Origin of the sequence: Paenibacillus sp. FSL R5-0749 (assembly GCF_038595085.1) — a bacterium.
GTDB lineage: Bacteria > Bacillota > Bacilli > Paenibacillales > Paenibacillaceae > Paenibacillus.
On record NZ_CP152005.1, the window covers coordinates 4,495,086 to 4,610,428 of the forward strand.

Annotated in this window: 107 protein-coding genes and 1 tRNA gene (2 of these 108 cut by a window edge); 22 read left to right on the plus strand and 86 right to left on the minus strand. The window is 46.7% G+C overall.

The window, feature by feature from the left end:
- A protein-coding gene (locus tag MKY85_RS20030) for an LLM class flavin-dependent oxidoreductase (RefSeq protein WP_342573432.1) crosses the window boundary here: on the minus strand, positions 1 to 518 show its 5' end (the start). Its footprint begins 667 nt before the window's first position; only the first 518 of its 1,185 coding nucleotides appear in the window; the start codon lies at positions 516 to 518; the stop codon falls past the left edge of the window.
- Between the two features lie 464 nt (positions 519 to 982).
- Between MKY85_RS20030 and MKY85_RS20035 the strand changes: the two genes are divergently transcribed.
- On the plus strand, positions 983 to 1,861 hold the full coding sequence (locus MKY85_RS20035) for an AraC family transcriptional regulator (protein WP_342570613.1): 879 nt from the start codon (positions 983 to 985) through the stop codon (positions 1,859 to 1,861).
- 320 nt (positions 1,862 to 2,181) lie between these two features.
- On the opposite strand, the gene MKY85_RS20040 is transcribed toward MKY85_RS20035, so the two are convergent.
- From MKY85_RS20040 to MKY85_RS20065, 6 genes are all read right to left on the minus strand, one after another.
- Complete coding sequence (locus MKY85_RS20040; protein ID WP_342570614.1) at positions 2,182 to 3,105, minus strand: hypothetical protein; 924 nt, start codon at positions 3,103 to 3,105, stop codon at positions 2,182 to 2,184.
- Between the two features lie 8 nt (positions 3,106 to 3,113).
- Positions 3,114 to 4,481, minus strand: coding sequence for a nucleotide sugar dehydrogenase (locus MKY85_RS20045; protein WP_342570615.1), 1,368 nt, complete (start codon positions 4,479 to 4,481; stop codon positions 3,114 to 3,116).
- A gap of 80 nt (positions 4,482 to 4,561) precedes the next feature.
- Positions 4,562 to 5,365: a response regulator gene (locus MKY85_RS20050; RefSeq protein WP_342570616.1), complete on the minus strand. Its 804-nt coding sequence runs from the start codon at positions 5,363 to 5,365 to the stop codon at positions 4,562 to 4,564.
- Positions 5,366 to 5,651: 286 nt separating this feature from the next.
- The gene (locus MKY85_RS20055; protein WP_339235640.1) at positions 5,652 to 7,052 is read right to left on the minus strand and encodes a glycosyltransferase; all 1,401 of its coding nucleotides are present in this window, start codon (positions 7,050 to 7,052) and stop codon (positions 5,652 to 5,654) included.
- A 22-nt stretch (positions 7,053 to 7,074) separates the two neighbouring features.
- Entirely contained in the window at positions 7,075 to 8,283 is a 1,209-nt protein-coding gene (locus tag MKY85_RS20060; RefSeq protein ID WP_342570617.1) for a HEAT repeat domain-containing protein, read from the minus strand.
- A 26-nt stretch (positions 8,284 to 8,309) separates the two neighbouring features.
- Entirely contained in the window at positions 8,310 to 10,535 is a 2,226-nt protein-coding gene (locus tag MKY85_RS20065; RefSeq protein ID WP_342570618.1) for a hypothetical protein, read from the minus strand.
- Between the two features lie 853 nt (positions 10,536 to 11,388).
- Here MKY85_RS20065 and MKY85_RS20070 point away from each other — a divergent pair.
- Together MKY85_RS20070 and MKY85_RS20075 are read left to right on the plus strand one after the other, a co-directional pair.
- Positions 11,389 to 12,633 (plus strand): DNA polymerase IV, encoded by a 1,245-nt coding sequence (locus MKY85_RS20070; RefSeq protein WP_339235648.1) that lies wholly within the window; start codon positions 11,389 to 11,391, stop codon positions 12,631 to 12,633.
- Complete coding sequence (locus tag MKY85_RS20075; RefSeq protein ID WP_339235650.1) at positions 12,630 to 12,971, plus strand: YolD-like family protein; 342 nt, start codon at positions 12,630 to 12,632, stop codon at positions 12,969 to 12,971. Before MKY85_RS20070 ends, MKY85_RS20075 begins: the two co-directional genes overlap by 4 nt.
- 210 nt (positions 12,972 to 13,181) lie before the next feature.
- Here MKY85_RS20075 and glsA read toward each other — a convergent pair whose 3' ends face one another.
- The 9 genes from glsA to MKY85_RS20120 all read right to left on the minus strand — a co-directional run bounded on the left by glsA (position 13,182) and on the right by MKY85_RS20120 (position 25,034).
- On the minus strand, positions 13,182 to 14,123 hold the full coding sequence (gene glsA / locus MKY85_RS20080; RefSeq protein WP_342570619.1) for a glutaminase A: 942 nt from the start codon (positions 14,121 to 14,123) through the stop codon (positions 13,182 to 13,184).
- Positions 14,124 to 14,262: 139 nt separating this feature from the next.
- Positions 14,263 to 14,745, minus strand: coding sequence for a GNAT family N-acetyltransferase (locus MKY85_RS20085; protein WP_342570620.1), 483 nt, complete (start codon positions 14,743 to 14,745; stop codon positions 14,263 to 14,265).
- A 264-nt stretch (positions 14,746 to 15,009) separates the two neighbouring features.
- Positions 15,010 to 16,245, minus strand: coding sequence for an OFA family MFS transporter (locus tag MKY85_RS20090; RefSeq protein ID WP_342573435.1), 1,236 nt, complete (start codon positions 16,243 to 16,245; stop codon positions 15,010 to 15,012).
- A gap of 180 nt (positions 16,246 to 16,425) precedes the next feature.
- Entirely contained in the window at positions 16,426 to 17,220 is a 795-nt protein-coding gene (locus MKY85_RS20095; RefSeq protein ID WP_339235658.1) for a LytTR family DNA-binding domain-containing protein, read from the minus strand.
- A gap of 10 nt (positions 17,221 to 17,230) precedes the next feature.
- Positions 17,231 to 18,883: a sensor histidine kinase gene (locus MKY85_RS20100; RefSeq protein WP_339243138.1), complete on the minus strand. Its 1,653-nt coding sequence runs from the start codon at positions 18,881 to 18,883 to the stop codon at positions 17,231 to 17,233.
- Positions 18,884 to 19,824: 941 nt separating this feature from the next.
- Positions 19,825 to 20,112: a stage VI sporulation protein F gene (locus tag MKY85_RS20105; protein ID WP_278299015.1), complete on the minus strand. Its 288-nt coding sequence runs from the start codon at positions 20,110 to 20,112 to the stop codon at positions 19,825 to 19,827.
- Between the two features lie 114 nt (positions 20,113 to 20,226).
- Entirely contained in the window at positions 20,227 to 22,272 is a 2,046-nt protein-coding gene (gene recG / locus MKY85_RS20110) for an ATP-dependent DNA helicase RecG (RefSeq protein ID WP_339235664.1), read from the minus strand.
- Between the two features lie 10 nt (positions 22,273 to 22,282).
- Entirely contained in the window at positions 22,283 to 23,146 is an 864-nt protein-coding gene (locus MKY85_RS20115; protein ID WP_339235667.1) for a DegV family protein, read from the minus strand.
- 76 nt (positions 23,147 to 23,222) lie between these two features.
- A complete protein-coding gene (locus MKY85_RS20120) occupies positions 23,223 to 25,034 on the minus strand; it encodes a DAK2 domain-containing protein (protein ID WP_342570621.1) in 1,812 nt (603 codons plus the stop codon).
- Between the two features lie 636 nt (positions 25,035 to 25,670).
- Here MKY85_RS20120 and rpmB point away from each other — a divergent pair.
- Positions 25,671 to 25,859: a 50S ribosomal protein L28 gene (gene rpmB / locus MKY85_RS20125; RefSeq protein ID WP_017687459.1), complete on the plus strand. Its 189-nt coding sequence runs from the start codon at positions 25,671 to 25,673 to the stop codon at positions 25,857 to 25,859.
- A gap of 194 nt (positions 25,860 to 26,053) precedes the next feature.
- Here rpmB and spoVM read toward each other — a convergent pair whose 3' ends face one another.
- The 19 genes from spoVM to MKY85_RS20220 all read right to left on the minus strand — a co-directional run bounded on the left by spoVM (position 26,054) and on the right by MKY85_RS20220 (position 47,566).
- Positions 26,054 to 26,134, minus strand: coding sequence for a stage V sporulation protein SpoVM (gene spoVM / locus MKY85_RS20130; protein ID WP_019424875.1), 81 nt, complete (start codon positions 26,132 to 26,134; stop codon positions 26,054 to 26,056).
- A 167-nt stretch (positions 26,135 to 26,301) separates the two neighbouring features.
- Positions 26,302 to 26,553, minus strand: a complete 252-nt coding sequence (locus tag MKY85_RS20135; RefSeq protein WP_105410212.1) for a hypothetical protein — start codon at positions 26,551 to 26,553, stop codon at positions 26,302 to 26,304.
- Positions 26,554 to 26,556: 3 nt separating this feature from the next.
- On the minus strand, positions 26,557 to 27,216 hold the full coding sequence (gene rpe, locus MKY85_RS20140; RefSeq protein ID WP_017687456.1) for a ribulose-phosphate 3-epimerase: 660 nt from the start codon (positions 27,214 to 27,216) through the stop codon (positions 26,557 to 26,559).
- 1 nt (position 27,217) lies between these two features.
- On the minus strand, positions 27,218 to 28,126 hold the full coding sequence (gene rsgA / locus MKY85_RS20145) for a ribosome small subunit-dependent GTPase A (RefSeq protein WP_339235672.1): 909 nt from the start codon (positions 28,124 to 28,126) through the stop codon (positions 27,218 to 27,220).
- A gap of 61 nt (positions 28,127 to 28,187) precedes the next feature.
- Positions 28,188 to 30,401, minus strand: coding sequence for a Stk1 family PASTA domain-containing Ser/Thr kinase (gene pknB, locus MKY85_RS20150; protein WP_339235674.1), 2,214 nt, complete (start codon positions 30,399 to 30,401; stop codon positions 28,188 to 28,190).
- Positions 30,398 to 31,174 (minus strand): Stp1/IreP family PP2C-type Ser/Thr phosphatase, encoded by a 777-nt coding sequence (locus MKY85_RS20155; RefSeq protein ID WP_339235676.1) that lies wholly within the window; start codon positions 31,172 to 31,174, stop codon positions 30,398 to 30,400. The genes pknB and MKY85_RS20155 overlap by 4 nt, the downstream gene beginning before the upstream one ends.
- 7 nt (positions 31,175 to 31,181) lie before the next feature.
- Positions 31,182 to 32,222 carry a 23S rRNA (adenine(2503)-C(2))-methyltransferase RlmN gene (gene rlmN, locus MKY85_RS20160; RefSeq protein WP_036614609.1) on the minus strand — a complete coding sequence of 347 codons (1,041 nt, stop codon included), beginning with the start codon at positions 32,220 to 32,222 and terminating at the stop codon, positions 31,182 to 31,184.
- 254 nt (positions 32,223 to 32,476) lie between these two features.
- Entirely contained in the window at positions 32,477 to 33,904 is a 1,428-nt protein-coding gene (rsmB, locus tag MKY85_RS20165) for a 16S rRNA (cytosine(967)-C(5))-methyltransferase RsmB (RefSeq protein ID WP_339235678.1), read from the minus strand.
- Positions 33,901 to 34,854 carry a methionyl-tRNA formyltransferase gene (gene fmt / locus MKY85_RS20170; RefSeq protein ID WP_339256314.1) on the minus strand — a complete coding sequence of 318 codons (954 nt, stop codon included), beginning with the start codon at positions 34,852 to 34,854 and terminating at the stop codon, positions 33,901 to 33,903. Before fmt ends, rsmB begins: the two co-directional genes overlap by 4 nt.
- A 12-nt stretch (positions 34,855 to 34,866) precedes the next feature.
- The gene (gene def, locus MKY85_RS20175; RefSeq protein WP_017687449.1) at positions 34,867 to 35,355 is read right to left on the minus strand and encodes a peptide deformylase; all 489 of its coding nucleotides are present in this window, start codon (positions 35,353 to 35,355) and stop codon (positions 34,867 to 34,869) included.
- 117 nt (positions 35,356 to 35,472) lie between these two features.
- Positions 35,473 to 38,022 (minus strand): primosomal protein N', encoded by a 2,550-nt coding sequence (gene priA, locus MKY85_RS20180; protein ID WP_339235682.1) that lies wholly within the window; start codon positions 38,020 to 38,022, stop codon positions 35,473 to 35,475.
- A 3-nt stretch (positions 38,023 to 38,025) separates the two neighbouring features.
- Positions 38,026 to 39,261 carry a bifunctional phosphopantothenoylcysteine decarboxylase/phosphopantothenate--cysteine ligase CoaBC gene (coaBC, locus tag MKY85_RS20185; RefSeq protein WP_339256316.1) on the minus strand — a complete coding sequence of 412 codons (1,236 nt, stop codon included), beginning with the start codon at positions 39,259 to 39,261 and terminating at the stop codon, positions 38,026 to 38,028.
- Between the two features lie 139 nt (positions 39,262 to 39,400).
- Positions 39,401 to 39,613, minus strand: a complete 213-nt coding sequence (gene rpoZ, locus MKY85_RS20190; protein WP_036614619.1) for a DNA-directed RNA polymerase subunit omega — start codon at positions 39,611 to 39,613, stop codon at positions 39,401 to 39,403.
- A 158-nt stretch (positions 39,614 to 39,771) separates the two neighbouring features.
- Positions 39,772 to 40,344, minus strand: coding sequence for a guanylate kinase (gene gmk, locus MKY85_RS20195; protein WP_017687445.1), 573 nt, complete (start codon positions 40,342 to 40,344; stop codon positions 39,772 to 39,774).
- A 13-nt stretch (positions 40,345 to 40,357) separates the two neighbouring features.
- Positions 40,358 to 40,618, minus strand: a complete 261-nt coding sequence (locus MKY85_RS20200; RefSeq protein WP_006209218.1) for a DUF370 domain-containing protein — start codon at positions 40,616 to 40,618, stop codon at positions 40,358 to 40,360.
- 51 nt (positions 40,619 to 40,669) lie between these two features.
- Positions 40,670 to 41,569 (minus strand): YicC/YloC family endoribonuclease, encoded by a 900-nt coding sequence (locus MKY85_RS20205; RefSeq protein WP_076211386.1) that lies wholly within the window; start codon positions 41,567 to 41,569, stop codon positions 40,670 to 40,672.
- 19 nt (positions 41,570 to 41,588) lie between these two features.
- The gene (locus MKY85_RS20210; protein ID WP_339235687.1) at positions 41,589 to 43,478 is read right to left on the minus strand and encodes a bifunctional homocysteine S-methyltransferase/methylenetetrahydrofolate reductase; all 1,890 of its coding nucleotides are present in this window, start codon (positions 43,476 to 43,478) and stop codon (positions 41,589 to 41,591) included.
- Positions 43,479 to 43,691: 213 nt separating this feature from the next.
- A complete protein-coding gene (gene dapF / locus MKY85_RS20215; protein ID WP_342573437.1) occupies positions 43,692 to 44,525 on the minus strand; it encodes a diaminopimelate epimerase in 834 nt (277 codons plus the stop codon).
- A 182-nt stretch (positions 44,526 to 44,707) separates the two neighbouring features.
- On the minus strand, positions 44,708 to 47,566 hold the full coding sequence (locus MKY85_RS20220) for a cation-translocating P-type ATPase (RefSeq protein ID WP_342570622.1): 2,859 nt from the start codon (positions 47,564 to 47,566) through the stop codon (positions 44,708 to 44,710).
- A 355-nt stretch (positions 47,567 to 47,921) separates the two neighbouring features.
- Here MKY85_RS20220 and MKY85_RS20225 point away from each other — a divergent pair, with 355 nt between their 5' ends.
- Both MKY85_RS20225 and MKY85_RS20230 read left to right on the plus strand, forming a co-directional pair.
- Positions 47,922 to 49,694: an NFACT RNA binding domain-containing protein gene (locus MKY85_RS20225; protein WP_342570623.1), complete on the plus strand. Its 1,773-nt coding sequence runs from the start codon at positions 47,922 to 47,924 to the stop codon at positions 49,692 to 49,694.
- Between the two features lie 384 nt (positions 49,695 to 50,078).
- Entirely contained in the window at positions 50,079 to 50,525 is a 447-nt protein-coding gene (locus MKY85_RS20230) for a GNAT family N-acetyltransferase (RefSeq protein WP_342570624.1), read from the plus strand.
- Between the two features lie 140 nt (positions 50,526 to 50,665).
- Here MKY85_RS20230 and MKY85_RS20235 read toward each other — a convergent pair whose 3' ends face one another.
- The 8 genes from MKY85_RS20235 to MKY85_RS20270 all read right to left on the minus strand — a co-directional run bounded on the left by MKY85_RS20235 (position 50,666) and on the right by MKY85_RS20270 (position 58,973).
- Positions 50,666 to 51,535: a PHP domain-containing protein gene (locus MKY85_RS20235; protein ID WP_342570625.1), complete on the minus strand. Its 870-nt coding sequence runs from the start codon at positions 51,533 to 51,535 to the stop codon at positions 50,666 to 50,668.
- A 70-nt stretch (positions 51,536 to 51,605) separates the two neighbouring features.
- Positions 51,606 to 52,529 (minus strand): selenium metabolism-associated LysR family transcriptional regulator, encoded by a 924-nt coding sequence (locus tag MKY85_RS20240; protein ID WP_339256325.1) that lies wholly within the window; start codon positions 52,527 to 52,529, stop codon positions 51,606 to 51,608.
- A 143-nt stretch (positions 52,530 to 52,672) separates the two neighbouring features.
- Entirely contained in the window at positions 52,673 to 53,110 is a 438-nt protein-coding gene (locus tag MKY85_RS20245; RefSeq protein WP_017687436.1) for a hypothetical protein, read from the minus strand.
- Between the two features lie 165 nt (positions 53,111 to 53,275).
- Entirely contained in the window at positions 53,276 to 53,539 is a 264-nt protein-coding gene (locus tag MKY85_RS20250) for a YlbG family protein (RefSeq protein WP_095290540.1), read from the minus strand.
- A gap of 30 nt (positions 53,540 to 53,569) precedes the next feature.
- A complete protein-coding gene (locus MKY85_RS20255) occupies positions 53,570 to 54,007 on the minus strand; it encodes a YlbF family regulator (RefSeq protein ID WP_339235702.1) in 438 nt (145 codons plus the stop codon).
- Positions 54,008 to 54,159: 152 nt separating this feature from the next.
- Positions 54,160 to 55,881: a helicase-associated domain-containing protein gene (locus MKY85_RS20260; RefSeq protein WP_342570626.1), complete on the minus strand. Its 1,722-nt coding sequence runs from the start codon at positions 55,879 to 55,881 to the stop codon at positions 54,160 to 54,162.
- 36 nt (positions 55,882 to 55,917) lie between these two features.
- On the minus strand, positions 55,918 to 57,612 hold the full coding sequence (locus tag MKY85_RS20265; protein WP_342570627.1) for a DNA repair helicase XPB: 1,695 nt from the start codon (positions 57,610 to 57,612) through the stop codon (positions 55,918 to 55,920).
- A 191-nt stretch (positions 57,613 to 57,803) separates the two neighbouring features.
- Positions 57,804 to 58,973, minus strand: a complete 1,170-nt coding sequence (locus tag MKY85_RS20270) for a M20 family metallopeptidase (RefSeq protein ID WP_339256331.1) — start codon at positions 58,971 to 58,973, stop codon at positions 57,804 to 57,806.
- 210 nt (positions 58,974 to 59,183) lie between these two features.
- Here MKY85_RS20270 and MKY85_RS20275 point away from each other — a divergent pair, with 210 nt between their 5' ends.
- A complete protein-coding gene (locus MKY85_RS20275) occupies positions 59,184 to 59,531 on the plus strand; it encodes a YugN family protein (RefSeq protein ID WP_017687430.1) in 348 nt (115 codons plus the stop codon).
- A gap of 13 nt (positions 59,532 to 59,544) precedes the next feature.
- On the plus strand, positions 59,545 to 60,834 hold the full coding sequence (gene ftsW, locus MKY85_RS20280) for a putative lipid II flippase FtsW (RefSeq protein ID WP_342570628.1): 1,290 nt from the start codon (positions 59,545 to 59,547) through the stop codon (positions 60,832 to 60,834).
- A gap of 130 nt (positions 60,835 to 60,964) precedes the next feature.
- On the opposite strand, the gene MKY85_RS20285 is transcribed toward ftsW, so the two are convergent.
- Positions 60,965 to 61,327: an Asp23/Gls24 family envelope stress response protein gene (locus tag MKY85_RS20285; RefSeq protein WP_017687428.1), complete on the minus strand. Its 363-nt coding sequence runs from the start codon at positions 61,325 to 61,327 to the stop codon at positions 60,965 to 60,967.
- Positions 61,328 to 61,510: 183 nt separating this feature from the next.
- On the opposite strand from MKY85_RS20285, the gene cax reads away from it, so the two are divergent.
- Entirely contained in the window at positions 61,511 to 62,581 is a 1,071-nt protein-coding gene (gene cax / locus MKY85_RS20290) for a calcium/proton exchanger (RefSeq protein WP_339235714.1), read from the plus strand.
- 184 nt (positions 62,582 to 62,765) lie between these two features.
- Here the strand turns inward: cax and MKY85_RS20295 are convergent, their stop codons facing one another.
- The 5 genes from MKY85_RS20295 to MKY85_RS20315 all read right to left on the minus strand — a co-directional run bounded on the left by MKY85_RS20295 (position 62,766) and on the right by MKY85_RS20315 (position 67,837).
- Complete coding sequence (locus MKY85_RS20295; RefSeq protein WP_017687426.1) at positions 62,766 to 63,059, minus strand: YlaN family protein; 294 nt, start codon at positions 63,057 to 63,059, stop codon at positions 62,766 to 62,768.
- Positions 63,060 to 63,284: 225 nt separating this feature from the next.
- Positions 63,285 to 63,530, minus strand: coding sequence for an HPr family phosphocarrier protein (locus tag MKY85_RS20300; protein WP_036614658.1), 246 nt, complete (start codon positions 63,528 to 63,530; stop codon positions 63,285 to 63,287).
- Positions 63,531 to 63,626: 96 nt separating this feature from the next.
- Positions 63,627 to 64,742 (minus strand): aminopeptidase, encoded by a 1,116-nt coding sequence (locus tag MKY85_RS20305; protein WP_253439101.1) that lies wholly within the window; start codon positions 64,740 to 64,742, stop codon positions 63,627 to 63,629.
- A gap of 111 nt (positions 64,743 to 64,853) precedes the next feature.
- Positions 64,854 to 65,744: a hypothetical protein gene (locus MKY85_RS20310; RefSeq protein WP_339235716.1), complete on the minus strand. Its 891-nt coding sequence runs from the start codon at positions 65,742 to 65,744 to the stop codon at positions 64,854 to 64,856.
- Between the two features lie 101 nt (positions 65,745 to 65,845).
- Complete coding sequence (locus tag MKY85_RS20315) at positions 65,846 to 67,837, minus strand: sensor domain-containing diguanylate cyclase (RefSeq protein WP_342570629.1); 1,992 nt, start codon at positions 67,835 to 67,837, stop codon at positions 65,846 to 65,848.
- Between the two features lie 465 nt (positions 67,838 to 68,302).
- On the opposite strand from MKY85_RS20315, the gene rpsD reads away from it, so the two are divergent.
- The 3 genes from rpsD (at position 68,303) to MKY85_RS20330 (ending at position 74,522) form a co-directional block, all read left to right on the plus strand.
- Complete coding sequence (gene rpsD, locus MKY85_RS20320; RefSeq protein WP_062835377.1) at positions 68,303 to 68,902, plus strand: 30S ribosomal protein S4; 600 nt, start codon at positions 68,303 to 68,305, stop codon at positions 68,900 to 68,902.
- 187 nt (positions 68,903 to 69,089) lie between these two features.
- Positions 69,090 to 71,195 carry a methyl-accepting chemotaxis protein gene (locus tag MKY85_RS20325; RefSeq protein WP_342570630.1) on the plus strand — a complete coding sequence of 702 codons (2,106 nt, stop codon included), beginning with the start codon at positions 69,090 to 69,092 and terminating at the stop codon, positions 71,193 to 71,195.
- 231 nt (positions 71,196 to 71,426) lie between these two features.
- Complete coding sequence (locus MKY85_RS20330; RefSeq protein WP_339235724.1) at positions 71,427 to 74,522, plus strand: transglycosylase domain-containing protein; 3,096 nt, start codon at positions 71,427 to 71,429, stop codon at positions 74,520 to 74,522.
- 185 nt (positions 74,523 to 74,707) lie between these two features.
- Here the strand turns inward: MKY85_RS20330 and acsA are convergent, their stop codons facing one another.
- Entirely contained in the window at positions 74,708 to 76,432 is a 1,725-nt protein-coding gene (acsA, locus tag MKY85_RS20335) for an acetate--CoA ligase (protein ID WP_339235726.1), read from the minus strand.
- A gap of 296 nt (positions 76,433 to 76,728) precedes the next feature.
- Here acsA and MKY85_RS20340 point away from each other — a divergent pair, with 296 nt between their 5' ends.
- Positions 76,729 to 77,361 (plus strand): GNAT family N-acetyltransferase, encoded by a 633-nt coding sequence (locus tag MKY85_RS20340; RefSeq protein WP_339256341.1) that lies wholly within the window; start codon positions 76,729 to 76,731, stop codon positions 77,359 to 77,361.
- Between the two features lie 108 nt (positions 77,362 to 77,469).
- Here the strand turns inward: MKY85_RS20340 and MKY85_RS20345 are convergent, their stop codons facing one another.
- From MKY85_RS20345 to MKY85_RS20360, 4 genes are all read right to left on the minus strand, one after another.
- Entirely contained in the window at positions 77,470 to 78,165 is a 696-nt protein-coding gene (locus MKY85_RS20345; protein WP_339235730.1) for a 5'-methylthioadenosine/adenosylhomocysteine nucleosidase, read from the minus strand.
- A gap of 120 nt (positions 78,166 to 78,285) precedes the next feature.
- Positions 78,286 to 79,299: a catabolite control protein A gene (ccpA, locus tag MKY85_RS20350; protein WP_036614690.1), complete on the minus strand. Its 1,014-nt coding sequence runs from the start codon at positions 79,297 to 79,299 to the stop codon at positions 78,286 to 78,288.
- Positions 79,300 to 79,391: 92 nt separating this feature from the next.
- Positions 79,392 to 79,739, minus strand: a complete 348-nt coding sequence (gene ytxJ, locus MKY85_RS20355) for a bacillithiol system redox-active protein YtxJ (protein ID WP_339235732.1) — start codon at positions 79,737 to 79,739, stop codon at positions 79,392 to 79,394.
- A 122-nt stretch (positions 79,740 to 79,861) separates the two neighbouring features.
- Entirely contained in the window at positions 79,862 to 80,275 is a 414-nt protein-coding gene (locus MKY85_RS20360) for a hypothetical protein (protein ID WP_339235734.1), read from the minus strand.
- 274 nt (positions 80,276 to 80,549) lie between these two features.
- Here MKY85_RS20360 and MKY85_RS20365 point away from each other — a divergent pair, with 274 nt between their 5' ends.
- Entirely contained in the window at positions 80,550 to 81,074 is a 525-nt protein-coding gene (locus MKY85_RS20365; RefSeq protein WP_339235737.1) for a type 1 glutamine amidotransferase domain-containing protein, read from the plus strand.
- A gap of 120 nt (positions 81,075 to 81,194) precedes the next feature.
- On the opposite strand, the gene ptsP is transcribed toward MKY85_RS20365, so the two are convergent.
- From ptsP to aroA, 4 genes are all read right to left on the minus strand, one after another.
- A complete protein-coding gene (gene ptsP / locus MKY85_RS20370; protein WP_339235739.1) occupies positions 81,195 to 82,955 on the minus strand; it encodes a phosphoenolpyruvate--protein phosphotransferase in 1,761 nt (586 codons plus the stop codon).
- Positions 82,952 to 84,832: a glucose PTS transporter subunit IIA gene (locus MKY85_RS20375; RefSeq protein WP_342570631.1), complete on the minus strand. Its 1,881-nt coding sequence runs from the start codon at positions 84,830 to 84,832 to the stop codon at positions 82,952 to 82,954. Before MKY85_RS20375 ends, ptsP begins: the two co-directional genes overlap by 4 nt.
- Positions 84,833 to 85,030: 198 nt before the next feature.
- Positions 85,031 to 85,465 carry a CoA-binding protein gene (locus MKY85_RS20380; RefSeq protein ID WP_091014241.1) on the minus strand — a complete coding sequence of 145 codons (435 nt, stop codon included), beginning with the start codon at positions 85,463 to 85,465 and terminating at the stop codon, positions 85,031 to 85,033.
- A gap of 59 nt (positions 85,466 to 85,524) precedes the next feature.
- Positions 85,525 to 86,820, minus strand: coding sequence for a 3-phosphoshikimate 1-carboxyvinyltransferase (aroA, locus tag MKY85_RS20385; RefSeq protein ID WP_342570632.1), 1,296 nt, complete (start codon positions 86,818 to 86,820; stop codon positions 85,525 to 85,527).
- Positions 86,821 to 86,926: 106 nt separating this feature from the next.
- Here aroA and MKY85_RS20390 point away from each other — a divergent pair, with 106 nt between their 5' ends.
- Complete coding sequence (locus tag MKY85_RS20390) at positions 86,927 to 87,232, plus strand: rhodanese-like domain-containing protein (RefSeq protein ID WP_017687407.1); 306 nt, start codon at positions 86,927 to 86,929, stop codon at positions 87,230 to 87,232.
- Between the two features lie 138 nt (positions 87,233 to 87,370).
- Here the strand turns inward: MKY85_RS20390 and MKY85_RS20395 are convergent, their stop codons facing one another.
- Positions 87,371 to 87,880 (minus strand): shikimate kinase, encoded by a 510-nt coding sequence (locus MKY85_RS20395; protein WP_342570633.1) that lies wholly within the window; start codon positions 87,878 to 87,880, stop codon positions 87,371 to 87,373.
- A 201-nt stretch (positions 87,881 to 88,081) separates the two neighbouring features.
- On the minus strand, positions 88,082 to 89,491 hold the full coding sequence (gndA, locus tag MKY85_RS20400; RefSeq protein ID WP_342570634.1) for an NADP-dependent phosphogluconate dehydrogenase: 1,410 nt from the start codon (positions 89,489 to 89,491) through the stop codon (positions 88,082 to 88,084).
- A gap of 262 nt (positions 89,492 to 89,753) precedes the next feature.
- Between gndA and MKY85_RS20405 the strand changes: the two genes are divergently transcribed.
- On the plus strand, positions 89,754 to 90,359 hold the full coding sequence (locus MKY85_RS20405) for a suppressor of fused domain protein (protein WP_342570635.1): 606 nt from the start codon (positions 89,754 to 89,756) through the stop codon (positions 90,357 to 90,359).
- Positions 90,360 to 90,464: 105 nt separating this feature from the next.
- On the opposite strand, the gene MKY85_RS20410 is transcribed toward MKY85_RS20405, so the two are convergent.
- Together MKY85_RS20410 and MKY85_RS20415 are read right to left on the minus strand one after the other, a co-directional pair.
- The gene (locus MKY85_RS20410) at positions 90,465 to 91,064 is read right to left on the minus strand and encodes a hypothetical protein (RefSeq protein ID WP_339235755.1); all 600 of its coding nucleotides are present in this window, start codon (positions 91,062 to 91,064) and stop codon (positions 90,465 to 90,467) included.
- 253 nt (positions 91,065 to 91,317) lie between these two features.
- Positions 91,318 to 92,613, minus strand: coding sequence for an MFS transporter (locus MKY85_RS20415; protein WP_342570636.1), 1,296 nt, complete (start codon positions 92,611 to 92,613; stop codon positions 91,318 to 91,320).
- Between the two features lie 177 nt (positions 92,614 to 92,790).
- On the opposite strand from MKY85_RS20415, the gene MKY85_RS20420 reads away from it, so the two are divergent.
- Positions 92,791 to 94,266, plus strand: coding sequence for an aminotransferase class I/II-fold pyridoxal phosphate-dependent enzyme (locus tag MKY85_RS20420; protein ID WP_278299186.1), 1,476 nt, complete (start codon positions 92,791 to 92,793; stop codon positions 94,264 to 94,266).
- A 223-nt stretch (positions 94,267 to 94,489) separates the two neighbouring features.
- Here MKY85_RS20420 and MKY85_RS20425 read toward each other — a convergent pair whose 3' ends face one another.
- From MKY85_RS20425 to MKY85_RS20450, 6 genes are all read right to left on the minus strand, one after another.
- On the minus strand, positions 94,490 to 94,807 hold the full coding sequence (locus MKY85_RS20425) for a DUF1292 domain-containing protein (RefSeq protein WP_036614722.1): 318 nt from the start codon (positions 94,805 to 94,807) through the stop codon (positions 94,490 to 94,492).
- Between the two features lie 97 nt (positions 94,808 to 94,904).
- Entirely contained in the window at positions 94,905 to 95,459 is a 555-nt protein-coding gene (locus tag MKY85_RS20430) for a copper amine oxidase N-terminal domain-containing protein (RefSeq protein WP_253439155.1), read from the minus strand.
- 199 nt (positions 95,460 to 95,658) lie between these two features.
- Positions 95,659 to 95,859 (minus strand): hypothetical protein, encoded by a 201-nt coding sequence (locus MKY85_RS20435; protein WP_133385501.1) that lies wholly within the window; start codon positions 95,857 to 95,859, stop codon positions 95,659 to 95,661.
- Between the two features lie 74 nt (positions 95,860 to 95,933).
- A complete protein-coding gene (locus MKY85_RS20440) occupies positions 95,934 to 96,113 on the minus strand; it encodes a hypothetical protein (RefSeq protein WP_017687398.1) in 180 nt (59 codons plus the stop codon).
- A 109-nt stretch (positions 96,114 to 96,222) separates the two neighbouring features.
- On the minus strand, positions 96,223 to 96,789 hold the full coding sequence (locus tag MKY85_RS20445) for a YdhK family protein (RefSeq protein ID WP_339235762.1): 567 nt from the start codon (positions 96,787 to 96,789) through the stop codon (positions 96,223 to 96,225).
- 180 nt (positions 96,790 to 96,969) lie between these two features.
- Positions 96,970 to 97,389, minus strand: coding sequence for an organic hydroperoxide resistance protein (locus MKY85_RS20450; protein ID WP_017687397.1), 420 nt, complete (start codon positions 97,387 to 97,389; stop codon positions 96,970 to 96,972).
- A gap of 217 nt (positions 97,390 to 97,606) precedes the next feature.
- Here MKY85_RS20450 and MKY85_RS20455 point away from each other — a divergent pair, with 217 nt between their 5' ends.
- On the plus strand, positions 97,607 to 98,818 hold the full coding sequence (locus MKY85_RS20455; RefSeq protein WP_342570637.1) for a chromate transporter: 1,212 nt from the start codon (positions 97,607 to 97,609) through the stop codon (positions 98,816 to 98,818).
- Positions 98,819 to 99,035: 217 nt separating this feature from the next.
- Here the strand turns inward: MKY85_RS20455 and MKY85_RS20460 are convergent, their stop codons facing one another.
- From MKY85_RS20460 to MKY85_RS20485, 6 genes are all read right to left on the minus strand, one after another.
- Positions 99,036 to 99,722 carry a hypothetical protein gene (locus MKY85_RS20460; RefSeq protein WP_342570638.1) on the minus strand — a complete coding sequence of 229 codons (687 nt, stop codon included), beginning with the start codon at positions 99,720 to 99,722 and terminating at the stop codon, positions 99,036 to 99,038.
- Between the two features lie 2 nt (positions 99,723 to 99,724).
- A complete protein-coding gene (locus MKY85_RS20465; protein WP_342570639.1) occupies positions 99,725 to 100,723 on the minus strand; it encodes a hypothetical protein in 999 nt (332 codons plus the stop codon).
- On the minus strand, positions 100,710 to 100,982 hold the full coding sequence (locus MKY85_RS20470) for a hypothetical protein (protein ID WP_339235771.1): 273 nt from the start codon (positions 100,980 to 100,982) through the stop codon (positions 100,710 to 100,712). Before MKY85_RS20470 ends, MKY85_RS20465 begins: the two co-directional genes overlap by 14 nt.
- Positions 100,983 to 101,184: 202 nt before the next feature.
- The gene (locus tag MKY85_RS20475) at positions 101,185 to 103,395 is read right to left on the minus strand and encodes a M1 family metallopeptidase (RefSeq protein WP_342570640.1); all 2,211 of its coding nucleotides are present in this window, start codon (positions 103,393 to 103,395) and stop codon (positions 101,185 to 101,187) included.
- Positions 103,396 to 103,621: 226 nt separating this feature from the next.
- Positions 103,622 to 105,256: a recombinase family protein gene (locus MKY85_RS20480; protein WP_342570641.1), complete on the minus strand. Its 1,635-nt coding sequence runs from the start codon at positions 105,254 to 105,256 to the stop codon at positions 103,622 to 103,624.
- 210 nt (positions 105,257 to 105,466) lie between these two features.
- Positions 105,467 to 105,538, minus strand: a tRNA-Val gene (locus MKY85_RS20485).
- A 203-nt stretch (positions 105,539 to 105,741) separates the two neighbouring features.
- On the opposite strand from MKY85_RS20485, the gene MKY85_RS20490 reads away from it, so the two are divergent.
- The 3 genes from MKY85_RS20490 to MKY85_RS20500 all read left to right on the plus strand — a co-directional run bounded on the left by MKY85_RS20490 (position 105,742) and on the right by MKY85_RS20500 (position 107,028).
- Complete coding sequence (locus MKY85_RS20490; protein ID WP_339235781.1) at positions 105,742 to 105,999, plus strand: hypothetical protein; 258 nt, start codon at positions 105,742 to 105,744, stop codon at positions 105,997 to 105,999.
- A 237-nt stretch (positions 106,000 to 106,236) separates the two neighbouring features.
- Positions 106,237 to 106,680, plus strand: a complete 444-nt coding sequence (locus MKY85_RS20495; protein ID WP_339261478.1) for a GNAT family N-acetyltransferase — start codon at positions 106,237 to 106,239, stop codon at positions 106,678 to 106,680.
- A gap of 111 nt (positions 106,681 to 106,791) precedes the next feature.
- A complete protein-coding gene (locus MKY85_RS20500) occupies positions 106,792 to 107,028 on the plus strand; it encodes a DUF3892 domain-containing protein (protein ID WP_339235783.1) in 237 nt (78 codons plus the stop codon).
- Positions 107,029 to 107,103: 75 nt separating this feature from the next.
- On the opposite strand, the gene MKY85_RS20505 is transcribed toward MKY85_RS20500, so the two are convergent.
- The 4 genes from MKY85_RS20505 to MKY85_RS20520 form a co-directional block, all read right to left on the minus strand.
- The gene (locus MKY85_RS20505; protein ID WP_339235785.1) at positions 107,104 to 107,385 is read right to left on the minus strand and encodes a hypothetical protein; all 282 of its coding nucleotides are present in this window, start codon (positions 107,383 to 107,385) and stop codon (positions 107,104 to 107,106) included.
- On the minus strand, positions 107,369 to 107,590 hold the full coding sequence (locus MKY85_RS20510) for a hypothetical protein (RefSeq protein ID WP_145322936.1): 222 nt from the start codon (positions 107,588 to 107,590) through the stop codon (positions 107,369 to 107,371). Before MKY85_RS20510 ends, MKY85_RS20505 begins: the two co-directional genes overlap by 17 nt.
- Positions 107,591 to 107,784: 194 nt before the next feature.
- A complete protein-coding gene (locus tag MKY85_RS20515) occupies positions 107,785 to 108,111 on the minus strand; it encodes a DUF3889 domain-containing protein (protein ID WP_339256360.1) in 327 nt (108 codons plus the stop codon).
- Positions 108,112 to 108,167: 56 nt separating this feature from the next.
- On the minus strand, positions 108,168 to 108,476 hold the full coding sequence (locus MKY85_RS20520; protein ID WP_339235790.1) for a hypothetical protein: 309 nt from the start codon (positions 108,474 to 108,476) through the stop codon (positions 108,168 to 108,170).
- Between the two features lie 257 nt (positions 108,477 to 108,733).
- Between MKY85_RS20520 and MKY85_RS20525 the strand changes: the two genes are divergently transcribed.
- Positions 108,734 to 109,636 (plus strand): manganese catalase family protein, encoded by a 903-nt coding sequence (locus MKY85_RS20525; protein ID WP_091014199.1) that lies wholly within the window; start codon positions 108,734 to 108,736, stop codon positions 109,634 to 109,636.
- A gap of 223 nt (positions 109,637 to 109,859) precedes the next feature.
- On the opposite strand, the gene MKY85_RS20530 is transcribed toward MKY85_RS20525, so the two are convergent.
- The 8 genes from MKY85_RS20530 to MKY85_RS20565 form a co-directional block, all read right to left on the minus strand.
- Positions 109,860 to 110,153 carry a DUF6809 family protein gene (locus MKY85_RS20530; RefSeq protein WP_342570642.1) on the minus strand — a complete coding sequence of 98 codons (294 nt, stop codon included), beginning with the start codon at positions 110,151 to 110,153 and terminating at the stop codon, positions 109,860 to 109,862.
- Positions 110,154 to 110,293: 140 nt separating this feature from the next.
- Positions 110,294 to 110,473: a ribbon-helix-helix protein, CopG family gene (locus MKY85_RS20535; RefSeq protein WP_307534400.1), complete on the minus strand. Its 180-nt coding sequence runs from the start codon at positions 110,471 to 110,473 to the stop codon at positions 110,294 to 110,296.
- A gap of 302 nt (positions 110,474 to 110,775) precedes the next feature.
- Complete coding sequence (locus MKY85_RS20540) at positions 110,776 to 111,861, minus strand: DUF3626 domain-containing protein (RefSeq protein WP_342570643.1); 1,086 nt, start codon at positions 111,859 to 111,861, stop codon at positions 110,776 to 110,778.
- A gap of 61 nt (positions 111,862 to 111,922) precedes the next feature.
- The gene (locus tag MKY85_RS20545) at positions 111,923 to 112,192 is read right to left on the minus strand and encodes a hypothetical protein (protein ID WP_342570644.1); all 270 of its coding nucleotides are present in this window, start codon (positions 112,190 to 112,192) and stop codon (positions 111,923 to 111,925) included.
- A 56-nt stretch (positions 112,193 to 112,248) separates the two neighbouring features.
- A complete protein-coding gene (locus MKY85_RS20550) occupies positions 112,249 to 112,677 on the minus strand; it encodes a DUF5071 domain-containing protein (RefSeq protein ID WP_339235796.1) in 429 nt (142 codons plus the stop codon).
- 48 nt (positions 112,678 to 112,725) lie between these two features.
- Positions 112,726 to 113,295 (minus strand): DUF3221 domain-containing protein, encoded by a 570-nt coding sequence (locus MKY85_RS20555; protein ID WP_342570645.1) that lies wholly within the window; start codon positions 113,293 to 113,295, stop codon positions 112,726 to 112,728.
- Positions 113,296 to 113,420: 125 nt separating this feature from the next.
- Positions 113,421 to 113,750 carry a hypothetical protein gene (locus MKY85_RS20560; protein WP_339256370.1) on the minus strand — a complete coding sequence of 110 codons (330 nt, stop codon included), beginning with the start codon at positions 113,748 to 113,750 and terminating at the stop codon, positions 113,421 to 113,423.
- Between the two features lie 244 nt (positions 113,751 to 113,994).
- Positions 113,995 to 115,343, minus strand: the 3' portion of a protein-coding gene (locus MKY85_RS20565; protein WP_342570646.1) for an ABC transporter ATP-binding protein. It continues 367 nt past the right edge of the window; only the last 1,349 of its 1,716 coding nucleotides appear in the window; its start codon lies beyond the right edge, outside the window; the stop codon is at positions 113,995 to 113,997.

Genomic DNA, 115,343 nt, shown 5'->3' on the forward strand with positions numbered 1-115,343 from the left:
TTGAATTCAGGATTGGGATCACTGGGTGCATCTGCACCAGATTTTGAACCACTTCCGGCAAACTCCGTCAGATTCAGTCCCGTCGATTGCGTCCATGAACGCTTCATCACTTCCATATACTCGCTCGCGCGAACATAACGTTCATCATGCGCATGTGCGAGTGGATCGCCGAGTTCCTCCAGATCCCGGACGGAACTGCCTGTCACTACATTGATCATGGCGCGACCACCAGATAGCTGATCCAATGCCGCTCCCATGCGTGCAGCGAGTACGGGTGTAACCAATCCCGGGCGAATGGCAACAAGGGGACGCAATGTCTTCGTGTGACTCATTACTGCCGATCCAACCACCCATGCGTCCAGACAGGCTCCCCCTGTCGGAATCAGTACAAATTCGAATCCTGCCTTCTCCGCCGTCTGTGCTACATCGATCAGATAATCCAAACTCGGCTCCCGCTCCGGGGCAACCCCCACATACTTCCCATCTCCTGCTGTAGGCAAAAACCATCCAAACTTCATTTCTTCCTGTTCGCTCACAAAAGTCAATCCCTTCTATGATAAATTGCTCTAAAAATGTTTCACTCAAGCACTTCGGGTACAGAAAACCTTTCGAGCACTCTTGTCCCCAGATTTCTTCTTATTCCCCTTTCATGGGGAAATCCGGTGACAAAGGCGCCCGCTTCGCTTCTTCAGGTCCTTTCTGTCCCCTCCGTTGTCGTGTCATTCTTTAAATTGATTTATTAGGCATATTCAAAATCAAATGCCGATTAATTAACTTGGTTTAATAGGTATGGACATCATATCAATTGATTTGTCTGTGAGCAATGTCATTTCGCGGCAATTTTATTTTGTCATTTTGTGGTCTTTTCTCTGATTTAGGTCTTGCTGATCTTGAATATGCATAAAACCCACCTGTATAATAGGTTATAAGCGAAACTTTTAGAAAGCACAAACGATACTTATATACTAAAGAGGTGTTCCTGATGACCGAGATTGAACGCATGAAGGAGGACCACCACGAATTTTTGGATATTATATTCTTCACTCCCTCTGAATTTGAGAAAGCCGGGGGCGCCTGGCCGATTCGCATCGGACGAAATATTGCCAAGACCAACTATCATATTGGCCCTCGCACCACACCTTATCATTATTTGTTATTTGTGCTGGAGGGAGAAGGTACATTTATACAGAACGGACAGCGTCATGCCCTTCGAGCCAGGGATGCGTTCTGCCTGTATCCACATGTAACACATGAATACTGGACAGATCCGGAGGACACGTTGCAAAAAATATTTATCGCCTTCGATGGTGCATATGCAGCCGAACTGTTGTCTCGAATCGGACTCACACCCGACTCACCGTATCGTTCAGGTGTACTGACGCCGGAGACTGCAAGCGCCATGCGCTCGTTCATGGAGGATGTTCGTAAACCACAGGATGGAGCGAGCGATCTGGGGCGACTCACCCGGTTTCTAAGCCTCTTTGACCGGATAGCCCGTTCACCGGCCACCAAAGGGTTGCAACCGGATTCAGCCACACCTTGGCTCCAGAAAGGCAAGGAATACATGGATATTCATTTTGCAGGTGGCATCTCCGTGGAAGGTGTGTCCGCTCATGCGGGTGTGGATCGAACCCATTTTGCCAAACAGTTCCGCAAAGCCTATGGTCTGTCTCCCGTACAATACATCCAGCAATTAAAAATGAATCAAGCCAAACGTCTACTCGTGCAGACGCCGCTAAGTTTAACTGAAGTGGCTCATTCCGTGGGTTATCCCGACTTGTTCTCCTTCTCCAAAGCGTTCAAAAAGCAGGTTGGACTGCCACCCAATCGCTATCGGACCGCAGAAAACACGAAACAGTAAGGGAGCAACCTTCCGCTCCCCAACCTATAAATTAAGCCACGTGTACCACGCCTTGTTTGCGGTTGTGTACAATGTCCCCTTCAGCGAACAACGTGCACAAGAGGACTTCGAAGAAGCTTCCCATAAAATCGAAACAGCCTTGTTAGATGAGAATTACAGTGGATTTTTCAGCACTCTTGTACATCATAGTGCTGCAAAACCCATTGCTTAATCCATCACCAAAAAAGGCAAGCCCCATCTACCTGGGACTTGCCTTCTTTCTATACTATAGCTTGATTCACGTATCATGCAGGAATCAGGAACTTTTCACTGACGTAACGCTATTCCTTTTTCTCATCCTTACGTGCAAGCGGAATACCGTTCTCCTTCGCATACCATGCTTCATAATGATGCACAGCCACACCTGCAAAAGAGGAATGGGAAGAACCGAGATCGAACACCTTGGCCATTTCTTCATTCATGTTGCTAACGGGTTTACGGAAAAAGGTCAGGTGATCCCCTTCGTGTGTATCCGCGAGTTCTGCGCCAATCCAGACTTTCTTGCCCAGATCATCCGCTTCCTCCAATTCTTCCTTGGACAGATCATACATCTGCTGCCCGCTATCCCGATAAGCCATAATCGCCACTGCATCGAAGTGAGAGATGACCCATCGGCTGAATGTACCCTCACCTTCCGCCGACTGACGAGCATCAAGCCAGAACGGAATGGCAGCGCTCATGTACAATCCGGCGGCCTCTCCCGCTTTCGTCCAAGCCTTCATGTTGTCGCTCCACTCCGCAATGACACTGCTTTCTTCATCCTCCCAGCGTTTCAGCTGATACGGCTCCACATCCAGTTGAATACCTTGGAAACGTTCATTTTTGGCAGAAGCTGCATTGTAGGCTCTCACTCGCTCGATAAAAGCAAGTCCTTCATCCCGCTTCTGCTCATAGGCCCAGTCTGCATGGCCGTTAAGTCCATGCACTTCAATCTCAGCCTGCCGGGCAGCCGCAATGAATTTGCGGTATGTTGCATCAGGCACCTCATCCTGGATTTGCAGGAAGATGGTATCCACGCCCTGTTCTTTCGAGAAAGCAATAATCTCAGGTGTCTGTTCTGCAATAATGGACGCGTCCCACAGCCAGGTCGCTTTGTGTTGCTCGGTGGAGAACCATTTAAACATCCAAGACAGAAGCAGCAGGCACAACACCACAGCCAAAATGGCCCATTTCGCCATCCCCACCAGCTTGCCCCGTTGCCTCATATATTCCCTCAGACGAGCAACGCTTCACTTGGTTCAAACACAGGATGCTGAACCGAGTGACCAATTTTGTAGATGTGCGGATGTGTGTACGAACGGAATGCATTACGTGTATCCAGAATCGGCACACCCATCTCGGCAATATCGAAGTAAGGCAAATCGCTGTGGTTGGTGATCAACACGATGCAATCGTATTTCTTGAACTGTTCCAGATTGAACGCTTCGCTGTGTACCGTCTCCCCATGCTTGTCCTTAAAGGAATCCGCGTGTGGATCATAGTAGCTTACGTTGGCTCCACTTTCCTTGAACAGTTCATATACTTCCAGTCCTGGTGATTCACGCAGGTCGGCAATATTCGGTTTGTATGACATACCGAGCAGCAAGATATTGGATTTACGTACAGATTTCGCGTATTCGTTCAGAATCGTTGACGTTTTGTTCAACACATAATATGGCATGTTGTCATTGGTCGATTGCGCCAGTTCTATGAATTTGCTATAGAAACGGAAACCTTTGGCTTTCCACGACAGGTACATCGGGTCAAGCGGGATGCAGTGTCCACCGATCCCTGGGCCTGGATAAAATGGCATGAAACCAAATGGTTTCGTTGCTGCCGCATCAATTACTTCCCAGATATCGATGCCCATGCGGTCGCACATCATCGCCATTTCATTCACAAAGGCAATGTTTACACTGCGGAATGTGTTCTCCAGCAGTTTGGACATTTCAGCCACTTTTGGCGAAGATACCGGTACTACGGTCTCTACATACTTGCCATACAGTGCCGTTCCAAGTTTCAGGCAAGCTTCGGTTGTGCCCCCGATCACTTTCGGTGTATTGAATGTTGTAAAACGTCCGTTGGACGGGTCTACACGCTCAGGCGAGAAGCACAGGAAGTAGTCTTTGCCTGCTTCATGTCCAATTTTATCCAACTCATCCTGGATCAGTTCCTCGGTGGTACCTGGATACGTGGTGCTCTCCAACGTAATCAGCATGCCTTGTTTCATATGCAGTTTGATCTGATCTACAACCGTCTCGATGTAAGATGTATCCGGGTCCTGATTCTCACTGAGCGGTGTCGGTACACAGATGCTGAGTGCGTCAATGACGCGCAGCATGCTGTAATCTGTCGTTGGCTGGAAGCGACCGCTTTGCATGACTTTTTTCAACTCATCGGACGAAATATCGTGAATATAGGAATCCCCTTGATAGATACTCTCTACTTTGGACGCATCCAGATCAATTCCGATTACCGTGAAACCTTGATTGACCATTTCCACGGCAAGTGGAAGTCCTACGTAACCGAGCCCGACAACGCCGAGTACAGCTTCTTTATTTTCAATCGCATTCAGTAATGTGTGGAATTGTTGATTCTCCATGATATTCCCTCCGGGTAGTGTATTTGATGGTGCTTCAAATCCATGTAAATAGATGGTTGTCTGTTGCTCTTTTTTATCTTCTAATGCAGGCAGCGTCTGATTCGGGCATCCAGCTCTACGGGCGAGAACGGTTTGGTCATGTAATCATCGACCCCGCTGCGGAAGCATTGACTGATCGTTTGCTCAACACGTTGCTCGGTCAACACGACAATTTTGGGCGGTTGCTCCATCTCCAGATTCTGAATATGATGAATGAACGGCAGACCGTCGATGCCATACAGATTCAGTTCGGTGAGTACCAAGTCCGGTGTCACTTTCTCGATCAAGTCCAGTGCAGCCAGTCCATCTACAGCCTCATAGGTTTCGTATCCCTGCATTTTCAAACGCAACTGCAGGAATTCCCGTACCGTAGGATCGTTGTCCACAATCAAAATGCGTTCCGGCTCGTCCGCTGTATTGTCTAGCGTGTAGATATGAATCTCCGACGAATCTACGAGCTTCGAGGATTCAGCCATATGCTGAATGGTTGCTTTCGAAGGACGCTCACCCTCTGCAAAACTGGCCAGTGTGATCTGTGGATCGGCACCAGGTACGGTCTCTTGAAGCTCATGCTTGATCCGAAGTCCTTTATAGTGAACCTCATCCAGTGACAACCCCGGCAGCAGGACGGCAATCGCCTGTGTCGCCCCATCCTTCCACACCTGGAAGGCAGACTCGCTCGTCTGTTCCAGATGTGTCCTGACCTGCTGCTCAGGTTGAGCGTGTCCTGCACAATGGATGAACATTAAGCCGCATGTTTCGGCACCCGTTTCCTTTAATCCCTGTTCTACACTTCGGTACACATTAACGGCAGCCTCACGCTGCAATGTCGCCGTATTTGGCATGTTCTTTTCCACCCTTCTCCTCGATTATCTATACATGTTCAAAATGTTATTTACACTGACACTCCAATGACAGAACAACCTTTTGATCGCTGTTATCCCCAGATTTTTTGATTCCTTTTAACAAGGGGAAATCCGGGGATAGCGTATGCTTTCGATGCAGCTTTCTTTCAGAAAGCTTTTAGGCGCACGCTTCGCTTCATCAGGTTATTTCTGTCCTCTCTGTTATCGTGTAAATATATAGTTGAACATCTATATTGCTGTTACTGTATTACCATGATCTCTGTAATTAAGCGGCTTCGCTTGTTTTCTTCTCATCCTCGGACCAGCTTTGACGTGTCATGGTCCCCCATGAGTTGTTGTTTTGCAGGAACTGCACATGTCCCTGCAATCTCCACAGTACGCCCAGCTGATGGTAACCCACGAATTTCAGCGCGGAGTAGACCAGCATTTTGACCAGATCGGAGAGTTTGTTGTATCGCTTGAAAGCAATCTCCTCCAGGACAAGTGCGCCTACACTCAGCAGATAACCACTCACGAAGTTCAACAGTCCGAACAAGAGCAGGATCGGCCACTGCGTCATATCCAGAAGCACATATCCGGCGAGAGCCAGCAGTCCGGTAATCCGGAAATACGGGTTTAACGCTTCAAAAATAACGTTATACGGCATGGTCACCATACCCATAACCTTATATTTCGGATTGAACAACATACCGCGATTCTCGAGCATGTTCTTCAGGTTCCCACGGCCCCAGCGCTTGCGCTGACTGGACAAGATCCGGTAGGAATCGGGGGCTTGTGTCCAGCAAACAGCCTCAGGACAGAAGGCAACCCGGTACTTCAATTTATTTTCCAGCATATAACGGTGCAGCTTGATAATGATGTTCATGTCTTCCCCGGGATAACCATCCCGATACCCACCTACGGCAATTACAGCATCCTTACGGAACATGCCGAAAGCACCGGAGACAATGATCAGACCGTTCATATGACTCCAGCCAATCCGTCCGCCCAGGAAGGCTTTGAGATATTCAATCGACTGGAACATGGGCCAGATTTTGCGCGGCAGTGATACATCTTGCACTGCCCCGTTTTCGATTTTGCAGCCATTGGCGATCCGTACATCTCCCCCGATGGCTACTGTCTCTTCCGGATTCTCCATATACATGCGTGCCATACGGATCAGAGCATCCTTCTCCAGCAATGAATCGGCGTCAATGGAAGAGATCAGCGGATAATGAGATAAGTTGATTCCTGCATTGAGGGAATCCGCCTTTCCGCCATTTTCCTTGTCAATGACATACAGATCAGGAAACTCCGGATTATGGTAAATCCCGCGAATTTTCTGACAGGCGATCTTGCCCCGAATCTTCGTATTGGGTACCGGCTTCAGGCGGTATTCATCCAGCAAAATCTTCAGTGTGGCATCACTGGAACCGTCATTAACGACGATTACTTCATACGTTGGATAATTCAGCGTCATCAGACAGTTCACATTTTCAATAATCGTCAGTTCCTCGTTGTATGCCGGTACCAGCAGAGAAACCGAAGGCACCAGTTCCGATCCTGACAACGTATTATATTTGGAATAATGCGACCGGCGGAAGATCGTCCAGATGTTACGGAACGATAAGGCCAGGATGGAAAAATAGAGCGTATTGACGAAAACAACATAGTAGATTGCGACCATGCCGTAGATTAATAATAGATCCCTAAGCAGTGTAATCCCCTCCTACCGTAGCGACACCTGTGCGTTTCTTGCTGGTTCTGTTCTCCCGTACAGGCCCAAAATAACGATCGTACAGCAGTCTTTTTTTGTTATGAGCAATCATCTGCTCTACAGCTCTGTCATCGGTTCTCGTATGCTGCATGGTACTCTCGATCTGCTGCATCGCAATCTCGCGTTCAGCACCTGTTCCTTGTACCGCAGCCTGACACAGCGCTTCAAATCCCGGTTCGCCAAGCTTACTTAGACTCTCCGCACTGTTATAACGAACTCTCCAGTCTTCATCCCGCAGCGCTTTGCGCAGCAGTGGAATGCTACCCGATGCATGCTTCGAACCGAGCGCTTGCACCACTTCGGCACGAACTTCCGGGTCAGTGTCCTGAATCAGCTTCAGAATCGTCTCATCCCGCAGGGCCGGACTTGCGCTAAGATACAGCTTCACCGCCTCGGCACGTACATCCTGATGTTCGGCTCCTACAAGTCTGTCCAGTGCAGGCATTACTTCAGGCACAGCCTGTCCCCACATCGCAACGAGTCCGACTTTGACAAAATCCGGATTCCGATCTTCCAGCAATTCAATTAGAATTCTGCTGGTATCCAGACTGGTTTCAAGCAGAATATCTGCTGCAAGATGGTGAATGGATTTGCCTTTGTTCAACAGCAACGCCAGCATGTCTTTTAGTTCCCCTTGCCGGGTTGTACATCTTGCGATGGAGCGACCAATCATAATGGCCATCGGCCCCGGCTTCTCATCCTTCAGCAATTCCATCAAGCCGGGAACAGCTTCTGGACAACGCATGCCACCCAAGCGATAAGCCGCATCAATCTGGCGACCGTAACGCAGACGGCCTAATTCCTTCAGATCATGCTCTACAAATCCTGCTTCACGGCATAGTGCAATTAATTTGTCCCGATATTCACCCTTGAACTGGTCGATCCATTCAATCAGCCTATCCTGAATAACTCTGCGCTCCAGCGGGGCCAGCTTGCCTGGTGGCAATCTCAGCGGGCTATTCTCGGTTAAAGCCGTTTGCAGATAAGTGAAGTAGTCGCGCTGTTTTAATTCATAGAACGCCGTCTTGCGTCGTTTGCCGTTGTGGGACATTTTCATGGCAAACAATACGATGACGCCTACAACAACAAGTGCGATACAGATGTACAAAAACAGATAGGCCAAAGCCAAACTTGGAAACATGTGAAAAGGTCCTCCTTTATACTCATTTATTCGATCTGAAAACTAGGAATTTTATCGTAGCTCTTCTTCATTTTTTCGTAGCTAAGCTTCAGCCGTTCACTATACTGCACCTGCTCCCAAGGCTGCCAGCTATATACCGGCAAAGTCTTCAGATCCAGGGTTGTCTGTTCACCCCCAGGCCAAGATACTTTCTTCGTGGCGCGGTCCGTTAACCATGGAATGAGAGTGACACCTTCCACAGCAACTGTGGAGAACTCACGTCCATTCTTGAGCGGTCCATAGTCGATCGCTTGCAGCGAACTCGGATCACCGAACCCAAGTAACATCCAGGGAATTCGCATCTCCACCTGATTGCCGTTATACTGCCATGCCGTTAATGAATCCGTGTCGGACTGACCGGGAGCTGTCGTTCCCCGTTTCAAAGTTCCGACCTTTTCATTCATGAATGGATGAGCAGATCGGGTATCCGGCGGTGTCATCCTGAGGCTGACTGCCAGATTCCATGGGTGGAACGGATCTGATGAGTCTGCCTGCTGATCTGGCAGCATGTCGTATCCTTCCTTGCCGTACAGACGCTGATTGAAGTCATAATCCTTGGCAATCTCCACCTGAGATTCTTCATCCTGCCCCAGTGTAATCACCGTCTCAAGACCATCACTGAGCGTTCGGCCCGGGAGTAACTTGTCAGGCTGACTGCCTCCAGCAAGTGTATCAGTCCCGATTCGCAGCACCGTCTGATCCGGGTCAAAAGGTTGATCCAAGGTCAGCCCAATATACAGATAAGCTTCATCATGGGTCATCTTCATTTCTTGGATGCCGTCCACTTGGCCCTGCCAGGTCGTAACTTCTTCATCCTTCAGATCATCCCAGTCATCCAGTGATCCGTCGATGGTCAACTGTTCCTGTTTACCCGGGTCCATGGCAAGCAGACCAAACATCTTCTCGTTTGTCAGCACGTTCAACCAATATGCACGTCGATCAGCAGGAATTTCCAGTGGCATCGTGTTCCATGTTTTTTTGAACCATTCATCCTGCCACATGAACACAATGGCTCCCGAATATCCCTCATCATAGATATCCTGCGTCAGTGACGCGTCAATATCTCCCTGCTCTACTTCGTTATGTCCACCCTGATTCCGGCCTCCCATACCCAGATGGGAAATACCAAGAGAAGAAGGTACGCCATACTCTGTAACCATTACAGGCATATCGGAAAACTCGGCTTTGAGTTTGCGCAGATAACTTTTGTACGTGTTGTACTCGCCATTCTCATCCTTGATGGTTTGGAGCGTTTTATCAATATGGAACAGATCCGGGTAATACGGGTACACATGGTAGGCTGCAAAATAACCTCCCTGCCACCCCTCAGGCTGAATATGCCGGGCATCCACACTGACGAGATCCTCTTCATACAGCGGCTCGCCGGGATGATCCAGCACATCGGTCGTTACCCAGTTGGTGAAGGTCATCGGATGCTCCCATCCATACTGCTTCTCCAGTACCGCCGTATGATCCAGCAGCTCTGCGAGCCAGTTCTCAAACGGTGATGCTTCTGGCGTAGCCGAGAAATGAACTCCCTTGTACTGCGGCACGTCCGCATGTTTCTCGTTTGTATTGTCTACCATCGCCGGGTCCCATTCCGTACCCACATGCCAGGCCATCAGATATTTCCCTGCATTTGTCTTGTATTTGCCGCTGGACTCTCCCTGCTTGGCCGGAATGTCCGCATCGCCATAGACAGCAGATACGGCTTTTTCAATCTCCTGCTTGAACGTCTGCTCAATATGGGCGGCGTAGGCATCCTGTTTCTCAATCAACTCTTCCTCAGGTGACCATATGCCCTGTATAAAATATAACGGTTGCTCCCGTCCACGGTTATATTCGACCAATGCGGTGTAGAAAATCGGTTCGTGAACCGTGTATACCCGAATAACATTGGCTCCCAGATCCTCGATCTGTTGGAACCACCGCAAATAATCCTCTTTGGTCAGCGGAAATTCTCCCGGGTAATGCCCCGGTGATGTTGCGCCCAGATTGACACCTTTGACGAACATCTCCCTCCACGTTCCATCCGGCCCGTATTCCATGAACCGGTCTCCATCGGTCTTGAATTTCATTTCCGTGCCGTTCTCCGCTGTGTACGTAACAAGCTTGGGTTGCATATAGTGCCATCCGGCAAATATCCCGCCGGTCACCACCACTGCGCCTGTCAACACCGTTAATAACCAGCGTCTTCGTCTTTGTCTGCTCATGTCGTTAGATTGCTCACCTCTCTAATATCATCCTGCTTCAACATCGAATGGTCCAACATGAAGTTTACGAATCATTCCGCTTCGGATGTCCGCTTGGTAGAGATGTCAGCGGTGTAGTTCTCACTATAGCGCTAAGACTCTGCATTTGTAACTAGGCTGATGGAAGCAAACATGAAATGGAACATTCTGCCCATGATTCGTAAAAAGCGCCATCAACGGGTACCCGAAAGCCTTCAGGGTACATCTGATTCCCGAACACTAATACCTGCTTGAATCGCATGGTTTGGATACCGTGCTGATCTTGCAATTCTGGAACCTTTATTGTTATGTGCAACGCGGGTACAGGCAACGTTTGCCGTTAGAACGCATACACCATTAAACGCGAGTTATATTTTAAAGTTGCGGACGTTTTTACAGTATTAACCATAAAGATTACAAAATTGATACTATAGTCTGATAACGCATCAGCGATATTCCGCGTCACATCAAGGTTTTCTGAAAAGTGCAGAAAACCAAAAAAGGACATCAGTCCCCCTCTATAGGACTGTACCCATTTATAACCCTTTTACAAAAAGCGAAATGAACGCCCGGTCATCACCCTCAAGTCACGGATCTCTCACATTAAATGTAAAAAAGCACATCTTATTTCCTAATTTCTGACTCTAATATGGTCTTAGGGCAATTGTGTCCAATTTGCAAAATAATTCCGGTTGCCGCATTTTAAATTGTCAGATATGCTTATAAAACAAGAACACTTGTTCCAAACTGTAAATTAAATGTTAAATAACGATATTCAAATGAAGATAATCCATGGTGAACAGAGTACCGCATCACGAATAAGGAGAGAAGTCTTATGTCCCGCCAAGACAGACGTGTCATCATGCTGGCTGACTGCCAGTCATTCTACGCCAGTGTGGAGAAGTCTGCACATCCCGAATACAAGGACCTCCCCCTCGTAGTCGCGGGAGACCCGGCCCGTCGCTCGGGTATTATTCTCGCAGCCTGTCCACTCGCCAAGTCCTATGGAATTACGACAGCAGAACGACTAGGCGAAGCACTCGCCAAATGTCCGGATGTCGTGGTTGTCCGCCCTCGGATGGCTGAGTACATTCGGGTGTCCCTTCATATTACACGCATCCTTCAGTCTTACACCGATCTGGTAGAACCCTATAGTATTGATGAACAGTTTCTCGATGTAACCGGAAGTCTGGAACTGTTCGGCAGTCCCGAGACGATTGCTCGCAGCATACAATCCAGGGTGATGGAGGAGACGGGTGTATACATTCGGATCGGCATCAGTGATACCAAGGTCGTTAGCAAGATGGCCTGTGACTTGTATGCCAAAAAAGTCCCAGGAGGCATCTGCACGCTGCCCCGCAAAGACCTGCCAACAACCATCTGGAAGAAGCCTGTACGAGACATGTTCATGGTCGGTTCCCGCATGGCGCAGCATCTCTACAAGATGGGGGTCCATACGATCGGTGATCTGGCCCAGACCCCACTGTCCCGACTCAGAGAACGTTGGGGTGTGAATGGCGAGGTACTATGGCGTATCGCCCGCGGTATGGATGATTCCCCGGTCAAACCCGGGACATATGCTAATCAGCAGCAGGGAATTGGACATCAGATGACGCTGCCCCGGGACTATGACTCGTGGGAAGATATCAAAGTGGTCCTGCTTGAACTGGCCGAACTCGTCAGTCGACGTTCCCGGGACAAATCACTTATGGGCCATGTGGTCTCGGTTGCATGTCGCGGACAGGATTATGATCGACCAACCGGATTCTCCCGTCAGATGAAGGTCAATGAACCCACCAACATTACGGACGAAGTATACGATGCGGCAGCAGCGCTGTTCCTGCGCCATTGGGACGGACTACCCATCCGCCGCATCAGCGTGTCACTGACCGGACTTGTACCCGATTCTGAAGTTCAGCTGTCCTGGTTCGATGACCGTGAACGCAAAAGAGAACTGGAACGTGCGACAGATGATATCAAGCGCAGGTACGGAGATACTGCCATTATGCGGGCATCCTCCCTCTGCTCGTCCGCGCAAGCCCATGAACGTTCTCATAAAATTGGAGGTCATTATAAATGAGTAAAAAACTGCAGCAAAACGGTATCTTCGAATCCTCACGCATGATGCTCCCCGAACACCGGGAAGCCTACATTCTTCATCAGGAACAACTTGCTCCTCGTACCCGCCCATCTCTGGATGCCCAGGCCGCGGAAGAAATGTCCCGTCTGCTCAGCAACTCGATGATGCTTGGAGATAGAGTCACCATTACGTTGTTTCACGAACATGACGATATCCGTTACACGGGACAGGTGCTTCGGCTGGACCGTCCTGCCCGTACCCTCAGACTACGGATGGAAGATGGGTCCCGGGATATTCAGATGAACCTCATTACAAATGTGGCCCAAGCCAATGACTGAGGGCGTTTATACCTACCCCAGTGTTGTGGATTCTCCATGATAGGTGCACCTTAGTCGTTACATTCAGGACTGTCTTCCTACACATCCTGATGAATACCAAAAGCAGCCGACGAAACATACCCAGGCCATTTACTTCGTTCAAAAGAAGTAAAATATCGGATACGTGATTCATCGGCTACTTATAAGGGTATGGCTTTTTTTTAAAACTTTTTAGAAAAAGCTCCAGTCGAATTCCTTGGACAGACGCTCAAGCAGATGCACGCCTGCAAGGCTGTTACCTTTGCGATTCAGAGCGGGTCCAATCACTCCAATGCCGAACTGTCCCGGTACCAGAGTCAGAATCCCTCCGGAAACCCCACTTTTGGCGGGCAAACCGACTTCAATAGCGAATTCACCTGACGCATTATACATCCCACAGGTCGTCATGAAGGTTTTCGCAATCTGTACATACCGACGAGGGATGAGTTCTTCACCCGTAATCGGATCGGTTCCATCGTAAGCCAGAACCAGCGCCATGCGTGCCAAGTCCGCACAGGTCACTTCAATGGAACAATGACGGAAATACACGGCAAGTACATCTTCCACGTCATCCTTGATCACACCATTATGCTTCAAGAAATATGCCAGTGAACGATTCAGGTGACCACTCTCCGACTCGGACTTGAATACATCCTCGTTATAACCCAACTGATCATTATGCGCGAGCCTACGGAAGAACTCCAGGATGCGCCGTGATTTCTCCTCTTTGCAATCTCCTCCAATGAGGGAGGACACCGTAATCGCGCCGGCATTGATCAACGGATTGAACGGAATTCCGGGTTCAACCAGTTCAAGCTTGATCATCGAGTCGTAATCATCGCCTGTAGGTTCTTTTCCTACATTAAAGAAGACTGCTTCTTCTCCATGATCCATTAAGGCCAGAATTAAGGTGAAGACTTTGGAGATACTTTGCATCGTAAATGGCACACCGCAATCCCCTGCCGACACATGATTGCCTTCGGCGTCCATGATATGTATACCCAGCTCATCCTGAGAAGCTTTGACAAGCTCCGGGATATAAGAAGCGACTTTACCTTGCCCTGTGTGCAACCGACTGGTCTCCAGCCACTCCGGCAGTAAATCATTCAGACGCTCCATGATTGTATTGCTCATATGTCATCTCCTCCACATCTCTATATGTACCTCTTGCATGAAATGTGCATGGTGAGCGCCCATATCATTAATGAGCAATGAGCTCCATCCATCCCATGCAAGATGCCTCATATGTCTGATTACCCGCAGAACAGTTACTTTACCGCTTCATTTGAAGATCTAACTCCAAAATCTCACCAGGAAGACCATCATAATCGCCTGTCCAGGTGGATACAAAGTTCTGTCTGGTTAAAATCTGGCGGGAAGCGACGTTAGACGGATCGATAACAGCATAGAGCGATCCAATCCCTGCGGCCTGTGCCTGGATAATCAACCGTGACGCAATGGATGTGCCTTGGCCTTTGCCCCAATGTTCGGGCAGAATCATATAACCTATTTCGGCCCGATTCGGGTCTTTCTGATCTGGAATCAGTTTGGCATAGGCTACTCCCGCACCTTCTTCACTGAATACTCGGTAATGTCCACATGTGGAACGTTCATTAAACTCCAGCATGGATTTGAATTGCGTTCTCGCCTCTTGCTCCGGTATTGCCCGTTCTGTAATCTGTTTCATCACTTCCGTATTGGAAACCAATGCGTAATAATCGTCAAAATCAGGTTGTGTGTATTTAATGAATTTCATGATATGCCTCCTCTGGGGTACATAACTTGGTCTTGGTGTTGTTGAATTCACCTAGAGTATAACAGAAGCGAATGATGGAATGCACACAAGGCCCCCCACTTGCAGGCAGCCGGATGGTCCAAAAGGCCAACAGTCTGACCAGCAATTTGGCAACAGTAGATACCAAAAAGCGGCCTCATCTGGAGACCGCTTTGTATACTTTGTTTTTAATTTGCTTTTTAAGATGAAGAAATATTCTCTGTTCGGTGCTTCCAATGCGTGCTATTAGCTTGCCCGTGATGAAGGCTTAAGGTTCATCTGTTTTTCACGTTGACTTGCACGACGACCTTGACCTGGAGGGGTAATGATCAGTGCGAGCAACAGGGAGACTGCACAGAGTACGGCAATCACGATGAAGGTTAGATGAAACCCGCCCAACAGGGCGCTGATGAATGATCCTGCCAAAGCACCAAATCCAAAGCCCTGATAGATCACGCCATAGTTTTTGCTCTGATTTTTCAGTCCGAAGTAATCAGCCACAATCGCCGGGAATACCGTAATGTTACCGCCGAAGCAGAATGCAACGGCCGCCACACAGGCGAAGAAGATCCCGAAGGTCAATGGAACCAGACTAAGTGTCATGACAGCTACAGCTGTCACCAGCAGTGCACCAGCGATGACTTTCATTCGTCCTACTTTGTCCGACAGCGCACCGAGAATAATACGTCCTGCCGTGTTAAAGATCGCAACCATGGCCACTGCGTTGGCAGCTGTAGCTACATCTAGACCTGCAAGCTGTACACCGATGTCTTTGACAATACCGATCAGATAAAGACCGCTCATACACGCCGTGAAGAAAATAACGAACAACATGTACGCTTCTTTTGTACGTAGCATCTCTTTCACCGTGTATTCCTGACGCGCCACCACTTGTTTCGGGCCATTCTTGCTTGCCGGAGCCTGTTCACGAACAACCGCCTCACGGATCAGGAATGATCCGGCAACCACCAGAACCAGAACAATAATGCCCCAGTACATAAATGCCTGAGCAGGACCAACGGCCCCGATCAATGCCGAGTTCACATATTTGAACAATAAACTACCGGTACCGAAGGCGCCGACTGAGATCCCCGAGATCAGACCTTTACGTTCCGGGAACCATTTGATCAGATTGGACAACGACGTAATGTACGCCGTACCATCTGCAAAACCAACGACAAATCCAGCCAAAATATACAGCAGAGTTAATGAAGAGACTTGGGAACTTAGAATAAGACCCAGCCCAAGCACAACCCCGGCCACACGGATCAGGCGCTGAAGTCCCCACCGTTCCTGCAACCGCCCTGCAAACAATGTGGCAAATGCCAAAGCAAAACTGGTAATTGAAAAAGTTATCGCGACCGAGCTGACGTCCCATCCGAAACGATCAGACAGCGGTTGATTGAATAAACTCCACGTATAGATGGTTCCAAGACCCATTTGTACAATGATAGTCCCCAAAACAATAAGCCAGCGGTTCATATTTGTAGGTGCAGATGTTGATTTAGGTGCTGATGAAGCGGATGAAATAGCTGCTTTCATCGTGATCTCCCCTTTGCCGATGTCATATACATGAATGCGTTCACAAGGTAATCATACATGAAAGGGGATTCATTACACCGTTTTGAGCATGAGTTGCATCAGATGCGGAATGAAATGCTTCTAGATGCGCATGAGTTGCCTGAACTCTTTGACCTTCCCGCGACTTACGGGTACCTCAGCTTCCAGATCACGCAGGCGAAGCAGGTACGTATTATTGAACCAAGGTACGATTTCACGGATTTGCGACAGATTTACAACGTACGAACGGTGGCAGCGAAAGAACGTATCCTGTGGCAGACGGCTGTGAAAATCCGATATGCTCACTGGCATGGTAAACTCCCCATTTTTGGTATATACCTTCGTCACTTTCTCTTGCGCTTCCGCATAGTAGATATCTGCCGTATCCGTAACAATAATATTGTCATTCCGCAGCAGATTAATTCTTCTGTTGGTATGGGAATTCGTATCTCGTACCAGTTCACCGTGCGCGGCAGATCCATCTTCCATAGGGGCTGGTTCATCCTCAACATATTGCTCCACTGGCGCATGATCGCGCTTGAATGCTATCTCCAGCTTATGGAGCATCGCAGCGATTCTCTTCTCGTCATAAGGCTTCAAAATATAATCAAATGCCTCCAACTCAAAGGCTTCTGCTGCATGTTCCTTGTACGCCGTAGTAAAAACAATATAGGGTTTTGTTGCAAACTTCCCAATATGATGGGCCAGCATCATGCCATCCAGCGAGGGAATATTGATATCGAGGAAAATGACATCCACTTCTTGTTCCTGCAAAAATTTCAGTACATCCAGCCCGTCTTCAAGGCGATCCACCACCTCAATCTGGCTATGTTCCTGGATTAAGTAATTCAATTCCTCGCTTGCCAAAATCTCGTCTTCCACAATAAGAGCTCTCATTGATCCATCATCACCTTGTTACGACATCTCCTTTGGGCACATCAAATAAAATATCGGTTCCTTGTTCCAGCCTGGTAATGGTTACACCTTGTCCGTAAATAAGCTTGACCCGGCGATGCACATTATACAGCCCGATCTGGTTACCAGGCATACGGTCATGGTAGACCCGTTCAATAATATCTGCACTGATACCTGCCCCTGTATCGCTGACACTAATGCGAACAAACTCCGGATAATCCTGTACCCGAATTCGAACAGTACCCGGTCCTTTCACCTTGAGAATGCCATGAATAATGGCATTTTCGACGAGCGGCTGGATGACAAGACTCGGAATATGCACCGCGACCTCATCAATCTCATAGATTACATTCAGTCGGCTGCCAAAACGCGCTTTCTCAATCTCTACATAATTACGAACCTGCTCCAGTTCCTTATGAATATCAATTAACTCATCCGACAGTTCCAGATTGTACCGCATGTACCCAGATAGATTCACAATCAGCTCCCTAGCACGATCCGGTTTGGTTCGGATGGATGAAGCAATCGCATTTAGCGCATTAAACAGAAAATGAGGGTGAATGGTTGTCTGTAATGCACGCAGCTCCGCTTTGTTGGCAGCAGCCTTGATCTCCTCTACCCGCGATACCTCCATCTGGGTCGAGATGATCTGCGACAGACCTACAGCCATCGTTTGCAAAGGATACGTAATTTTATAGGCTTTGCGATAATATATTTTGAGCGCACCTGTAATTTCTCCTCGTTCTTTAAGCGGAATGATTAACAACGAGTGGATATCCGGTGTTTTCTCATCAATGACATCATTACTGATTGTAATCTCCCCGCTAGATATCGTCTTCTTGGTCATCTCACTTATAATTTCATTGCCAATATGATATCGTTCCTCACCAAATCCTACATATGCCAGTACATTCCGGGTATCCGTAATCGCAACGGCATCTGCCTGAATATCCTCCTGAATAATCCGGCAGATTTTGCGCAGAGAATCCTCGTCAATGGAACGGAAGTACGGCAAGGTTTTGTTGGCAATCTCCAGCGCGAGCTTCGCCTGACGAGCTGCAATCATTTCCTTTTCCCCTTCAACACTCTGCACCAGGAGCACAATTAGCCCTATGTTAACTTCACCCAGAATCATGGGCAGCGCAATCTTGGAAACAATATCTGCACCCAATGGATCGGGATAGGAAAATAGCAGGATCAGTAACATCGTGAGCGCTTCACAGATCATACCTGCACCAATACCAATAATCCATCGCTTAGGCTTGGGCGTGTACTTATGTATATATCCGGATACCAGACCCGCCAGGATACTCGTGATTAGACAAGGTATAGCTGTGACACCATCCATATCGATCAAATACCGATGTACACCTGACACAATCCCCGTAATAATACCCACAGGCGCCCCGAACAAAATACCACCCGATAGCACCGCTATAATGCGGACATTCACCAGTGAACCTTCCACATTAATGCCCGTATACGTTCCGAAGATGGCAAAAGCACAGAATAACAAGGTAACCGCAATAGACTCCTGCCACCTTAATTTCCCCTTTTGCAGAATCTGCCTAAACCTCGGCACCCTCGACAGAAAGAATAAAAATATAATCAACAGCGCCGCCCGTTCAAATAAACCAAGCAGCATCGTAAACATCTCCAATCGTACTTCCTCCACATCTGTCTGAAAATAAAAGGCATGTCTCATTGTAATGCCAATCCGCCACAACATCTATAAATTAACTCTGATTCACACAACTAACTTGTATGCAACAGTTTACCGCTCCCCCTGGAGGAAAGCAAAGTACATCCTGTGACAATCAAAAAAGGGAATATGTGAAGATCAATCATCACCTCATATTTCCATAAAATCAACAAATCCAGAAATTCCTATGATATAATTAATGACTTGTCATGTTATTCCAATTGGTCAAAAATTAATTACAGAAAGGTGTTCAAGCATGCTTGCCATTATACTCCTAGGTTCACTTCTGCTTTTTAGTCTAATATGGCTTATCCTGTATGGTGTCTCCAGACGATCGAACGATCCTGATCGCTCAACAAGACTTGTCCTGCAAATGATTTTATTTATTTCAATCCTGGTCTTACTTGTGCAAGACTATATCCTGAAAGAATTGCCTTCCAATAGCATTATCATTGTAGTTCTAATCATAACTTTAATCATCTCCAGCTCTTTTCCTGATCAAAGTAAGAGGGCAACAGATAAAATTACATAATCATTCCATTTAATGCCCAACTAAAACCTCCATCATCCCAACTGCTCTCCACCACAAAAAAAGGGTGTTCCATCATGTCATACATGACTAGTGGAACACCCCTTCCTAAATTACCAAACAATCATTCATGTAATTTGGTTTTTCTAAAATGAACTCCAGCTACATAGTAACGGAGAGTGCAGAACCAATCTGAAGAAGCGAAGCGTGCGCCTTTATCCCCGGATTTTACCCTTTAGAAAAGGGGATCAAAAAATCCGGGGATAACAGCGATCGGAAGATGGTACTGCACTCGTAGTGGCCACGTGTAACACCCTGTAGTTCATTTTACCCCACCCAACATTACATCGAATCCCTACCTAAACATCCCCCACAGCTTAATCAAATGAAACGTATTGTTCGGATCAATCTTCTGCGCGAGTACAAACGCAACAAACTGCTCCTCCTGTGCCGCAGAAAAATTCTCATTCATAATGACTGCTGAAGACTTGACCAGCCTTCTGACCTTGGCCTTATCTTGCAGATCAGACTTGGTCACCCCATCAATCAACTTTTTGATACGCTCTTTAACTGCGGGGTTTTTCATCTTTAGTTTGATCCGCTCCACCAGTTGCGGACTAATTCCATATTGTTGGTAACCCAAAACGTATAGCACCTCCCAAAGAATGAACTCACTTCTTATTCATATGTCGGGAGGGCTTGTACACTTGTCTTTTTTTACAAAGGTAATATGAAAAACCAGCTATCAAAGCAAGCTTTAGTCAATCAGATCACCCTTAAATACTTGCTGTTGCTGTAGGAAATCACGCAAAGGTGCGTAGTCCACAGATGTCCAGAAATTTACTTCCGCAATCAACTGGGATACATCATCTCGGGCTTGTTCCAGCACAGCAAAATCGGCAACCATATCAGCAAGACGGAACTCGGGCAATCCGCTCTGTTTGGTACCAAAGAAATCACCCGGACCCCGGAGATCGAGGTCCCGACGAGATACCTCGAATCCATCCTCCGTTTCCGTCATGACCTTCATACGTTCCTGTCCGACCTCTGTCTTGGGATCAGCAATGAGTACACAATAGGATGCATGGGCCCCACGACCAACCCGACCACGAAGCTGATGCAGCTGGGACAGACCGAAACGGTCCGCATCCATAATGACCATTAACGTGGCATTCGGCACATCGACCCCGACCTCCACAACGGTGGTGGAGACCAGCAGCTGAATATCATTGCTATAGAAGTCACGCATCATCTCTTCTTTCTCCGCAGCCGTCATCCGTCCATGCAGCAGACCTACACGATATTTCGGAAAGTTCTGCTGCATCTGCACATGCAGATCAATCGCATTCTGCACATCCAGCTTCTCCGACTCTTCAATGAGCGGACAGATCAGATAGGCTTGACGCCCTTGATCCACTTCTCTGGAGATAAACCCGAGCACCCGCTCCATCATATCGTGCTTGACCCAATACGTGGAGATTGGAATCCGTCCCTTCGGACGTTCCGAGATGGTGGATACTTCAATGTCACCAAAAGCCGTAATTGCCAGTGTCCGTGGAATGGGCGTAGCCGTCATCGTTAACACATCCGGGTTGTATCCTTTGCGTCGTAAAACGCTGCGCTGATTCACCCCGAAGCGATGCTGCTCGTCCGTCACCACAAGGCCCAGATCACGGAAGAAAACATCTTCCTGAATCAGGGCGTGTGTGCCGACCACGATATCCATCATGCCCATTTGCAACGACGCGATCAGATCTTTACGTTTACGCCCATTTACACTGCCTGTTAACAGGCCTACAGTTACCCCAAACGGTTCAAACAGCTTTTGCAGTGAACGCATATGCTGCTCCGCCAGAATCTCTGTAGGCACCATCAGAGCCCCTTGAAAACCGGATCGAACAGTCGTGTATAGCGCAATTGCCGCAATAACCGTTTTACCCGATCCTACATCACCCTGCAATAACCGATTCATTGCATAAGGCGAACGCATATCATGCAGAATTTCAAGCTCCACCTTTTTCTGAGCATCTGTCAGTTCAAATGGTAAACTGCGTACAAACTCACGAATCGTTGTATTGTCCGTGGTATGTACCACACCATCCATCCGATTCCGGTTGAGCGCACGATACGCCTGCATTTTCAGCTGGAACAGAAACAGTTCTTCATACACCATCCGCTGTCTGGCCTGTTGGCCTTCCCGGTTGTCCTGTGGACGATGAATTCCCGCAATCGCCTGCTTTCGCGGCATGAAGCTGTATTTCCTCATCAAGGACTGGGGCAGAATCTCGGGAATCATATCTCCGAATTGGATTAATCCCTGATTGATCGTTTTGCGCATCCATTGTTGCGTCAGCTTGCCGGTTACTGAATATACAGGTTGCAGTGTACCTGAACGCCCATCGCCTTTATCGGGAAACTCCGAGTCGGTAACTGTCATCTGCATGCGTTTTTGTTCCCACTTCCCCGTAATCACAATCTCACGATTGGGCGTAAGCTGTTCTTTGAGAAAATGGCGATTGAACCAGGTCGCTGTAATCATCCACTCTTCCGTCATGATCTTACAGGTGAGACGGGACTTTTTGCCGTATCGTTGTAATACAGGAATGCCCATCACCTGTCCCTGGACCGTAATCTTGTCCCCATCCTTCACTTCACTAAGCGAACGCAGACGATAGTCCTCATAACGGAACGGATAATATTCAAGCAGGTCTTTAACAGTAGAGATGCCAAAGGCGTGAAGCTCTCCCTCTTTGAGAGCACTCACGCCGTTAATTTGCTTAACAGATATTTCTTCCAATTTCATGTCTAATCCCTCATTCCGGAACAGGCCACATAAAGATCGCAATGACACCAGGTCCAACATGACTGCCAATTACGGCTCCAATATTGGTATAGATCACTTCATTCACTGTAAAATGACCACGCAGCTGCTCTGCACAAGCGATCGCTGATCCCGGGTCAGCGGTATGACCTACCGCGAGGTTAACCCGTTTGCCTGCAAGATCCTTCTGGAACAGCTCAATAATGCGTGCCATTGCCTTTTTATGACCTCTGACTTTCTCAACTGCGTAGATAACGCCTTCTTCATCAATAGACAGGATCGGCTTAATGTTAAGCAACGTTCCCAAGATGGCTGAAGCTTTGCCAATCCGACCGCCTTTTTGCAGATACTCAAGGGTATCCACGAGAAAGAACAATTTACGAGATTTTTGCATCTCTTCAATGGCAGCAGCGATTTCGACTGCTGACTTCCCCTGTTCGGCAAGTTCAGCAGCCTGTACCACCATTAGACCGTATCCATACGATGCTGACTTCGAATCCAGCACGGTGATGTCACCCTCACGCTCCAGCAAAGACTTGCCAAGCATGGCCGATTGGTAGGTACCACTCATGCCGGACGACAGGTGGATGGATACAATCGGGCGTTCCGGGTTCTCATCCAGAAGTGATTGATATACATTCATGAAATCAGTTGGAGAAGGCTGTGAAGTTGTAGGCAACACAGAAACCTTCTTCAATTTTTCGTAGAACTGTTCCGAAGTCAGATCAACGCCATCTGCATAAGTCTCTTCACCGAACAGAACGCGTAACGGAACAATATGAATCCCGTATTTGCGAATGAGTTCTTCGGGAATATCCGCCGTACTGTCTGTTACTATCGCAACCTTGTGGCTCATGACTCTCCTCCTCTTCGCCAGAGTGCTATTGGTACCTGTTCAAAAACTCAATAAGAGACGTTTTGAACAACCTTTATTAGGACTCTACGGAGAACAAATAATAATACACAGGCTGTCCTCCACGATGTGCCTCTACCTCAGCATCAGGATACTCTACTTCAAGCCATGCAGCGAGGGCAGCAGTAACCTCAGGGTCAGCTTCGTCCCCTTCAAGGATCGTCACCACTTCATCTCCGCTCTCCATCATCTGCTTGAGCAGACCTTCACATGCTTGAAGCATGACTTCATCCGTCGCTACAATTTTGGAGTTATGAATACCAATATAGTGTCCCGCCTTGATATCCAATTCATCATATTGCGTATCACGAACCGCATGAGTTACTTGACCGGACTGTACCCGGCTGATGGCCTCCAACATTTGGTCACGGTTCGTTTCCGCAGACTCATCTTCCTGGAATGCAAAAGCAGCAGCCATTCCCTGTGGAATGGTCTTGCTCGGAATAACCGTAATTCGGCGCTCATCTTCAAGCAGTTCACGTGCCTGCTCCGCAGCCAGTACAATATTCGAGTTATTCGGGAGTATGAATACCTGTTCCGCAGCAATGGAGCGAACGGCTTTTACAAAATCTTCCGTGCTCGGATTCATCGTCTGTCCACCGGACAGAACAACATCGACGCCAAGACTTTGGAAAATCTCTGCAATACCCTCACCGGAGGATACCGCAATAAAACCATACGGTGCCATCTCATCTGCAGGAAGCACAGCTTCTTCCATACTGCGTGCTGCCTCAGGTGGAATCTCTGCAAACAATTCAGGTGATGGAGCAATATCCATGCCTGCTGTCAGGAGATCCCGATGCTGTTCACGCATATTGAGAATATGAATCTGTGTAATCTCACCATAATGCAGTGCCAGATTCAACACATCGCCTGGAGTTTTGGAATGGACATGAACTTTGATAACTTCATCATCGGCAATGATAATGATCGAATCCCCGTTAACTGACAACGCTTTCCGGAATGCCTCATCATCAAATGCCACTCCTGCGTTCTCTCCAAGTTCACGATTAATGAAGAATTCCATATCATACAGGAATTCAATATCCTCCGTTTCCAATCTCGCCTGCGCAGACAATGGCATCTCCGGCGCAATCACCTGCTGTTGTGCAGGCTTCTTGATATCCACTTCTGCCGGTGCAGCCGGTTTCAAAGCAGATGCTGCCACGGATGGGGTTACTTCTTTGTTCAGCGAAGTACGATTCACACCGTCACTTTGCAGCAATACTTCCATAAAGCCCTCGTAGATATATACAAGCCCCTGACCACCTGAATCCACAACACCCACCTGTTTCAGTACAGGAAGCAATTCCGGAGTCATGGCCAGTGCTTCTTTTGCTTTTAACAAAACTTCATTCATTAATTCAGTAATATCATTCGTCCGTCTTGCGTAGTAGTTGGCATGTTTCGCCGCTTCCTTGGCTACGGTAAGAATGGTCCCTTCAACGGGTTTTACGACTGCTTTGTAAGCTGCGTCAACACCGTTCTGAAGGGCTGCTGCAAATTGGAGCGTATTCAGTTCCTCATAGGGAGCAGCTGAACGACTAAAACCACGGAACAATTGCGACAGAATAACTCCTGAATTCCCCCGTGCGCCCATAAGCAGGCCTTTCGATAGAATACCGGCAGCTTCGCCGATGGAGGCAGAACTTTTTCTTTTAATCTCTGCGACTCCTGCACTCATTGTCAAATTCATGTTCGTTCCCGTGTCACCATCCGGCACAGGGAAAACATTCAGGGAATTGACGTGCTCTGCATGCTGTCCAAGTTGTTCCGCTCCGGCAAGTACCATAGCGGTGAAATCTGTTCCATTTAAAGAACGTATACTCAAGTGAGAATTCCCCTTCCTAGCTTGATACACGAACACCTTGCACCAAGATGTGTCTGGTCTGTTCATGCGCTAACGCGGACTGCGTTATTCTTCGTCCATACCTTGTCCGGCACAGGCATACAATACAACATGTCAGCCGGATTAACGGTCTGGGCGGCCGGGCTACCAATATCCTGCACTCTCTGCACCCCTAACTTCGGGGCATACGGATATGCACCGGTATCAAGAGCCGGCATGAATGCCGCGTGGAGACTGGTGCCAATGATGGAATGCCGCAGCTCACAGCGTTGCCAAAAAGCAGACCACCGACCTCTAGGTACGGTGTATTCTCCGACTTCCTCGCGGCAACAGCCTGTTCACCACTGTATTATGGACTACTCAACATTGTACTATATTAGGCAGGAGAAATAAATAAAGTTTTTGGATCAGTTGACGAAGCTTTTTTGATTATGATATTATATTCAAGTATTGTTTTATGCAGGTTAAGTAATGGAAATGATCCGGTCATGCCGGCTTAAACAACGCCATTAGCTACTGAAGCCTGATCTTTAGGATCAGGAAGAACAATTTAGTCCTTATGGAATGACTTTTCGTTTCTGAAGGCAACTGGTTATTTTAGGATAGGAGGTGTAATCTATGTCTCGCAAATGTTATGTGACAGGTAAGAAACCGGGCACCGGTAACCACGTATCCCACGCTAACAACCGTAACCGTCGTACTTGGGGCGTAAACGTTCAGAAGGTCCGCATTCTCGTTGACGGCAAACCAAAACGTGTATACGTAAGCACCCGTGCACTGAAAGCCGGTAAAGTGACTCGCGTATAATCACGCAAAGCTACTATAAATCGGGTAAGCAAAAAGCACCTTGTTCCTTGCAGGTGCTTTTTTGGTATTCAAAAAAGTGATTCTTGAATACACTCTTGAACATGTGAATGGCCGCCGCATGGCGCTTCGCAGGTACGAATTCCAGATTAGCCTGAGCCAAAGCGGCGGTATTCCCTGTTACCTTATCAATCGGATCAGTTCTTTTGAAACGTATTAAGAATCGCCTTTACAAACCCTCCCAAAAACTTCGGCAGTTTGAATGTGTAAAATTTCATAATTCACCCTCCCCATCATGCTCATGCGTCCGCCGTATCCTATGCTTCAGGCCTTCTTTACCTCAAACACGACAAAAAAGGCTACATGAGAAACCTGCTCATGTAACCATATTTATGCGGAACCATCGATCCCTATTCCACAATGACAAGCCCGAAGATCAGGTCATTTACGTTTGGGTAGGAATATATTGATAGGCAGCGATCATGAAAACACTCATTAGATAATACAGTATGCCGAAGATAACAAAAGTAACCCGATGTCCCGTACGATCAAATTTGCGGAAATACATAATAACAACACCCACCCCGATCAATGACGTAATGGCATTATACGGGGACTGAATAACCGCAAACAGAGCAAGCACAAGTCCCGTTACGAGACTCGCAGCCATCGTCCACAGCGTCTCCTTAAGAGTCATCAATTAGCCTCCGTAGCTACGGCGAATTTCAGTAATCGCTGCAGCACGATCTTCACGTCCAAATACGGCACTACCGGCAACGAGTACATCTGCTCCAGCTTCCACCACAAGCGGGGCTGTGTCGGCAGCAATTCCGCCATCCACTTCGATATGTACATCATGACGTCCCTTTTCATTTAACCAGGTACGAATTTGCTTGATTTTGTTCATGGTACCCGAGATGAAAGCCTGTCCGCCAAAACCAGGATTCACCGTCATAACAAGAACCATGTCCACATCATCCAGAACTTCAAGAATGGCAGACGCCGGCGTTCCCGGATTAAGGGCAACTCCTGCTTTCACTCCCTGTTCCTTGATCAGATGAATAACGCGGTGCAGATGCACACAAGCCTCAGCATGCACGGTAATGACTGCTGCACCGGCTTTGGCAAATTCCTCAACATAACGTTCCGGATTCTCAATCATCAAGTGCACATCGAGCGGCAAGCTTGTATGCGGTGCGATCGCCTTTACAATCGCAGGTCCAAGCGTAATATTAGGGACAAAGTGACCGTCCATAACGTCAACATGGATCCAGTCTCCTCCTGCAGCTTGGGCTTCGGCAACTTCCGCACCAAGGCGGGCAAAATCAGCTGATAATATCGATGGGGCAATTTTAATCATGTTAATACCTCCGCTTCTTATCTTTCATTTCGGTAAGGAACTGCACATAGTGCTGATATCGGCTTTCGGAGATTAGACCTTCCTCCTTGGCCGCGAGCACACGACAACCTGGTTCATGGGTATGGGTACACCCCCGGAACTTGCACTGATCTGCAAACTGGGCGAATTCCCGGAAACACGTGGAGAGTTCCTCCACACCAATCTCCAGAAAGTCCAGTTGGCTGAACCCTGGCGTATCCGCCACAAATCCACCATTATCCAAGGGGATAAGTTCTACGTGCCTGGTGGTGTGTTTCCCTCGTCCAAGACGCATGCTGATCGCACTCGTCTCCAGCGTTAGGCCGGGCATCAATGCATTTAACATGGACGACTTGCCTACACCGGATTGACCAGAGAATACGCTAATCTTGCCAGCGAGGCGATCTCTGAGCAGTTCACTGCCTTCACCGGTACGTGAACTTGTGGAAATCACTTCGTAACCAACCTGTTCATACAATGCTTTCACTTCAGCAACAGTGTCTTTGGCTGGATCAGCCAAATCCTGTTTGGTCAGCACAATCAGAGCATCCAGACCAGCCTGCTCGATGTGAACAAGGAACTTGTCCAACAAATTCAGGTTCATATCCGGTTCTTTCACCGAGAATAACAGAACAGCCAAACTTACATTGGCCACTGGAGGACGGATGAGTTCCGTCTCACGCTTCCGGATTTCATCCACCGTTCCTTCACCGTTCTCCGTCAACATGTAGCTGACGCGGTCACCTACAAGCGGTGATGTTCCCCGTTTTCTGAAGATACCTCTGGCTCGACATTGAACGGCGGAACCTTCAACCGAAGGAACCCCGTTGTCTTCCACTGGCATGACATAATAGTAACCGCTTAGCGCTTTAACGATGATACCTTCTGGCATAGCTCCGTCGCCCTCCTTTTGATGGTGGTACATTTAATCCAGACGCCAGCATAAGCCGCCCTTATGGACGGCTTGATGCGTTAATGACTTCCTTTTTCTTCTTCTCTTTTTCCTTGCCGGGCTCCTTACCCTTATTCATGGCAGAAGTGTCTTCATCTACGCTGTCACCTTCACCGTCTGCCGGTGTGGACTCAGGCTCACCTTCCTGATTGGGGTCACCACTGCCCTCATCAACACTGCCTTGGCCTGGATCAGGCTCATTTTCTGGCGGCGTCTGCGTGTTTGGTTCCGGGTCAATGGAGGGTACGTTTACTGTTCCGTTTTTGGCTTCACTGTAGGAGACGAGATACGTATCCAGGAACTGTCCATCACGATATACAGACACAGCCCCATTTTCATTTGGAGCGAGCACAAGCGGAATGGTCAAGGTCTGGGTTGAGTTCACGGTGCGTGTTCCCCATTCCTGATTCTTGCCGCGTGCGTCTTCATACGTGATACGAATTTTACTGTTTTTACCATCTTCTTTGGGTGATACATTGATATTAAACGGATATTTCAGCGCTTCAGGCGGATACCCTGTACTGATAAAGATTGTAATCTTATCGCCAGGATTAACCTCTGTGCCCGCTTCCACAGGCCACTGCTGCGTCACTTTCCCCTGATCCACCGTATAACTTGATTCTTCCTGCACCTGAGCAAGCACAAGTCCAGCAGATTTCAGTTTTTCTTCGGCTTCACTGCGGGTTAAATTTTTCAAATCAGGCATTTTGACCGTTTCAGTGCCTTTACTTACGGTTAGCTCAATCTGAACGGCCTCTGGATCGAATTCCTCATTGACGCCAGGGGTCTGGGAAATAACAGAACCTGAAAGCACATCATTAGAGAATTCATCTTTCCGCTGAATCTGATCTTCCTTAATGCCAAGCGCAGTCAGCTTCTTGACAGCCTCATCATAAGTTTCCTGTTTGACATCAATCATCTTCACCAGTTCTTTTTCTGCACCAACACTGAGTTGGACCTCAGAACCTTCTTTGACGACATCGCCTTCTTTTCTGCTCTGGTCAAACACAATACCGGGTTCGACACCCTCCTGATAGAGACGGATGACCTCATCACTGACCACGAGTCCTTTCTCCTCAAGCATTTCGCGAGCTTTTTCTTCTGTCTGGGTGATCACGTTAGGCACGGTAACTTCAGGTACAACCAGCATACCTTTGACATACCATACAACGCCCACCATGGCGATTAGAATAAGAACGGTTAATGAAATGAGTAATGCTGGTTTTTTCCAGTTCTTAGCTTTCGCTTTACCCTTGCCAGTTTCTTCGTCAGACTCCATCACTGGCACCGCACCCGTCGACGTAACTCCGCGCGGTTCAGGCTTGATCGCTGGCATAACGCGGGTCTGGTCTATATCATCCTCATCCGGAAAATCAATCTTCGTTTCATTACGTCTCTCCGGCATCAGGCAAGTTTCCAGATCAGTCTGCATTTCCTTGGCCGACTGATAACGTTCCTGCGGATTTTTACGCATGGATTTCAAGATGACATTTTCCACACTTTGCGGAATCAATGGATTGAATTTGCGTGGTTCATCGAACTCTTCCTGCAAATGCTTCAATGCCACACTGATTGGACTTTCACCCAGAAACGGAAGTTGCCCAGTAAGCATTTGGTAAAGTACGATCCCAAGAGAATATAAGTCCGATTTTTCACCAGTAACGATGCCTTTGGCATGTTCCGGTGAGAAGTAATGTACAGAACCAACTACTGAACCCGTCTGCGTAATCGTTGTAGATGTAACTGCACGGGCAATCCCAAAGTCCGTTACCTTCACGCGGCCATTCCGGCCAATTAATATATTATGCGGTTTGATATCCCGATGAATGATTTGATTATGATGTGCATGATCAAGAGCATCTGCAATCTGTGATGCAATGCGGACCGATTCGTCCACTTGCAGAGGCGCACGCTCTTTAATAATTTCATTCAGGTTTTTGCCTTCCACATACTCCATGACAATATAATGAACGTCATCTTCCTGCCCCACGTCATAAATGCTAACTACATTCGGATGAGACAGTGATGCTGCCGATTGTGCTTCTCTGCGGAAACGGCGAATAAACTCTTCGTCATGCACAAACTGTTGTCTTAGAACTTTAATCGCTACATTCCGGTTCAACAGAAGATCCTGGGCTTTGTACACAAGAGCCATGCCGCCACCGCCGACACGCTCAATCACTTCATAGCGTCCGCCTAGCTGGTGCCCAATCATGACTCACACCCCGTTTCCGTATCCACGGAACCATCCTTCTGCAACTCGAACAAGGCAACCGTGATGTTGTCGTCTCCCCCAGCAAGTAAAGCCAACTGAAGCAGTCGGTCTGCACGATCTTCGAGTGCCAATTCCAGATTGCCGGCAACCTGAATAATCTGCTCATTGCTGACCAGGTTACTGAGACCATCACTGCACAGGAGAAGAACTTCGCCTTCCTCCAGCTTGACGGTATCCAGGTCTACCTTCACCTCGGCATCTGTTCCGAGTGCACGAGTTAACACGTTGCGACGTGGATGATGGGACACATCCTCTTTGCTAATCTGACCGTTTTTGAACAATTCATTCACCAGTGTATGGTCCTCGGTTAGCTGGATCACAGCTTTGTTCGCAATTTTGTAGGCTCTGCTATCCCCGATGTGTCCAATAACACCTTCCGTATCGTTCAATAATGCCGCAACCACGGTTGTTCCCATGTTGTGATACTTGTCATCTGTGGATGCCGTGCGGAAGATAACTTCGTTGGCATGCAAAATAGCATCGCTTAGAGCTGCAGACAGAGACGCATGTGACAGACCTGGTTCCAGTGTTCCCAAATCTTGTACCAACGTCTCCACTGCCAAGCGGCTTGCCGTATCCCCTGCAAGATGTCCACCCATGCCATCGGCAACAATACCCAGAATATATCCTGTATCCAGATTACGAATCCAGGCTGAATCTTCATTCACCGAACGCACTCGTCCGATATGGCTCACATGAACTGTTTTGATCAAAACGTTCTCACCTCAACTCCATATGCTTTGCACGAAGCTGACCGCAAGCGGCAGCAATATCATGTCCCTGTTCACGACGAATGGTTACATTAACACCCTGTTCCGAGAGAATCTTCTGAAAATTGAAAATGTCGCTTCTCGATGTTCTTACGTACTTGCGTTCAGGTACATGGTTAACCGGAATAAGATTCACGTGGCATAACATGTTCTTAAGCACACTTGCCAGTTCCGCTGCATGCTCTGGCTGATCGTTTACGCCACCAATCAGTGCATACTCAAACGTAATTCTCCGACCTGTTTTGGCCAGATAATAACGAAGGGACTCCATTACGTCTTCAAAAGGAAAACGACGGTTAACCGGCATCAATTTCGAACGAAGTGCATCATTCGGTGCATGAATCGAAATGGCGAGGTTAATCTGTGTATCTTCATCTGCAAACTTGTAGATGTTCGGAACAATTCCGCTCGTTGATACCGTGATGTGACGCTGACCAATGTTCAATCCTTTTTCATGAATCATGATGCGCAGGAAAGTCATCGTTGCTTCATAGTTTTCGAAAGGTTCACCCGAACCCATGATTACAATGCTGCTGACACGTTCGCCGCGTTCATCCAGAATTTTCTGAGCCTGTACAACCTGGGCAACAATCTCTCCAGCCGTAAGGTTACGCTTGAGTCCACCCAATGTAGATGCACAGAACGTACAACCAATACGACATCCAACCTGCGTGGTTACACAGATGCTGTTCCCGTAGTTATGCTTCATAATTACAGTCTCGATGGCATGATCATCATGAAGACCAAAGAGGAATTTAACCGTTCCATCCTTGGATTCAAACTTTGTAATTTCCTTAAGCGTTACGAATTCAAATTGCTCTGTCAGCTTCTCACGCAATGGCTTGGACAGATTCGTCATTTCACTGAAATCATTCACGCGTTTTACATAAATCCAGTCAAAGATTTGACCACCGCGAAACGCCGGCTCCCCATTCTCCACAGCCCATTGCTGCAATTGTTCCAGAGAATAATCATATATAAAAGGTTTCATTTTGTTGTCAACACCTATTCCTTCTTTTCTTTTCGTTTGGCTTCCTTCTTTTCGTTCCATTCGTCCTATTCTATCACAAAGACCACGTTACATCCATGTATACCCTTGATATCTGTACTTCATGCATTATAACACCTGAATGCCGCCATCGCACCCTGTCATCCCTTTTCTCTAACCATTATGCTGAAGTCCCATCACAAAGAAATCCGCCGAAGTTCCCCTCGGCGGCCGTGCTTCCGTGCTCTATTAAACTGTTATTCCACTGTTTTTGTCAACCGTGCGATGAAAAATCCGTCGCTGTGAGCGTATTGTGGCAAAATCTGAACGCCTCCGTTCACAACCTTCAATTTCGCTGTCTCCGATTCAGTCCAGACAGATACTTCTGCTGGACGATATTCCGGATGTCGATTCAAGAAGTCTGCGACCATATCCTCATTCTCAGCAGGCTCAATTGTACATGTGCTGTACACCAAAATACCACCTGGTTTTAACAACGGCGCAACACGATCAAGCAGTTCACGTTGCAAGCTTGCGATATCTTTGATGTCTTCTACGGATTTGGTCCATTTTACATCGGGCTTCCGTCGAATAACACCCAGGCCGGAACATGGCGCATCCAGCAAAATGCGGTCAAACGATGCTTCCGGATACCGCTCGTTCAGATCAAGAGCATCTCCAGTTACAGCATCGATGCAGCTCAGACCGAGACGCTCCGCCTGATCCAGGATCAACTGGCGCTTATGAGCATGTACATCGTTCGCGAGAATACGACCGCGATCGTGCATTTTCTCCGCCATGTGAGCTGTTTTACCACCCGGAGCTGCGCAGCAATCCAATACAAGTTGGTCTTCTTCTGGTGCAACTGCTTCAGCAACCAGCATGGAACTTTCGTCCTGTACAGAGAACAAGCCGTCCCGATACCAGGACGTTAGTGCCATATTCCCACCACTGCGTACAAGAATTCCATCCGAACTCAACTGAGAAGCTTCAACGACTGCACCTGCGCTTGCCATCTCATGCATCAGTTTCTCCCGTGTGGTCATTGTTGTGTTGACTCGGACACTCACTGCTGGAGGCTCATTATTCGCACGGCAGATGGCTTCCGCTGTCTCCGCGCCATAATAGGCGATCCAGCGTTCAACCATCCATAACGGGTGGGAATGTTCCAGTGAAATACGTTCGGCAACCGGCAGATTCTCTGGAATACGAAGTTCATCCCGATTGCGAATCATATTGCGCAGTACACCATTCACCATTCCCGAGATTCCCTGATGGCCCAGTTTCTTCGCCAGATTAACCGCTTCGCTCACCACGGCATGCTCCGGAATACGATCCAGATATATCATCTGATATACGCTGATCCGCAGCAGACTGCGAACCCAAGGTTGCAGTTTGGATACTCCTTTGGCAACGTACCGTTCCAGATAATAATCAAGTGTATTCAATCTAGCGATTGTTCCATACACCAATTCGGTAGCTAGTCCAGCATCCGCAGGGCTCAGTTCAGCCTCTTTCAGACGACGATTCAACTCCAGATTACTGTATGCTCCATCTTGCTCAACAGCACTCAGAACCTTGACTGCCAATGCACGAGCAGATGTTTTGGGTTTCTGGGGGCGAGATGCACCACTTGTAGCCTTATGACCTTTTCCCGACGAACGACCTGGTGTGTTACCACTCATCGCAGCACCGTTCCAGATTTCAATGTACCGCCACGGGCAAAGTCAGCCGCCTTCATCACTTTTTTACCTGCAGGCTGCACCTCAGTCAACCACAGAGATCCATTACCTGTACGAACTTCAATCCCTGTCTTGTTCAATTGCAGCACTGTTCCTGGCTCTGCTTGTCCAGCATCCGAAGAGGTTTCCAGATCCACCTGATCGGGGTTAGCCGCAGCCCATACTTTGAAGACCTGATCATCCCACATCGTAAATGCACCCGAAAACGGCACAAGGCCGCGGATCTGATTGAACAATTCACGTGAAGTACGACTCCAGTCCATCTTCTCGTCATCCCGAGTCAGATTGCGAGCATACGAAGCCTCGGCATCATCCTGAGGGACTGCCGTTGTCTCGCCTGCAATCAATCGTGGCATTTCTGCCTGAAGCAGTTTGGAACCAGCCTCACTTAATTTATCAAACATCGATCCTGATGTATCTTCGTCTGTAATTGGCAGTTCCACACGCGAGATCATATCTCCGGTATCCAGGCCTTCAGCCATATACATCAATGTGACTCCTGTCACGGATTCCCCGTTAATAATGGAACGTTGGATTGGAGCTCCTCCCCGATATTTCGGCAAAAGAGAGCCATGCACGTTCACACAACCGCGAACAGGCATATCCAGCACGGCTTTGGGCAGAATCTGGCCAAAAGCCGCAGTCACGATCAGGTCCGGCTTCCATTCAGCCAAGCGGGCTACCGCTTCCGGATCACGCAGTTTAACGGGTTGAAACACAGGCAGACCGTGGCGTTCTGCCGCGGCCTTAACCGGTGTTGGCGTAAGTACTTTTTTGCGTCCCTGTGGTTTATCAGGCTGAGTCACCACACCCACCACATGGTACCCCTCTGCAATCAGCATATCGAGAGAAGGAACTGCAAATTCAGGTGTTCCCATAAAAACAATATTCAAATCGATCACTCCTTAATTACGACGCGGTCCCGTTTGATCGGCTGCAATTTCGTACACTTTCTCGGCGACATCCGTAAAGAGTACGCCATCCAGATGATCAATCTCATGCTGGAATGCACGGGACAGCAAGCCACTACCCGTAATTATCAACTCTTTGCCTTCACGATCCAGACCTTTAACCGTAACGGTCTCAAAACGGCGAACATCGCCATTAATTCCAGGGATACTCAGACATCCTTCCGGTCCGAACTGTTCTCCCTCACTTGCAATGATCTCCGGGTTAATCATCTTGATCAGCCCTTGCTCATCACCTGCGTCGATAACAATCAGCCGTTTCAAAATACCAACTTGCGGCGCAGCTAGACCTACACCCTCCGCATCGTACATGGTATCCGCCATATCATCCAGCAATTTTTGTACATTTGGTGTAATTTTGGTTACTTCTTTAGCTCTCTTGTGGAGCACCTCATCTGGTTCTTGCACGATAATGCGAATCGACATGTTGTAAGCACCTTCCTAATCCTCATCATAATTTCAGGACGATATTCTGTATTTTTGGGGTATTCATTTTAATCTATGTTTATACCGCTTGTTTACATCCGCATTGCTGCAAAATGCTTACATTAACATTTGCGGGTCTACATCCAGACTAATGAGCAATTTTTGCGCCTGAACATCATCGTCCATGCGCCGGGCTGTTGCCAGAGCGAGTCCTATGGCGTCTACATCCCCCCGCCATTTTATCATACATTGGAATCTGTATCTATTCTTAATCCGGGGAATCGGGGACGCTACCGGCCCTAATACATCAAAGGCCTCATTACTGAATCGATCCAGACTGCCGAGCCATCCGGCCGCATTAGCCTTCTCTTTCAGTATCCGCGTGTAGTTCTCGGCAAGACGAATCAACACCGGAAGTTGCTCATGCGAAAAGGTCACCAGAATCAGGCGACAGTATGGCGGATATTGCAAATTACGACGATGCAGCAGTTCCTCACGTACAAACGATACATAGTCATGCTTACTCGCATGGCCAATAGAGTAGTGCTCCGGCGTATAGGACTGAACAAACACCTCACCAGGCAATTGGTGCCGACCAGCTCGGCCAGCTACCTGTGTTAATAACTGAAACGTTTTTTCGGCAGCACGAAAATCAGGCAAATTCAATGCTGAATCCGCTGTTATCACCCCAACCAGAGTCACATCAGGGAAATCGAGCCCCTTCGCAACCATCTGGGTGCCAAGCAATACGTCAGCCTTTTTCTCACGAAACTGTTTCAGTAGCTTCTCGTGAGCCCCTTTTTCCGTTGTTGTATCTACATCCATCCGTATGACCCGAATACCCGGAAAGAGCTTCGCAAGCTCTTCCTCGACCCGTTGTGTACCTGTACCAAAGTATCGAATATGCTCACTTCCACAATCCGGGCACACTTCCGGAGCGGCTTCCGCATACCCACAGTAATGACAACGGAGATTATTGGAGCGCTGATGGTACGTCAGTGAAATATCACATTCGGGACAACCTGCTACATATCCACAACTGCGGCACATGACAAAGGTCGAATATCCCCGGCGATTCAGCAGAAGCACCGTCTGTTCACCACGCTCCAAGCGCTCCTCCAGCCCTTTGTGCAAAGCCCTGCTGAACATGGAGCGGTTACCATCCTTCAACTCCTCGCGCATGTCAACAATCCGCACCTCGGGCAGCTTGTTACCCAGTGCACGTGTTGGCATCTCCAGCAAGAGTGGTGCAAAATCATCGTTACTCTGCGAGCGTGCCGCATAGTAACTTTCCAGCGAAGGTGTCGCTGAACCCAGAACAACCACGGCCTGATGCTGCTGTGCTCTTTTAACCGCTACATCCCGGGCATGATATTTCGGCGTTTCCTCCTGTTTGTAGGAAGTCTCGTGCTCCTCATCCATAATGATCAACCCAAGCCGACTGAATGGAGCAAATACGGCTGAACGCGCCCCAATCGCAACCTTCACCTGGCCCTCACGAATTTTGCGCCATTCATCATAACGTTCACCGCCGGACAGACGACTGTGCATGACCGCAACCTGGTCGCCGAATCGCCCTTTAAAACGTTCCACCATCTGTGGTGTCAATGCAATCTCGGGTACCAGTACGATGGCCTGCCGATCCTGCTCGATGCATTGTTGAATGGTTTGAAGGTAGACTTCCGTCTTGCCGCTGCCTGTGACACCATGTAGCAAAAATACCCCGTGGCGTTGTTCCTGCAATCGGCCATTGATATTGTTGTAGACATGCTTTTGCTCATCGGTCAGAACCAGCGGCTCCGTTGCTTGGAACTTCCTGCCCTGATAAGGGTCACGAAAGACCTCTACGTCCTCGGTGACGATTAATCCCTTTTCCTCAAGTCCCTTCATCGTCGCCGCCGATACCTGCAGGGTGGATAACACTTCTTTCATCGGCATGGGCAGCAGCTCTTTCATTTCCAGCAAAAAAGCCAGAATCTCCTTCTGCCGCTGTGCTTTCGCCGGGAATGAAGCAAGTGCTTCCTGAGCAGCAGCAATATCTACAGCCAGATCAACGGATTTCATTGTTTTTTTATTCAGCTTGTCCTTGATCGCCTGACTCTCAAGCAGCACACCACCAAGTAATAGTTTCTTAATTAGTGCAGCATGATTGGGATATTTTCGACTCAATTGTTGCAACGGTACCTGACCCCGACTTTTGACAAAACGGATGATATCCTGCTGCACTTTCTCGTTCGTAGACTCTTCTCCCCAAACAAATAACACCTCATCATCCGGTTGTGCACCCGCCATCTGTCCATCAAGTGCATCTCCCAGCGAGATGTATCGCTCTGCTTTTCCTTTCAATGCGGTCGGTACCATGACCTGCAAAGACAGAATCCGGTTACTGGCATAACGTCCACTCATCCATTCAGCCAACTCCACCAAATCCTTTGACAATGGGGGGACAATGTCCAGTAACTCCTGAATCTGCTTGAGCTTGAATGTTTCCTCTCCGGTACGCGGCACAAGATCAATCACGAATCCCTGCACCGTCCGATGTCCAAAAGGTACACCCACCCGGCTGCCAATCTCGATCCATTCCCTCATCGATTCAGGTACCAGGTAATCAAACGGCCGGTCTGTATCCTTCACGGGAACATCGACAATGACCTTGGCAATCTCCATATCCTAATTCCTCCCGGCAATGCGCTCCGCCGCAATCCGGAGCAACCGATGAGCCACATCGTCCTTGGCCATCACTGGTAGCTCCTCCACCAAACCTTCCCGGTCATAGATATGTACCGCGTTGGTGTCTGTTCCAAATCCTGCACCCGTGTGGGTTACGTCATTGGCTACGATCAGATCACAGTTTTTCCGTTCCAATTTCTCACGTGCATACATCTCAACGGACTGAGTCTCCGCAGCAAAACCAATCAAAAACTGATGGGTTTTCTGTTTGCCCAGCGTTTCAAGAATATCTATATTTTTAACAAGTTCGAGCGACAACGTGTCGCCTTTCTTCTTGATCTTCTCGGTGTAAACTTCCTTAGGGCGATAATCGGCAACAGCCGCCGCCTTAACCACAATATCAGCATCGTCCCACTCGCGTGTTACGGCTTCATACATATCCTGTGCTGACTGCACAGGGATCAACTCAACGTTCTCTGGCGGCTTGGCTTGTGTATTGCCCATGACCAATTTCACGTTGGCCCCCAGATCACGCGCAGCTGCAGCGATGGCAAATCCCATTTTGCCAGACGAATCATTCGTAATGTATCGTACGGGGTCAATTCGCTCAATTGTACCTCCAGCCGTAACAACTACCTTCTTGCCTTGTAATAGTGAAGCTTGTTCTTTCCTTGTACGGTCTGCGGACTCGCGCTGTTCAAAGAAACGTTCCACCACATTCACAATGCTCTCCGGTTCTTCCAGACGGCCCTTGCCTACATAACCACACGCAAGCAGGCCTTCGCCCGGCTCAATCATCATGGCACCCCGTTCAACAAGCAGGTTCATATTATGCTTTACCGCTGGATGATCATACATATGTACATTCATCGCTGGAGCAATCATGACAGGAGCTGTCGTGGCAAGCAGCGTTGTTGAGAGCATATCATCGGCCATGCCATGTGCCATCTTGGCAATTACATTGGCGGTAGCCGGGGCAACCAGAACAAGATCAGCCAGATCAGCCAGATGAATATGAGATACGACTGCTGGCTCACGCTCATCAAATGTATCGGTATATACGGTGTTTCGGGTTAACGTTTGCAGCGTTAATTCGGTAATAAACTGTGTAGCAGAAGCTGTCATAATGACATGAACATCCGCACCCTTCTGCACCAGTCTGCTGCATAATGTTGCTGCTTTGTATGCGGCTATGCCGCCTGTCACACCAAGCACGATTTTTTTACCGTTCAACATGTTTATTTCCCCCGATATTTATACGACATCTAAACAATGAGTTCATTGAAATATGCTTATTCGTAAAAAAATAACAACCTCGCGGTTGTCAATTAATCCGGCTTACGCCGTATGCAGTTGAAGAGCAGCCGCAGGCGGCTTACTCTTCTTCTTCGTCCTGTCCTTTGATGACAACGAGCAGGTCTCCATAGATTTCTTCCAGTGCAACGCCAACTTGTTTATGGGATCTCGCACCTCTTAAATCCGTTTTTTCACCTTCACGTAGCTGTCTAGCCCGGCGGGAAGCAGCAACAACAAGGGAATACTTGCTGTCGACTTTGTTCATCATTTCATCAATAGAAGGATACAGCATATTAACAAACACCTCTTCGCATTAGTATAATCGCAAGTTGCCGCCTGACAGAACGGATGTGGCATGTCTTCTCATCCAGGCATTCCCCGAAGGGAGTGCTTCAGTACATGATATGACAACTGCCCCACTTATATCGCATTCTGCAGCGGCAAAAGGGATTATTTATTGATCTTACAATGTTCGGCGATTATGATGCTTTCTATTCTCTTGCACGCCAAATCAATTTCATCATTAACAACAGCGTAATCATACTGCTCCAGCAGACTGATCTCATCGACCGCCACGGACATCCGGTGATCAATGGTCGCTTGGCTCTCGGTACCACGGCCCTGAATGCGATCTTTCAGCTCGTCCAATGAAGGAGGAAGCAGGAAAACAAAGATTCCTTCCGGGAATTTCTCTTTCACTTTTAACGCGCCTTGAACCTCAATCTCCAGAATGATGTCACGGCCTTCGTTAATCGTTTTCTCTACAAAATCACGCGGTGTTCCGTAATAATTACCGACATACTCCGCATGTTCCAACAATTGATCTTCAGCAATCATGTTCTGGAACTCTTCATGACTTCTGAAGAAATAGTTCACACCATGTTCTTCACCCAGACGAGGCTGACGGGTTGTCGCCGATACGGAATAGATCAATTCCGGCACCCGTTTGCGCAAAGCGCTGCATACCGTACCCTTCCCGACCCCAGATGGGCCGGACAACACTACCAGTAATCCTTTAGACATATTACACTCCATTTTATTCGTCGTTATCATCATCTTTCGAAGAAAGACGATGGGCGACCGTCTCAGGCTGAACTGCAGACAAAATGACATGATCGCTATCCGTAATAATTACGGCACGAGTACGTCTTCCGTACGTTGCATCAATCAGCATGTGACGATCTCTTGCCTCTTGTATAATTCTCTTGATCGGCGCCGATTCCGGACTCACGATGGATATAATCCGGTTCGCCGATACGATGTTACCGAATCCAATGTTAATGAGTTTGATTGCCATAATCAGGTTCTTCCCCCTATACATGCGACTCTTTTGCCGAAATTTGGCTGTTCATTCGATATTCGCAGCTTGCTCACGAATCTTCTCCAGTTCCGCCTTCATTTCGACAACACGATTCACCAGAGCCAAATGGTTGGCTTTTGATCCAATCGTATTGACTTCCCGATTCATCTCTTGAATTAGAAAGTCCAACTTACGACCTACGGGCTCATCACTTTTCAGCAGTTCCCTGCTCTGTCCAAAGTGACTCTGTAGACGCGTAAGCTCCTCTTCTATGTTAGAACGATCGGCAAACATTGCAATTTCCATACCCAATTTATGCTCATCAAAAGGGAAAGAGCCTTCTTCCTGCATTTCCGTAAGCCTCTGTCTTAGCTTGTTGCGATAATCACTTACCACAGTCGGTGCAAGATCAAGCATCTCGGTATGCAGTGACTCCAGACGGGTAATACGCCGTTCCAGATCACTGGCCAGATGAAGACCCTCGCGAGCGCGCATCTGTTCAAGGCTGGACAGAGCCTCTTTCAATCCTTCCTGCAAAACTCGCTCCCATTCGTCCTTCTGCTCTTCGGGAATGGAACTTGTCCCATCCGAATGAACCATAACGTCCGGCAGCCCAAGCATATCCACAATACTTGGTTTGCCCTGCATTCCATATTGGGTCTCCAGTTGCTCTGCAGCTTGCAGATAGGCCCTGACCGTCTGTTCATTCAGAACAGCGGGAAGAGCCTGGTCTTCCTCTTTTTCTTTCATTACATAAACATCAATCCGCCCACGTTTCAAACGACTCTGTACGATTTTCCTCAAACCGTCTTCATAATACGTCCACTCTCTTGGCAGACGCATCATCACTTCGCAATAACGATGATTAACAGATTTGATCTCTAATTGTACCTTATAGCCGCCAAAATGAAAGGCGGATTGACCGTATCCGGTCATACTGAATGACATCGGCATCACATCCGTTTTACTATTGTAATTGATTATTAGGGTTGAAACAAGTAGGACATTGATGCTCCGACTTCTCCCATACGTATTGAGTCAGTTCGGCCGTCATGCCGTAGAACATAAACGGTGTCATAAGATAGATGCCTTTGAAATGTGCTGTTGCTACGTCCAGCAGTTCCTTGGCAATTTTTACCCCCATCGCACGGCCCTCTTCGCCTTCCAGACCTGCCATACGGGAACGCACTTCATCCGAAAGCTGAATTCCGGGAACTTCGTTGTGCAGATATTCTGCATTCCGTCCACTTGCCAGTGGCATTACACCTACAAAAATAGGCACATCCAGGTGTTTGGTCGCTTCGTGCATTGCCACAATCAACTCCGGATCATAGACAGGCTGAGTCATGATGTAATCTGCACCAGAGGCAATTTTCTTCTCCAGACGTTGTACAGCTTTATCCAAATATTTCACATTGGGATTAAATGCGGCTCCGATAACAAAGCCAGCTTTCTGCTTCAACGGTTTACCCGAGAAGGCCACCCCGTCGTTCAACTGTTTGATCATGCGTATGATTTCAAAAGAGGTCAGATCGTATACCGAGCTTGAACCCGGCAGATCGCCAAATCTTGCAGGATCACCTGTCACAGCCAGTACGTGATTAATGCCCAGAGCATCAAACCCCATCATGTGGGACTGCGTTCCAATCAGATTCCGGTCACGGCAGGCAATATGCACCAATGGACGGAGACCCGTGCGATCCTGAACGAGGTGACCCAGCGCCATGTTGCTCATTCGTGTAACCGCTAATGAATTATCGGCCAGTGTCAGAGCGTCTGCTCCTGCTGCTTTTAGGGTCTCGGCACCTTTCATGAACTTGGCAATGTCCAAATCACGCGGCGGATCAAGTTCAACAATGACCGTGTGACGCTGCTTGACCAGATCAACAATCGTAGGCTGGCCTCCACGTCCGGAGCGCTCATCCACATGCTCATGCAGTACAATACGCGGTTTGGATTCTGATGGATCAGGCTCCAAAATAGGCGAAGGTACGTAATCTGCGAGCGCCTCTTTCATGGCGGTAATATGATCGGGCGTTGTACCACAGCATCCGCCAATAATTCGGGCACCGAGTTCCGCAAATTGCACTGCAGTCTGACCAAAGTACTCCGGAGTCGCACCATAACGGAACTGACCATCCACATAATCTGCTGCACCCGCGTTCGGATAAACAGACATTGGAATACCAATACGTCCGGAGACGGTTTCCATGGCACGCATAATTCCATTTGGACCTGAGCGACAGTTAAAACCAATCACGTCCGCACCCTGCTCCCGCATGATCCGGAATGCTTCGGGCATTGTGTATCCGTCCAGTGTGTGTCCTACATCCTCTACCGCGAACTGTCCAATCACGGGTAGATCACTTAGCTTGCGCGCTTGCAAAAGGGCAATATCCATTTCCTCGATATCATAGAAGGTCTCAAGCAGAATACCATCCACGCCTTCATCAAGCAGTGCAAAGATCTGTTGTTGATAAAAGCGTTTCAGTTCACTTGTGGAGACGTTTGTCCGTTTGCCTCCGCGAATAGAGCCTACTGCACCAAGAACATAACCGTTAGCTCCAGCCACCTCTTTGGCAATACGAACGCCGGTCCGGTTCACATCCTCCACCTTGGACTCCAAACCGAACTTGGACAACTTGTCATAGTTGGCAGAGTACGTATTCGTTTCAAATATCTCTGTACCTGCGTCCCGATAACGGCGATGTACTTCTGCCACTACTTCAGGTGAAATCAAGTTTAACTCTTCATATGAAATCCCTACCGGGAATCCCATTTGGTACAGATAGGTTCCCATGGCCCCATCTCCAATGAGAACTCGTTCCTGCATAACTTTGCGCAAATCCGCCTTCATCCCTTTTCCCCCCGCCTAGCTGTGATCATTTTCATACTAATGTAACACAAAAAACGCTAAAAAACGAAGAAAAACACAGGTTTTTGTTGAATATCCAGCTCATATGGACTTTCCTTCCACATAACACCCAATATGTCTCTGTACAGGAGACACGCACTGTCCTTTAACAAAAAAAGAGGCCCGCAGGCCTCTTGGGTTACACCGTTCTCTTATTTATGAAGTGATTCCCTTAAAAACAACTTCAGCCGGTCCAGTCATGTACACATGATTGTCAGCTTCATTCCACTCAATGTGGAGATCCCCACCCTTGAGGCTGATGACTGCTGTACGATCTGTATGTCCATTCAGGACAGAGGATACCAGTGTTGCACAAGCCCCGGTTCCACAAGCAAGTGTTGGACCTGCTCCGCGTTCCCATACACGCATGTCCACATATCCACGGTCACGAACTGTTGCGAATTCCACATTGATTTTTTTCGGGAACATGGGATGTACTTCAAGAAGCGGGCCCCACGTCGTGAGATCAAAATTAACAGCATCATCAACATAGATAACGGCATGCGGGTTACCCATGGATACGGCAGTGAATTTGAACGCATGTCCGTTCGCTTCAATGTAGTGATCAACCACGGGATTGGCATCCACTGTTGTAGGCACTTGAAGACCGTTCAGGATTGGCTCACCCATATCCACGCGAACCGTTTCCACTTTACCATCACGAATGTTGAGACTCACAGGCTGTACCCCTGCACCAATCGTTTCAATGGTGATCTGCTCCTGGTTAACATGACCATGATCGTATACATATTTGGATACACAGCGAATGGCATTACCGCACTGTTCTGCTTCCGATCCGTCCGAGTTCATGATGCGCATCTGAAAGTCCGCCTTTTCCGAAGGCAGTATATAGACCAGGCCGTCCGCACCAATGCCGAAGAAACGGTTGCACCATTTTACAGTCAATTCTGCAGCATCTGCCGGAAGCTCCTTTTCACCAAATACAACGATAAAATCGTTACCAAGTCCATGCATTTTCGTAAATTCCATCATCTTGCCCACTCCTTTTGGCAGTCTGCTGCCAAAGCTATATTCTTGCTCTTCTACAGGATTACCATAGAAATTCATATTCAACGTTTACACAAAAAAGCTATCCTGCAAAATGCCAAAGCCGCCGCTTTGAATCATTTTGAGGATAGCATAACGAAATGGGTAAGGAAAAGGTATTGATTTTATGCTGAAAACTTTGTACTTTTCGGTACGAAGCGTCCAGAACCACCCATACGGCGGCGGTTACGACGACCACCCCACACGCTGCCCGCGCCCATAAGGAACGTTGGAATGCCAGCAGCAACGATACAAATTGCCCATTCACGCAAACCTAGCGGTACGGTTTTGAAGATCGGCTGCAGCGGTTCAACGTACATGACAACCAGCATCAGTACAACCGATGAAATCACGGCAAGAACGAGATATTTGTTTTGCAGTGGATTTCGATGGAAGATGGAGCGCGAACTGCGGCAATCAAAGACATGAATGAGCTGCGCCAATACGAGTGTAGCGAAAGCCACAGACTGTGCTTTAATCAATTGACCCGGGTTATCCGGCGCAGCCTGAAGGGTAAGCCAGAACGCTCCGAGTGTACATAGTCCAATCAATACACCCCGGCTGACAATTTTCCAACCCAGTCTACGGGCAAAAATGTTTTCTTTGGCACCACGGGGTTTGTGTTCCATCAGATCTTTTTCCGGCTGATCTACCCCGAGCGCCATTGCAGGCAAACCATCCGTCACCAGGTTAACCCATAGAATCTGAATAGGTACAAGCGGCAGTGGCAAGCCCATCATCATCGCAAAGAACATGGTTAGAATCTCACCCACGTTCGATGCCAGCAAATAACGGATAAACTTACGAATGTTCTCATAAATGTTACGACCTTCTTCTATGGCAGCAACAATCGTCGAGAAGTTATCATCACTCAGAATAAGCGCCGAAGCTTCCTTCGTGACATCCGTTCCTGTAATGCCCATCGCGATCCCAATGTCAGCCGCTTTAATCGCCGGAGCGTCGTTCACCCCATCCCCCGTCATGGCAACGACATGTCCTTTGCGCTGCAAAGATTTCACGATGCGAAGCTTATGTTCAGGAGACACTCTTGAGAATACATAGATACCCTCTACCTGTTTATCCAGCTGCTCATCCGTCATGCCTGCCAGCTGCTGACCACTTAGAGAAGCACCGCCGCGTGGAAGAATCCCGAGTTGATGAGCAATGGCTTCTGCCGTTGTACCATGATCACCTGTGATCATGACAGTTCGTATCCCCGCCTTGCGGCATGTTGCAATTGCATCGCGCACTTCACGACGCGGTGGATCAATCATGCCTGTAAGTCCTACGAATATAAGCTGACTCTCGGCGGCGTGTTCATCGGCCACTTTTTCTTCCGGCCGCACTTCACGATAAGCCATTCCGAGGACACGTAGTGCCGCCCCGGCCATGCTCTCATTGGCTGCCATCACTTTCTGCCGCAGCGTTCCAGTGAAAGGTACGACCTTACCTTCCCACAAAATATAACTGCAGTGTCCGATCAACACATCCGGTGCACCTTTGGTGTAGATCATTCGACCTCCCTGATGATGAACCAGGACCGACATGCGTTTGCGCTCCGAATCAAACGGGAACTCCTGCTCCCGGGCATACAGCTCTTTGAGCCCAGCAGGGGTAAGCCCCATTTTGGAGGACAGTGTGACGAGCGCCCCCTCCGTCGGATCTCCCTTCAACTCCCAAAATACATTTTCTCGCTTAACCGTTTCTTCTTGGAAATCATCTTTTTTGGTATTTTTCTTGCCGTCCTTTTTGTTATCCCTGCCCTTTTTCTTGCTTCCAGACTCGTTTGCAATGGTCTCCACAATACTTGCATTGTTGCATAGCGCACTAATCTGAAGCATTCTGCGTAGCGACTGGTCACTCTTCAGTTCCACCGTTCGGCCATTCTCCAGCATCTGCCCTTCAGGTGCATAACCATCCCCGGTAACCTTGATGCTGCGTCCCTCCAGCCATACATCCGTTACCGTCATCTTGTTCTGGGTGAGCGTGCCTGTCTTGTCCGAACAGATTACGGATGCACAGCCAAGGGTTTCGACAGAAGGCAGTTTGCGAACAATGGCTTTACGTTTGATCATACGCTGCACGCCTAGTGCGAGTGCAATGGTTACAATGGCCGGCAGACCCTCCGGTATGGCAGCCACCGCGAGGCTGACCCCTGCCAGGAACATGCCAACGGCTGGTTGTCCGTGCAATATGCCTGCGACGACAACCATAATGGTTAATCCCAATGCGACAAAAATCAGAATTTTGCCCAGTTGTTCCAACCTGTGCTGTAAGGGTGTTTCCTGCTCCTCCGTATTCTGGATCAGATCGGCGATTTTGCCCATCTCCGTCTCCATGCCTGTACGGATAACCACACCTTTGGCCGTACCACGAGTGACCATGGTGCCCATAAAACCAATATTCTTCTGATCACCAAGCGGAACGTCCTCATCGGCAATCGGAAGGCAATGTTTGCTTACGGGAACCGATTCCCCGGTAAGAGCAGACTCCTCCACATCCAGGCTGTTCGTTTGCAGCCAGCGCACATCAGCAGGAATGCGGTCCCCACTCTCTACCATGACGATATCCCCAGGGACAAGTTGTTTGGCTGCAAGGTGTACTTCCTGGCCTGAACGAAGCACTTTGGCGAGAGGTGCAGACAACTGTTTTAATGCACGAAGTGATCGTTCAGCTCGGAATTCCTGTACAAACCCCAGAATGGCATTCAGTACGATAATGGCCACAATCGTTACCGCATCCAGATACTCACCCAGCAATCCGGATACCAACGTTGCTCCCATCAACACCAGCACCATAAAATCCTTGAACTGATTCAAGAGCAATGTAATCGGAGATATACGTTTCCCCTCGCTCAGCTCATTCGAACCGACCACTTTCCTCTTCTCTGCTACAGCTTCATCCGTCAATCCTTCCTGCGGGCTGACGCCAAGAGTGTTACGAAGCTCTTCATCACTAAGTTGATGCCACTTGGTATGTTCCATGCTTCATGTTTCCCTCCCAGTCTGTATTTCATCTGCTAAATAAGCTCACATGCTTCACCGGCGTGCTGGTCGACAGGCTGTACACAATGCCGGACAAACTACCTGCTCTATATGTATTCGGACAGGTCTGTGATTAGCACCCGGAAGGTGAATCCTTTCCCTGATGGACAGAATAGGCTAAAATAAAGGTCTGCGATGTTCTGCGCAGTACCATGTTCAGTGTTCAACAGGTAAGCAACGAAGAATCTGCATCCGGTCCTTGTTTTTTACATATCTGGTTGCACGTTTCAGTTATATAGATGAAGCATTGCGCATGACAAATGCAGGTGCTCGATAGAGAGAGGAAGTGGAAAAAATGGCATTGGACGGCATCGTAACACGGGCCATTGTTCATGAATTGCAAGGCTGCATTGGTGGACGTATCAGCAAAATCCATCAGCCGAATGGTCATGACGTAGTTCTCACACTGCGAGCTCAGCGCGGTAATAGTAAATTGCTTGTTTCGGCAAGCCCAACATATCCCCGTGTGCATTTTACGGAAAAAACATTCCTTAATCCTACGGAAGCACCCATGTTCTGCATGCTGCTCCGCAAGCACTGTGAAGGTGCAATCATTGAGGAGATCCGTCAGATTGGCATGGAACGTATCATCCACATCGATGTGCGCCAACGCGACGAATTGGGGGATGTTTCGGTTAAACGGATCATCATTGAATTGATGGGACGTCACAGTAACATTATTTTGCTTGATCCCGTTACAGGAACGATTCTGGATGGCATTCATCATGTGACTCCGTCCATCAGCAGCTACCGGGTAATCATGCCAGGATTCGCGTATACTGCCCCACCTGAGCAACATAAGAGTAATCCGCTCGAAGTGAGCCGTACAGCATTCGAGGACAGCTATCAAGCCGTTGAAGAAGAGGCATCACGCTGGCTTGTGAACTCCTTTAGCGGTCTTAGCCCGTTAATTGCTGGCGAGATTGCTGCCCGTGGGATTGCTGCTGAAGGCAAAGGGAACACTCAGGCTGTGGTTGAGGGTGAGAGCCGAGTTGAGATTGATGCGCTCTGGAACGCTTTTGAAGCCGTGATGGGTCCTGTCAGAGATCATCTCTACACGCCTGTAACCGGAATGAATGCCAAAGGCAAAATGATTTTCTCCGCCGTTCATCTTGAGAGCATTCAGGATTTGGAGAAAACGTATGACACGATGAGCAAGTGCATGGAAGATTATTATGGAGACAAGGCTGAACGGGATACGGTTAAACAGCGAGTAAGTGATCTGCTCCGTTTTCTGCAAAATGAGCGAAGCAAGAATATCAAAAAGCTGGACAACCTGAACAAGGATCTGCTGGAAGCAGACGATGCGGACAAGTTCAGACTATGGGGTGAGTTGCTGTTTGCCTCCCTGCATCAGGTCCACAAAGGGGACAAGAGCGTGGAGCTTGTGAACTTCTACGACGAAGACCAAGCCAACATTACCATTCAGCTTGATCCGCTGCTCACACCGTCTGACAACGCACAACGTTATTTCAAGCGGTATAACAAATACAAAAACAGTCTGGCTGTCATTCATGAGCAGCTTGGCAAAACCAAAGACGAAATTGACTATCTGGATAACCTGTTACAGCAGCTATCCATTGCATCGATGAACGACATTGAGGAAATACGAGACGAGCTTGTGCAGCAAGGATACCTTCGTGACCGTAATAAAAAGGGTAAAAAGAAAAAGAAAAGTGATCGTCCGACCGTACACCAGTTTACCTCCTCAGAGGGAATTGATATTCTTGTGGGCAAAAACAACCTGCAGAACGAGTACGTGACGAATCGCCTCGCTTCTTCCAACGACACCTGGCTGCATACCAAAGACATTCCAGGTTCACATGTCGTTATTCGCAGTACGGACTTTGGTGAAGCTACATTGGAAGAAGCAGCACAGCTTGCTGCCTACTTCAGCCAAGCCAAGGAGTCCAGCAGTGTGCCTGTGGATTATACGTTTATCCGTCATGTACGCAAACCAAGTGGTGCGAAGCCTGGTTTTGTCATCTATGATCATCAAAAGACCTTGTTTGTCACGCCAAATGATGAATTGATCAAGAGCTTGCCGTCCACGATTAAAAATGGATAAGGCTATATAAGTTGAACTAAAGATTATTTACACTAACACTACGATGACAGAACAACCTTCCAATCGCTGTTATCCCCAGATTTTTCGATTCCCTTTTTCAAAGGGGAAAATCCGGGGATAAAGGCGAACGCTTCGCTTTTTCAGGTTTTTTCTGTCCTCTCCGTTATCGTGTAAATGATTAGTTCCACTTATATAGAAATGTAACAGTAAAAAAAACAGAATCCCCTGACCATAACGGTTCAGGGGATTTTTGTGGATGCATCAAAATTGTTTCAATACTAATGTGAATTTCATCTTTATCTATCGTTTTTGTTGAATATTAATTCTTTAAAATGTATAATAATTCAATTCTCACGAATAAAACTACTGTTAAGGAAGTGTACCATGACCATACATATTCGAGAAACTCAACCTGATGATCTGAAACCCTTGATGGCATTAATGCATGACTATGTGGTGGGGTTCTACAATAATCCCTGGCCCGGTGATCAATCCATCCAGCTTTTGATTAATAACCTGCTTAATCAGCAGATCGGTGCTCAATTCGTGGCAGAAGAGAACGGGAAGCTTATCGGATTTGCCACCCTGTTCTTCACTTACAGCACAATGAAAGCAGAGCGTGTCGCCATCATGAATGACCTATTTGTTACGGAAACATTCAGAGAAGGCGAAGCAGAAGCCAAATTATTTGCATACTGTCAGCAATATACACGTGACCATGGATGTGCATATATGTCTTGGATCACAGCAGTGACCAATGAGCGAGCACAGCAATTATTCGAGCGTCTTGGGGCTACACGCGGCGCTTGGGTCAACTATTCGATTACATAAACTCTTTTTGACACAAAAAAGGACATGAATACATGCAGGTTTATGCCTAGCATGATCCATGTCCTTTACTTCTACAATATTAAAATGTACTCAATAAGCAGAAAACCCTCAAAGCCAAATAAAGTGTTAACCTGTCTAAATTATACTCCCCTTTGCCGGGAAGCAGCTGCCTTCAGCCTTTCCAACACATCAACCGTTACGGTCTTGCTACCCAGATCCCCGTGGAAAACGACACCTTGCCGTTCCCCATGATAATCGGATCCGCCAGTCTCGATTAACCCATAACCCTTAGCCATCTCGGCGTATCTGCGCTCATCTTCCGGTTCATGGTCTGAGTGAAACACTTCGAGTCCATCTGGACGGCAATCCTCAATGATACGCCGTACCAATTCATCATCTTCATAGAGGCCCGGATGGGCAATCACGGCGGCTCCACCTGCGGCTCTGATCCATTCGCACGCATCCTTCGGCGCAACGCGGGGTACAGATACGAAGCCAGGCTTGCCTTCAGCAAGGTATCGATCGAATGCATCCCGCAAGTCAACCGCATATCCCTTCTTCACCAGCACATCAGCCATATGAGGTCTGCCGATACTCTCGTCAGGCTCTAGTGGCCGTCCCAGCTCATCCAGTACTTCCTGCCAGCTGATATCAAGCCCAAGTTCCTGAAGCTTCGCGATAATGAGATGATTCCGCTCATCTCGCGCTTCTCGTAATCCGCGCAACCGTTGCAGGAATGGCTCATCCTCCGTATTCACATAATATCCGAGCACATGAATATCTTTTCCGCCAGCCCGAGTGCTGATCTCCACTCCGGCAACAACATCAATATCGTACTCTTTTCCCGCTTGCTGTGCTTCCGCTACACCAGCAACTGTATCATGGTCTGTCAGGGCAACCGCCGATAGCCCTTTTTGTTTCGCAAGCTTCACATTATCAGCAGGTGGCTGCATTCCATCCGATGCCTGACTATGGGTATGCAGATCACAGCGTCCTTTGCTTTGATTCATGTACAACAACTCCTTTCTTTCCAAAAGTGGTTTGTGATTACATCTTATCTATCATTAATGGTGCGAACGATTATGCCTTCCCCGTCTTGGACTCCGGCTCAGGTTGCTCCTGTTGGCGCAGATAATTCAGGAAAGCCACTGCCGACAGGGGCAACAAGGACGATTTTAGATGGATGGCATAGAATTGCCGTTTGAATTCGAGTCCTCGGATATCCACAATATGAACAAGTCCCAGAGCCAGTTCATGCTGCACGGAAGAAGGAGATAACATCGTAATGCCTACCCCTGCCTCCACGGCTGATTTTACCGCTCCTGTACTGCCAAGTTCCATCACAACATTCATTTCCTGTGGATCAATCTTTTTCTTTTGCAATTGGTCTTCCATCACCTGACGAGTACCTGAGCCCTTCTCACGCAGCACAAAGGGATAATTCATGACATCCTCAATATTCACTTTGCTACGCTTAGCCAGATCATGCCCGGCAGGTACAATCAGTTTCAGCTCGTCCTGCATGACAGGCTCTACAATCATGTCCGGATGGTGTACTGGCGCTTCAATCAGACCAAAATTAAGCTGGTGCTTTAAGATATCATCCATAATTTGCGTTGTATTCATCACTTTCATGACGATTGAAATATCCGGATATTGAAGTGCAAAAGGTCCGAGCATGCGTGGAAGTACATATTCCCCGATCGTTAAACTAGCTCCAAGCTGGAGTCGGCCCTGTAACATTTGGGTAAACGCTGACATCGCTTCATCCGTCTGTCTAACCAGTTCTACACTTCGTTTGGCATGAGGTAATAATGTCCGACCCGCCTCGGATAATTCTATTTTTTTGGTGGAACGATGCAATAACTTGGTCCCGAAATAGTCCTCCAATGATTGAATCTGCATCGTCACTGCCGGTTGAGTCATATGTAATGCTTGTGCAGCAGCCGAGAAGCTTCCTTTCTCTGCTACCGTATAAAAAATATGCAATTGGTGAAAATTCATATCTTCGCCCCTCTTCGATTACACTCTCTATATTGTAGCCGATTTCCCGCTTGGCAACAAAAAAAGCATGCAGCTTGTCTGCATGCGATACGACTTGAATCTATGATTTCAACATATTGAATCTCATATTGAATCTAATCAACTTACTTATGCTTACGGCTATTTTTGACCAACGTCATTCTTCTTGAGTGTCTTAACCATGAATAGTATGACTTCAGGTCCCTTAATTCAATGGTCTCCGACATTCGTCCCAGAAACGTAACTACGATCATTTTGTGCAAGGGGTTGCCCGCAATATCATATTCCCCTTCAAGTTCGGAAAATTCGGCGACCACCACCAGATCCTCATCAATCAGGTAGACGTCCTGTTCATTACGGTAGTATGGTGTTATACGGTCCTGCTTCAGACACTCCCATAACCACGCCGCAATATGGTCATCATCACTACGTGCAGGCTCAATACGGTCTGCATACCGCATCTTGGCATGATGGGTAATGACGATGTCGGCCACTTTCTTGTCTCCAAGAGCCACGAAAAACGGCTCGTAGGTGCTCCAACGTTGCATCACCTTATCACGCATGGGAATCACTCTCCACCAGATAGGACTTTCTATCTATTTATTACCAAATATATTACAACATTAGTCCCGCAACCTCAAGGCGTAAGTGTAACTTTTTTTCACTAAAGTTCATTTGTGCATAATTTAAGAAAAGAGCGACCCCAAGGGGCCCCTCCAGTTTCTCGTCTATATTCCGTAAAAGCTCGTTTTGTCCATGGTTTTGCTGGCATACTCAGTTTTGATCTCATTACGATACGATCGTTCGATCTTGCGCACATAGGAAAGTCGCTTCACGTTTTTCATCGTATCTTCTGCCCGTTCTGCATTAACATACATGACCACATAATGCATACGGCGGGAGATATAATGCACGGTGCCATATTTTTCGAGATTACGGGCAGCCTTCAAATCACTGACCCAAATAATGAATCCTGTCCTTTCCGCAAACATCATCGTTCCCCGCCCTTCTATAATGATTACTTAACTGCAACCACACTTGCCGCCACTACCGCAGCCGCCCTTCGGATTCGGATCATTGCTCGGTACCTTAATGGTCGTTGACACTGCGAATGCAATGGTCTCTGACATCTGGAATAACATATCATCCAGGGACTTCTCTGCCTGTTTGAAGCGGACCACCGCCTCGAAATTTTCCAACTCCTGTTCCAGAGCCTTCACCTGGTCTTTCGCTGCATGATAATCCGGGTGAAAATGACCGAAACGCTGTGTTTCTTCAAACAATTCCTTCTTGGCATTCAGCTTCCGAATCCCCATCTGAATCTCAGGGGAAGTCTCGACTTGCTGCTTCCAATATAAATAATCCGATACTTCGGCAGATTGGTTAATCATGTCGCCCAGTTCATATGCGCCCGTTAACACTTGGGCCATATCGACCGTGTTCATTTCCGCTACGCTCATGAAATATTCATCCTATCTATATATAAAGTTCTACTTAACGTAGACTACCCCATCATAGCATATCCATGAATAGTTAAGAAGAGTTTTTCCTGCAATTAGAAATAGCGAGAGCTTTAAAATTCGCCTTTCAACCTGATATTCACGAAAAACAGTCAGGTTGTAACTCCATCGGGCAGGATAAGACGCATTGTATCCCACTCCGACGGGGAGAATGTACGCCATTCCGTCTCTGATGTATGTTCATTTGAATCCAGCATGTACCAACCACTTAAAGTCCATTGTTCATGGCCCTCTACCTGGTGTGGAATGAGGTATCGCGTACAATTTTCCTGCTGTATCCCCAGCTTGGTCTGCCACTCAATGGCTTTGGCAGCAATCTGTCGTGCGGTTGAACTATGATATCGACGCCACTCCTTGTACCAGGTCTCCGGTATCTCCTCTAATCCGAGCAGAGAGAACTTCTTCTCAATGACAGAATGATCACGCTCCAACCCATGCAGAATTTCAGGGACATTAACCAGACCTTGATTATCGGGTGTGTAGAAAGTAGAAGCACATACATCGGTCAACACATCTTCTTCTAATAATTTCGAAGGCGCTTCGGTACCTGTACTTGCCTCCGTTGCCTCCATCTTCCGTTCTACAGTCAACAGTGCAGCAACCGTCTCCCTTCCCCACCCTTCCAACGCAATACGTACATTCTCCGGTATGCCTGTCAGGGCATATTGATCCAGAAACTCCATCATTTCACGTAATCCACGCCCTTTGGCTAAGGCCCAAACGAATCGTTCTCTTGTCATGCGATAGATGGACATCCGGTCACGAGTTACCCGTTCTGCGCATTGCTCCAGCATCCAGATCACATCAGGCCTTGCTTCCGGTGGCACCAACATTTCGAAATCAGGCTGCATGTAAAATCCACTCGGTTCCGTCTCACTTACCATCTCTCGTTCTCGATATAAAAGGCTCTGCGGGTCGATCAGCCAACGAAATGCCAGATCTCCCGACTGATCCTCTCCAACTTCACCATAACCCCACCCAGCAAGGGCATAGAGCCAGCCCATAATTCGTGGTTTCAGCTCAGAATTCGCTATACGGCACCATATGTTCTTTTCTGGAACAAGCACTGCCAATTGATAACGAAAATGCTGTAACGCGGGTTCAACTTCTCCGTATCTTTCCATACACGCTTGATATATTTCCCGATGCATCTGTGTCCACGATAGCCCCAACCATTTTTTTAATTGATGATCTTGAATCTGGATTCGCCCATCTGACTTCTGAACCAGATTCAGACTAAGAAGTAGATCAAGAAGAATGGCAACGTGGGTCGGATACAACTCCGAATGTTCATATCGGATACCCAAACCATCAAAGTCTGTCGAAGATAACACCGTGATCATACTTAATTTTTGAACACTTTTCTTATGTATAGTGCCTTTACCTGTCAAAGGAAGTCCTTCTCTTCCCATCCAAGCAATCAGATGAAGTAACTCTCCAGCAACATCCGACTTTCCCTCCTGTATTACATGAGCAAGATTTATATCCTGTTTGACGGTTATGCCCACTCTTTGCGCATAAGCAATAGTCAATGTCTCCATCAGTGAAGCAGGAATATAGAATAGTCGCTCCCCCCAACTCTTATGCACAGATTCGATCCATTTTTGCTGCCGAAGGTGGGCGAAGGAAGAATTGGCTTCTGCGACACTTAGTCCTTCGATGGCCCATTGTTCTCGCGGCATGAGGGAGGAAAAAGGCTGACCAGCATGTTTGTGAAAAATTGCACCAAGCACTTTTTGTTCCACCCAAGTAAGCTTTGGCCATGAATCAAGGTTCAGTACCACAGGTTCATTTGTTGGTCCAGATGAAGACATTTCCCAATCCCTCCTCTTTTCGCGAGTATAAATGGACTATTCGTTCTCATGAACGATAGCATATTCATATCCCTGCTCCACCAAGAACATCTGACGGTTTAATGCAAACTCCTGTTCCTTACTATCCTCCGATACCAGCGCATAGAAATATGCTTTATTTTCCCCCGCTTTCGGTCTCAGAATTCGTCCCAACCGCTGTGCCTCTTCCTGCCTTGAACCGAAACTCCCGGATATTTCAAGCGCAACAGCAGCATCGGGCAGATCTACAGCAAAATTGGCAACCTTGGATACAACAATCGTTTTAATCTCTCCACGTCGAAAAGCGCCAAACCATTTGATTCGCTCCTGCTGTGACATGGTTCCGGAGATTAAAGGTGCTTCAATTTCCCGGGCAATCAACTCTAGTTGGTCCAGATATTGTCCAATTACTAGTGCAGGCAAATCCTGATGACGTTCCAGCAAACGCTTCACCACACGTACCTTCGCCGGATTCTCTGCAGCCAATCGAAATTGATGCTTAACCTCGGCTTGCAGATAATTCGATCTTAATTCCGGGGAGAATGGGATACGTATCTCCTGGCATTGCACATCAGCAATCCAGCCTTGCTGCTCCAGTTGTTTCCACGGCATGTCATAGAGCTTAGGACCAATTAACGAAAATACATCCTGTTCACAGCCATCCTCTCGAACCAACGTGGCTGTTAATCCCAGCCTTCGCGTAGCTTGAATATCCGCAGTTGCACGAAACACCGGTGCTGGAAGCAAGTGTACTTCATCATATATGATCAGCCCCCATTGCCGCTCACTGAGCAGTTTGATATGGGTAAAATCAGCATCTTTTGATTTCCGGTGTGTAAGAATCTGATATGTAGCTACAGTCACAGGTTTCACCTGTTTTTTCTGACCTGAATACTCACCAATCTGTTCGCTGGTGATCGTGGTTTTGTCTTGAATTTCCTGAATCCACTGTCGCACAGACGTTGTATTGGACGTCAAAATAAGGCATTCACATTGAAGCCGCTCCAGCACGGCCATGCCAATGACCGTTTTGCCTGCCCCACAAGGAAGTACAAGTAGCCCGCTTCCTCCCATGCCCTCACTGCCTTCGAATGCGTCCACAGCCTCTTTCTGGTAAGAACGCAGTGCAAATCGCTCAGAGTGAGCCCCTGAATCATTGGTTCGCCATTCAAATGAAAGCTCGGTTCCCTTCCGATACCCCACGTAATCAAGTACGGGGTAACCCAGTCGTGTTAATTCCCTTTTTAATAACCCTCGCTGTTCTCCCGAGAGCATAAGTTGATGAGCGTCCTTACGTTCCATACGAAAGGCAGCTATCGTTTTCAATCCACTTAATTCATCGAGCAACCGTTCATCCTCACTGTAAAGGCGCATTCTGGTGTGATCTGCTTCGGAATGCAGCTTTAATTTGCCATACTGATCCATAATTCTACGAACATCCTGTATCAGTGCAGCAGGCACGTTCCAACGCGATACCAGCTCCAGACTTGCAATGACCTGATCTGAATTCCATCCGAGCGCAGCTGCATTCCAGAGCGACAGCGGAGTGATTCGGTAGGTATGAAATGCTGCGGGTGTCTTGACCAGTTCAGCATACATCCCAAGCTGCTCTCTTGCCCTTTCGAATCCGGGGTGGCCGACTTCCAGCAAAACCGTAAAATCTCGCTGAACAATGCAAGCATCCGTTCTATCCATATGTTCTGTTCCATCCATTCGCGCCTTCCTCCTATCACAAAAAAGTCCAGTTCCGGCTGCTTCCGAAAATGAACCTGTATAATTGCGAGTTCAACAAGTCTTATTTAAGTACCGAAAAGTGGACTTATTGAACAACCTCTAAAAAAATCCATAAAAAAAACACCCTGCCCATACCTCGGTATGAACAGGATGCCCAACCGCATCTAAAGTCATTCGGCTGTGTAACCCTTAGCCATGGCGATAAATAATCTCACCGCCGTCTGCATCGCATCTTCGTCAAAATCAAACATCGGATGATGATGCGGATAGATCGCATTTTTATCCGGGTTGCCTGCTCCAACAAACATAAAGCACCCTGGAACCTTCTGCAGATAATACGCAAAATCTTCCGCTGGCATCAGCATCGGGGAGGCTTGTACTCGTTCTGCCCCAAATAACTCTGTAGCTTCCCTGAAGAAACGTGCTGTCTCCTGTTCATCGTTCACCACAGGTGGATATCCCATAATATATTTCACTTGCGTCTCTGCTCCATAGGCTGTCCCTGTCTGGTCTACCATGGTAAGCACACGCTCTTTCATCACGTTTCGGGTCTCTTCATCAAACGTTCTAACTGTACCGCTCATTTTACATTGCTCTGCAATTACATTCTGAGCAGATCCCGCCTGCATTGTGCCAATGGTCAGCACCGCCGGTTGTAAGGGATCCACCGAACGGCTGACAACCGTCTGAAGCTGCATCACAAGCGCAGAACCGGCGATAAGACTATCTATTGTGGATTGCGGCATCCCGCCGTGTCCACCTTTGCCTTTGATCTCAATGTAAAAATCGTCCGCCGCCGCCATCATCGGTCCTGCTTTACTGGCAACCACACCTACAGGGAGCGGGGTCCACAGATGAATTCCGTATATGACATCTACACCTTCAAGCGCACCATCCGCAATAACCTGGACTGCACCGCCTGGAAGAAGTTCTTCTGCTGGTTGGAATAAAAAGCGAATCTCGCCTCGAATCTCCTGCTTGTGACGGCTGAAATACAATGCCGTACCGAGCAAGATGGAGATATGACCATCGTGGCCGCATGCATGCATTGCTCCTGCTTGTTGTGAAGCATACTCGATATTCTTTTCATCCTGAATCGGCAGTGCGTCCATATCAGCTCGCAGCATGACGACAGGACCCGGCTTGTCGCCACGGATTGTACCAATGACCCCGTGACCACCAACATGACGCCTTACTTCAACGCCAAAGCTCTCCAACATATCCGCTACAAAAGAAGATGTCTTCTCCTCATGAAAGGAAACCTCTGGATTGCGATGAAGGTGACGCCGCCATTCCACCATGTGGATCTGCAGATCTTCCCACCATATATTATTAGTCATGTCTCTCCATCCTTTCAATCTTGAACGGGACTTATATCAAGCCCGAACCTGCCTCTTCGAACCTATTGCTGTATATTGTAGCAGAATTGGAAGAAAACCGATACGAAACGCCCTTGGAAAGCTTGCACGGGAAGGGGAAACATACTATCATGAACTAGAGAAATACTCGAGAAATTATACTCGGAAGCTTATGAGGAGGATCAAACGCTTATGATTTTTGAGAATACAGGCTTGGATGGCTTGAAGAGCGACTTGGCATACCTGGATGAGAGCGCCGAGAAAGTCGGATTTGTCCGGTGGCAATGGGAATATTACCGTGCTACATACGACTACAAAATTGAAGATGAACAAACCAACTCAGAATACTTTGTACGCATTAATACCCGCGCCGTGGAAGGCAAATTGGAAAAACCGGATACCGTTCTTGCTGTTGAAGCAGTGTACCTTGGCAAAGCCACCTTCCCTCACGGCCTGGACTATGACTCTTCCGTTCCCCAACCAGTCGTGAAGCTGGCAGCCCAAAAATTACAGCAGCTTAAAGAACTGCTGGAAGCATAGGCTGGGCCAAACGATGAAACAACAAACGGCCCAAACGAAAACGAAGAGAGGCACGCCGGATTTTCAACTGCTAATCCTCACTTTATTGTTGGTGGGCTTTGGACTGGTGATGGTATTCAGCTCCAGTTCCAGCATTGCAATCGCAAGCGACAGATTTAACAATGATGCCCTTTACTTCACGAAAAAACAACTTGTGTGGGCGATTATCGGTCTATTTGGCATGTTCTTTGCCATGAATATCCGCTTTAACAAGTACAAAAAGCTCTATGCACCCTTTTTCCTGATCACTACGGTCATGCTGGTGATTGTTTTGATCTCAGGCGCAGTATTGAACGGTGCACGAAGCTGGATTCACATTTTCGGCTTCAGTCTTCAGCCTGCGGAATTCGCCAAAATTGCTATCATTCTATATCTCTCTGCTCTGATCACCAAAAAAGGTGAGAAATTCAGAGTTTTCAAGACAGGGTATTTTCCCGTCTTGTTCATCGTTGGATTCATCGCAGGGCTGATCATGCTGCAACCAGACTTTGGTACCACCTTCATTCTGGTATCCACTTGTGGTCTCTTGATCTATGCCGGTGGAGCCAGTATGAAACATATTCTGGGTTCGATTCTCTTGGTTGCACTCGGTGGAGCGCTGGCGTTCGGAGCGAATTCCCTATTTTCTTCCATGTCTCCCTCCGACACGACGACCGCTACAACAGCAGTCACTGCGGAGCAGAACTACAAGATCGGACGTATCCAAGCTTTCCTGAATCCGTTATCCGATATTAATGGTGGAAGTCTTAACCTCTACCGTTCCCTTGTTGCCATTGGTGATGGCGGCATGACAGGTTCCGGGATTGGACAAGGAACGATGAAACTGCACTATTTGCCAAATGCGTATAATGACTTTATTTTCTCCGTCATTGGTGAAGAACTCGGGTTCATCGGAAGTACATTATTCCTGCTCGTTTACCTGTACTTCATCTGGCGAGGAATTATTGTCTCTCTGCGCTGTCCCGATCCATTCGGAACATTGGTCGGCATTGGCATTATGGGATTGATCGCGATTCAGGCATTTATCAACATCGGTGGTGTAACTCAGACCATTCCGGTGACGGGGGTTACGCTTCCGTTTATCAGTTATGGGGGTACCTCACTCTTTGTGATGATGGTCGCCATGGGCATTCTGCTCAGTATCTCGCGCACCAACAATCTGGACGTAATCAAGGAAGAGAAAACGAAGTCCGTGACTGTACAGACACAGACTCGTACCTCTCCTGCTCTTCGTTCACGGGAGTCCATTCGACGGATTCGGTAAAAAACAACATAAAAAAAGGCTGTGCACCTAATGGATGCGCAGCCTTTTTGTGTGTACTCGTTTGACAATTCTGTCTATCAAGATGAAGAACAGGTTGATGTATCCTGTTCTCCATTGCGGATTGCGATGTCTACAGATCGTCGCCTTTGAAAGATACGCCTTCTACCTTTACATTGACTTCAACCACGCGTAATCCGGTCATGGTCTCTACCGCTTCTCTTACGTTCTGCTGAAGCATACGGGAAACTTCATGAATCGGGGTTTCGTACAGGACGATGATGCGCAGGTCAATGGCTGCTTCCAGCTGGCCGACCTCAACGCTCACGCCTTTCTGTACGTTTTTACCGCTGAGTCGCTTCGCCCAGCCCTCTGACAAACCTCCAGACATTGCGGCAATTCCGGGCGTTTCCATTGCAGCCATTCCGGCAATTTTCGCAACCACGTCATCGGCAATCCGGATGTTTCCGCTCTCCAGTTGAAGTTGTTCTGCCATGCCACATCCTCCTTCACTTCGTTACTCGTATTTTAAATCCTTTCCACCCCAAAAAGCAAATTAAACTCAAAAAGATGCGTTTACAACCTACCACCATTTGGTTATATTGAAATATGAAAATAATCTCATAAGCGATTTACATGCAATTCAAAACAAAATAATTTTATAACCGAGGTGTTTGTTGTGAGAAACCGGATTTCATCCATTTTGCTGATTGTGTTCTTTGCACTCAGTGCCATCGCCCACTTCTTGAAATGGGATTCGATTCTACAGTTCGTGATATCAGCCATTTCGGTTATTTTTGTGGCCGGTTTTTTAGGCAAAGCCACCGAAAATGTTGCCCACTACGCCGGACAGCGGCTGGGTGGATTCTTGAATGCGACCTTCGGCAATGCCGCCGAATTGATTATTGCCATTTTCCTCGTTAAAGAGGGACTGTTCGACATGGTCAAAGCAAGTCTGACAGGATCCATCATCGGTAATCTGCTGTTAGTGCTTGGGTTAAGTATTTTTGCCGGGGGACTCAAGTTCAAAATTCAGAATTATAATGTTTCACTCGCAGGTCTGAATGGATCCCTGATGATTGTTGCCATCATTGCGCTGTTTATTCCGGCAGTCTTTCTCAATACACATTCCATTACACAGAAAGACACCAATACACTTAGTCTCATCGTAGCCGGATTGCTCATTCTCGCGTATATTGCCTGGTTATTATTCTCCATGGTGACGCATAAGAACTACCTTGCAGACGTCACTGAGGATCGCGATGAAGAGCTGCCGCATGAACATGCTCCGGCATGGTCCAAGAAAAAGTCTATTCTCTACCTGGTGCTCGCAACGGTCATGGTTGCCTTTGTCAGTGAATGGCTGGTCGGCACGCTTGAAGTCTTCACTTCGGAATTTGGACTTAGCGAACTGTTTGTCGGTGCATTCCTGGTGGCCATCATCGGTAATGCGGCCGAACACAGTGCAGCCATCATGCTTGCCATGAAAAATAAAATTGGAGCCGCCGTCGAGATTGCGGTCGGCAGCAGTTTGCAGATCGCACTTTTCGTAGCTCCTGTACTGATTTTTGTCAGCTACTTCACAGGCAGAACCATGGATATCGTATTTACAACCATTGAACTGGTTGCCATTGGCGTATCCGTATTTATTGCCAAGTCCATTACCCAAGATGGTTCAACCAATTGGTACGAAGGCCTACTCCTGCTCGTGGTATATATCATACTCGGCGTATCCTTCTTCCTGGTGTAACCAGGCCTGACGCATCCATCATCAAAATAAACAAGCCACAAGAGGCAGCCCAATGTACATTTGGAGCTGTCTCTTTGCTTGTATACGCCTTCTGGCTGGCTTGTATCCCCATCCCGTTCAGACGCACAAAAAAAGCATGCATAAACGCCTGCATGCCTTCTATTCTGACCCGCGCATTTGCAGGCTATTGCTCATTCTTCTTGTTCAAGGCTTCATATAGAATTGCCAAATTCCGCTCAAGCGCGCTAACCAGCTGCTTACCTGCACCTTCTGGAAGGAGCCCTGCACGAACAGCAAAATCAACTTCCTTGGAGAACCCATACATCTGTGTATCCAATACTTCCTCATAGAGAGGGCAGTAGCGGGTAGCCAGATTCTCCATCTGTACTTCAATAAGCTTCTGTATTTTATCTGCATCTTCTTGAAGAAGACTGATCGCTTTCAAATTCAGCTGGTCCTGCAGATCAGATGAAGTCATGCATTTTTCCCCCCTATGTCCCAAAAATCGCGTAAAGACGTTCTACCTCTAATATTAGACGAAATGAAGAGCTAATACAAGAACCTGACCAAAATAAGAACGCAAAGTTAAGCCTGCTGTTGAAGCTTAATCCTCCTGTTCAAGTCCCGTCCAGATGAGTATTCAGATCATTCCATGCCAAAAAACACCCCTGCCAAAAAAGGCAAAGGTGCTTCTTGAGAGCTATTACTCAGATGCGATGCTTACATTCAGCCCATGCTTGGCAAATACTTCTGACATGGCTGCTTTTGCTTCAACTGCATCTGGACCATGAACATGCAGTTCATAGCTGTGCGTGCTGATCAGCGTTGTAAACAATCCGAGAATACTTTTTACATCAATATACTTGTTCTCCGAATGAAGCACGATTGAAGAAGTAAACTTGCCTGCTGTTTGAGCAATTTCCACTACAGCTGCGTTATTACTCGACATAGGAATCCCTCCGTCTTTTTACGATTGGTATCATCTATTAATTACCACTACATGATACCGTGAATCCGCTTTCCTAGCAACAGCAAAATCCTGTTCCTATTTCAAACGGTCCGGATTCAGGCATTCCAGCTCAGGAATCACAAAAATACCGTCTTTACGAATCAGCACATCGTCAAAATAAATCTCCCCGCCGCCATAATCCGGACGCTGGATCAACACTAGATCCCAGTGGATGGACGAGCGGTTGCCATTGTCTGTTTCTTCGTAAGCCTGACCTGGTGTAAAGTGCAAGCTGCCTGCAATTTTTTCATCGAACAGAATATCTTTCATCGGATGCAGAATATGCGGGTTAAATCCAATTGCGAACTCACCGATATGACGAGCACCCTCATCCGAATTCAGGATTTCATTCAAACGCTCAGTATCGTTGCTTGTCGCTTCAATGATTTTCCCATTCTCGAATGTGAACTTGATATTTTCAAATGTCACTCCGTTATACAACGTTGGTGTGTTATAACTGATCGTTCCGTTCACGGAATCACGTACAGGGGCGCTGTACACTTCACCATCCGGAATATTTTTTTGCCCGGAACATTTCTCTGCACCGATATCTTTAATGGAGAAGCTCAGATCTGTTTCCGGTCCGGTAATGCGAACTTTATCTGTACGCTTCATCAGGTTAGCGAGTGAGTCCTGCGCTTTGTCCATTTTGGCGTAATCCAGGTTACATACGTCGAAGTAGAAATCTTCAAACGCTTCTGTACTCGTATTGGCGAGTTGCGCCATACTTGCGTTAGGGTAACGAAGTACAACCCATTTCGTATGTTTGACACGTTGTTCACTATGTACCGGGTGGGAGTACAATGAATTGTACATTTTCATTTTTTCTTCCGGCACATCGGACAGATCATTCACATTTTCTCCCGCACGAATACCGATATAACAATCCATCTGCTTCATACGGTTCAGATCAATCTCTGCCCATGTTTTCATCATTTCTTCGGTCGCATTTTTCAGCATAGCACGCTGTACGGTCTTATCAGTCAACTGTACAAAGACGTTACCACCTTTTTTGCCTACCTCTTCAATGATGGCGTTAATCAGATCACGTTCTGATCCAATCATCTCAACCAATACATTTTCACCAGGCTGCACATCTACAGAATAGCCCACCAGGCTTGCTGCAAGCTTTTGAATTCTTGGGTCTTTCATCTTGGTAAAATCCTCCTGTCTTCTGCCATGCTTGAATTGAACAACGGTAAATTACGATACTATTGTAGCACGCGAACAGTCATCCCGTCAGCAGGCAGTCCCTCACTTCGTTTATTGATATGACTTGAAGTTTACATCGGTGACAAGGGCTTCTTTGTTATTTTTACGGTTGTTGTCCGTGTAACTCACCTGACTTTCAGAGGATAAGCGAAGAGGCAGACTGCTCTTCCGATCTACGGTGAGATGATATACCGTCTGTACGCTCGCTTGTTTCATCATCTGTTGCATCGTTATTTCACCCTGTTTCCAAACTTGATCCAGATCCTTCTCAAGCTTCTCTTTACGTGCGCCTTTCACCGTAGAAGCCTTATGCATATATTCTGCCCGAATGGCGTTCATTTCGTCGTTCAGCTGGGCTACAGCCCATGTTTTGGCATCTTCCGGTGCAAGTTCAATCCGTAATGTTCTGGTTCGACGACCGGCCCCATATTCGGATTGAATGGTTTTGTTCATCTTGTCTATTTTCTCCATCTGGGCAATTGGATTAAAGCGGGAAAGAGAACCACGAAGCGGCTCATGTTGCGCTGATAATGCCATCCACTGCCCTTGTTTCCGCTCGAAAGAGGCGCTAAACCCACTGGGCTGTCCATTATTTTTTACGGCAGTCGTATGAATGCCTGTGCCCACAGCAGTTACTTCTCCAGGTAATCGGGTCTGAAGGGTCAGACGATCATGATTCTCCAGCTTTCCTTCGAATTTGAACTGATTCTCGAACAATCCACTGTTCTCCCGTCGAAGTCCTGCTTCTCCTTCAAAACTTAATGTTTCTTTTCCCGCTATCCCCGATAAAGCCAAGGAAAAAACCTCTTCAGGCGTTCGATCTCGCTGGATGAATCCACAACCCGGGACACCAATCATCAAGATGCTCACTAATAACCATAACGTACGTACCGAATGGCGGTTAAGCATGTCTATCTTCACCCTTCCATGAACTTTCTCCATAGATTGCCCCGCCCGTATATGCTTATACTTCCTTCTATACACAACTTGATCACGAATACATAAAAAAAAGAGAACGACTCCGCAAATGGAATTGTTCTCTCTTAACGCGTTATATCCTGTTCCTCTACAACAATTCTGTTCCGACCACCATTCTTCGCGCTGTACAAGGCCATATCAGCCCGATAAAACAAAGACTCTACGCTAACCTTCTCATCCATCCAATTCCACTCTGCGATGCCACTGGATACCGTAACGAGTGGTCTGGTCTCTTCTGCAACTCTCTTTCGAATCACTTCCGCATAATCCAGCGCCTGACGTACACTCACCTGCGGCATATAGATTGCGAGTTCTTCTCCACCCCATCTGGCGCATATATCCTCCGTGCGAACCGAACTGGTGACGATCTCACTCACTTGTTTCAGTACTTGATCGCCAGTCTGGTGTCCAAAGGTATCATTCACCTGTTTGAACTGATCAATATCCACCACAATGAGGGAGCCACAGAATTCATGAGCCTGTCGCTCGTGAATGACACTATCCAGATAATGCCTCACGTACAGACCTGTCAACATATCCAGATTAGCCAAGCGCCGAACCTCGGCGTGTAACGTGGCATTTGACAGCGCTAGCCCGATATGGATGGACAACATCTGTAAGAGCCGATAATTATCATATGAAAAATAATGCTCTCGACTGTGTCCCAGCAAAATGGCTCCCTTCACTTCACCATTAACTCTAATTGGTGAAGCAATCAGTGACATAGATCCCGTATCTTCCATGAAAAAGGAGGAGACTTTATCATATTGCGCATAATTGGTTATAATAAGCGGTTCCTCTGTTCGATACACCAAGCCTGCAATACCGTAGTCCACAGAAAAAGATTGGTGAAATACATCCTTCACATTGGATGACATGACTTCGAAGTCGTTTGTACTATCATTGAGTTGAAGAATGCAACATGTTTCAGCCTGAAATATTTCCTTCAACTCCTGCTCGGATAATTGATAAATCTCCGAAAGGTGCAGGCTCTTGTTTAAACGCTGTGTAAGATCATTGATTAGACGAAGTTCCTGAATCAACATATTGGATTGTTCGTGCAACTTGGCGTTCTCAAAGGCCGTGCCTGCAGTGTCCACCATCATGGTAATCAATTGCAAGTCCGATTCTTCCATGATCTCTTCATTCATTTCAATATGGAACACACCGTATATGCCTTGTTTTCCTTTCAGCGGAATACCTACATCTACAATGCGGTCTTCTCCATCATCGGAACGAGCAACGATCAGTTTGCCTGCCATAAATGAACGTACACAGATATCTTCTCCCCGCTCGTGGACAAGCAACGGTTTAATCCGTGGATTATAGTTGCTCTGATCCTGAGACATATAGAGTTTGATATAGGTGGCCGGGTACAGGTAGTCCATACTGTCAAATACCTCATCCAATATGGCCTCGACATCCATTTTGTCATGCATTCGCTGAACAATCTGAAAGAGGATAGACCTCCGGTGTTCCTCACGCGCTGTTTGTTCATGAGCATGTAACAGGTCCGTCATAAATATGTATTCAAATCTTCGGTAAAAGCAGGTGCGGTAATGCAATGCCTCAGATCGAACCACAGCTTCAGACGTTTCATATCGATTGGATTCATAGATCACAGCAGTGAATACGGCAAACATATCCTTGTTCGTTCTGGAGAATAAGGGGTGTGTTATCAGGAGATATTCTCCACGGTCGCTAGTCCCTCTGTGAGACAGGGCCTGTCTCTTATCCAAACATTCCAATACAAGCCTGCGTGCATCCAACCCTGGATCAGCCTCATGATCACGATCGTACCCTACACAATCGCCTTCCGTGTTCCATACGCTGTAATAGGTTGATCCATTGTCCAGGCCTGAATCTGCTTTGGAGGTCCAGTCACTGTATGCCTGCTCTAGCAAGCTGCCCAAATATGAAAAATCAAAAGGTGTGATATCCATTTTTTGCATCCACAACACATGCTCTTCATGAGAACGAGGAGCGGAAACAGATGCGGAATCGCCCGAACTTCGTGAATTCAAGCTGGCAGGTAAACTTCTTAGATGTTCTAACATGTCAGGCGCTCCTTTGCACCGTTTTTGCATCCACCAGGATGCATTAATCTGCAGACGTTATCGCAAACCTGCAAATTCGTCACGATAACCTTATTACATAAAGATGATTTAAAGTTAAGATACAATCTATTTTACTCTGTTTAAAGCTTTTTTGCATCCATATTTCAGAAAATTGTCCCATTATTTTAGGCCCAATGACCTATCGACAAATTTAGACGTTTTTTTGCTTTTATTCTACGCTTGACTTTGGTTCTCTTAAACTGTAATATAAATTGTTGATGAAGACTACTAATGGGTCTTTAAATTTGGGCATTACCGGTTGTGTCACCCTCATTCTTTTTGTTGCTTTCAGGACAGCGGCTGAACTTTCCTGATCGTTCTATGCGAGGCCAAGCCCGCATCAACAAATTGGAGCGCAAACAGAGCCCTAATATGAACTTTAACTAAAAAGGAGCTACTTTAAACATGGCACGTTACACTGGTCCTAAATTTAAATTGAGCCGTCGCCTCGGCATTTCCCTTAGCGGAACAGGCAAAGAATTGAAACGTCCTTTCCCTCCAGGTCAGCACGGAGCTAACCAACGCAGAAAAATGAGCAACTACGGTATGCAATTGCAAGAAAAACAAAAATTGCGCCACATGTACGGTTTGGGCGAGAAGCAATTCCGCACACTGTTCTCTAAAGCTCAAAAAATGCAAGGTATTGCCGGTGAGAACTTCATGTTCTTGCTTGAGTGCCGCCTTGACAACCTCGTTTACCGCCTTGGGTTTGCTAACTCCCGCGCTGGAGCGCGTCAGTTGGTAGCACACGGTCACGTAACTGTAAACGGCAAAAAAGTCGATATCGCTTCTTACCAAGTAAGCACTGGCGATGTAATCGGTTTGCGTGAGAAGAGCCGCGCTCTTTCTTCCGTTAAAGAAGCTTTGGAAGGCCGTTCGCATCTTCCAGCTTACGTTGAATACAACGAAGCAGCTGTAGAAGGTAAATTCATCCGCTTGCCTGAGCGTGCTGAATTGTCCCAAGACATCGATGAAAAACAAATCGTCGAGTTCTACAACCGTTAATCGTTGCAATCACATTAAAGTTTCAATCCAAACAGCTGTCGAGATTTTCTCGACAGCTGTTTTTCTATGCTTTTTTCTATTTATCTTCATTAAAAGACCTTAATTAACGATATAAAATATAGACTCCCTTTAGGAGAAGCACACATCCATACAATCATCACAAGAGTTACATCAAGGGGGATTACACATGAATTTTTTTCGCAATCGCAAGCTCGCTGTTAAGCTGGGACTTTTACTCGGGATCGTATTGCTCTGCTGTATTGGAGCCCTGATTGCATTTAACACCAAATCGATTTACGACAAAAGCCTGCAATACGGGGAAACCGTTGCGGGACAAGCAGCGAATCGTGCTACGAACGAGTTTATGACAGACATGAACCAGGTCAAAAACACATTGGACACCATGAGTATCACGTTATTGGATGCCGCTAAGAACGGCTCACTCAATCGCGAGGAAGTCGTTAGACTTCTTGAGCAGTATCTGAAAAAGGATGAGAAAGTTTTTGGCTTTTATACGGGCTGGGAACCGAATGCCTTTGATGGAAACGATGCGAGTCACGTCAATAAAAATGATTATGATGATGCTACGGGTCGATTTGTTCCATACGCCATACGGGACGGCAACTCTCTGCATTTTGAGCCGCTCACGACCTATGAGGGAAACAGTGAAACCAGTACATATTATCAGCTGCCCAAGAAAACCAAATCCATCTATTGGTCAGAGCCTGTTACCTATACGGTTGGCGGGAAAGAAACACTACTCGTTTCGATTGTCCTCCCTCTCTTGGATGAAAACAACACTTTTCTCGGTATTGTTGGGGCCGACTTTACCATTGATCGTTTTCAGCAAAATATAGCATCACTCAATCCGGATCAAGGTTATGCCATGCTGATTACTAGTGAAGGACAGATCGCTGCGCACGGCTCCAAACCGGAACTGGCTAATGCAGACGCCGTCATTCCACCTGATATGAAGACGGTCATTCAGCGTATACAGTCCGGCGAGTCTCAGTTTTATGCCACTGATCCCGAAGTAGGGGAAGAGCTGTTTATTGCTGAACCTGCCAGGTTACAAGGAACAGATTCGAACTGGTATCTTGTATCAGCACTGCCAAAGAGCCACATTCTTCAACCCTTCTATGACAGCTTGAACTGGTCCATACTGATTGCCGCACTGGCTGTACTTCTGCTTGCAGGTGTGGTTACCTACACCATCATCTCTATTGTTAGACAATTAAATCAAGTTAATATCGTCGCTGGGCAGCTGGCTGGCGGAGACTTGACACAAAAGTTACCTGTCCGATCCAAAGATGAATTTGGCGTCATGGCAGGTCATATGAATCAGATGATGGATACCCTGCGACATACCATATCGGTTATATCCGAACATGCTCTATCTGTAGGCTCAACTTCTCAACAGTTGACCGCAGGTGCCGAAGAAACAGGTAAAGCCGCCGAACTGATTGCCTTAACAGGAGTCGAACTTGCAGATAAAGCAGGTAAACAGGTGCAGGAGCTGCAAGAGTCCTCCCGTTCCATGAATGAAATATCTGTCGGGATCGGAAGAATAGCAAAGGCCGCCTCCGATGTATCCGATTCATCGCGAACGGTGGCCGAACGAACAACCGTCGGAAGTGGTAAGATTCAGTCCGCCATGCGCATGGTCGATAGTGCCACTTCATCTGTGCAGACATCGATGACTGCACTGGAGAATTTCCGCCAACGTTCCGAAGAGATTGGCCATATTACAGGCATGATCACGGAAGTTAGCCGTCAAACCAACCTACTCGCACTTAATGCTTCCATTGAAGCATCACGAGCAGGGGAACACGGACGCGGGTTTGGCGTTGTTGCTTCCGAGATTCGTAATCTGGCTGAACAATCCAGAGTATCAGCAGCGCAGATTGCAGCGTTAATTCATAGCGTTCAGCAAGAGGTCCTTTCTCTCGTTGAAAATATGGAACATGGAAATTCCGAAGTTATTCATATTGCGGACGTGATTAATGAGAGTGGTGAGCTCTTCCTCTCCATCTCATCACAGATTTCAGATGTTAATGTGCAGATCGAGCATGTCTCAGCCATTGCACAGCAGATGTCAGCTGGATCACAGCAGGTTGATGCCACGTTGGAACAACTCAAAACCATCGGTCATGAAACAGCAGATCATGCAACTCGTGTTGCTTCTGCCTCTGAAGAACAACTCGCATCCATGGAAGAGATTACGGCGGCATCTGCCTCTCTGGCTAATCTTACCCAGGAACTCTTAGAACTGATTCAACGTTTCAAAACCTGATGTAAAAGAACTCCAATACGACATATCATTCAGGCCACCCTATGCACCTCAGCATGGAGGTGGCCTGCTTATATTTTGGCTTACAACTCATGAAATGTGCTTCAATATCGCATGATATATAGCATAATGCATGGCAGAATGGCAAATTTCGACCATTACTTGTATTTCTCAGGCATGCAAACCCGCCTTTTTATGCTATAATAAGTGCTGTTAAAAGGAGGAAGACACTGAATGGTTGATGTTAATAAGAAAAAGCCCGATGAACAGCCTGTACGCAAGCGCAGCTTTGCCCGCAGACTGGGAAGTTTCGTCAAATGGATGGTTGTCCTTGGATTTATGGGGGTACTATTTGTAGGCGGTGCTTTGATGGGATACGTCAGTTCCATTGTGAAAGACGAGCCTGTCCGTTCAAGGGCCCTGATTGAACAAAAAGTCAGCGAAAACTCCATCACAGGCTTTGCTTACTTTGCCGACGGCAGTCCGATCGGTCAATTACGTACGGAAGAAGACAGGCGTCCGGTCACTACGGACCAGATCCCACAAAAGGTTATTGATGCAGTCATTGCGATTGAAGACAATCATTTTTACGAACATAAAGGTGTAGACATGAGCGGAACACTACGTGCCGTGAAGCAAAAAGTGCTGAAAGAATCAGTACAAACCGGCGGTAGTACACTGACTCAGCAATTGGCGCGTCGTGTATTTTTGAATCTGGATCGCACGGAAGATCGAAAAGTGAAAGAAATCTTGCTCTCACTTCGACTCGAACGTTTCCTGACCAAAGACGAGATCATGACAGCCTATCTGAACAAAGTTCCTTTTGGTAATGGTTCCAGCGGATACAACGTTTATGGAATCAAAGCGGCCGCCAAAGGATTGTTTAATATTAACGATCTAGAAAAAATCAACATTGCTCAAGCTGCTTATCTTGCTGGATTGCCACAACTCCCCTCCTCTTACTCCGCTTTTAACGGTAAAGGTGATTTTGTAGAGGAAAATTTTGACCGCGCAATCAATCGTCAGCATCTGGTATTACGTCGTATGCTTGAACTGGGCAAGATCAATCAGTCCGAGTATGACGAAGCTCTTGCTTTTGATATCAAAAGTTCACTCGCTCCGAAGACCATCAAGGCTTACAATACTTATCCATATCTTATGATGGAAACGGAACGACAAGCTGCACAGATTTTGATGAAACAATTAAATTCCGACACAGCTGAATCTACAGACAAAGGTACGGATGCCGACACACCTCAGAAGGAAAGCAGTGCATTATTAGAGGAAGCTCAGACGCAACTGCGGACAGGTGGATATCGCATCTACACGACCATCAACAAAAGTATCTACAAAACGATGCGTACCATTGCGGAAGATGACAGCAACTTCTCAGCAGATGATCCTGTCAAAGGAAAAGAACAAACTGCTGCCATGCTGATTAATCACAAAACAGGTGCTATTCTCGGCATGATTGAAGGACGGGATTTCCAGGATGAACAGATGAACTACGCAACGCAGATGATACGTCAGCCAGGTTCAACGATGAAACCAATAGCCGCTTATCTTCCTGCGTTAGATGAAGGTCTTGTTCAGCCAGCTTCAATTATTGATGACTCACCGATCATTTTGAAAAGCGGTCCGAGCGGGTACCACATTGCAAAGAACGCTAACAACCGGTACCAAGGACTTGTTACGGCCCGCAGAGCACTGAATTACTCACTTAATATACCGGCTTTGAAATTGTTCAATGAAGAAGTCGGAATCGACAAAGCGTGGGCTTTCGCCAAGAAATTAGGAATCACCACGATTCAGAAGGAAGACTATCAGGCTCAAACTGGTGTTCTCGGAGGTCTCCAATACGGTGTAACCGTTGAAGAGCTGACCAGTGCCTATGGTGCCATCGCCAATAATGGTGTATATAATGATTCCTACATGATTAGCAAAATTGTAGATTCCAAAGGCAACATCGTCTACAAACACGATACGGAACCAGTTCAGGCCTTCTCGGAGCAGACAGCATACCTGATGACCGATATGCTGCGGACTGTTATTACAGAGGGAACGGCAGATAAAGTACGTGAAAATTACAAATACTCGAAAAGTGTACCGATTGTAGGTAAAACAGGTTCCACTCAAAACTATGCAGATGTTTGGTTTGAAGGCTATACACCTGATGTCACACTTGGCGTATGGGTTGGATACAAACAGCCGGTGAATACGCTGGAAAGCAAATCACAGCGGAAACGTGCGCAGCAACTGTGGTCGAAAATCCTGAATGAAGTGATCGATACGCAAAAAGATCTGTTCGTCACGGATTCGTTCAAAAAACCATCTGGGATCGAAACGCGTACGGTATCGGCTTACAGCGGCAAGTTGCCAACATCCATGACTGACAAGTTTGTTACGGATATTTTCAACAGCAAGTTTGTTCCGAAGGATAGCGATGACGGTGTCGCCAAAGCCAAATACATTACTTACAATGGTGTAAACTATATTCCGCGTGATGGAACACCTTCGGACATGTTGAAGGAAAAAACAGTAATCAAGCGTAAAAAACCAATCTCGGATCTCATCAAAGAATTGCAAAATGCTTTCTCACGTATGAGTCGACATGAGTCACTTGCTTATTACCTTCCTGAAGATGCGGATGCAGACATGCCGACACAGATTGATCCAAGAACAGATAACGGCAAAACTCCTGATGCACCAGGTAACGTACGAATCTCAACCTCGGGTGACACAGCTGTCATTACATTTAATGGCACTCCTGAGAACGATGTCGTGGGTTATCGTCTGTATCGATCTGTGAACGGTGGAGGATTCCAGAACCAAGGTCAGGTCGTCCTGACCGGTGAATCCAGATCATTCTCTGCTTATGCAGCGCAAGGCGGCAACTTCGCCTTCTATGTAACCGCAGTGGATGTTGCTGGCAGAGAATCTTCTCCTAGCGCAACCGTAAATAGTGCCGGAAGTGTAGCTCCTCCAGTGGAAGAAGAGATTAATGAGCCGATTGAAGTTCCAGGTACAATTGTTACTCCAGGAGAAACGCAGACCGATAATACAACAACGACAGCCCCAGGCACACCTGGTCAAGTCAGCGTATCTGCTCTATCTCAAGGGCTGCGCATTCAATGGGCGTCCACGCCAAACGCAGATAGTTATACTGTATTTTACAGTGAAACAGGCTCGGCCTACACCAAAATTGGAACGACAGCGGGCAATACCATGGATTATGGCGTACCCGCATCGACCAGTGGATGGTTCAAGGTATCTGCCAGCAACAGCGCAGGTGAATCCGAACCTTCCGCGGCTGTACATTTTCAGCCCTGATTTAGGCAAAGTTACCCCAAAAAAAGCCGCACCCTCAGATACGATCTGAGGGTGCGGCTTTTTATTTGTACTTGCATCAGCTAAAAAAGCCTGCTTTATGCCACTGGCATAAAGCAGGCTTCTACAACCACAACCGATTCCTCATTGATAGAGTCACCGGAATTTGGCTTCGTAGAGTATCAACGTTAGTCTTCAATGGTGGATAGATCTCCTGCCGGAAGATCTAGCTCCCAGGCTTTCAGCACACGGCGCATGATTTTGCCAGAACGTGTCTTAGGCAGTTTATCCTTGAACTCGATCTCACGCGGAGCAGCATGGGCAGACAGGCCCTCTTTGACAAAACGGTAAATCTCTTCTTTCAGCTCCGGTGTCGCCTCATATCCTTCACGAAGCGCCACAAAGGCCTTGATGATCTCCCCACGTGTCACATCCGGCTTACCGATTACACCCGCCTCTGCCACCGCAGGATGCTCTACGAGCTTGCTCTCCACCTCAAAGGGGCCGATGCGCTCTCCTGACGAATTAATCACATCATCAATCCGTCCCTGGAACCAGAAGTATCCTTCTTCATCCATATAAGCAGAGTCACCGGATACATACCAGCCCGTAAGCCTGAAATACTCCTCGTATTTCGCAGGGTTATTCCAGATCTTGGCCATCATGGATGGCCAAGGTGCCCTTATGGCCAGATTACCCATACTGTACGGCGGCAATTCCTGTCCGCGATCATCAATAATGGCTGCTTGGATGCCAGGCAACGGACGTCCCATGGAGCCAGGCTTGATCGGCATTCCGGGATAGTTACAGATCAGCTGTGCACCTGTTTCCGTCATCCACCATGTATCATGAATTCGCTGACCATAGGCTTTCCATCCCCAACGAACAACCTCCGGATTGAGCGGTTCACCGACAGACATGACATGACGCAGACTGCTCAGATCAAACTGGGCGATGGTCTCTTCTCCAGCTCCCATCAGCATACGGAAGGCCGTTGGTGCACTGTACCAGATCGTGACTTTATTCTTCTGGATGGTGTTGTACCAATCTTGAGGACTGAAACGACCGCCACGTATTACATTGGTCACTCCGTTGAGCCATGGAGCAAAGATACCGTAAGAAGTCCCTGTGACCCAACCCGGGTCTGCCGTGCACCAGTACACATCATCCTCACGCAAATCCAGAACAACCTTACCTGTATAATAGTGCTGAATCATGGCATTTTGAACATGGTACACCCCTTTGGGTTTACCCGTAGAGCCTGAGGTATAATGAATGAGCAAACCATCCTCACGATTCAACCACTCTACTTCCATCTCATCCGAAGCGGCAGACATCTCTGCATCAAAATCGATGAGTCCTTCTTCCGTCTGCTCGCCTCCACCCACAATAAAGATATGTTTGAGTTCAGGCAACTCGGAACGTTTGATGCGTTTCAATAATTCCGGAGTTGTGACGAGCGCTACTGCTCCGCTATCCTCCAGCCGATCCTTCACTGCCGTTTCCATAAATGCTTCGAACAACGGGCCCGCGATGGCTCCAGCTTTCAATATTCCCAGCAGACTAAAATACAGTTCAGGACTTCGAGGCATAAAAATAAATACCCGCTCTCCTTTGGCTATGCCATATTTGCGGAGAACGTTCCCGAACCGACTCGACTGTTCACTCAGATCAGCAAAAGTATAGGCCTCTTCACGTGAAGCATCGCTATACAATAAAGCGGTTTTGCCGCCCCTTCCTTCCAGTACATGACGATCAATCGCTTCATGCGCCATGTTTACTTTTCCGCTGGCGTGCCACGTAAAATGCTGTTCCACCGATTCCCAATCGAACCGGCTTCTCGCCTCCGTGTAATCGCCCAGATTAGATTCAGACACAACCGTTTGCAGCATCTCACCATGTGCTTGACTCATGCTTGCCAGCCTCCTTCAACTCGACATTTCGATTCCCGTTAGGGCTCAATTCTCATTGCCTTTGTGTTGACTGAACTTCCAGTTAGCGCTTACATTAGTAGAGAGAACTTCTCATCATGTACTTGCTCGGCCAAACAGATGTTAACCATACTGTATTGAATTGTGAACATTTTTTGTCTACGCAATTATAGCAAATCTTTTCAATTGTCGTCTATGGCTTTTCAATTTTTTGGATTTTTGCTATAGCTGACACTTTGAACAACCTCTATAAGTAGGGAGAGAGAGGAGCATGAACCATGGAACATATCAAAGAACATCATATGCGTTCCATCTTCAAGTCCGGCCACCACATTACTGTTGAAGGCCCCGTGCAGGCCGAGGAGATTACCCGTCTTGCCTTCCATCCGGATCTGGATGCCTTTCGGCGACCAACGGAGCAGCAGGAAGCTCTGGCCGAGATCGCAGCATTACCTGAAGGGCGAATTATCATTGCACATGAAAATGAAACGATTATCGGTTATGTAACCTTTCACTATGCGGATGATTGTGAACGCTGGTCCGAGGGCAATATGACTGATTTGATAGAGCTTGGGGCAATCGAGGTTGCGGACGACTATCGCTCGCTTGGCATTGGACGTGAGATGTTGCTTACTGCTTTGGAAGATAAATACATGGAGAACTATATTATTTTCACCACAGAATATTATTGGCATTGGGATCTGAAGGGCAGCGGACTGAATGTATGGGATTATCGCAAAATGATGGAGAAGCTGATGCAAACGATCGACATGACTTGGTATGCAACAGACGACCCTGAAATATGTTCACATCCTGCAAACTGTTTGATGGTACGTATCGGAAGTCAGGTGCCGATCACATCGGAAGAACAGTTTGATCGTGTACGCTTCCGCCATCGGTTCATGTATTAATTCGATGATCTGTTCGAAAAACGATATACATAACAAAAACCGCCTCTCGAAGCTTGATCCATACTTCATGGAACAGCTAATCGATAAGCGGTTTTTCTTGATGCGCCTTTACATATTTTCTAACATATGCTCCACAATACGATGCGAACGCTGGGAAGATTCCACGGTAAATTCAGCAAAGTTGACATGCGCCGAGCCATCCGCTTTATCTGACATTCCACGCAGGACAACAAATGGTACACGATTCATGTAACAAACCTGAGCGACTGCTGCCCCTTCCATTTCGGCACATGCACCGTCCATTTCGGTATATAACATGTTAACGGTATCTTTATTGGCAATAAACTGGTCTCCCGATAATACTTTACCAATCAAATAATGGGCCCCCAGCGCTTTACATGCCTCTTCAGCCAGTGTAATAAGCGAAGCCTCGGCAGGGAATGCAGATGTCTCCTGGTAAGGAATAACCCCGCGTTTAAACCCCAGTGGCGTTACATCCATGTCGTGCTGAACACATACGGATGATATAACCATATCTCCAATATTCAGCTCCGGGTTAACCGCCCCCGCAACACCTGTGAAGATAATGCGATTCACCTGAAAACGATCAATCAAAATCTGTGTCGTAACCGCTGCATTTACTTTACCTACGCCGGATTTGCACACGACAATTTGCTTGCCCAGCCATTCGCCTGCAACGTATGTAATCCCGGTCTGTTTGACCGTCTCAAGCTGTTTCATACCTGCAAGCAAAAGCGCTACTTCCTCATCCATCGCTCCGATAATGCCAATCGTTTCACGCATCTTCTGATACCTCCTGTTTTCACTTTCAACCTCATTCAGCACAAAAGCTCCGTCTCCGGAGCTTTCGCATATCCACTATGTAGAGAGAGAGGTTTCTCTCTTTCCTGTATATAATCCCGATTACACTACATCTGCATGACTTACAGAAAGACGAAGAATCGTTTCATGCGGCAAAATAACCCGTGGATTCTCCACATTTTCCTTCTTCATCAGCTTGGTCAGCAAACGCATCGCAACTGCGCCAAGATCGTACATTGGCTGTGCCACTGTCGTCAACTGAGGACGCACCATGGAAGCCATACGGATGTTATCCACACTAATAATGGAGAAGTCATCCGGTACTTTCAGACCGTCATCCTGAATGCTGTGAATGGCACCAATAGCCATTTCATCTGTTGCAGCAAAGATAGCTGATGGTTTTTTCTTGAGTCCAAGGAAATATTTCATCGCTTCAACACCGGATTCATACCGATAGTTACCGATTCGAACAAGATCCTCCTGGTATTCGATCCCGGCTGCTTCCAGTGCTTTTTTGTATCCTTGGAAACGGGCATAACCATTCGCTGGATCTTGCAGTGTACCACTGATCATCGCAATTTCCTTGTGTCCATGACGAATCAGGGTGTTTACCGCATCAAACGCTGCTGCTTCATGGTCAATATCCACGGATGGGAATGTACCCTTCTCATCACTCGTTGCACAAAGTACGATTGGCACAGCGGCAGACTGGAACGCCTGAATGTGTTCGTCTGTTACTGTTCCGCCCATGAAGAGCAATCCATCCACTTGTTTTTCGAGCAACGTGTTAATAACACGAATTTCTTTTTCTTTCTTCTTATCTGCATTACACAAAATAATGTTGTAGTGATACATATTCGCAATATCTTCAATTCCGCGGGCAATCTCCGCGAAGGTTGAGTTCGAAATATCCGGAATAACGACCCCGACCGTGGTTGTCTTCTTGCTTGCCAGACCTCTGGCTACCGCATTCGGACGATATCCCAATCGTTCGATGGCTTCATATACTTTTTTCCGCGTTTGCGGTTTGACATTAGGGTTATTATTAACTACCCGTGATACCGTTGCCATAGACACTCCAGCTTCACGTGCCACATCATAAATGGTTACCGTCACAGTACTTCTCTCCATTACCAGTAAATTTTCATACCATTTTCATTAAGATTTATATTACGACAAATTTTTGCATTAATCAATTAAAATAGGCTTTAGGACTCACTCAAAACATTCGTAAGTGTAGCTCTAGTAATATCTGAATGGGAAGTATGCCATACAGGAATTCCCTTTTTAATCAGGATCGCCTGTGGAGATTCATGCTTAACACCCAGTTTCTCTGCTGCTTCATTCGATACCGGGCGATCTTCCACAACATAGATGATACCGTATTTCACATTTTCATTGGCATTATTATGCAAATAATCGTTCATCTCCTGATAAGCGTTCGAGCTGATCGGACAGCGCGTACTGTGCTTAAACAGAAGCAAGGGTTGATCCTCGGTAGCCTCTACTGCGGAGTTTAGCTGTTCAATACTTGTCATTTTAGTCATGTCAGCCATTAGATATACATCCCCCTTTACCAGGAATACCGCTATGTTGAGCGTTTTCACTCTTCGATATCTTAACAAAAAGCGCGCGAAAAAGCCAATTTTCATGAAAACAAACATTTTGCACGTCAAAATTAGACAGCATTCGAGAAGTACTCCTGCCACACAAATCCGGATAATTGACTTAACCTGCGCTCCGTGGTCTCTATCCAAACTGTATCTCCAGACTTCGTTGCGTAACCCATGATGTCCAGCAACAGATTGATACGTTCCTCTACCGCTTGCTGCATCCGATATTGCATCTCCCGATCGGTCGCATCCGGCCAGGCCAGCAGTTGCTCATGAAACAGGTCTGCCAATTCATTACGTTCACCAAAAGATACGTCCTGCTTCACGGGCTGTTCACCCAATGTACTAATGCATTCTGTTAAGTCCGGCTTGACCGGAGGAAGCACTTCGTATGATACACAGTCTGTACACGCAAATACGGGTACGTTTCGAATCTCCACTTTTTTGGCGTATACTACGGTTCTTAATTCCAACTCCATTACATGTCCACATCTGCACGACTTGCGCACACCCTCACCTCATTCGTTCTATACTCTATATAAGTACCATTCGACCTATTTCGGCTCAAATCCTGCTGCAAAAGAAAGGTTGCACAAATTACCACTCCCTCCAGATGAAGGTTGTCGAATGCAGGTAATTACTGACTTGTAATCGCTTCCTCCACACTGCATATGCACAACCATGAAGTCCCTTGTAGAATCTGTTACAATTAGAGACGCGACATACCTAATTACAGCAAAAGGAGAGATGAACATGAGATTAACCGGTAAAAAAGTCATCGCTCTGGTCGATGAAGAATTCGAGGATTTGGAATTATGGTACCCTGTGCATCGTGTTCGTGAAGAAGGTGCAGAAGTGCATCTTGCTGGAGAGAAAAAAGGAAAAACCTATATTGGCAAATACGGTGTGCCTGCTGAAGCTGAATATAGTTTCGATGAACTGGACAGTTCAGAGTACGATGGCATTCTTGTACCAGGCGGCTGGGCGCCAGATAAGCTGCGTCGTTATCCCAAAGTTCTGGAACTCGTGAAGGAAATGAATGCAGACCGGAAACCGATTGGACAGATCTGTCATGCAGGATGGGTACTAATCTCTGCCAAAATTCTGGACGGAGTTACGGTAACCTCTACACCAGGCATTCGGGATGACATGGAAAATGCAGGTGCGATCTGGAAAGATGAAGCGGTTGTTGTTGATGGACATATCATCTCGGCACGTCGTCCACCGGACCTTCCACCTTACGGCAAGGCATTCTGTGATGCCCTCGCTGACAAGTAAAAATAACCCCACTGCGCTCTCATACACAGTGGGGTTATTTTATATAACAAGCTTTCCAACAAATAATTATCACGAATGTAAATATATTAACTTAAAGGTATTTATATCCATTTATCCCAATCACGATGCATTCGAACCACTTTGTTCATCCGGGCTTCCTGTGGAGTCATTAAAGACTTGCAATCGCTCCTCAATATCTCCGCTGGTCCGCAGGGCGAAGCACTTTCGAGCTTCTTCTTTGGCGTCCGATGCTGTTGTGTTCAGCACTCGGTGCTTCACACGCAACAGAGATTGCGGAGACATACTCAAGTGGCGAATACCAAGCTCCAGCCAAAGCGGAATGGCACGCTCGTCCCCTGCCATCTCTCCGCACACACTAACATCAATTCCTGCCGTATGCGCCGCATCCGCTGTGGCACGAAGCATCCGCAGAACAGCCGGATGATAAGGGTGATACATATGAGCGATCTGCTCATTCATTCGATCTACTGCCAGTACATATTGAACCAGATCGTTCGTTCCTATACTGAAGAAATCCGCCTCCTCCGCCAGCAGATCAGCAATCATCACCGCTGCAGGAACTTCAATCATGATCCCTACCTGAATATGAGGGTCGTATGATAATCCCCGCTCGTCCAGATCGGACATCGCCTCACGAAGAATCTCATTGGCTTGTTGAAGCTCTTCCACCGAAGAGATCATCGGGTACATGATTTTCACATTGCCAGCAGCGCTGGCACGCAGAATGGCTGTAAGCTGTGTTTTGAACAGGTCTTTACGGTCCAGACTAATTCGTATTGCACGGTAACCCAGAAACGGATTGTCTTCTTCCGGCAATTCGAAGTAATCCAGTTGCTTGTCACCACCGATATCCAGAGTACGAATGACAACGGATTGTCCTGCCGTCTTCTCTGCCACAAGGCGGTACACCTCATACTGCTCCTGCTCACCCGGAAATGTAGCCCGATCCATATATAGAAACTCTGTCCGGAACAAGCCTACGCCCTTGGCTCCATGTTTCAAAGCCAGATCCAGTTCCTTCACAGAACTGATATTGGAAGCGAGGTGTAATATAGCCCCGTCTTTGGTTACAGCATCCACCGTAGCAAGCACCTGAAGTTGTTCTTTTTTCTTCAGCTGTTTGCTGCGAAGCATGGTATACCGTTCAATTGTCTTGCGATCCGGGTCGGTAAATACCAAGCCATTATCACCATCCACCACAAGCATATCACCAGTCTCAACCGGCATGCCAAGACTCGCTTCCAGACCGGAAACGAGAGGAATGCCAAGCGCACGAGCCATTATTGCAGAATGTGAAGTCTTCCCGCCAATCAAGGTTACAATGCCCAGGACATGACTGGGATTCAGATGTGCTAATTGAGATGGCGATAGTTCTTTGGCAACAAGTACATACGGCTGTGTATCCGAAGGGAGTGTAATCTCCGGTGCACCAAGCAGATGCTTGAGCAGACGATTACCTACATCCTTGATGTCAATGGCCCGCTCCTTCATATACTCGTCTTCCAGCAAGTCAAACATCGTGACAAAATGGTCTATGGCTTCTTTGACTGCCACTTCTGCCGCCTTGTACTGACGCTCGATAATGCCCCGAATTTCGTTCATGAATACTGGATCCTCGAGGATGGCCAGATGTGCATCAAAAATACTGGACTCCTCCGGCCCCACGACTTCCTTGAACTCATTCTTGATATATTCAATCTCATCCTTAGATGTCCGTATGCCCTCATACAGCCGTTCGAACTCTTGGGCGAGATCTACCGAATCCATCTTCTGATCCGGCAGATCCCATTCCCAACTGGGCAGGACAAATGCTTTGCCGATGGCTATGCCTGCAGCTCCGTTGATGCCTTGTATCTTCATTCTACCCCTCCAACGTTCCTGTCATAGAGCACCACGGACATGACGGATGCCTGACCTTTCTTCACTTGCTTAAATGGAGCAAAGCTCCATGATTTTACTCGATCGGGATTCGTAATTACCATTGGGGTTGTCAGTGACGCCGCTTGCTCGCGAAGTACCGCAAGATCAAACTTGATCAACAACTGCCCTGGCTCCACTGTATCGCCCTCCTGAACAAAAGCTTCAAAATGGCCTTTTAACTGAGAGGTATCAATGCCGATATGCAATAACACCTCAAGCCCCTCCCGAGTGGAAATCCCCAAGGCATGCATGGTCGGATACAAGTGCATAATCGTTCCATACACCGGTGATACCAGCTCTCCGCGTTCTGGAACAAAGGCTACTCCATCCCCAACAAGCTTGGCTGCAAAAATCTGATCCGGCACCTCTTCAATGGGTAACATTTTTCCCTGAACGGGAGCACAGAACAGAACCTGTTGCAGATCTCTTTCCAATAGCTTCGCGATTTCTTCCCGAATCAATTCCGAATAGGTACCGAATACCACCTGTACGTTACCGCCACCCAGCTTGATTAATCCAGCGGACCCCATACTCTTCATGGCACCCGTGTCGATCAGGCGGTCATCATGCACGGTCAGGCGAAGACGTGTAATACATGCCTCAACCTGTACAATATTACTCTTCCCACCCAATGCTTCGAGGATTAGAGGTGCCTGATAAGGAATGTTGCCTACCCAATCTTCCAGCATGGAGCCCTCTTCACGTCCTGGTGTTGGAATCTTGAACGTACGAATCGCCCATCGGAACAGGAAGTAATAAACCAGCCCATATAGTATGCCAATCGGAATGAGCTTCCAAGCATTCTCCGATAGATGGAAATTGAGTATGTAATCAATAATACCTGCGGAGTACGAAAATCCATGCCGGATATCGAGCCAGTAACTGATCCACATCGCAACACCGGACATGACTGCATGCACGATGAACAGATAAGGTGCGGCGAACAAAAAAGCAAACTCAATCTGTTCCGATACCCCGGTTAGAAAACAAACGAGTGCCGATGTCAGAAACGTTTTCTTGATTTTTGGTTTCAGATCTTCCCTGGCTTCCTGAATTATAGCAAAGGCTATTGCCGGAATGGCAAACATCATGATGGGAAACAAACCCGCCATAAAGAATCCTGCGGTGGGGTCTCCTGCAAAAAATCGGGGCAAATCCCCTTGTACAATGTTACCATCAGGTGTTTCGAATGTTCCTAACTGGAACCAAAATACATTGTTAAGCAGATGATGAAGTCCAAAAGCGACCAATACCCTGTATAACACCCCGTAAATGAACAATCCAAAACCGCCGAGACTGTATTCCCATGTGGCAATGGCATTCAATCCATGCTGTAAAATCGGAGCGATCCATAACATAAAGCAGGAGAACAATGCGGAACAGAGTCCGACGATGAGCAAAACAAACCTTGAACCCCCGAAAAATTGCAAAATTTCGGGCAGTTTAATGCTTTTAAACCGATTATGCATCCCACCGGCAAGCGCGCCGAGTATGATTCCGATTAAGGAAGCGGGCTGAACGGTGCCGTCACCAAAGTTCCGAGTCACCTGATCATATATCACGATACCAGCCAGAGCAGCAAGTCCCGCTTGTCCGGCCTGGTTGGAGAGTCCCAGTGCTACACCGACAGCGAACAAATACGGCAAAAAATAAAAAATGCCGTGTCCGGCCACGGTAGACACTTCACCGACAACACTTAATCCCCAGGCGTCCCAAGGCAGACTGCCAACACTGAGCAAAATTGCGGCGGCGGGCAGGACCATTGTAGGCAGCATTACCGCTCGTCCGAGCTGCTGCAAGGATCCGAGCCAATTCATGGCGACCTCTCCTTTCTATCCTAGATGGTAAGCTTTGCGCAACGTTTTGTCAAAGCAAAACAGTAACCCATTGGTCATTTTATATAGCAAAAATAGAACAGAAAAAATCCCGTCAACTTCAAAGTTAACGGGATCTATCCTGCAATCATTCAATTGGGTCAGATCAGGATATTAACCGATCCGAGATGAACAGGCCTCTCAGCCACGTCCAGCGCCGCGCAGAACGATGGAATCCTCTACCTTGATACAACGATTCGTTACCGCTGTCATGCCGTTCTCCGCCGCAATCTGAACCGCCTCATCACTATGGATGCCAAGTTGAAGCCACAGGACATTGGCTTTGATGGCAGCAGCGTCACGAGCTACATCCGCACAGAACTCATCGCGACGAAACACATTGACGATGTCTACTGGCTCCGGAATATCCGCAAGCGTAGCATATACCGTCTCTCCAAGAATTTCACCTTGCACCTGTGGGTTAACCGGGATAATGCGATAGCCTCTGCTCTGCATGGCTTCGGCCACCATATAGGAAGTGCGATCTGATTTGTCTGACAAGCCGACGACTGCGATGTTGCCTGCTTTGCGCAAAAGTTGTCCAATTTCTTCACGAGTAGGGTTGTTAAATTCCATGTTCAAGCACCATCCTTTTCTGATTAAAGTGCGTGTTCAAAAGACTGATTCTCAGCTATTTACTCTTTTACCCATTGAACCGAGGCGCCAAGCGCCTGCAAATGATCGAAATATTGCGGATAAGACTTGGCTACATGGTGTGCATCCCGAATACGAAGCGGCTCCTTGGAACGCAGACCGACAACAGTGAGCGCCATAATTACGCGATGATCGAAGTGAGCGTTAATCTCAACGCCGCCTTCAACACCTTCCGGACGTCCGTGTACGATAATCTCAGCTTGACGCTCTTCAACGTTCGCTCCTGCCTTCCGCAGTTCGTTCAAGTAATCAGTGATTCGGTCACATTCCTTGTAACGCAGGTTCTCTACATTATAGAACCGAGAAGTGCCTTCCGCAAACACAGCTGCGGCTACCATAGCCAAAACCGCGTCCGTTGCGGCATCCCCGTCGAATTCGATTGCTTTCAGTCTGCCATTTCCTTGAACGTGTACGACATCGTTCTCATGTGTCAATGGCACTTCCATCATGCGCAGCACGTCAACGATAGCACGTTCGCCCTGTTTGCTCTGCTCCATCAGGCGCAGAATTTTCACATCAGACTGTGTAACCGCTGCTGCTGCAAGAACCGCTGCTGATCCAGGGTAATCCCCTTGTACGGTATAAGTCGTTGGCTGGTATGCCTGTCCACCTGGTACACGGAAGGACATGTAATCATCACTTGCATGGATAACGATGCCTGCTTGCTCCAGCACTTCCAGCGTCTGTCCAATAACGACCTTGGACTTCAGGTCATCCAGCACTTCAATGGTGCTGTCTTCTGCAAGCAAAGGCGTAACAAACAACAATGCGCTCAGATACTGGGAGCTGACGGAGCCGGATACACGAATGTATCCACCCTTGGCATTGCCACCTTTGATTGTAATCGGTAGGCGTCCTTGTTCGTGCTGTACTTCTACACCCAGTTGACCAAGCGCATCAATCAGGTCATCATGCGGACGTTTACCCAGCGAATCCGGGTACGTATTTACAAATGTAACGTCTGGACAAAGCGCTGTAACTCCCATGAGGAAACGAAGTACAGCACCCGCATTCCCCACATTCAACTCACGCACATCACGGGGATGACTGCCGAAGCCCTTGATTACAATCTTGCTGTCGTCTTCTTCAAGTTCAGCCCCAAGATCACGAATACATCTGCGCATGGCGTCACTGTCTTCACTGTGTGCCGGGAAATGAATGGTACTTGTGCCTTCTGCCAGCGCAGCAGCCAGCAAATAGCGGGTAGTGTAGTTTTTGGAGGACAGAGCCCCGATTTCCCCGTTCAGAGTGGGGGTTGGTTTAACAATAACGTCCATGGATGAAATTCTCCTTCATTGATTATATTGTCGCCAAATTGACATTCCGTGCATCGCTTGGGTATCATTATAGGCGTTAAGTCCATACAGAAAAGAGGACCTGAATATGACACAAATAGCTGAAATTGAAACGTCTGAGCTGCGCCGCCGTTTACAGGCGGGAGAGAAGCTGCAGATGATAGACGTCCGCGAGGACGATGAAGTGGCGCAAGGCATGATCGAAGGAGCCAAGCATATCCCGCTTGGACAGATTCCGGACCGATTGTCTGAGATTGAAAAATCAGGCGAGATCGTAATCATCTGTCGTAGCGGTTACCGCAGTGAGCGTGCCTGTGAATATCTGCAGCAACTGGGATACGAAGGCTGTACAAACATGGTCGGCGGTATGCTTCAGTGGCAACAGGAAGACTAGAGTAATGTGGAGCGGATCGAAGTCGTAGGTAACTTTAGACCTCTAACCTACTCTGCTCCTAGAAACGAACGGGCCAATATGGCCCGTTTTGTTATATCTGCCAACATCTATCAACCATCAACTTCGATGATAACAAGCTTAGACGCGGTAATGCGCTAAAATTAAACGAGTCACTTCAGAAGCGGATAACTCGGTTGTATCCACCGTATAATGTGCGAACCGGTATGCGTCTTTCCGCTCTTCCATTATCGTCTTGATGCGTTCCTCCGCATTTCCTGCAAGAAGTGGACGATTGTCGCAGCCGCTAACACGCTCCACAATCACTGCCGGATCAGCAGTCAGAGCAACAACCCAACCATTTTCCAACATCACGTCACAATTATCCGAACGCAGCACCACGCCACCTCCGGTCGCTATGACCTGTGACTTTTTCTCCAGTACCGAACACAGCACGCGGCTCTCGGCATCACGGAAATACGTCTCTCCCTTGCTGGTGAACAGTTCCGGAATCGCACAGCCTTCTTCTTTTTCCACCGCGGCGTCCACATCAATCAATCGGTAACCAAGCTCGCGTGCAAGCATGTCAGCGACGGTTGATTTGCCGGTTCCCATCATGCCGATGAGAATAATATTGTTAGACTTGCTCAAGGTGTACACTCCTTTAATTCAAGCAATTCGTGAGCACTTTTGTCCTATCATAACACAGCCCTGCGGACTGGGAAAGACCAAAAGAGGCCTGGCGTTAACCGACAATCACCGGAACGCCAAACCTCTTTTAAGCCTCTTAGCAGGCCAAATCTGCCACTTTAAGACGCTCAACCCAAATCTCATCGATTCGTATAGGTGGTACTACTCCATCCAGTTGTGGTGGAAGCTGCCTTCTTTGTCCACACGTTTGAACGTGTGAGCACCAAAGTAGTCACGTTGTGCTTGCAGCAAGTTTGCTGGCAAACGCTCTGTACGGTAGCTGTCGTAGTAAGACAACGCACTGGAGAAACCAGGTACGGGAACACCTTGTTTTACAGCAGCCGCTACAACTTCACGCCATGCGCCTTGATATGACTCAACGATGTTTTGGAAGTAAGGATCCAAGAGCAAGTTTTTCAGAGCTGCGTCTTTATCATAAGCTTCCTTGATGTTTTGCAGGAACTGCGAACGGATGATACATCCACCGCGGAAGATCATGGCAATGTTGCCGTATTTCAGATCCCAGCCATACTCATCGGAAGCTGCACGCATTTGTGCAAATCCTTGTGCATAGGATACGATTTTACTTGCAAACAATGCTTTACGAACGTTCTCGATGAACGCTTTTTTGTCGCCAGAGAATGCTTCAGTTTCTGGTCCACTCAGGATTTTGCTAGCTGCTACACGCTCGTCCTTCATGGCAGACAGGAAACGGGAGAATACGGATTCTGTAATCATGGACAATGGAACGCCGAGATCCAGTGCACTTTGGCTTGTCCATTTACCAGTTCCTTTTTGTCCTGCCGCGTCCAGAATAACGTCAACCATTGGTTTGCCTGTTTCTGGATCATATTTGGAGAAGATATCTGCTGTGATTTCGATCAGATAACTATCCAGCTCTCCTTGATTCCATTCCGTAAAGATCGCATGAAGCTCTTCAACGGAAACGTTCAATACGGATTTGAGCAAGTGGTACGCTTCACCGATCAACTGCATATCTCCGTACTCAATACCGTTATGCACCATTTTCACATAGTGTCCGGCACCATCAGGTCCAATATATGTACAACATGGATCGTCACCGACATGGGCTGAGATCGCCGTCAGGATCGGTTCAACCAATTTATAAGCACTTTCCTGTCCACCAGGCATGATGGAAGGGCCTTTCAGTGCGCCTTCTTCACCACCGGATACACCCGTACCGATGAAGCGAATGCCTTTGTCTTCCAACTCTTTGCTGCGACGTTGCGTGTCAGGGAAGTATGCGTTCCCTCCATCAATGATGATATCACCCTCATCCAGGTGAGGAAGCAGTTGTTCAATGGTAGCATCGGTCGCTTTGCCTGCTTGTACCATGATCAAAATTTTGCGCGGGGATTCCAGGGATGCTACGAACTCTTCAATGGAGAATGAACCTGTCAGGTTTTTACCTTCAGCTTCTTTCAGAAGATCATTGGTTTTCTCGGGGGAACGGTTATATACCGATACTGAGAAACCTTTGCTTTCAATGTTAAGGGCCAAATTTTTGCCCATGACAGCCAGGCCAATCACGCCAATTTGTTGTTTTGTCATCTGGTCCTCCATCCTTTGCTCCAATTAATTTTATTGAAATAAATTCTCAACAATACTCCCATTTTAACGGTTTTATGTATAGAAGTGAACCCCGTGACACAGCTACGCAACGAGAAAACACCCCAATCTGCTGAGGTGTTCATCGTATTTTCATAAATACAGTGGGGATCACTCTGTCTCATACCAAAGTAATCCAATATTGTACATCTGATGGTATAATCATACCCATTGAACCTGGACTCAAGAAGGAGGAACATAACACATGGCGTGGGAACAGCTTTCAAAGCAAGAACAATTTTTAATGGATATTCGCAGAACCTTTTTGCTGGGGTCTTATATCCATGAATGGGGTATGCCAGAGCTCAGAACCGTTCTTTCAAAGCCGAACCGAAGCATTTATATCGAAATTTATTATTTCCCTCCCACCTCGCATGCAGACATCGCCAGATTCGCAACAGTCGGATTGTCTCAGGCATGTCGTCCATCAGGAGAGAAGGTCTCGTCGGAATGGATGCTCGCGCTGCAATCCAATCTCGGTGGTGAGAGTGTGGAGCGTGTGAACTCCTATATGGCCGATCTAATCTCCCATCATATCGAAAATGTACAGGATTCAACGGTTCCGCGTGTGATGACACCGAGCGAATTAGCACCAGCCCGATGGAATGCGACCGCCTTTCTTCTCGATGAATTGCGAGGTGAAAGCGAATCCCTGGAACAGATACACGTTGGACATGAAACGATTCCGTTACTATGGGCCATCCCCATCACCTCATATGAATCCAATCTGTTGTTATCCGCAGGATTGGATGAATTTGATGCCTTCATCGAAAGCTCGGAACACTCTATCATTGACCCTTGTCGTCCCTAATGCCCTCTACATACAAATAAAACCCTGGCTTGCGCCAGGGTTTGGATATGAGTTGATGTTTTTTTCGAGAGCAGTTTTCATTCACCTTACAGCGTTAACCGTTCCTCAACCTTCCAACATTAATAGATGTCCGGACAGTTGTTTTAAGACTTCACGGCAAGCATTTGCTTTGTCTACATTATCCGTCTGTATGGCAGTGTGGAGGCGCTCCAGTTCATCGTCCACTTCCATGCGCAACAACATGAGCCTTTCCTCGCCTTCGCGCGAGAGGAACATTTCTTCCATCTCTTCCGCCGTCGGCGCAGGTTCTTTTTGAAAGATTACACGTTGCTTGAACCCGGAAACTTCCACGAGGCGAATCACTTCACCGAATAAAATGTTCTCCACCGTCATCTGCTGATCCTTAAACCGCTTCACAACTGCATGCCCGCGTGTATCTCCAATCAGCTTCTCCAGCCATTCTGCAAGCTTTGCGTCCTTAATGATGTAATCCCCAGTCATCTTATAGTTCCCCGTGCGTGTCTGTTGAAAGCGGAGCTTTACCAGCTTGCGGCCGGTCCGGACTGACAGTATAAAAAAGGATTCGTCCTCGCTCCAATATAGTGAATATCCCTCACGAATAAGGTCTCTGATCAAATTTTGGATATGCCGACGGTTGAACCGCAGCTCCAGATTGCAATATTCAACTTCATAACTCTTATTCACGGCACTCCCTCCATCTGTACCGGATCTGCTCCGGCCCTCGTCTTCAATCGCTTCTACTCAATCGGCTTACCCTATTTTATACTTCATTTTATGTAAGGGTACTTGGTTATTTGACTATTTTTCACCGAAAGGACGGCAGCACTACAGCTTTCCGCAAGCGCACAGGGGCAAGCCCCCGATTTTCATGTTATAACAGACATCAAAAAGGGAGCTCCACAACCATGAAGGTTGACGGAACTCCCTTTTTTCTATTTTATTTGGCTGGAGCGGTGCGAAACGGATTGCGGGATAGTACAAAATGTACTACGGCAAGTCCTGCCATGACGACGGCACTGCCAATGAATGGTGCCGGATGGCTAACGTGGTCCCACAACAATCCGGAAACAATAGGACCTACAACCATGCCCGATCCCTGCAAAGTGAGGAAGAATCCCCAGATCGCTCCCCGCTCCCCTTTGGGAATCAGTGTGGCTACAAACGCATTCCAGGCGGGCAGAATCATGGCATAACTGACGCCCACCAACATAACAACACCAAAGACTACCGGAATGGATGTTATGGAGGAAAATGCGAACAGACTTGCTGACGCCATCAAAAAACCAACGTTCAGGAACGGTTTCGTACCAAACCTGTCTACCATTTTACCTACAGGCAGTAACGCAATAACAGTTATTCCACCCCCCGCAATCAACAACAAACTATACAGGTTGGGTGAGATATGCAGGTCTGTGCGTGTATATAGCGTGATTACTGGACTGAGCAGCCCAATGACAAATGACTGCATAAACAAGGCAGGATACACTAACGGATTAACATTAAGCGTGCTGCGAACCCGCTGCAGTGTGCCCTTCACACTCTTTTGCAGTCGGATGAACGGCGTGAGCAAGTTTGGTTTGGCTGGATATTTCACATCTCGATTCTTCGCCGTTTGCTCGGCATGCTCCTCTCCTTCGACAATGACACGTCCAGGAAGAATCATAGCCACCAGAATAACGAGAATGGCACACCCCATCAACACAAGAAATATGGTGCGGTAATCATGGTGCGTACGCTCCAGCAACCAGTTCATGCCAATTGGTCCAAGGCCTGTACCGCCCAGAGCGGCCATCTCCAGCGCTCCCATTGCTGTACCATTCTTGTTCTGTGGGCCTGACATCGCAGTCACCCCTGTCATGGCGCAAGGCCAGAGCGGTGACGTACCAATGCCAAGAATCAGACAGGCCATAGCCAGTCCAAAGGCACTTTTGAGAAAAAGGATCATAATAACAGCGATTAAGGTACAGATTAGTGCTGTGACCATCGTTGCGCGGAATCCGATCCGTTCTGCTGCCCAGCCGGAAGGCGCCCGGAACAGATTATCTCCCAGATATTGAAGAGCAAATGCCACACCAATGACGCCTGCGGACAGACCCAGAATATTGTCCATATACACGGGCAAAACCGCTACCAACAGCGCTCCTTTGATAATTTCAACTAGAAAAAGTGTCAGCCACATCGCGATAAAAAATGGAGATCGCAAAATTTTGGCTGGTTTTGTATCAGTTTGCATTCTTTTTCCCCTTTCGGCGTTCATTTACCTATTCCCTATCCTTAGTGTAACCGTGGGGAATGTGCCCAAATCTCGGCAATTTAAAAAATTGTCGATTATACCTGTTGCATTCGGGTCTTAATTTGCTATACTCATCTTTGTTTACCAATTTTATTAGGAAGGGTTGTGACAGCAATAATGAATCACCACCGTACGCCGCTGTTTACCGCTTTAAAAAATCATGCGGCACTCAATCCGGTACAGTTTCATATTCCGGGCCATAAAAAAGGATTGGGAGCGGATACCGAATTCCGTGAATTTATTGGCGATAATGCCTTCTCCATAGATTTGATTAACATCGCACCGCTGGATGACCTGCATCAGCCAACCGGAGTCATTCAGGAAGCACAGATTTTGGCAGCAGATGCCTTCGGAGCCGATTATACCTATTTTAGTGTACAAGGCACAAGCAGTGCCATTATGACCATGATTCTATCTGTATGCTCACCGGGTGACAAAATTATTGTGCCCCGTAATGTGCATAAATCGGTTCTGTCCGCCATTATTTTCTCAGGCGCCAAACCCGTATTTGTTTCTCCATCGCAAGATGCCAATCTGGGTATTGACCATGGAGTGACCACACAGTCTATCCGCCGTGCACTTGAGCGTCATCCGGATGCCAAGGCATTGCTTGTCATTAACCCGACCTATTACGGTGTGGTTACCGATCTGAAAGAGATTGTTGAGCTGGCACACAGCTACCAAGTCCCTGTGCTTGTTGATGAAGCACATGGCGTACTCATTCATTTCCATGAGGATCTGCCGTTGTCTGCGATGGCAGCAGGTGCCGATATGGCTGCAACCAGTGTTCACAAGCTTGGTGGCTCCATGACACAGAGTTCCGTACTCAACCTGAACACGAAGAATGGATTCGTGAATCCACAGCGTGTACAGACGATCCTGAGTCTGCTCACCTCAACATCAACTTCATACATTTTGCTTGCTTCGCTCGACACATCCAGACGTAACCTGGCACTCCACGGTCGTGAGATTGCACAGAAGGCGATTGAACTAGCCGAGTTTGCCAGACGTTCGATTAACGATATGGATGGACTGTATTGCTTCGGTAAAGAGCTGCTGGGTACAGAAGCGACCTTCAATTACGATCCAACCAAAGTTACGGTCCATGTTCGCCATCTGGGCATTACAGGGTATGAGACCGAGAACTGGCTTCGTGAGCATTACAACATCGAGGTCGAACTTAGTGATATGTACAATATTCTGTGTCTCATCACGCCAGGAGATACGGACGACAGCGTGGATATCTTGCTGAACGCTCTGCAGGATCTCTCCCGTACCTATTATCAAGTGAACCCGGCTCATGAACTGGTGGTCAAAGTTCCGGATATTCCACAGTTGATGTTGACGCCACGTGATGCATTCTACGGTGATACCGAAGTGATTCCGTTTAAGGAATCCGCAGGACGTATTATCTCGGAATTCATCTATGTCTATCCGCCAGGAATTCCGATCCTGTTACCGGGTGAAGTTATCACCCAAGAGAACATCGACTACATCATCGACCATGTCGAAGTTGGATTGCCTGTCAAAGGACCCGAAGATCGCAGCGTAACCAACGTTAAAGTGATCGTGGAAGCCGATGCCATTTTCTAAAACACCCCCTAGCGCTGAGCAGGGATAAACTTGAAGGGCCAAGCCTTACGCTTGGTCTTTTTTTTATTTTGTCGGACAATTCATTTTATCGGACAAGTGAGTTTGCATTTTCCCGTCTATTTCGTCGTTCAATCAGGTCATAAACAGCTCGTCCACCTCTTTAAAAGCAAACAAAAGGCCCCCTGAAATCAAGGAGCCTTCATGTTATGTTCCAAAAGAATGACTATTCTTGTGATGCAACGAGTTCGTTGTAAGCCGCTTCAACGCGGTTCCACTCTTCTTCGTCTTCAATATTGTAGAGCACCATTTCCTCGTCTTCTTCTTCCATACGCAGGATGATGCCGTCAGCTTCAGGATTGTTACGTTCCAGCAGGAGCGCATAAACATGCTTCTCCACGTCAAACGTCTCCACCAAAACCATCTCCACGTCTTGGCCGTTCTCGTCTGTTAATGTGAGAAGGACTTCTTCATGCTCGTGGTCGTGGTCGTGGTCTTGCCCGCATCCGCAGCCATCGCCGTGTTCATGTGTGTGATCGCTCATTGAAATACCTCGCTTTATAAATAGAAATTGTGTAACCTTGCATATCGTAACATGTTCAATGACCCAGGTCAATTTAACTCACAGGGTTATTTCCGCTTCAATCGTTCAGCGCTGTAATGATTTTCTCCGCTACCAGGACGTAACTGCTGTTTGCATTTTCTTTAATATGAAAGCCGACTTGATACTTGCCGGCACGACTGAAATCGTACGTAAAATCGTAAGTGCGGAACCAGAAGTTATCCTTCTGTGTTGTAAGCTCCTGTGACTGGATATCCTTCACCTGACCGCTTGGATTGGTAATCGTTACTTTCACCGCAGCTACATCTGCTGTCAGACTGTCCACTTGGGAAAATACATTGAATTTCAGCTTCCCTACGTTAACGTTGCCAAATACAGTGTCTCCCTTGAAGAGAAAAATATGTACATTCGGTTTGATCACCGTTACTCTCTTGTTACTGCTATCCCATTTGACGACGCCTCCAGCTTCCCTTACAGGTACATAGGTCGTTCCATCAATGAGATAACCTCCATCAGCTGCTTCCTTGCCGTTAATGAGAACACGAATCTTCTCGTTCACCGAATCTGCAAACAATAAAGACCCGCCGAGCAAGGAGAATACCGTGACACAAAGCAATACTCGTTTCCATTTCATCCCGTCAATATTCCCTCCCCTGCTGCTAGCTGTTGTACATTTATACTGTACATTCATCCACAAAGTTGCGCTGTTTTTCATCATTTTTCATTTTTTATCCAGAATTTTTTCCACCCCTTGGAATGCACAAATAGAGGCTCTCCTCATTAAAGGATGCCTCTGTTCTATTCATGTTATAACTACGGAATTAGACGAAGGGTTATGATGAAGTATGGCGGGTCAGGATACAGGGAACACCCTTGCCTATAGCCCCTTCGATTCGCATCCGCGCAGCGTAATCCATGCCTCGTGTACATGGTGTTTTACATCTCTCGCATACATCGGAAGTGACCAACTTCATGGATACACGGATTTTGTCACTCTTTAATGCGGGAGCTTTCTTTCCCTTTGCTTTTGCCATCCCGGATTCCCCATTTCCCCAAGTGCTTACTGATGTAATGCATCATATGGGGATCCGCCCGGTTGTGTGTCTATTTAAAATACGTATTTAAATAATAAAAATATGACAAGGAGGATACCCCCGAGAATGAGCCAGTTGCTGATTTCATACCAAATGCTTTTGCCTCCGGACAGGTATTTCTGTTCATTCTCCTGATGACGCTGACGGTGTGTATCCGTCTCAGAGCCATGGGGTGGTTTGCTAAAATCCATCATAAGTACATTCCCCTTTCAGCAGTTTTGTATAATCTTAATACCATTATAACCCATAATTGAGTATGAATTTGATTTTTCTGTATAAAAGAGCTTTTTCATGCAATTGGTTCTATTGGATCGCAGATAATTCTTCTTCTATGACCCATTTGTGGTTTTTTATCAAATCTCCCCCTGTTGTCGGGGTGTAATCAACCATATATACCGTTGTTTGTTCAGCAGACTCAATTGTGGCCTTGGCACCCTTCATTCCTTTCATGTGATCAGCGCTTAACAGCACCTCAGAACCTACCTTATACGATTGATCGGTATGGTCCTGTATTTCCTCATGAATAACCCATTTATGATTCTGCACGGGATCTCCGCCTGTGGTTGGGGTATACGTCACTGCATATACCGTAGTCTCATAAGCTCCAACAATCTTTGCTGTTGCCCCCTTCATGCCCGACATGTGATCGGCACTCATCATTGCCTGGCTTCCTACCGGAAAGGTGGGATTGCTTTTCTCCCGCAATCCTTCCGGTAGCTCTCCAGATTCAGAATGGTGCATCTCACCTGCGGTGGCTGTATGACTGTCATCGTTACTCTCTATAGTCTGCTGAGTCTCCTTGCCACATCCACCCAAAATCAAACTGCTTACGATCAAGATAGTCGATATGTTCATTAAGTACTTTTTCATGTGTCCGCACTCCTTTAATTGTATTTATATCCTTTATTATACCCCCTATAGGTATATCGCAATCATAATTATTGTTTTTTCCGGATAAGGCGCATCTTACAACGGAGCAAAATAAATCAAAAAAGCCTCCGATTTCTCGGAGGCTTCTTATCAAGAACAATTCATTTCAGTGATTACACCTTACGCCAGTTCCACGTTAACATTCACGTTCCCTTTGATTCCTTTGGAATATGGGCAGTAGTCATGAGCAAGTTTCACAAATTTCTGTGCTGTCTCCTCATCCAGACCAAGAATTTTAACTTCCAAATCGACTTGAAGTTTCACGCCATTATCCTCAGAGTCCGTCACCAACATCACGGTTGCAGCAACAGTACTTCTTTCAATTTCAACTTTGTGTTTTTTCAATTGAAACTCCAGTGCGGAGTTAAAACAAGCGCTATACCCTGCTGCAAACAACTGCTCCGGATTGGTAGCTGTCGTCACTTGTCCTCCCAGTTCAGGTGGTGCAGCAACATCCAACATAAACACGTTATCTGGAGATTGTACGATTCCTTGACGTCCACCTGTATTGATGACTGTTGTTTCATATAATGTTTTCATTTGTAAAACTCCTTTAGTTGATTGGATTTATGTTGACTAAAATTCGGCTTTTCTTGTATCGCTAACAATTACATTGTACACAATTTAATTGTGTATGTAAATAGTTGATGTAAAAAAATAATACAGTTTAATGCTGAGTTTAAATGAATAGCGATAATGAGGTTTATCATTGTAGTCATCAGATAACCTAAGTCGAACTTAAGGAGGAATAACACGTTTGGAGAATAATTCATTTCTAACCCCGGACAAGCCCAAACATAAATCCAGGGCTCTCTATGAGGTGCTAGCTGTATCAACCAGACTCGGCCTGACTTCATTTGGAGGACCGATCGCTCATCTTGGTTACTTTCATGAAGAATATGTTCGCCGTAGAAAATGGATGGATGAACGTAGCTATGCAGATTTAGTTGCGCTGTGTCAATTTTTGCCCGGACCTGCCAGCAGTCAAGTCGGGATTGGAATTGGCATTATCCGCGGCGGATTGATGGGGGGACTGATGGCTTGGCTTGGTTTTACACTTCCATCTGTCATTGCGTTAGTCTTGTTCGCTTTTCTTCTGCAAGGATTTGATATTAGCAGTACTGGCTGGATTCACGATCTGAAAATTGTTGCTGTAGCTATTGTCGCTCAGGCGATATGGGGCATGGGGCAAAAACTAACTCCTGACCGCTATAGGGCAACCATCGCTATCTTTACTGCAGTGGCGACTCTTGTGTGGCAGACTGCATTCACTCCAATCCTTTTTATTGTGATAGCAGGCGTGATAGGTATGATCCTTTTTAGTAAAATGACCGAGTTTAAGACAGTAGACTTGTCTGTCCCTGTGAATCGTAACTTGGCAATCGTCTGTTTGGCTACGTTCTTTGGAATTCTGATTTTTCTCCCGTTACTCACTCCCTTTGATCGTTCGGGGTGGCTGTTATTCTTTGATAGCTTCTACCGTTCAGGATCACTCGTATTTGGCGGAGGGCATGTTGTGCTTCCGTTACTGGAACGTGAATTCGTTCCTGCAGAGATGATCAATAAGTCCGACTTTCTGGCGGGATATGGAGCAGCACAAGCTGTACCCGGACCATTGTTCACTTTTGCCGGTTATTTAGGAGCGATGATGCGTGGGGTTTCAGGAGCTTTGGTTGCAACGATCGCTATCTTTTTGCCAGCTTTCCTTCTGATCGTAGGCGTATTGCCCTTCTGGAGTGCTTTATGTAAAAGCTCAAAAACCCAAGGAGCATTACGCGGAATTAATGCAGCTGTTGTAGGTATTTTGCTGGCTTCGTTGTACGATCCACTCTGGACAACTGCGATCCTGACGCCTGTTGATTTTGCACTTGTATGCATGTTGTTTCTAATGCTCGTTTTTTGGAAAGTACCACCCTGGATCGTCGTCGTTGCTGGTGCAGCAGGCGGTACAATGATGAACCTTTTCTAAATAAAAAAGGTACCCCTACACTGCACTTTTTTTTCAAAGCGTCCGTGTTTAGGTACCCTATTACTGCCAGTAAGTTATTGACCGATCCATGCAGATCATCTTTTTTTTCTCTTTGTCATTCCAATTCGAGTTTCTCAAATCCGAGCTGGCCTAGCTTGTCTACACTCTTTCTTCAAATCAGGCTCCTTGTTCGTCTTCAGATTTCTCCCCAGTTTGATTAATTACTCCAGATATCCACTTTCATCTGCGCACATTTGAAATACTTGGGCTCGGCCTTGCTTGTGGTGAGTTTCAACAGACATTGCAATTCTCCATGTTGGAACAACCCACCACTCAGGTCAGCAGCAACACCTCCATACTGATCATCCGCACCAAGCCACACGGAAGGTCTTTCGAACCCCGCCGAAAACTGTAACCCGGTGCAGAGCAGCACGGTCAGGTTCTTTCGATTCTGCGCTTCATCTCCCGCCACACCTTGCGTAGTGAAGAAAACCATATTTTGCTTAAAATCCGTGTACGTTCCATCTGCTTTATAGGCTCGGACCATCCCATACTTCTGATTAACGTTATGAAAAAAGGTGATACCAGCCTTGCTATCCTTCGATTTGATGCCAACCTGAACCGATATTCCAATATTGCCGTTGAATTGTAGCGCTTCCAAAGTGACTGCAATTGCTGTTACTTTCGAGCTGTCAATCAGATGTTTCATTTTCAACTCTGCCGTCGCTCCTGCTGTGGTCGGTGTTGTAACTGTTATGGTTCCTCTATCGGGCAAAGGCTCAAACGTAGGTGTGCCCACCACCTCCACCCAATCCGGTAACGTTCCATATAGAAAATCGGCCACAAGCTGTTTGTGGACCTTTCCAAAGGGCACGATCTGACCCGCTGCATCACGTATAACCATCTCTACACCCCCACCGAATAGGCTACACCGATATTATGATCGGTATTGTAATACACGTACACTACCCCGTCCATAACGGACACCATCAAGGATTGCATATTGGTCGTTTCCCAATTCAATGCCGGAAAATATATATCTGTAGGTTTGTCTAGCAATTGACGGAAGTCTGCGCTGATCTTGGCAATGGCAGGCCGAGCTACAGTCGTAACCCCACCTGAAGCATAAGCCGATAACATGCCCAGCCACCACATGCTCCCTTTGTACATAAATACACCTGCATTGGGTCTCGAAATATTTTCTTCTGCTGATAAAGTCGCATCATTGCCACCCATTAATGGTCTTGGATCAGCTAACCAGCTACGTCCGTCATGTGAATGCCAGATACATTTACGGCCAAAGTCACCGCCGCCCATTACCGAAAAACCGATCCATTTGCCACCATTTCGAAAACACGAGAAGTAACCGGTATGACCATCACCTGGGAAACCTGGAGGTTTGTCCAATATCAAACCTACTCTTGTCCAGTTAATCATGTCTACAGAGGTTGCAAGTGCCGTCGATTGATTGATCCCAAGTCCGTTTTGTTGATAATACATAAAGAATAATTGTTCTTCATCGTTCCAGATCACAAATGGCGTTTCCGTCGAATTCCCAACCACAGTATCGAGATATACCTGTCCGTGTTTGGTCCATGGTCCTGTCGGACTGTTGGAATACGCAAGTCCAATTCCACCGATACGATTATGGTTGGTAGAATACGTAGCATAGTAATCTGCTTTTGCATCAGGGATAAGCCCCTTTACCTTGATCGCCCGAAACCAATAGATTGATTGAAGACCCGCCATTGCAGCGGTATATATAGGATTGTCCATTTTTTTATCAAATTGAGGCGTGTACATCCGTCTGGATTCTGCATCGCAATAATCATATGGCGCAATGGCCCTGTTGGCCTTCATCGCTGCGCCCAGTGCTGCCTGAGCAATATTTTCAGTCATGGACATGGGAGCTCAACTCCTTCGTGAACGGGGTATTACCCGTTACCGGTCGCGAATATAAAACATCCGAAGCGTTCATTAATAGGATTGAAAAATCAACAACATTACCCTCATTCGCAGCTGACTCCCGAGAAATACGAATGATAGAGCGAATTCTAGCACTATATGAATACGCTTTCATTTTAGTCATTCCTTTAATGCCTTTACAGTTGTACTCAGCAATTGTGCCTTTCATTGGTACGCCCGGATAATGTTGATCCTTCATATTAATCCCTCCTATTGTTTTCTCAGAATAAGTATATTCATGAAGTTACCTTTATGTTAAAGCATTATGCCCATCTTGCAGCCTATTATTCTATGTCTGGTTTTCATATAACCAAACATTTGCTTATGTTAACAAGACGAAACAGGCTAACCCATAATAATAGGCTAACCTGTTTGAATGAAGAAACTGCAAAACTAACTACTTATTCCTCCGCAAAAAGTGAAGATAAGGGATTGGCTACTTTTTTATCGGATTGCTCCTTGCCTTGGTTATTCAATACATAGAACTGGTAAAAGTCGTTACTGAATCCAATAGACTCCTGCATTTTCAGCTTAAAAGCTTCAAATACCGCATTGCTCAGATGATCCTCATTCCAGAAATAATGAAGCATTAATCGATTCTGGTTATAGGGATGTTGGATAACATATGCACCAGCGGCAAGAGGTTGATTCATGGTATTCTTCCAAGGAAAACCAGTCTGTTTCGTCCGATCAATAATGTTGAATTTTAAAGCTTGTACCAATCCGTTTGACTTGGCATTGCCAATGACAATAAGGTTGCTGTTGCCGATCGCTTTTTTCATCTTTTGCTTCAGCTCCTTGCGATCCCGTACAACGTCGTACCGTATCCCGCTCATATCAAGGAATCCGGTCAACTGATGAACGATATCTTCCTGCTGTTTGGCTGCAAGCTTACTCACCTGATCGCTGAGCACAATGGTTAATTCCTCGCCTTGAAGGACTTTGTCCATCAATCGATTCATCACTTCATAAGGCAGATGAGGGATCATACCCATGACAGCCTGATATTGCGTTTGTAAGATATCATGCACATATGCAGCGGTCTCTTCTTTGGATAATTGGTATTCAGGCTTTAAGACAAAATCAGGCTGATATAGGGCTGTTTGCATTTCTGCGCGCACTTCCTTACCAAGCACATCTTCAATGTTTTGAAGAAGCCCCTCTATTGTTGCATTTTGATACACGTAGCGTTGGAAATATATTCTCATCAACTCGTCAAATTTCTCTTCACCAACGGAACGGTAAAGCTGATAGATCGCTTGTCGCCCCTTCTGATAATACACCAGACCGGCTAACTCCCCAGCTTCATCGTTTGTTGACGCAATCGCCATATCTACGGGCGCAGTATCAAACTGTATGGATCTGAAACCATTTAGCTTATCTCCCTGTTTCTCGGCAAAATACACCATGGAGAAATCGGCAAAGCCTTCATCCAGGAAGGATTCGGTCTCTGAGTTATTACCAATCAATGCATGGAACCACTGATGTGCTATCTCATGAACAAATGTTGTATCTTCTTCTGGAACCTTACCCGTTTGAATCTGGCCCATCTGAATGAGTCTCGCATACTCCACGGCAACGCCTTGTACATACGTCTCGACAATTCGGAACTCTGGGTAGGGATACTTGCCATATTTCTCACTATAGAAATCAATGACCTTGAATGCCTGATTAATGTATCGGTCAACGATCTCTTTCTTGGATGGATCATCGTTGAAATAATAGTATTCCACCGTCAGACCGTTACGGGTAGCGCGCTCCACTTGAAGATTAGGACTGGCAAAGAAAACAAACTCTCTCGTATTCTCGGCTACGGCAGACACAATCTTACGCCCATGTTCTGTACTGTTTTGAGTGGAGATCATGCCAGGCATGGCTACCTGATACTCCTCAGGCACATTAAATTGGACTTCAAAGTCGGACGAGGTGTAATAATCGCTCTCGAATGTTCGACTATACGGTGCCTTATTCCACTGCTGCTTGACCTCATCGTATACAGACATCACCGGGAACCAGTGTGCACCATTAATTATATCCTTGTAATAGGAAATTCGCTGTGAGCCATAAGGTATATTCAGATGGAATTCCAATTGTAATGTTATCGATTCGCCTGGTTGAACGGACTTTTTCAACTGTACAGTCAGCGCTTGGTTTTCCTTATGGAAGTCCAGTGACTGTCTATCTGCTGTTACAGCCTGAATATCAATGCCACCCAGAAAGTCCTCCGCTGTCTTCTCGGGATGATCTTCACTAATCTGTTCATTGTTCTGTTGGAACATTGAAGCCTGTGTGGACTTGGAAAGGTTCGCATCAGCATATGTATGCAGGACCAGTTGCTGGAGTGTATCCTTGCTTGTGTTGCGATACGTTACCTTCTCGCTCCCCTGGATCGTCATGTCTTTCTCATTCAGCCGAGCCTGGATCTGGTATTGAATCGGGGACTGCTTTAGGGAGTCTTTCTGTGTGTTAGGTATGTTCGTAGATACAGGTGGGACCGCTTCCGCGGCCACAACTCCCACGTTAGCAAGCGGGCTTGTTGCCAGTATTAAGGCCAGTGTACCCGCGATTCCTACTCTGGCTAACTTTAATGTAAATGGACTTGAATAATTCATAAGTTCTCTCCTTCTCCTGTTCTATATTGACCTCAGAACCAAGTATAGAAGAGGAACCTTATGATGAATTTATGTTTTATTTAAGTTTTGTTTAAAAAAGAGGAAGAGAAACTGAAGCACTCGGAAGCGTATTCATGTTTGTATGTAAAAAAAGAAAAGAAGCCTTACATCATAAGGCTCCTCGTGTATGATCTGTAGTGGGCTCGAACCACTGACCCCTACCCTGTCAAATAAGTGAGCTCTTGGTATCCTTTCTCTCTCTGTATAGATGACCGAGTAATTCTTTTATTCCAGCCTTGATTTCGACCGATATTTTATCTTTACTAATGTAGACCACTTCTAGCAATGTGCATAACATCATTTTCTTCTTTTCTGTAGAAGCTTTTGTAAACACATCCCGCCAAACTGGGAGATCATCTTTTAGAGTCTCCATCTCTGATATCTCCATTTTTTTGGAGAGTAACAATTTCTCTATTCCCTTAATATCTTCAGAAGTTTTCAGAATTTCGTTTTCTTTTTTATCGATAAGAGCATTGAGCATTTCTGGCTTGAATGCACTCTTACCCATTATAGCTTTTGGAACCTCAGCGTTTAATACCACAAGCTCCTCATAGTGCTCTTCCAGTAAATTTTGCATTGTTTTAATTCTTTCCTCTTCTTGAAAAAAAACTTTCTTTTTTATCAATTCAATTTCCGATTGAAAATCTATTGTTCTGAGTTCACTTAAGTATACTTCCACGCTTTCTAAGACTTGTCTCTCTACCTTCTTTGAAGAAAATGTTGCCTGTCCATCACAATCCGTCTTTCCTTGCAATTTTCCACTACAGCGATAACTTTTATTTTGATTGTATCGAACAATTTCTCCATTAGCTGCTTTGTATTTATTTACAAATGTAGTCGTAGTCAATCTAGAGTTACAACAACCGCATCTAGCTAATCCAGTTAAAAGTAAACTTCCCTTAGTGCTCATGGGAATGGAATTTTCATTTCTGTTTGGATTCTTAGGGTTCTTTTTATCCCTTATATCCTGTACAGTATTCCAATCCTCTTCTGAAACTATCATTAATTCAGGGATTGGTTTTGAAAATATATCGTCCCCTTTTTCTTTTCTATACCTCATCACTCCTTTGTAGATTGGATTCTTAAGTATAACGTTTACTGTTGGAGCACCCCATTGTTTTGCTTTTCTTGTCGGAACATTTTTTTCGTTTAGAAGTTTAGCTATTCTTAATTGCCCGTATCCTTCTTCAAGCACTAGTCGGAATATTTCTTTTACAATCTTTGACTCTTCTTCGTGCTTGCCCAGTTTTTGCATTACTTTTCCTTTTTTATTTACATTACCGGAATCAACACTTTTATACCCGTAGGGAATACCTCCTCCCCTGAAAATACCATCTTCGACCATCTGTTTATGTTTTTCATTGACACGGTCAGAGATTTTCCTACTTTCATCGCTTGACTGCCAGAATCTTAAGTAGTTGACCATCCGATCGGTGTTTGCTTCAATTTTTTGCTGTCCTTCTATTACAGACCACATTTCAACCCCTTTGTTTACAAACCACTCAAGTACGAAGGGGGTCTCATCATCTTTTCTTCCAAGCCTGTCAAACATAAATACCAACAAAACATCGAATAAGCCATTCTCTGCATCTTCTTTAGCCTGTTGAATAACATCACGCTTCGAGGCAGGTACTTTGAAACCTGATACCCCTTTTTCGGTATATTCCTTAACTAGCTTCCATTCATCTTGTTTCTCTACCATCTTCCTGCATGCTCGTTGTTGCATTGGAATATCGTTTCCATCCATCTGTCCTTTTGTGGACACTCGATATAGTGCTGCAACACGTTTTGTTTGTCCCATTCCATCAACCACCATATCTTTTTTCTGTATTATTTTTATCGATGTCCGTAACTACTTTAACTGCTTAATTTAAGCCAAATTATACCATTAAGTATATTTATTTTCAACAAAAACCACCTACATATATTATCGGAGGTGGCCATAATGTTATATAAAAAAACAACTCCTCTTGAGATATAATTCTCAAAAGAAGTTGCCCTTTTTTTCATATAGGACGAGTGGGGATCGAACCCACGACCCTTACCCTGTCAAGATAATGCTCTCCCGCTGAGCTATCGCCCTGTAATAAATAGGATGTATCCATCACGATCATAATGCTATCTTTAGCTGAGCTAACAGATCATGATATATAATTATTTCCCAATCAAGTAACAGTATCATATCAAGTAACCGTGTTCATTGTCAATGATTTATTTGGTTATAATTCACCCAAAATGGTGCACAATAAAGGAAGATTACCATATCTACAACGAGGTGAATTCTCTATGAGAAACTTAACAAAACGGTCAAAATCCAATACACATACATTTACCAAATGCTTCTTTTTTTTCGTTGGGCTTATGATTGTCATGACAACCCTTACCGGTTGCGGCTTGGAACGGGATGAACATACGGTTCAATTCCAACAGTTAAAACAACCCAATGAAAATGATGAATCTCTACCCGTCTGGCTGGACGTATACTCCAAATCGGTAGTTCAAGATGTATATTCTCCGCGAGGAAGCAGTGAAGTTTTGCCGTGAAGGTAAGAGGTAAATTACTCTTCTTCATCCCACTTACGTGAGTATGCTTTCTTGGTCACATAATACAACAGAATAATCATTCCCGCCGACATTAACAATGTAATGACCATGATGCCTGCCATGCCCATCACTACCCCCTCCTCTCCCAATATGTCCCAGACTTCACTATACAGGAAAAACATTTTTTTGTATAATTCAGTCTGATATGTCGCGCAAGAGCAGAAAGAAGGAATGGAATTGGCAGCTGAGATTAGTTATGTAACGACGCAAGAACAACTGGAACAAGCCCTGGGTATTCGCAATCACGTTTTTGTGATCGAGCAACAGGTTCCTGCCGAGATTGAGATTGATCAATACGATGTCATTAGTCCGGATGTGCATCACGTATTGTTAAGTACGGATGGGCAAGCTGTAGCTACAGGACGTCTGATCTATTACAGCAAGGATACGGCCAAAATGCAGCGGATCGCGGTGCTTGAGTCTCATCGTTCATTCGGTTATGGACGCGTGCTTCTGCTCGCGATGGAGGAACTGGCACGTGAACTCGGCTTATCCTATTCCGTACTGGATGCTCAATGTCAGGCGCAGAAATTCTATGAGAAACTGGGCTATGAAGTGATTTCGGAAGAACCTTTTTATGATGCAGAAATTCTGCATGTTCGTATGAAAAAGAGTCTGTAAAACTTCGGCATTGGCGGTCTTATGAGCATATAGTGCATACTTCCCAGGAATTCGGATAGGCTAATCAGGTAAACAGATTCCTATCTCGTCATATAAGGAGAGTGTGACATCATGGATCAAACAACACGCGAGAGTTTCACAGCCGTACAGAAAAATGGCGACGGTGACCTGACAGCCTTTCAGACTTCAGCAGGACGTATACTGGATTACCAACAAGCACTTGCAGAAGTAAAGGCTGGCGCTATTGCCGGCGTGAATGTATTTAAAGGCAAAGATGGCGAAATGTATATTCGCGGCGATGCCGACGGTGACCCAACCAACAACCTGGACCAACTTCCCCAATTCTAAAATAGATGCACAGATCGTTACGTGTTACACAGAAGCGCCAATTCGGTTATCCGGGTTGGCGTTTTCTTATTATGATTAATAGTCCGTAAAATATTTTACGGAGTCCCCGGAAGGCTGGCTTTTGCGAATTGGCTGTTGTACCTGTTCCCATGCCTGCAAGATCTGTATCCCTTCGAGAGTAGACCGATTCTCCCAGGCGATGTGCCCGGTTCGTTCAAGCTCCAGCAAAGACTCATGAATGTAAGCTCTGCTTCGTCCCGTCTTGGTCTCCAGTTCATCCATACGCGGCAGCCTGCGCCGTTGTCCTGCATAGTTCACCATAATCCGCAAAATCTTACGTTCAAAGTCGTTCAGCATACTTTACCTCCCCATTCATATCCGTAACAGGACGCCATGCCAGAATACCTTGCTCCAGAAATGTTCGGGGTGAGCCTTCTTTTCCCGCTGATGCTCTAATCATCCCGCCACGTACACTATTAATTCGAATCTGTCGCTGCGTAATCTGCCCTGCACGATCCATGTAGACCAGCTCCACCATCTGGCCAATATATTTCCCTAGCATAATCATCCCTCCGATAAGAACATTTGTTTGTATTTCATATTATATGCGAACATAAGTTCTTTATTCAATAGTAAAAAAAGGATTTTGCAAAATAAAAAAAACCAGACTTTCCCCTTTGATCAAGGGAGTCTGGTTCCTCTGATAATGCTGCTGATATAACAACATTTCTTGTAATAATCCGGTTCAGTAACGGATCAGTGTCGATCGGATTCCGAAAATTGCACTTTCTTTAATTGCTGTGTAGATGGATTAAAATCAACATTTACATAGACCGCGAATTGCTTGCCGTCTTTGGCACGAACCCATAGCTTGAACTGTTCCCGTGACTGATCTGCTGTTAGAGAGGTACGGCCGATGTGCTTATAGTCCAAAATATCCACATTGTACTTTGTCTGTGTTTCTTTGACCGCAATAATTCCCCACTTCGCATAATCTGGGATGGCGGCGCCCGTAGCCGAGGCAGGTGTGAATCCCGCTAAACTAAGCATAACCGTAAGTATTGTAACGATGAGCATTCTCATTTCACTCACTCCTTAGGACAATATGTTTCTGTTATATTGCCCGTCCGGGTTTCATTTTACACGAATAAACGAAAGATCCAAGCCAGTGGCCGTAGGGAAAAAGGAACCACATGAACAAGCCGGTCCAACGAATCAGGAGGCTCCGTCCGGAAACTCATTCCCCAGTCACCCGAGAAAACGTGTTGTTGTGTCTTCGGCTCCTCAGGACGATCCAACCCGTATTTCTTTTCAAGCCTTTGCCTCGTTTGTTCATCCACCTGAACCTCGTTCGTAACGTCATATGCTGTGACAGGCTCGCTGCTTATGTACATCAGCATCATCAGAAGGATCGGAATCCACACTATTTTTACCCAACGTTTGTTCATCTTTAACTCCTTTATGTACCTTAATTCTCTTGTATCTGGCAGACCCATTTAAAGGTTAGATTATACATAAAATTCACCGTATTGGAAATAACAACAGGGAGAAGATATGCAGCATTTGATATGCAATACTTAAGTCCCATTTGGTTGATTTTATGTTTAAAAAAGGGAATAACCGTGTAATAGGCCATGACAGCCTGACTTCATGATCTAACATTTCTACAGGATCTGCAATACCACTTTGAGGAGGTTACACCCCAATGTTCAAACGCTTGGATGAAATCCTGATTGAGATTCCCAATGTCGAGAAGCCCGATCCGAATGCAGCAGCAGCCATACAAGAGTTGCTCGGCGGCAAATTCGGAGAAATGTCAACGTTGAACAATTACCTCTATCAATCGTTTAATTTTCGATCCAAAGAAAAGCTGAAGCCCTTCTATGACCTCGTCATGAGCATTACGGCTGAAGAATTGGGCCATGTTGAACTCGTGTCTCATGGCATTAACAAATGTCTTAGAGGATCAACCGAGTACAAAGAACCCGACGATACGCCGCTAGGTTCGGTGAAAGATGCTCGTCTGTCGTATCACTATCTGGCAGGTGCACAAGGTGCAATGCCTTTTGACTCTATGGGTAATCCATGGACGGGAGCAAATGTCTTCAACAGTGGTAATCTGGTCGAAGATCTGTTGCACAACTTTTTCCTCGAATGTGGAGCGCGTACGCATAAAATGAAGGTATATGAGATGACAGATCACCCGGCAGCCCGGGAAGTGGTTGGTTTCCTGTTGGTACGTGGCGGAGTTCATGTCGTGGCATATGCAAAAGCCCTTGAGATTGCAACTGGCGTCAATGTAACCAAACTCGTTCCTATCCCTTCACTGAACAACAAAGCTTTCAATGAGGCTCGTAAATATGAAGAAAAAGGGGTACACACCAAGCTGTACACCTATAGTGATAAAGATTTCAATGCGATCGGTCAGATCTGGAAAGGAACTCACCCCGAAGATGGACAACCTCTGGAAGTAATTCAGGGTATACCAGAAGGTTTCCCGATTCCAGAAGCTCCTGCGGTCGAGGAGGAGTTCGCACCAGGTATTTCGCAAGAAGACTTTAAGGAAATTGCTCGCCGTCTCAAGATGGCGGGAAATATTGCGGATTAAAGAACCATTTGTTTGACAGGTTCTTTCCCTATATATAAATTGTTAACTCCATGCTTAAGTGAAGCCCTCAACCCCTGCTGCTGAATGCAGAAAGGATTTGAGGGCTTTGTTATAATAAATGTATGATACAATTTTATGATGCTAAATGAGTATGTTCTATGCACGTCATTTTCTGAGGATTTGGCTGTAAAAGTAAACCGGATCCCTGCTCACATCGTTAAACTTAATTAAACTCCAACACTGATTCCTCACGCTGACTCATGACTTCAATTAACAAGTTGGCACCCAGACGAAAACCTTGTGCAAACGCTGCTTCCGTATGCATGCCCTCACATCTGCCACACAAGTCAAATAATTGTTCAAGCTCACGGAATTCATTCTCGCTCAAACGATTCTTCCATTGCTCTGTCAGAGCTGCAATCTGCCGCCCTAACGCTTGGTATTCAGGATGTGTCGGCATCATCATCTCATCCGGTCGAAGTCGTCCATTATATAATGCTTCTAATATCGAATTCATGTGCATCCTCCTGTATATCAATTCGCATCTCACTTGAATGAACGTTCTGCACATGGTAGGATATTTATGCAGTCGCTCATTCAAGTGATTGCGGGGTAGGAAGCAGCGTGTTCTTCGTGGGACTAGCGCTGCTTCATTTTTTATTTTTGGAGCTCGTCGTAAATCTTCTCAATCCCTTTGCGAACGATGTCTGATCGATTCGTATTCAGCTTTTCTGCCGAAATATCGAGCTTGTTCATAATGTCCTCGTCAACACGTATCTCAATCGTTCTGCTTTTGGGTTTGTCAGATTTAGGCCGCCCCATCTTTTTGGCGGACATTTGCTTCACCTCTTTTTTTGTCCTGACAACAATATATTATTGCCCGGACAAAAAGTCAATGTATTTGTAAAACATACGTTCGTTTTTGTGACAGCAGATTCATAGATAAATGTATAGTCTGTAATCCGTTTGAATGAATGATAAAAAAACCTTGAACGACTAGGCGCTCAAGGTTGTTAGAGTACTATTATTGAGTAACAATTTAAAATTCAGGAGACACGCAAACAAGTAGGAAACAGAAATTGGTGCCTTTAGCATTGTTATCACTACGTATTTAATGTTTTTAATTTCGAAAAATGTTTTCACTTCTCCATTGGCATCCCATATCTCACCAAAACATGCCAGAGTAATTTTAATTCTTGTAGAACTTCTTTGTAGGTTCCTCGATCGCTCCAATGACTTGGATTTCGTTTCAAGTCCATAGCTGCAGAACCAATGATATTTGCATCAATCAAATCACTTTTGGCAATTCTTTTGGCCAGTGAAGGCATCGAAGGACCTCGAAAATCCATTGGAACGTCATCAACTAATAGTGTAAAGCCCATGTGCCAGTGGAGATCAATGGAATACTTTAAACATATCTGCTCTAAGATTTGTCCTGTATGTGTGCCTTTAAATGATGGGTCGGCAACAAGCATCTTGACATCTTTTTCAAGGGAAATATCACCATGAACCTGAGCTTCGATATAATGGTCCAGATTTCGGTTTGGCTCTTGATTTGATGGATTTTGAAACGGTTTCTCAACATTAACGAGCATATGGTCGATCAACTTTTGAATGGTTAGATTTCTTTCACCAATGGCAAAATTACTATAAAATACATCCCTCAAGAGAGCAGCCAAAATGAGGTCAAATTCCTCATACGTTCCCTTTTCCTCAGGTTCTTGGTGAGAATCCAAATATGTATACGTGCAACGATGAGAGACCTCAGCGGATAAAAGGAAATAACATGATCCAAAACGCGGAGCAGGTCCATCGGGATGTAACATGACATGGAGTGCCCCATACTTGGGACGTTCGCTATTGGTTGAGCCATTAATTTGGTACGCTCCGCCAAACATTTTATTCTCCCAAACGTCACGTTCACCGCCTGAAAATGCGGATACACTTCCATTCGATAAGAAAGTCTCAAACTGACTTTTATAAAACCCCTGCTCAAGTAGTGCCTCAGCCACGCTTTTCATATTCGGATCTAATCGATCTGGGTGAAAGTGTAGCGCGATACTTGCATGAGATTTTAGTTTAGTGATAGCATATTCAAATGTCTTCAGCTCGATGTTGGACATACGAAGGATTTCCCTAATGGTTTGCTCCGCCTCATTTTTGCGGCTTCTTGCATAATTGGTTACATGTTCTTGAGCTAATTGCTGAGACCTTGATAGTTCCATGGGCAGAGGAGTCCTTTCCCTTTTTTATAAAATCATAATGGCGGTTTCCTTGCTTATCAAATCAATCTATTTTTCTTGGGATTAGTTCGTTCTCGGGGAAATTCCACCAATTCGATTTCTCATAATAAATTGTTTTTGCCCAATATTCAGGGAGCTCATGAAAAATCAGGTCGTCTTCTGATGTAAAATCATTGCCTTCCCAAAAGGAATTAATCCTGAGAAAGGCTTCCTTCTCTGAAATATCAAATAAGCCAATTAACTCTTGTACAATCTCCAAACAGTATATTTCCGAACTCAAACAAGTCGGGAAAAGAAGTTGGTATTTCAGCATGTTTATCACTCCATATTCAATATTTCAGTCTTTCTTAGAAAGTAAATTACCTATTGCTATGTATGCAAACTCCCATCTCCACTTACCTCTCGTTGGTCTCCCTTCATCTTTTCCAAAAGCTCCACGATAACCTCATCCAACTCCTCTAGTATCTCGTCATGTGTAGGGGACTCTAGTATCCTTACCAAATCCGACCGTAGCATACTGAGATGAGATACAGGCAATCGATCAATCAATCCAACCAAAATGAAATATTCCCACTGTGGATCTTGGGTTTGCAACACATCCTTAATATAAGGAACTAAGTCCTCCCCCAATCTCAATAGTAGATCCTCTACCGGCTCAGAGATCGGCCAATTCCCGTCTTGTAACCACTCCATAAGTTCTGGAATAATGCCTTTCAACTCTTCATTGCCAAATTCATTTAACTTACGCACCGCTTCAAAATCAAACTTGTCGCGGGGAAGACGCGCCCTCATATCCATTGAATTTTCCTTTCTCATCTATATTACATAATGATATACTCCCTCTTGTTACTCCTCTGGCTCTACATCCTCTATTCTGATATCAATCCGATCTTGATTCTTCGTCGTTGACATCGCATCTATCATGCGAATCGTCCACGTTCCTGCATCCTGATCAAATTGTACATCCTCAATCACAGGAACACGTAATTTTTCTCCATCTGGTGAGTATAGTCCACCCCGAATGGCGTCTGCCTCACTTAGATGGGCACCGTCTGGCGTATTTGGACAAGATACCGCTATCTTTTCTGCTCTGGCCTGTCCGGGATAGGGCTGATTTTCCGGGCCTCCATCCGTCCATACTTCAACATAGGAGCCGATCTGCGGATCAGGTGCATTGGAAAACCATTTTGCGGGATAATATCGACTTTCTTCTCCATCCGAACCATGATCTTGATAAGCAGGATCAACCACAAGAACGGAATCGTCTTTACGATCAACCACATAACCAGTGAATCCATCTTCACTCGGTGCATTGGCTTGAGCCTGCTCGGAGTTGCACTCAATATGTCCTGAACATCCCGTAAGGCATACGATTAGGGTTGAGAGCAACATAACGACTTGACGAAGATTGATCATATGTAATCCCCCTTTTAACAACACCTCTTCCTAAATTTAACGTTCCATATCAGTTCATTGTTGCAAATACAGCCTTTGGCTCACCCTTAAATTTTTGACGCGCCTAGCACGATCAACCCAAATATTCACTTCCTTATATCCCTTTTGTACACATACCTGCCCCAGACCACCAATGTTGCACATAACAAGACAGCACAGTAGGCCCAGACAAATAACATGGCAAGCCCTAACCCGATGTTGGCATCCAGGCGTTCATCAAAGATCTCTGTGAATAGCGAAAAACCAAGCGGCACAGCGCCAACAATGAGAAGTCCAATGGACCATCCACCCCAGCGTCGTAAACAGGACCCCGCACGAGTACTGGAAAGTTTGCGAATCCCTTGAGTCAGAAGCCACCAGATCAGAATAAATAATAGACAGGTTATAAGAATTTTCAACATATCGTTCATCTGCATCTCGTTCGCCTCCTACGCTATACATAATGATGAGTATATTAGCCAAGTAAAGTTTGAGACTTGATGATTATTACCCGTTTCCATGTCCCCTGATCACAGATGATCACAGGCAGACACAATTCAGCACCCCAGACCTACATCCTATTCACATCACAGAAAAAAATGCCATCGTCCTGACTCCTTCCAAGTCATGAACGATGGCATTACATCTCATTTTAGCATTGTTAAATCTACATCGAACAGGTTACGCGCCAAACTGCGCATAGTGAAGGCGGCTGTAGACCCCACCTGCTGCGAGTAATTCTTCATGACGTCCTTGCTCCGTAATGCCTTGTTCGGCTACTACAATAATGCGGTCCGCATTTTTGATCGTTGCTAGCCTGTGAGCGATGACCAGTGTAGTCCGGCCTTCGGACAGCTCAGCCAGCGATTGCTGAATGGCTGCTTCCGTTTCTGTATCCAGCGCGGATGTGGCTTCGTCCAGAATTAGAATCGGTGGGTTTTTCAGGAACATGCGGGCAATGGACAAACGCTGTTTCTGTCCACCGGACAACTTCACGCCGCGTTCACCAATCAACGTATCCAACCCTTCCGGCATCGATTGAATCAAAGACTCCATCTGTGCTCGTCTGGCAGCCATCCAGATTTCTTCTTCGGATGCATCCAGCTTACCGTAGGCTATGTTCTCCCGGATGGTTCCATCGAAGAGGAATACGTCCTGTTGTACAATTCCGATATGACTACGCAAGGAATCCAGCGTCATATTCTGAATCTCCTGCCCATCAATCGTGATGCGACCTTCCAGCACATCATAGAATCGCGGCAGCAGACTGCACAACGTTGTTTTACCCGCCCCGGATGGACCGACAAGAGCGACCGTTTCGCCAGCTTGCACGCTCAGATCGATACCTTTGAGCACAGGCTCCTGATCCGAATAACCAAAGGTCACTTGCTCATAACGAATATCTCCACGTAAATGGGATACCGATATAGCCCCTGGACGATCTTCCACATCCGGTTCCATATCAAGCAGCTCTGTATATCGTTTGAAGCCTGCAATCCCCTTCGGATACGTCTCAATAACCGAGTTGATCTTCTGAATGGGTGTCAGGAACACATTGGACAACATGATAAATGCAATGAACTGACCGTAAGTCATGCTGCCGTTAATGACAAACCATGTTCCGCATACCAGAACAAAGAGGGATACCAGCTTCATCAGCATGTAACTGACAGAGGAGTTCCAGGCCATGATTTTGTATGCAATCAGTTTGGTTTGACGGAAACGACCGTTGTTTACTGCAAATTGTGCTTTTTCATGCTCTTCATTGGCAAAAGCCTGAACAACACGGATACCTGTAATATTGTTCTCTACACGAGCGTTGAAGTCGGCAATATCTCCGAACATTCGGCTGAATGCCTTGGACATCTTGCTGCCAAAGTAGAGCGAGAGATAAATAATCAGTGGCACGATGATAAAGGTTAACACCGCCAAATTTCCGTTAATGCTCATCATGATGCTGAATGCACCGATCAGTGTCATCACCGCGATAAATACATCCTCTGGACCATGATGGGCAATCTCACCGATAT

What these genes read in the sequence shown, in the direction of transcription:
- MKY85_RS20295 (WP_017687426.1), bottom strand. Translation starts at nt 63,059, where the DNA reads ATGACTTCATCTGATCTGCAGGACCAGCTGAATTTGAAAGCGATCAGT.
- MKY85_RS20275 (WP_017687430.1), top strand. Translation starts at nt 59,184, where the DNA reads ATGATTTTTGAGAATACAGGCTTGGATGGCTTGAAGAGCGACTTGGCA.
- MKY85_RS20260 (WP_342570626.1), bottom strand. Translation starts at nt 55,881, where the DNA reads ATGTCTTCATCTGGACCAACAAATGAACCTGTGGTACTGAACCTTGAT.
- rpe (WP_017687456.1), bottom strand. Translation starts at nt 27,216, where the DNA reads ATGATTAAAATTGCCCCATCGATATTATCAGCTGATTTTGCCCGCCTT.
- aroA (WP_342570632.1), bottom strand. Translation starts at nt 86,820, where the DNA reads ATGGACGTTATTGTTAAACCAACCCCCACTCTGAACGGGGAAATCGGG.
- MKY85_RS20070 (WP_339235648.1), top strand. Translation starts at nt 11,389, where the DNA reads ATGTCCCGCCAAGACAGACGTGTCATCATGCTGGCTGACTGCCAGTCA.
- MKY85_RS20365 (WP_339235737.1), top strand. Translation starts at nt 80,550, where the DNA reads ATGAGATTAACCGGTAAAAAAGTCATCGCTCTGGTCGATGAAGAATTC.
- rsgA (WP_339235672.1), bottom strand. Translation starts at nt 28,126, where the DNA reads ATGCCAGAAGGTATCATCGTTAAAGCGCTAAGCGGTTACTATTATGTC.
- MKY85_RS20465 (WP_342570639.1), bottom strand. Translation starts at nt 100,723, where the DNA reads ATGTCCATGACTGAAAATATTGCTCAGGCAGCACTGGGCGCAGCGATG.
- MKY85_RS20045 (WP_342570615.1), bottom strand. Translation starts at nt 4,481, where the DNA reads ATGGAGAATCAACAATTCCACACATTACTGAATGCGATTGAAAATAAA.
- gmk (WP_017687445.1), bottom strand. Translation starts at nt 40,344, where the DNA reads ATGTCTAAAGGATTACTGGTAGTGTTGTCCGGCCCATCTGGGGTCGGG.
- MKY85_RS20425 (WP_036614722.1), bottom strand. Translation starts at nt 94,807, where the DNA reads ATGAGCGATCACACACATGAACACGGCGATGGCTGCGGATGCGGGCAA.
- MKY85_RS20460 (WP_342570638.1), bottom strand. Translation starts at nt 99,722, where the DNA reads ATGGTTATACGTGATGCAGCGGGTCAGATCGTGCCCTTTGGAAAGGTC.
- MKY85_RS20405 (WP_342570635.1), top strand. Translation starts at nt 89,754, where the DNA reads ATGGCGTGGGAACAGCTTTCAAAGCAAGAACAATTTTTAATGGATATT.
- MKY85_RS20050 (WP_342570616.1), bottom strand. Translation starts at nt 5,365, where the DNA reads ATGCCAAATACGGCGACATTGCAGCGTGAGGCTGCCGTTAATGTGTAC.
- rsmB (WP_339235678.1), bottom strand. Translation starts at nt 33,904, where the DNA reads ATGAGTGGTAACACACCAGGTCGTTCGTCGGGAAAAGGTCATAAGGCT.
- recG (WP_339235664.1), bottom strand. Translation starts at nt 22,272, where the DNA reads ATGAAATTGGAAGAAATATCTGTTAAGCAAATTAACGGCGTGAGTGCT.
- coaBC (WP_339256316.1), bottom strand. Translation starts at nt 39,261, where the DNA reads ATGTTGAACGGTAAAAAAATCGTGCTTGGTGTGACAGGCGGCATAGCC.
- MKY85_RS20390 (WP_017687407.1), top strand. Translation starts at nt 86,927, where the DNA reads ATGACACAAATAGCTGAAATTGAAACGTCTGAGCTGCGCCGCCGTTTA.
- MKY85_RS20470 (WP_339235771.1), bottom strand. Translation starts at nt 100,982, where the DNA reads ATGAAGGATCAACATTATCCGGGCGTACCAATGAAAGGCACAATTGCT.
- MKY85_RS20360 (WP_339235734.1), bottom strand. Translation starts at nt 80,275, where the DNA reads ATGGAGTTGGAATTAAGAACCGTAGTATACGCCAAAAAAGTGGAGATT.
- MKY85_RS20205 (WP_076211386.1), bottom strand. Translation starts at nt 41,569, where the DNA reads ATGTCATTCAGTATGACCGGATACGGTCAATCCGCCTTTCATTTTGGC.
- MKY85_RS20100 (WP_339243138.1), bottom strand. Translation starts at nt 18,883, where the DNA reads ATGCTGCTTGGTTTATTTGAACGGGCGGCGCTGTTGATTATATTTTTA.
- MKY85_RS20285 (WP_017687428.1), bottom strand. Translation starts at nt 61,327, where the DNA reads ATGGCAGAACAACTTCAACTGGAGAGCGGAAACATCCGGATTGCCGAT.
- MKY85_RS20330 (WP_339235724.1), top strand. Translation starts at nt 71,427, where the DNA reads ATGGTTGATGTTAATAAGAAAAAGCCCGATGAACAGCCTGTACGCAAG.
- rlmN (WP_036614609.1), bottom strand. Translation starts at nt 32,222, where the DNA reads ATGAAACCTTTTATATATGATTATTCTCTGGAACAATTGCAGCAATGG.
- MKY85_RS20035 (WP_342570613.1), top strand. Translation starts at nt 983, where the DNA reads ATGACCGAGATTGAACGCATGAAGGAGGACCACCACGAATTTTTGGAT.
- MKY85_RS20535 (WP_307534400.1), bottom strand. Translation starts at nt 110,473, where the DNA reads ATGTCCGCCAAAAAGATGGGGCGGCCTAAATCTGACAAACCCAAAAGC.
- MKY85_RS20270 (WP_339256331.1), bottom strand. Translation starts at nt 58,973, where the DNA reads ATGACTAATAATATATGGTGGGAAGATCTGCAGATCCACATGGTGGAA.
- rpmB (WP_017687459.1), top strand. Translation starts at nt 25,671, where the DNA reads ATGTCTCGCAAATGTTATGTGACAGGTAAGAAACCGGGCACCGGTAAC.
- MKY85_RS20475 (WP_342570640.1), bottom strand. Translation starts at nt 103,395, where the DNA reads ATGAATTATTCAAGTCCATTTACATTAAAGTTAGCCAGAGTAGGAATC.
- MKY85_RS20315 (WP_342570629.1), bottom strand. Translation starts at nt 67,837, where the DNA reads ATGTTAGAACATCTAAGAAGTTTACCTGCCAGCTTGAATTCACGAAGT.
- MKY85_RS20200 (WP_006209218.1), bottom strand. Translation starts at nt 40,618, where the DNA reads ATGGCAATCAAACTCATTAACATTGGATTCGGTAACATCGTATCGGCG.
- MKY85_RS20340 (WP_339256341.1), top strand. Translation starts at nt 76,729, where the DNA reads ATGGAACATATCAAAGAACATCATATGCGTTCCATCTTCAAGTCCGGC.
- priA (WP_339235682.1), bottom strand. Translation starts at nt 38,022, where the DNA reads ATGGAGATTGCCAAGGTCATTGTCGATGTTCCCGTGAAGGATACAGAC.
- MKY85_RS20310 (WP_339235716.1), bottom strand. Translation starts at nt 65,744, where the DNA reads ATGGAGAAAGTTCATGGAAGGGTGAAGATAGACATGCTTAACCGCCAT.
- MKY85_RS20420 (WP_278299186.1), top strand. Translation starts at nt 92,791, where the DNA reads ATGAATCACCACCGTACGCCGCTGTTTACCGCTTTAAAAAATCATGCG.
- MKY85_RS20090 (WP_342573435.1), bottom strand. Translation starts at nt 16,245, where the DNA reads ATGAACCGCTGGCTTATTGTTTTGGGGACTATCATTGTACAAATGGGT.
- MKY85_RS20075 (WP_339235650.1), top strand. Translation starts at nt 12,630, where the DNA reads ATGAGTAAAAAACTGCAGCAAAACGGTATCTTCGAATCCTCACGCATG.
- MKY85_RS20480 (WP_342570641.1), bottom strand. Translation starts at nt 105,256, where the DNA reads ATGGGACAAACAAAACGTGTTGCAGCACTATATCGAGTGTCCACAAAA.
- MKY85_RS20450 (WP_017687397.1), bottom strand. Translation starts at nt 97,389, where the DNA reads ATGAAAACATTATATGAAACAACAGTCATCAATACAGGTGGACGTCAA.
- MKY85_RS20300 (WP_036614658.1), bottom strand. Translation starts at nt 63,530, where the DNA reads ATGTCGAGTAATAACGCAGCTGTAGTGGAAATTGCTCAAACAGCAGGC.
- MKY85_RS20505 (WP_339235785.1), bottom strand. Translation starts at nt 107,385, where the DNA reads ATGCTGAACGACTTTGAACGTAAGATTTTGCGGATTATGGTGAACTAT.
- MKY85_RS20415 (WP_342570636.1), bottom strand. Translation starts at nt 92,613, where the DNA reads ATGCAAACTGATACAAAACCAGCCAAAATTTTGCGATCTCCATTTTTT.
- MKY85_RS20500 (WP_339235783.1), top strand. Translation starts at nt 106,792, where the DNA reads ATGGATCAAACAACACGCGAGAGTTTCACAGCCGTACAGAAAAATGGC.
- acsA (WP_339235726.1), bottom strand. Translation starts at nt 76,432, where the DNA reads ATGAGTCAAGCACATGGTGAGATGCTGCAAACGGTTGTGTCTGAATCT.
- MKY85_RS20085 (WP_342570620.1), bottom strand. Translation starts at nt 14,745, where the DNA reads ATGAAATTCATTAAATACACACAACCTGATTTTGACGATTATTACGCA.
- MKY85_RS20210 (WP_339235687.1), bottom strand. Translation starts at nt 43,478, where the DNA reads ATGAAGGCGGATTTGCGCAAAGTTATGCAGGAACGAGTTCTCATTGGA.
- MKY85_RS20250 (WP_095290540.1), bottom strand. Translation starts at nt 53,539, where the DNA reads ATGTTTGCGGAAAGGACAGGATTCATTATTTGGGTCAGTGATTTGAAG.
- MKY85_RS20520 (WP_339235790.1), bottom strand. Translation starts at nt 108,476, where the DNA reads ATGAACAAACGTTGGGTAAAAATAGTGTGGATTCCGATCCTTCTGATG.
- MKY85_RS20235 (WP_342570625.1), bottom strand. Translation starts at nt 51,535, where the DNA reads ATGAATCAAAGCAAAGGACGCTGTGATCTGCATACCCATAGTCAGGCA.
- MKY85_RS20375 (WP_342570631.1), bottom strand. Translation starts at nt 84,832, where the DNA reads ATGAATTGGCTCGGATCCTTGCAGCAGCTCGGACGAGCGGTAATGCTG.
- MKY85_RS20265 (WP_342570627.1), bottom strand. Translation starts at nt 57,612, where the DNA reads ATGGATGGAACAGAACATATGGATAGAACGGATGCTTGCATTGTTCAG.
- MKY85_RS20555 (WP_342570645.1), bottom strand. Translation starts at nt 113,295, where the DNA reads ATGATCAATCTTCGTCAAGTCGTTATGTTGCTCTCAACCCTAATCGTA.
- MKY85_RS20230 (WP_342570624.1), top strand. Translation starts at nt 50,079, where the DNA reads ATGACCATACATATTCGAGAAACTCAACCTGATGATCTGAAACCCTTG.
- MKY85_RS20255 (WP_339235702.1), bottom strand. Translation starts at nt 54,007, where the DNA reads ATGAGCGTAGCGGAAATGAACACGGTCGATATGGCCCAAGTGTTAACG.
- MKY85_RS20430 (WP_253439155.1), bottom strand. Translation starts at nt 95,459, where the DNA reads ATGAAATGGAAACGAGTATTGCTTTGTGTCACGGTATTCTCCTTGCTC.
- MKY85_RS20225 (WP_342570623.1), top strand. Translation starts at nt 47,922, where the DNA reads ATGGCATTGGACGGCATCGTAACACGGGCCATTGTTCATGAATTGCAA.
- MKY85_RS20135 (WP_105410212.1), bottom strand. Translation starts at nt 26,553, where the DNA reads ATGACTCTTAAGGAGACGCTGTGGACGATGGCTGCGAGTCTCGTAACG.
- rpsD (WP_062835377.1), top strand. Translation starts at nt 68,303, where the DNA reads ATGGCACGTTACACTGGTCCTAAATTTAAATTGAGCCGTCGCCTCGGC.
- MKY85_RS20440 (WP_017687398.1), bottom strand. Translation starts at nt 96,113, where the DNA reads ATGATGGATTTTAGCAAACCACCCCATGGCTCTGAGACGGATACACAC.
- MKY85_RS20540 (WP_342570643.1), bottom strand. Translation starts at nt 111,861, where the DNA reads ATGGAACTATCAAGGTCTCAGCAATTAGCTCAAGAACATGTAACCAAT.
- MKY85_RS20525 (WP_091014199.1), top strand. Translation starts at nt 108,734, where the DNA reads ATGTTCAAACGCTTGGATGAAATCCTGATTGAGATTCCCAATGTCGAG.
- MKY85_RS20510 (WP_145322936.1), bottom strand. Translation starts at nt 107,590, where the DNA reads ATGCTAGGGAAATATATTGGCCAGATGGTGGAGCTGGTCTACATGGAT.
- glsA (WP_342570619.1), bottom strand. Translation starts at nt 14,123, where the DNA reads ATGAGCAATACAATCATGGAGCGTCTGAATGATTTACTGCCGGAGTGG.
- ptsP (WP_339235739.1), bottom strand. Translation starts at nt 82,955, where the DNA reads ATGAAGATACAAGGCATCAACGGAGCTGCAGGCATAGCCATCGGCAAA.
- pknB (WP_339235674.1), bottom strand. Translation starts at nt 30,401, where the DNA reads ATGATTGGGCACCAGCTAGGCGGACGCTATGAAGTGATTGAGCGTGTC.
- MKY85_RS20040 (WP_342570614.1), bottom strand. Translation starts at nt 3,105, where the DNA reads ATGAGGCAACGGGGCAAGCTGGTGGGGATGGCGAAATGGGCCATTTTG.
- MKY85_RS20115 (WP_339235667.1), bottom strand. Translation starts at nt 23,146, where the DNA reads ATGAGCCACAAGGTTGCGATAGTAACAGACAGTACGGCGGATATTCCC.
- dapF (WP_342573437.1), bottom strand. Translation starts at nt 44,525, where the DNA reads ATGGAATTTACGAAAATGCATGGACTTGGTAACGATTTTATCGTTGTA.
- spoVM (WP_019424875.1), bottom strand. Translation starts at nt 26,134, where the DNA reads ATGAAATTTTACACATTCAAACTGCCGAAGTTTTTGGGAGGGTTTGTA.
- MKY85_RS20560 (WP_339256370.1), bottom strand. Translation starts at nt 113,750, where the DNA reads ATGCAGATGAACGATATGTTGAAAATTCTTATAACCTGTCTATTATTT.
- MKY85_RS20445 (WP_339235762.1), bottom strand. Translation starts at nt 96,789, where the DNA reads ATGAAAAAGTACTTAATGAACATATCGACTATCTTGATCGTAAGCAGT.
- MKY85_RS20490 (WP_339235781.1), top strand. Translation starts at nt 105,742, where the DNA reads ATGAGAAACTTAACAAAACGGTCAAAATCCAATACACATACATTTACC.
- def (WP_017687449.1), bottom strand. Translation starts at nt 35,355, where the DNA reads ATGTCGATTCGCATTATCGTGCAAGAACCAGATGAGGTGCTCCACAAG.
- MKY85_RS20060 (WP_342570617.1), bottom strand. Translation starts at nt 8,283, where the DNA reads ATGTTTCCAAGTTTGGCTTTGGCCTATCTGTTTTTGTACATCTGTATC.
- MKY85_RS20345 (WP_339235730.1), bottom strand. Translation starts at nt 78,165, where the DNA reads ATGCGTGAAACGATTGGCATTATCGGAGCGATGGATGAGGAAGTAGCG.
- MKY85_RS20325 (WP_342570630.1), top strand. Translation starts at nt 69,090, where the DNA reads ATGAATTTTTTTCGCAATCGCAAGCTCGCTGTTAAGCTGGGACTTTTA.
- MKY85_RS20220 (WP_342570622.1), bottom strand. Translation starts at nt 47,566, where the DNA reads ATGGAACATACCAAGTGGCATCAACTTAGTGATGAAGAGCTTCGTAAC.
- MKY85_RS20055 (WP_339235640.1), bottom strand. Translation starts at nt 7,052, where the DNA reads ATGGTCGCAATCTACTATGTTGTTTTCGTCAATACGCTCTATTTTTCC.
- MKY85_RS20550 (WP_339235796.1), bottom strand. Translation starts at nt 112,677, where the DNA reads ATGGATATGAGGGCGCGTCTTCCCCGCGACAAGTTTGATTTTGAAGCG.
- MKY85_RS20305 (WP_253439101.1), bottom strand. Translation starts at nt 64,742, where the DNA reads ATGAAAGACCCAAGAATTCAAAAGCTTGCAGCAAGCCTGGTGGGCTAT.
- MKY85_RS20515 (WP_339256360.1), bottom strand. Translation starts at nt 108,111, where the DNA reads ATGAGAATGCTCATCGTTACAATACTTACGGTTATGCTTAGTTTAGCG.
- MKY85_RS20240 (WP_339256325.1), bottom strand. Translation starts at nt 52,529, where the DNA reads ATGAATTTTCACCAATTGCATATTTTTTATACGGTAGCAGAGAAAGGA.
- ytxJ (WP_339235732.1), bottom strand. Translation starts at nt 79,739, where the DNA reads ATGGCTGACATGACTAAAATGACAAGTATTGAACAGCTAAACTCCGCA.
- MKY85_RS20095 (WP_339235658.1), bottom strand. Translation starts at nt 17,220, where the DNA reads ATGAGAGCTCTTATTGTGGAAGACGAGATTTTGGCAAGCGAGGAATTG.
- rpoZ (WP_036614619.1), bottom strand. Translation starts at nt 39,613, where the DNA reads ATGCTGTATCCTTCTATTGATGAAATGATGAACAAAGTCGACAGCAAG.
- MKY85_RS20530 (WP_342570642.1), bottom strand. Translation starts at nt 110,153, where the DNA reads ATGAATTCGATATTAGAAGCATTATATAATGGACGACTTCGACCGGAT.
- MKY85_RS20065 (WP_342570618.1), bottom strand. Translation starts at nt 10,535, where the DNA reads ATGAGCAGACAAAGACGAAGACGCTGGTTATTAACGGTGTTGACAGGC.
- MKY85_RS20545 (WP_342570644.1), bottom strand. Translation starts at nt 112,192, where the DNA reads ATGCTGAAATACCAACTTCTTTTCCCGACTTGTTTGAGTTCGGAAATA.
- MKY85_RS20245 (WP_017687436.1), bottom strand. Translation starts at nt 53,110, where the DNA reads ATGCGTGATAAGGTGATGCAACGTTGGAGCACCTACGAGCCGTTTTTC.
- MKY85_RS20380 (WP_091014241.1), bottom strand. Translation starts at nt 85,465, where the DNA reads ATGGAATTTAACAACCCTACTCGTGAAGAAATTGGACAACTTTTGCGC.
- MKY85_RS20435 (WP_133385501.1), bottom strand. Translation starts at nt 95,859, where the DNA reads ATGGCAAAAGCAAAGGGAAAGAAAGCTCCCGCATTAAAGAGTGACAAA.
- gndA (WP_342570634.1), bottom strand. Translation starts at nt 89,491, where the DNA reads ATGACAAAACAACAAATTGGCGTGATTGGCCTGGCTGTCATGGGCAAA.
- ftsW (WP_342570628.1), top strand. Translation starts at nt 59,545, where the DNA reads ATGAAACAACAAACGGCCCAAACGAAAACGAAGAGAGGCACGCCGGAT.